The organism is Pseudonocardia adelaidensis (assembly GCF_039543345.1).
Taxonomy (GTDB): Bacteria; Actinomycetota; Actinomycetes; order Mycobacteriales; family Pseudonocardiaceae; genus Pseudonocardia; species Pseudonocardia adelaidensis.
In genome coordinates this window covers 1-113,068 of sequence record NZ_BAABJO010000012.1, presented here as the reverse complement: position 1 = coordinate 113,068, position 113,068 = coordinate 1, and the positions used below count along the sequence as shown (strand labels likewise).

At 72.6% G+C, this 113,068-nt stretch carries 110 protein-coding genes and 1 tRNA gene (1 of these 111 cut by a window edge); 67 read left to right on the top strand and 44 right to left on the bottom strand.

What is annotated here, in order from left to right; genetic code table 11:
• Both ABEA81_RS17865 and ABEA81_RS17860 read left to right on the top strand, forming a co-directional pair.
• Positions 1-548: the end of a metallopeptidase TldD-related protein gene (locus ABEA81_RS17865; RefSeq protein WP_345606268.1), read on the top strand. The gene continues 829 nt to the left of window position 1, outside the view; the window shows 548 of its 1,377 coding nt (coding positions 830-1,377); the start codon falls outside the window, past its left edge; the stop codon is at positions 546-548.
• Positions 549-760: 212 nt separating this feature from the next.
• Positions 761-1,042 (top strand): hypothetical protein, encoded by a 282-nt coding sequence (locus ABEA81_RS17860; protein ID WP_345606267.1) that lies wholly within the window; start codon positions 761-763, stop codon positions 1,040-1,042.
• A gap of 71 nt (positions 1,043-1,113) precedes the next feature.
• Here ABEA81_RS17860 and ABEA81_RS17855 read toward each other — a convergent pair whose 3' ends face one another.
• Positions 1,114-1,839 (bottom strand): class I SAM-dependent methyltransferase, encoded by a 726-nt coding sequence (locus ABEA81_RS17855; RefSeq protein ID WP_345606408.1) that lies wholly within the window; start codon positions 1,837-1,839, stop codon positions 1,114-1,116.
• 134 nt (positions 1,840-1,973) lie between these two features.
• On the opposite strand from ABEA81_RS17855, the gene ABEA81_RS17850 reads away from it, so the two are divergent.
• The gene (locus ABEA81_RS17850; RefSeq protein ID WP_345606266.1) at positions 1,974-2,858 is read left to right on the top strand and encodes an aminoglycoside phosphotransferase family protein; all 885 of its coding nucleotides are present in this window, start codon (positions 1,974-1,976) and stop codon (positions 2,856-2,858) included.
• A gap of 18 nt (positions 2,859-2,876) precedes the next feature.
• Here the strand turns inward: ABEA81_RS17850 and ABEA81_RS17845 are convergent, their stop codons facing one another.
• Entirely contained in the window at positions 2,877-3,419 is a 543-nt protein-coding gene (locus ABEA81_RS17845; protein ID WP_345606265.1) for a TetR/AcrR family transcriptional regulator, read from the bottom strand.
• Between the two features lie 98 nt (positions 3,420-3,517).
• Between ABEA81_RS17845 and ABEA81_RS17840 the strand changes: the two genes are divergently transcribed.
• Positions 3,518-5,104: an MFS transporter gene (locus tag ABEA81_RS17840; RefSeq protein ID WP_345606264.1), complete on the top strand. Its 1,587-nt coding sequence runs from the start codon at positions 3,518-3,520 to the stop codon at positions 5,102-5,104.
• On the opposite strand, the gene ABEA81_RS17835 is transcribed toward ABEA81_RS17840, so the two are convergent.
• Positions 5,016-5,432 carry a winged helix-turn-helix transcriptional regulator gene (locus ABEA81_RS17835; protein ID WP_345606263.1) on the bottom strand — a complete coding sequence of 139 codons (417 nt, stop codon included), beginning with the start codon at positions 5,430-5,432 and terminating at the stop codon, positions 5,016-5,018. The two genes, ABEA81_RS17840 and ABEA81_RS17835, sit on opposite strands and share 89 nt — an antisense overlap.
• Before the next feature lie 73 nt (positions 5,433-5,505).
• Here ABEA81_RS17835 and ABEA81_RS17830 point away from each other — a divergent pair, with 73 nt between their 5' ends.
• Positions 5,506-6,438, top strand: coding sequence for an NADP-dependent oxidoreductase (locus ABEA81_RS17830; RefSeq protein ID WP_345606262.1), 933 nt, complete (start codon positions 5,506-5,508; stop codon positions 6,436-6,438).
• On the opposite strand, the gene ABEA81_RS17825 is transcribed toward ABEA81_RS17830, so the two are convergent.
• From ABEA81_RS17825 to ABEA81_RS17815, 3 genes are read right to left on the bottom strand one after another with little or no spacing between them, the layout of a single operon-like run.
• Positions 6,428-7,891, bottom strand: a complete 1,464-nt coding sequence (locus ABEA81_RS17825; protein WP_345606261.1) for an LLM class flavin-dependent oxidoreductase — start codon at positions 7,889-7,891, stop codon at positions 6,428-6,430. The genes ABEA81_RS17830 and ABEA81_RS17825 overlap by 11 nt on opposite strands.
• A 3-nt stretch (positions 7,892-7,894) precedes the next feature.
• Positions 7,895-8,551, bottom strand: coding sequence for a TetR/AcrR family transcriptional regulator (locus tag ABEA81_RS17820; RefSeq protein ID WP_345606259.1), 657 nt, complete (start codon positions 8,549-8,551; stop codon positions 7,895-7,897).
• Positions 8,548-8,949 carry a hypothetical protein gene (locus ABEA81_RS17815; protein WP_345606258.1) on the bottom strand — a complete coding sequence of 134 codons (402 nt, stop codon included), beginning with the start codon at positions 8,947-8,949 and terminating at the stop codon, positions 8,548-8,550. The genes ABEA81_RS17820 and ABEA81_RS17815 overlap by 4 nt, the downstream gene beginning before the upstream one ends.
• Before the next feature lie 343 nt (positions 8,950-9,292).
• On the opposite strand from ABEA81_RS17815, the gene ABEA81_RS17810 reads away from it, so the two are divergent.
• The 3 genes from ABEA81_RS17810 (at position 9,293) to ABEA81_RS17800 (ending at position 13,533) form a co-directional block, all read left to right on the top strand.
• Positions 9,293-11,116 (top strand): phosphoenolpyruvate carboxykinase (GTP), encoded by a 1,824-nt coding sequence (locus ABEA81_RS17810; RefSeq protein ID WP_345606257.1) that lies wholly within the window; start codon positions 9,293-9,295, stop codon positions 11,114-11,116.
• An 87-nt stretch (positions 11,117-11,203) separates the two neighbouring features.
• Entirely contained in the window at positions 11,204-11,395 is a 192-nt protein-coding gene (locus ABEA81_RS17805) for a DUF3311 domain-containing protein (RefSeq protein WP_345606256.1), read from the top strand.
• Positions 11,396-11,658: 263 nt separating this feature from the next.
• The gene (locus tag ABEA81_RS17800; protein ID WP_345606255.1) at positions 11,659-13,533 is read left to right on the top strand and encodes a hypothetical protein; all 1,875 of its coding nucleotides are present in this window, start codon (positions 11,659-11,661) and stop codon (positions 13,531-13,533) included.
• Between the two features lie 12 nt (positions 13,534-13,545).
• Here ABEA81_RS17800 and ABEA81_RS17795 read toward each other — a convergent pair whose 3' ends face one another.
• Positions 13,546-13,845: a DUF3024 domain-containing protein gene (locus tag ABEA81_RS17795; RefSeq protein WP_345606254.1), complete on the bottom strand. Its 300-nt coding sequence runs from the start codon at positions 13,843-13,845 to the stop codon at positions 13,546-13,548.
• Positions 13,846-13,920: 75 nt separating this feature from the next.
• On the opposite strand from ABEA81_RS17795, the gene ABEA81_RS17790 reads away from it, so the two are divergent.
• The 3 genes from ABEA81_RS17790 to ABEA81_RS17780 all read left to right on the top strand — a co-directional run bounded on the left by ABEA81_RS17790 (position 13,921) and on the right by ABEA81_RS17780 (position 16,319).
• Positions 13,921-14,505 (top strand): peroxidase-related enzyme, encoded by a 585-nt coding sequence (locus ABEA81_RS17790; RefSeq protein WP_345606253.1) that lies wholly within the window; start codon positions 13,921-13,923, stop codon positions 14,503-14,505.
• Positions 14,506-14,567: 62 nt separating this feature from the next.
• Positions 14,568-15,650 (top strand): glycosyltransferase, encoded by a 1,083-nt coding sequence (locus ABEA81_RS17785; protein ID WP_345606252.1) that lies wholly within the window; start codon positions 14,568-14,570, stop codon positions 15,648-15,650.
• 6 nt (positions 15,651-15,656) lie between these two features.
• Complete coding sequence (locus tag ABEA81_RS17780) at positions 15,657-16,319, top strand: hypothetical protein (protein ID WP_345606251.1); 663 nt, start codon at positions 15,657-15,659, stop codon at positions 16,317-16,319.
• Positions 16,320-16,381: 62 nt separating this feature from the next.
• Here ABEA81_RS17780 and ABEA81_RS17775 read toward each other — a convergent pair whose 3' ends face one another.
• The 3 genes from ABEA81_RS17775 to ABEA81_RS17765 form a co-directional block, all read right to left on the bottom strand.
• The gene (locus ABEA81_RS17775) at positions 16,382-17,137 is read right to left on the bottom strand and encodes an SDR family NAD(P)-dependent oxidoreductase (RefSeq protein ID WP_345606250.1); all 756 of its coding nucleotides are present in this window, start codon (positions 17,135-17,137) and stop codon (positions 16,382-16,384) included.
• Entirely contained in the window at positions 17,137-17,991 is an 855-nt protein-coding gene (locus ABEA81_RS17770; protein WP_345606249.1) for a fumarylacetoacetate hydrolase family protein, read from the bottom strand. Before ABEA81_RS17770 ends, ABEA81_RS17775 begins: the two co-directional genes overlap by 1 nt.
• Positions 17,992-18,092: 101 nt before the next feature.
• Positions 18,093-18,641 carry a TetR/AcrR family transcriptional regulator gene (locus ABEA81_RS17765; protein WP_345606248.1) on the bottom strand — a complete coding sequence of 183 codons (549 nt, stop codon included), beginning with the start codon at positions 18,639-18,641 and terminating at the stop codon, positions 18,093-18,095.
• A 93-nt stretch (positions 18,642-18,734) separates the two neighbouring features.
• Between ABEA81_RS17765 and ABEA81_RS17760 the strand changes: the two genes are divergently transcribed.
• From ABEA81_RS17760 to ABEA81_RS17720, 9 genes are all read left to right on the top strand, one after another.
• Positions 18,735-19,013 (top strand): hypothetical protein, encoded by a 279-nt coding sequence (locus tag ABEA81_RS17760; RefSeq protein WP_345606247.1) that lies wholly within the window; start codon positions 18,735-18,737, stop codon positions 19,011-19,013.
• Positions 19,014-19,080: 67 nt separating this feature from the next.
• Positions 19,081-19,338, top strand: a complete 258-nt coding sequence (locus ABEA81_RS17755; protein ID WP_345606245.1) for a hypothetical protein — start codon at positions 19,081-19,083, stop codon at positions 19,336-19,338.
• A 47-nt stretch (positions 19,339-19,385) separates the two neighbouring features.
• Positions 19,386-20,666, top strand: coding sequence for an L-fuconate dehydratase (locus ABEA81_RS17750; RefSeq protein WP_345606243.1), 1,281 nt, complete (start codon positions 19,386-19,388; stop codon positions 20,664-20,666).
• Complete coding sequence (locus tag ABEA81_RS17745) at positions 20,659-21,621, top strand: aldo/keto reductase (protein WP_345606242.1); 963 nt, start codon at positions 20,659-20,661, stop codon at positions 21,619-21,621. Before ABEA81_RS17750 ends, ABEA81_RS17745 begins: the two co-directional genes overlap by 8 nt.
• Complete coding sequence (locus tag ABEA81_RS17740; protein ID WP_345606241.1) at positions 21,618-22,493, top strand: amidohydrolase family protein; 876 nt, start codon at positions 21,618-21,620, stop codon at positions 22,491-22,493. The genes ABEA81_RS17745 and ABEA81_RS17740 overlap by 4 nt, the downstream gene beginning before the upstream one ends.
• Positions 22,466-22,867: an RbsD/FucU family protein gene (locus ABEA81_RS17735; RefSeq protein ID WP_345606240.1), complete on the top strand. Its 402-nt coding sequence runs from the start codon at positions 22,466-22,468 to the stop codon at positions 22,865-22,867. Before ABEA81_RS17740 ends, ABEA81_RS17735 begins: the two co-directional genes overlap by 28 nt.
• Positions 22,864-24,381: a sugar ABC transporter ATP-binding protein gene (locus tag ABEA81_RS17730; protein WP_345606239.1), complete on the top strand. Its 1,518-nt coding sequence runs from the start codon at positions 22,864-22,866 to the stop codon at positions 24,379-24,381. Before ABEA81_RS17735 ends, ABEA81_RS17730 begins: the two co-directional genes overlap by 4 nt.
• 70 nt (positions 24,382-24,451) lie before the next feature.
• The gene (locus ABEA81_RS17725; RefSeq protein WP_345606238.1) at positions 24,452-25,462 is read left to right on the top strand and encodes an ABC transporter permease; all 1,011 of its coding nucleotides are present in this window, start codon (positions 24,452-24,454) and stop codon (positions 25,460-25,462) included.
• A gap of 34 nt (positions 25,463-25,496) precedes the next feature.
• Positions 25,497-26,462 (top strand): ABC transporter substrate-binding protein, encoded by a 966-nt coding sequence (locus ABEA81_RS17720; RefSeq protein WP_345606237.1) that lies wholly within the window; start codon positions 25,497-25,499, stop codon positions 26,460-26,462.
• Between the two features lie 72 nt (positions 26,463-26,534).
• Here ABEA81_RS17720 and ABEA81_RS17715 read toward each other — a convergent pair whose 3' ends face one another.
• On the bottom strand, positions 26,535-27,209 hold the full coding sequence (locus tag ABEA81_RS17715; RefSeq protein WP_345606236.1) for a FadR/GntR family transcriptional regulator: 675 nt from the start codon (positions 27,207-27,209) through the stop codon (positions 26,535-26,537).
• 55 nt (positions 27,210-27,264) lie between these two features.
• Between ABEA81_RS17715 and ABEA81_RS17710 the strand changes: the two genes are divergently transcribed.
• A complete protein-coding gene (locus ABEA81_RS17710; RefSeq protein ID WP_345606235.1) occupies positions 27,265-28,434 on the top strand; it encodes an AAA family ATPase in 1,170 nt (389 codons plus the stop codon).
• Positions 28,435-28,459: 25 nt separating this feature from the next.
• On the opposite strand, the gene ABEA81_RS17705 is transcribed toward ABEA81_RS17710, so the two are convergent.
• Genes ABEA81_RS17705 through ABEA81_RS17695 form a run of 3 tightly spaced genes read right to left on the bottom strand, consistent with a single transcriptional unit; the run spans position 28,460 to position 31,092 of the window.
• On the bottom strand, positions 28,460-29,224 hold the full coding sequence (locus ABEA81_RS17705) for an amino acid ABC transporter ATP-binding protein (RefSeq protein ID WP_345606234.1): 765 nt from the start codon (positions 29,222-29,224) through the stop codon (positions 28,460-28,462).
• Complete coding sequence (locus ABEA81_RS17700; protein WP_345606233.1) at positions 29,221-30,147, bottom strand: amino acid ABC transporter permease; 927 nt, start codon at positions 30,145-30,147, stop codon at positions 29,221-29,223. Before ABEA81_RS17700 ends, ABEA81_RS17705 begins: the two co-directional genes overlap by 4 nt.
• Before the next feature lie 3 nt (positions 30,148-30,150).
• Positions 30,151-31,092 carry an ABC transporter substrate-binding protein gene (locus ABEA81_RS17695; protein ID WP_345606232.1) on the bottom strand — a complete coding sequence of 314 codons (942 nt, stop codon included), beginning with the start codon at positions 31,090-31,092 and terminating at the stop codon, positions 30,151-30,153.
• A gap of 211 nt (positions 31,093-31,303) precedes the next feature.
• Here ABEA81_RS17695 and ABEA81_RS17690 point away from each other — a divergent pair, with 211 nt between their 5' ends.
• The 5 genes from ABEA81_RS17690 to ABEA81_RS17670 all read left to right on the top strand — a co-directional run bounded on the left by ABEA81_RS17690 (position 31,304) and on the right by ABEA81_RS17670 (position 35,909).
• Positions 31,304-31,654: an antitoxin gene (locus ABEA81_RS17690; RefSeq protein WP_345606231.1), complete on the top strand. Its 351-nt coding sequence runs from the start codon at positions 31,304-31,306 to the stop codon at positions 31,652-31,654.
• Positions 31,655-31,853: 199 nt separating this feature from the next.
• On the top strand, positions 31,854-33,077 hold the full coding sequence (gene pdhA / locus ABEA81_RS17685; RefSeq protein ID WP_345606230.1) for a pyruvate dehydrogenase (acetyl-transferring) E1 component subunit alpha: 1,224 nt from the start codon (positions 31,854-31,856) through the stop codon (positions 33,075-33,077).
• A 1-nt stretch (position 33,078) separates the two neighbouring features.
• Positions 33,079-34,053 carry an alpha-ketoacid dehydrogenase subunit beta gene (locus ABEA81_RS17680; RefSeq protein WP_345606229.1) on the top strand — a complete coding sequence of 325 codons (975 nt, stop codon included), beginning with the start codon at positions 33,079-33,081 and terminating at the stop codon, positions 34,051-34,053.
• The gene (locus ABEA81_RS17675; RefSeq protein ID WP_345606228.1) at positions 34,025-35,362 is read left to right on the top strand and encodes a dihydrolipoamide acetyltransferase family protein; all 1,338 of its coding nucleotides are present in this window, start codon (positions 34,025-34,027) and stop codon (positions 35,360-35,362) included. The genes ABEA81_RS17680 and ABEA81_RS17675 overlap by 29 nt, the downstream gene beginning before the upstream one ends.
• A gap of 7 nt (positions 35,363-35,369) precedes the next feature.
• Entirely contained in the window at positions 35,370-35,909 is a 540-nt protein-coding gene (locus ABEA81_RS17670; protein ID WP_345606227.1) for an FxsA family protein, read from the top strand.
• A 17-nt stretch (positions 35,910-35,926) separates the two neighbouring features.
• Here ABEA81_RS17670 and ABEA81_RS17665 read toward each other — a convergent pair whose 3' ends face one another.
• Positions 35,927-36,532: an SIMPL domain-containing protein gene (locus ABEA81_RS17665; RefSeq protein WP_345606226.1), complete on the bottom strand. Its 606-nt coding sequence runs from the start codon at positions 36,530-36,532 to the stop codon at positions 35,927-35,929.
• Positions 36,533-36,770: 238 nt separating this feature from the next.
• Between ABEA81_RS17665 and ABEA81_RS17660 the strand changes: the two genes are divergently transcribed.
• From ABEA81_RS17660 to ABEA81_RS17640, 5 genes are all read left to right on the top strand, one after another.
• Positions 36,771-37,601: a DUF1206 domain-containing protein gene (locus ABEA81_RS17660; protein ID WP_345606225.1), complete on the top strand. Its 831-nt coding sequence runs from the start codon at positions 36,771-36,773 to the stop codon at positions 37,599-37,601.
• 125 nt (positions 37,602-37,726) lie between these two features.
• Positions 37,727-38,947 carry an ATP-binding protein gene (locus ABEA81_RS17655; RefSeq protein ID WP_345606224.1) on the top strand — a complete coding sequence of 407 codons (1,221 nt, stop codon included), beginning with the start codon at positions 37,727-37,729 and terminating at the stop codon, positions 38,945-38,947.
• Between the two features lie 184 nt (positions 38,948-39,131).
• Positions 39,132-39,449, top strand: coding sequence for a GroES family chaperonin (locus ABEA81_RS17650; protein ID WP_147256761.1), 318 nt, complete (start codon positions 39,132-39,134; stop codon positions 39,447-39,449).
• 47 nt (positions 39,450-39,496) lie between these two features.
• A complete protein-coding gene (locus ABEA81_RS17645; RefSeq protein WP_345606223.1) occupies positions 39,497-41,890 on the top strand; it encodes a VanW family protein in 2,394 nt (797 codons plus the stop codon).
• A gap of 103 nt (positions 41,891-41,993) precedes the next feature.
• Complete coding sequence (locus tag ABEA81_RS17640) at positions 41,994-42,419, top strand: CBS domain-containing protein (RefSeq protein ID WP_345606222.1); 426 nt, start codon at positions 41,994-41,996, stop codon at positions 42,417-42,419.
• Positions 42,420-42,477: 58 nt separating this feature from the next.
• On the opposite strand, the gene ABEA81_RS17635 is transcribed toward ABEA81_RS17640, so the two are convergent.
• Both ABEA81_RS17635 and ABEA81_RS17630 read right to left on the bottom strand, forming a co-directional pair.
• Positions 42,478-45,333, bottom strand: coding sequence for a glycoside hydrolase family 2 TIM barrel-domain containing protein (locus ABEA81_RS17635; RefSeq protein ID WP_345606221.1), 2,856 nt, complete (start codon positions 45,331-45,333; stop codon positions 42,478-42,480).
• Positions 45,330-46,397 (bottom strand): LacI family DNA-binding transcriptional regulator, encoded by a 1,068-nt coding sequence (locus ABEA81_RS17630; protein WP_345606220.1) that lies wholly within the window; start codon positions 46,395-46,397, stop codon positions 45,330-45,332. Before ABEA81_RS17630 ends, ABEA81_RS17635 begins: the two co-directional genes overlap by 4 nt.
• Positions 46,398-46,549: 152 nt before the next feature.
• Between ABEA81_RS17630 and ABEA81_RS17625 the strand changes: the two genes are divergently transcribed.
• Genes ABEA81_RS17625 through ABEA81_RS17615 form a run of 3 tightly spaced genes read left to right on the top strand, consistent with a single transcriptional unit; the run spans position 46,550 to position 49,693 of the window.
• Complete coding sequence (locus tag ABEA81_RS17625) at positions 46,550-47,440, top strand: carbohydrate ABC transporter permease (RefSeq protein ID WP_345606219.1); 891 nt, start codon at positions 46,550-46,552, stop codon at positions 47,438-47,440.
• A gap of 29 nt (positions 47,441-47,469) precedes the next feature.
• Complete coding sequence (locus tag ABEA81_RS17620) at positions 47,470-48,357, top strand: carbohydrate ABC transporter permease (RefSeq protein ID WP_425570600.1); 888 nt, start codon at positions 47,470-47,472, stop codon at positions 48,355-48,357.
• 28 nt (positions 48,358-48,385) lie between these two features.
• The gene (locus ABEA81_RS17615; protein WP_345606218.1) at positions 48,386-49,693 is read left to right on the top strand and encodes an extracellular solute-binding protein; all 1,308 of its coding nucleotides are present in this window, start codon (positions 48,386-48,388) and stop codon (positions 49,691-49,693) included.
• Between the two features lie 57 nt (positions 49,694-49,750).
• Here ABEA81_RS17615 and ABEA81_RS17610 read toward each other — a convergent pair whose 3' ends face one another.
• The gene (locus ABEA81_RS17610) at positions 49,751-51,595 is read right to left on the bottom strand and encodes an acyl-CoA dehydrogenase (protein ID WP_345606217.1); all 1,845 of its coding nucleotides are present in this window, start codon (positions 51,593-51,595) and stop codon (positions 49,751-49,753) included.
• 217 nt (positions 51,596-51,812) lie between these two features.
• Between ABEA81_RS17610 and ABEA81_RS17605 the strand changes: the two genes are divergently transcribed.
• Positions 51,813-52,841, top strand: coding sequence for a peptidoglycan recognition protein family protein (locus tag ABEA81_RS17605; protein WP_345606216.1), 1,029 nt, complete (start codon positions 51,813-51,815; stop codon positions 52,839-52,841).
• A 3-nt stretch (positions 52,842-52,844) separates the two neighbouring features.
• On the opposite strand, the gene ABEA81_RS17600 is transcribed toward ABEA81_RS17605, so the two are convergent.
• Complete coding sequence (locus tag ABEA81_RS17600; RefSeq protein WP_345606215.1) at positions 52,845-53,660, bottom strand: glucose-1-phosphate cytidylyltransferase; 816 nt, start codon at positions 53,658-53,660, stop codon at positions 52,845-52,847.
• 45 nt (positions 53,661-53,705) lie between these two features.
• Positions 53,706-54,416, bottom strand: a complete 711-nt coding sequence (locus ABEA81_RS17595) for an IspD/TarI family cytidylyltransferase (protein WP_345606214.1) — start codon at positions 54,414-54,416, stop codon at positions 53,706-53,708.
• A 121-nt stretch (positions 54,417-54,537) separates the two neighbouring features.
• On the opposite strand from ABEA81_RS17595, the gene ABEA81_RS17590 reads away from it, so the two are divergent.
• Entirely contained in the window at positions 54,538-57,201 is a 2,664-nt protein-coding gene (locus ABEA81_RS17590) for a LuxR C-terminal-related transcriptional regulator (protein WP_345606213.1), read from the top strand.
• A gap of 8 nt (positions 57,202-57,209) precedes the next feature.
• Here ABEA81_RS17590 and ABEA81_RS17585 read toward each other — a convergent pair whose 3' ends face one another.
• The 5 genes from ABEA81_RS17585 to ABEA81_RS17565 form a co-directional block, all read right to left on the bottom strand.
• Positions 57,210-58,700, bottom strand: coding sequence for a dynamin family protein (locus ABEA81_RS17585; protein WP_345606212.1), 1,491 nt, complete (start codon positions 58,698-58,700; stop codon positions 57,210-57,212).
• Positions 58,697-60,520, bottom strand: coding sequence for a dynamin family protein (locus tag ABEA81_RS17580; protein ID WP_345606211.1), 1,824 nt, complete (start codon positions 60,518-60,520; stop codon positions 58,697-58,699). The genes ABEA81_RS17585 and ABEA81_RS17580 overlap by 4 nt, the downstream gene beginning before the upstream one ends.
• Positions 60,521-60,694: 174 nt before the next feature.
• The gene (locus ABEA81_RS17575) at positions 60,695-61,606 is read right to left on the bottom strand and encodes a hypothetical protein (protein ID WP_345606210.1); all 912 of its coding nucleotides are present in this window, start codon (positions 61,604-61,606) and stop codon (positions 60,695-60,697) included.
• A 181-nt stretch (positions 61,607-61,787) separates the two neighbouring features.
• A complete protein-coding gene (locus tag ABEA81_RS17570) occupies positions 61,788-62,378 on the bottom strand; it encodes an IniB N-terminal domain-containing protein (protein ID WP_345606209.1) in 591 nt (196 codons plus the stop codon).
• A gap of 181 nt (positions 62,379-62,559) precedes the next feature.
• Positions 62,560-63,471, bottom strand: a complete 912-nt coding sequence (locus ABEA81_RS17565) for an IniB N-terminal domain-containing protein (RefSeq protein WP_345606208.1) — start codon at positions 63,469-63,471, stop codon at positions 62,560-62,562.
• A 267-nt stretch (positions 63,472-63,738) separates the two neighbouring features.
• Here ABEA81_RS17565 and ABEA81_RS17560 point away from each other — a divergent pair, with 267 nt between their 5' ends.
• The 3 genes from ABEA81_RS17560 to ABEA81_RS17550 are packed head-to-tail and all read left to right on the top strand — an operon-like array spanning position 63,739 to position 66,846.
• The gene (locus tag ABEA81_RS17560) at positions 63,739-65,682 is read left to right on the top strand and encodes an Hsp70 family protein (RefSeq protein ID WP_345606207.1); all 1,944 of its coding nucleotides are present in this window, start codon (positions 63,739-63,741) and stop codon (positions 65,680-65,682) included.
• Between the two features lie 51 nt (positions 65,683-65,733).
• Entirely contained in the window at positions 65,734-65,988 is a 255-nt protein-coding gene (locus ABEA81_RS17555) for a hypothetical protein (RefSeq protein ID WP_345606206.1), read from the top strand.
• A gap of 27 nt (positions 65,989-66,015) precedes the next feature.
• Positions 66,016-66,846: a hypothetical protein gene (locus tag ABEA81_RS17550; RefSeq protein ID WP_345606205.1), complete on the top strand. Its 831-nt coding sequence runs from the start codon at positions 66,016-66,018 to the stop codon at positions 66,844-66,846.
• Between the two features lie 36 nt (positions 66,847-66,882).
• Here the strand turns inward: ABEA81_RS17550 and ABEA81_RS17545 are convergent, their stop codons facing one another.
• Positions 66,883-67,518, bottom strand: a complete 636-nt coding sequence (locus tag ABEA81_RS17545; RefSeq protein WP_345606204.1) for an NAD(P)-dependent oxidoreductase — start codon at positions 67,516-67,518, stop codon at positions 66,883-66,885.
• A 79-nt stretch (positions 67,519-67,597) separates the two neighbouring features.
• Here ABEA81_RS17545 and ABEA81_RS17540 point away from each other — a divergent pair, with 79 nt between their 5' ends.
• Positions 67,598-67,963 (top strand): winged helix-turn-helix transcriptional regulator, encoded by a 366-nt coding sequence (locus ABEA81_RS17540; RefSeq protein ID WP_345606203.1) that lies wholly within the window; start codon positions 67,598-67,600, stop codon positions 67,961-67,963.
• Here the strand turns inward: ABEA81_RS17540 and ABEA81_RS17535 are convergent.
• Positions 67,948-69,159: an aminoglycoside phosphotransferase family protein gene (locus tag ABEA81_RS17535; protein ID WP_345606202.1), complete on the bottom strand. Its 1,212-nt coding sequence runs from the start codon at positions 69,157-69,159 to the stop codon at positions 67,948-67,950. The genes ABEA81_RS17540 and ABEA81_RS17535 overlap by 16 nt on opposite strands.
• 60 nt (positions 69,160-69,219) lie before the next feature.
• On the opposite strand from ABEA81_RS17535, the gene dinB reads away from it, so the two are divergent.
• Positions 69,220-70,416, top strand: a complete 1,197-nt coding sequence (dinB, locus tag ABEA81_RS17530) for a DNA polymerase IV (protein ID WP_345606406.1) — start codon at positions 69,220-69,222, stop codon at positions 70,414-70,416.
• Between the two features lie 18 nt (positions 70,417-70,434).
• Here the strand turns inward: dinB and ABEA81_RS17525 are convergent, their stop codons facing one another.
• Together ABEA81_RS17525 and ABEA81_RS17520 are read right to left on the bottom strand one after the other, a co-directional pair.
• Positions 70,435-70,863, bottom strand: a complete 429-nt coding sequence (locus ABEA81_RS17525) for a cupin domain-containing protein (RefSeq protein WP_345606201.1) — start codon at positions 70,861-70,863, stop codon at positions 70,435-70,437.
• A gap of 53 nt (positions 70,864-70,916) precedes the next feature.
• A complete protein-coding gene (locus ABEA81_RS17520) occupies positions 70,917-71,621 on the bottom strand; it encodes a class I SAM-dependent methyltransferase (protein ID WP_345606200.1) in 705 nt (234 codons plus the stop codon).
• Positions 71,622-72,020: 399 nt separating this feature from the next.
• On the opposite strand from ABEA81_RS17520, the gene ABEA81_RS17515 reads away from it, so the two are divergent.
• On the top strand, positions 72,021-72,143 hold the full coding sequence (locus tag ABEA81_RS17515; RefSeq protein ID WP_345606199.1) for a hypothetical protein: 123 nt from the start codon (positions 72,021-72,023) through the stop codon (positions 72,141-72,143).
• Positions 72,144-72,357: 214 nt separating this feature from the next.
• On the top strand, positions 72,358-72,897 hold the full coding sequence (locus ABEA81_RS17510; protein WP_345606198.1) for a hypothetical protein: 540 nt from the start codon (positions 72,358-72,360) through the stop codon (positions 72,895-72,897).
• Here ABEA81_RS17510 and ABEA81_RS17505 read toward each other — a convergent pair whose 3' ends face one another.
• The 3 genes from ABEA81_RS17505 to ABEA81_RS17495 are packed head-to-tail and all read right to left on the bottom strand — an operon-like array spanning position 72,898 to position 76,066.
• Positions 72,898-74,199: an MFS transporter gene (locus ABEA81_RS17505; RefSeq protein WP_345606197.1), complete on the bottom strand. Its 1,302-nt coding sequence runs from the start codon at positions 74,197-74,199 to the stop codon at positions 72,898-72,900.
• Positions 74,196-75,065, bottom strand: a complete 870-nt coding sequence (locus ABEA81_RS17500) for a LysR family transcriptional regulator (protein ID WP_345606196.1) — start codon at positions 75,063-75,065, stop codon at positions 74,196-74,198. The genes ABEA81_RS17505 and ABEA81_RS17500 overlap by 4 nt, the downstream gene beginning before the upstream one ends.
• Positions 75,062-76,066 (bottom strand): NAD(P)-dependent oxidoreductase, encoded by a 1,005-nt coding sequence (locus ABEA81_RS17495; RefSeq protein ID WP_345606195.1) that lies wholly within the window; start codon positions 76,064-76,066, stop codon positions 75,062-75,064. The genes ABEA81_RS17500 and ABEA81_RS17495 overlap by 4 nt, the downstream gene beginning before the upstream one ends.
• A 128-nt stretch (positions 76,067-76,194) precedes the next feature.
• On the opposite strand from ABEA81_RS17495, the gene ABEA81_RS17490 reads away from it, so the two are divergent.
• Positions 76,195-76,863, top strand: a complete 669-nt coding sequence (locus ABEA81_RS17490) for a dihydrofolate reductase family protein (protein ID WP_345606194.1) — start codon at positions 76,195-76,197, stop codon at positions 76,861-76,863.
• Here the strand turns inward: ABEA81_RS17490 and ABEA81_RS17485 are convergent.
• Positions 76,788-77,636, bottom strand: coding sequence for an alpha/beta fold hydrolase (locus ABEA81_RS17485; protein ID WP_345606193.1), 849 nt, complete (start codon positions 77,634-77,636; stop codon positions 76,788-76,790). The two genes, ABEA81_RS17490 and ABEA81_RS17485, sit on opposite strands and share 76 nt — an antisense overlap.
• A 140-nt stretch (positions 77,637-77,776) precedes the next feature.
• Between ABEA81_RS17485 and ABEA81_RS17480 the strand changes: the two genes are divergently transcribed.
• Entirely contained in the window at positions 77,777-78,538 is a 762-nt protein-coding gene (locus ABEA81_RS17480; RefSeq protein ID WP_345606192.1) for a class I SAM-dependent DNA methyltransferase, read from the top strand.
• On the opposite strand, the gene ABEA81_RS17475 is transcribed toward ABEA81_RS17480, so the two are convergent.
• From ABEA81_RS17475 to ABEA81_RS17455, 5 genes are all read right to left on the bottom strand, one after another.
• Positions 78,463-78,867, bottom strand: coding sequence for a VOC family protein (locus ABEA81_RS17475; RefSeq protein ID WP_345606191.1), 405 nt, complete (start codon positions 78,865-78,867; stop codon positions 78,463-78,465). The two genes, ABEA81_RS17480 and ABEA81_RS17475, sit on opposite strands and share 76 nt — an antisense overlap.
• Positions 78,868-79,131: 264 nt before the next feature.
• Positions 79,132-79,551: an ester cyclase gene (locus ABEA81_RS17470; RefSeq protein ID WP_345606190.1), complete on the bottom strand. Its 420-nt coding sequence runs from the start codon at positions 79,549-79,551 to the stop codon at positions 79,132-79,134.
• 136 nt (positions 79,552-79,687) lie between these two features.
• The gene (locus ABEA81_RS17465) at positions 79,688-80,488 is read right to left on the bottom strand and encodes a hypothetical protein (RefSeq protein WP_345606189.1); all 801 of its coding nucleotides are present in this window, start codon (positions 80,486-80,488) and stop codon (positions 79,688-79,690) included.
• Between the two features lie 2 nt (positions 80,489-80,490).
• Positions 80,491-80,685: a hypothetical protein gene (locus tag ABEA81_RS17460; protein WP_345606188.1), complete on the bottom strand. Its 195-nt coding sequence runs from the start codon at positions 80,683-80,685 to the stop codon at positions 80,491-80,493.
• Between the two features lie 307 nt (positions 80,686-80,992).
• A tRNA-Gly gene (locus ABEA81_RS17455) sits at positions 80,993-81,066 on the bottom strand.
• Between the two features lie 182 nt (positions 81,067-81,248).
• Here ABEA81_RS17455 and ABEA81_RS17450 point away from each other — a divergent pair.
• Together ABEA81_RS17450 and dcd are read left to right on the top strand one after the other, a co-directional pair.
• Entirely contained in the window at positions 81,249-82,379 is a 1,131-nt protein-coding gene (locus tag ABEA81_RS17450) for a UDP-N-acetylglucosamine 2-epimerase (RefSeq protein WP_345606187.1), read from the top strand.
• A gap of 33 nt (positions 82,380-82,412) precedes the next feature.
• On the top strand, positions 82,413-82,994 hold the full coding sequence (gene dcd / locus ABEA81_RS17445; protein ID WP_345606186.1) for a dCTP deaminase: 582 nt from the start codon (positions 82,413-82,415) through the stop codon (positions 82,992-82,994).
• Here the strand turns inward: dcd and ABEA81_RS17440 are convergent.
• Entirely contained in the window at positions 82,991-83,620 is a 630-nt protein-coding gene (locus tag ABEA81_RS17440; protein WP_345606185.1) for a class I SAM-dependent methyltransferase, read from the bottom strand. The two genes, dcd and ABEA81_RS17440, sit on opposite strands and share 4 nt — an antisense overlap.
• A gap of 115 nt (positions 83,621-83,735) precedes the next feature.
• On the opposite strand from ABEA81_RS17440, the gene ABEA81_RS17435 reads away from it, so the two are divergent.
• Together ABEA81_RS17435 and ABEA81_RS17430 are read left to right on the top strand one after the other, a co-directional pair.
• On the top strand, positions 83,736-84,668 hold the full coding sequence (locus ABEA81_RS17435) for an AraC family transcriptional regulator (protein WP_345606184.1): 933 nt from the start codon (positions 83,736-83,738) through the stop codon (positions 84,666-84,668).
• 264 nt (positions 84,669-84,932) lie between these two features.
• Positions 84,933-85,601, top strand: a complete 669-nt coding sequence (locus ABEA81_RS17430) for a hypothetical protein (RefSeq protein ID WP_345606183.1) — start codon at positions 84,933-84,935, stop codon at positions 85,599-85,601.
• A 15-nt stretch (positions 85,602-85,616) separates the two neighbouring features.
• Here ABEA81_RS17430 and ABEA81_RS17425 read toward each other — a convergent pair whose 3' ends face one another.
• Complete coding sequence (locus ABEA81_RS17425; RefSeq protein WP_345606182.1) at positions 85,617-88,040, bottom strand: (Fe-S)-binding protein; 2,424 nt, start codon at positions 88,038-88,040, stop codon at positions 85,617-85,619.
• Positions 88,041-88,475: 435 nt separating this feature from the next.
• Between ABEA81_RS17425 and ABEA81_RS17420 the strand changes: the two genes are divergently transcribed.
• The 12 genes from ABEA81_RS17420 (at position 88,476) to ABEA81_RS17365 (ending at position 100,881) form a co-directional block, all read left to right on the top strand.
• Positions 88,476-88,736, top strand: coding sequence for a hypothetical protein (locus ABEA81_RS17420; protein WP_345606181.1), 261 nt, complete (start codon positions 88,476-88,478; stop codon positions 88,734-88,736).
• A gap of 8 nt (positions 88,737-88,744) precedes the next feature.
• Positions 88,745-89,197: a hypothetical protein gene (locus tag ABEA81_RS17415; protein WP_345606180.1), complete on the top strand. Its 453-nt coding sequence runs from the start codon at positions 88,745-88,747 to the stop codon at positions 89,195-89,197.
• Positions 89,184-92,228: an ATP-binding protein gene (locus ABEA81_RS17410; RefSeq protein ID WP_459077151.1), complete on the top strand. Its 3,045-nt coding sequence runs from the start codon at positions 89,184-89,186 to the stop codon at positions 92,226-92,228. The genes ABEA81_RS17415 and ABEA81_RS17410 overlap by 14 nt, the downstream gene beginning before the upstream one ends.
• Complete coding sequence (locus ABEA81_RS17405) at positions 92,228-94,168, top strand: hypothetical protein (protein WP_345606179.1); 1,941 nt, start codon at positions 92,228-92,230, stop codon at positions 94,166-94,168. Before ABEA81_RS17410 ends, ABEA81_RS17405 begins: the two co-directional genes overlap by 1 nt.
• 31 nt (positions 94,169-94,199) lie before the next feature.
• A complete protein-coding gene (locus ABEA81_RS17400; protein ID WP_345606178.1) occupies positions 94,200-94,757 on the top strand; it encodes a hypothetical protein in 558 nt (185 codons plus the stop codon).
• A gap of 9 nt (positions 94,758-94,766) precedes the next feature.
• Positions 94,767-95,795, top strand: coding sequence for a C40 family peptidase (locus ABEA81_RS17395; RefSeq protein ID WP_345606177.1), 1,029 nt, complete (start codon positions 94,767-94,769; stop codon positions 95,793-95,795).
• Between the two features lie 48 nt (positions 95,796-95,843).
• On the top strand, positions 95,844-96,272 hold the full coding sequence (locus ABEA81_RS17390) for a hypothetical protein (RefSeq protein ID WP_345606176.1): 429 nt from the start codon (positions 95,844-95,846) through the stop codon (positions 96,270-96,272).
• A 186-nt stretch (positions 96,273-96,458) separates the two neighbouring features.
• Positions 96,459-98,327 carry a molecular chaperone DnaK gene (dnaK, locus tag ABEA81_RS17385; RefSeq protein WP_345606175.1) on the top strand — a complete coding sequence of 623 codons (1,869 nt, stop codon included), beginning with the start codon at positions 96,459-96,461 and terminating at the stop codon, positions 98,325-98,327.
• Entirely contained in the window at positions 98,324-99,010 is a 687-nt protein-coding gene (gene grpE, locus ABEA81_RS17380) for a nucleotide exchange factor GrpE (RefSeq protein WP_345606174.1), read from the top strand. The genes dnaK and grpE overlap by 4 nt, the downstream gene beginning before the upstream one ends.
• Before the next feature lie 19 nt (positions 99,011-99,029).
• Entirely contained in the window at positions 99,030-100,223 is a 1,194-nt protein-coding gene (gene dnaJ / locus ABEA81_RS17375; RefSeq protein WP_345606173.1) for a molecular chaperone DnaJ, read from the top strand.
• Entirely contained in the window at positions 100,220-100,657 is a 438-nt protein-coding gene (locus ABEA81_RS17370) for a heat shock protein transcriptional repressor HspR (protein ID WP_345606171.1), read from the top strand. Before dnaJ ends, ABEA81_RS17370 begins: the two co-directional genes overlap by 4 nt.
• 23 nt (positions 100,658-100,680) lie before the next feature.
• On the top strand, positions 100,681-100,881 hold the full coding sequence (locus ABEA81_RS17365; RefSeq protein ID WP_345606170.1) for a hypothetical protein: 201 nt from the start codon (positions 100,681-100,683) through the stop codon (positions 100,879-100,881).
• On the opposite strand, the gene ABEA81_RS17360 is transcribed toward ABEA81_RS17365, so the two are convergent.
• Positions 100,868-102,043 carry an FAD-binding oxidoreductase gene (locus ABEA81_RS17360; protein ID WP_345606169.1) on the bottom strand — a complete coding sequence of 392 codons (1,176 nt, stop codon included), beginning with the start codon at positions 102,041-102,043 and terminating at the stop codon, positions 100,868-100,870. The two genes, ABEA81_RS17365 and ABEA81_RS17360, sit on opposite strands and share 14 nt — an antisense overlap.
• Positions 102,044-102,363: 320 nt before the next feature.
• On the opposite strand from ABEA81_RS17360, the gene ABEA81_RS17355 reads away from it, so the two are divergent.
• From ABEA81_RS17355 to pyrE, 5 genes are all read left to right on the top strand, one after another.
• Entirely contained in the window at positions 102,364-102,936 is a 573-nt protein-coding gene (locus ABEA81_RS17355) for a pyridoxamine 5'-phosphate oxidase family protein (RefSeq protein ID WP_345606168.1), read from the top strand.
• A 165-nt stretch (positions 102,937-103,101) separates the two neighbouring features.
• Positions 103,102-105,717 carry an ATP-dependent chaperone ClpB gene (gene clpB, locus ABEA81_RS17350; protein WP_345606167.1) on the top strand — a complete coding sequence of 872 codons (2,616 nt, stop codon included), beginning with the start codon at positions 103,102-103,104 and terminating at the stop codon, positions 105,715-105,717.
• Between the two features lie 52 nt (positions 105,718-105,769).
• Positions 105,770-106,426, top strand: coding sequence for a type III secretion system chaperone family protein (locus ABEA81_RS17345; RefSeq protein ID WP_345606166.1), 657 nt, complete (start codon positions 105,770-105,772; stop codon positions 106,424-106,426).
• A 22-nt stretch (positions 106,427-106,448) separates the two neighbouring features.
• Positions 106,449-107,219, top strand: coding sequence for an SDR family NAD(P)-dependent oxidoreductase (locus tag ABEA81_RS17340; RefSeq protein WP_345606165.1), 771 nt, complete (start codon positions 106,449-106,451; stop codon positions 107,217-107,219).
• A complete protein-coding gene (pyrE, locus tag ABEA81_RS17335; protein WP_345606164.1) occupies positions 107,216-107,788 on the top strand; it encodes an orotate phosphoribosyltransferase in 573 nt (190 codons plus the stop codon). Before ABEA81_RS17340 ends, pyrE begins: the two co-directional genes overlap by 4 nt.
• A gap of 209 nt (positions 107,789-107,997) precedes the next feature.
• Here the strand turns inward: pyrE and ABEA81_RS17330 are convergent, their stop codons facing one another.
• From ABEA81_RS17330 to ABEA81_RS17320, 3 genes are read right to left on the bottom strand one after another with little or no spacing between them, the layout of a single operon-like run.
• The gene (locus tag ABEA81_RS17330; RefSeq protein WP_345606163.1) at positions 107,998-109,038 is read right to left on the bottom strand and encodes a hypothetical protein; all 1,041 of its coding nucleotides are present in this window, start codon (positions 109,036-109,038) and stop codon (positions 107,998-108,000) included.
• Positions 109,039-109,094: 56 nt separating this feature from the next.
• Positions 109,095-110,123 (bottom strand): DUF4142 domain-containing protein, encoded by a 1,029-nt coding sequence (locus ABEA81_RS17325; RefSeq protein ID WP_345606162.1) that lies wholly within the window; start codon positions 110,121-110,123, stop codon positions 109,095-109,097.
• Between the two features lie 48 nt (positions 110,124-110,171).
• Complete coding sequence (locus ABEA81_RS17320; RefSeq protein ID WP_345606161.1) at positions 110,172-111,521, bottom strand: ferredoxin reductase family protein; 1,350 nt, start codon at positions 111,519-111,521, stop codon at positions 110,172-110,174.
• 586 nt (positions 111,522-112,107) lie between these two features.
• Between ABEA81_RS17320 and ABEA81_RS17315 the strand changes: the two genes are divergently transcribed.
• Positions 112,108-112,917, top strand: coding sequence for an NAD(P)H-binding protein (locus ABEA81_RS17315; RefSeq protein ID WP_345606160.1), 810 nt, complete (start codon positions 112,108-112,110; stop codon positions 112,915-112,917).
• The last annotated feature ends 151 nt before the right edge of the window (positions 112,918-113,068 follow it).

Genomic DNA, 113,068 nt, shown 5'->3' with positions numbered 1-113,068 from the left:
ACCCCGCCGCACCGGGGCTGGAGTACGAGCCGTTCCTCACCGTGGGCCACTCCGGCGAGGGCATCTCGGTCTTCGACAACGGCGCGCCCACGCGGCGCGCGGAGTGGGTGAGCGAGGGCGTCATCGGCGAGCTGGTCTACTCGCGCGCCGAAGCGGTGGAGTTCGGCACGCGGTTCACGCCTGCCGGCGAGAACCTGCTCCTCACCGGGGGCTCGGACGACTCCATCGCCGACCTCGTCGCCCGCACCGAACGCGGCCTGCTGCTCACCTGCCTCTGGTACATCCGCGAGGTGGACCCCACCACCCTGCTGCTCACCGGTCTCACCCGGGACGGGGTCTACCTGGTGGAGGGAGGCGAGGTGGTGGGCGAGGTCGACCACAACTTCCGCTTCAACTACTCGCCCCTCGACGTGCTGCGCCGCGCCACGGAGGTCGGCGCCACGGAACGCACGATCCCCCGGGAGTGGAAGGACTGGTTCACGCGCACGGCCATGCCGCCCGCCCGCGTCCCGGAATTCAACATGTCGTCGGTCTCGCTCGGCCGGTAGTCGGCGAACGGCAACTGCCCCGAACGGCCCAGTGGAGGTGTCCTGCGTCACGGCGGGAACAGCCGTTCGGCCCCGCTCGGCGCACCGGTCGGCGCGTCGCTGGCCCAACCGGCACCCGGACCGCCCGCCGTGCCGTTGACTAACCCGACAGAGCGCCGACGTCGTCGCCGGGTCGCAGGACCGGGAAGGGGCGAGGAGTGTCGTTCGAGGTAGTGAGCGCATACACCCTGCTCGTCGGGGACGCGGACGAGCCCGCAACCGTCAGCGTGCACAGCACGGCCGACGACGCGTGGCGGGCGCTGGACCGCGAGGTGCGCAGGCGCTGCGGCATGCGCCCGCGCCCGCGCCGCCGCACCGACGCCGACGCCACCACCCGCCTGGCCAACGCGTGGCGGGCCGGTGATCCGGACACCCGCTACTGGAACGTCACCGTCCACCGGCTGCCCATCCCGCTGCCGGTGATCGCCCGCGAGGCGGTGGTCTCGGGCCGCTGACCTGCACGAACGGCACTGTGGTCCGATAGGTTCGGACGAACGTGCCGTTCGTCCGGTGGCCGGTGGGCGGGTCAGGCGCGGGCGAGGCCGAGGAGGTGTGGGCTCGCCGCGACCAGCGCCGGGTCTCCGTCGAGCAGGCGCGCGACCCGCAGGGCTGCGGGCAGCAGGTCCGCCGTCGCGTCGTGTTCGAGCGCGATGACCACGAGAGCCAGCGGGCCCTCGACGCCGCATACGCGAACCTCGTGCAGTCCGGCCTCGCGCATCTCGTCCGCCAGCTCGTCGACCTGGTGGAAGTAGGCCGTGGTGAACCCGAGCCGCGGGTCGTGCCGGCCGCTCGCGGTGATCTCGCGCAGCACCGCTTCGTTCTCGTCGTCGATCTTGCCGCGGGCGCCCCAGTCGAGGAGCGGGGCATGCCGGCTGATCGCGGCGGCAGCGACGACCCCACCCGGCGCGGTGACCCGGGCCGCCTCCCGGAGGGCACGAACGCGGTCGACCCGCTCGACGAGGTGGTAGAGCGGCCCGAGGAGCAGGGTGGCATCCGCGTGCCCGTCGGGTTCGGTGAGCTGCGTGGCGTCGCCGACGGCCGCTGTCACGCCCGGGAGCGCGCCGGCCAGTGCGACGTGCTCGGGGACGAGGTCGACCACGTGCACCGCGTAGCCGTCCTCGGCGAGCCAGCGCGCGTGGGCGCCGGTGGCACCGCCGACGTCGAGCACCCGCGCGGGCGGGTTCGGCAGGTGCCGGCGCAGCAGCTCCTGCGTGCGCTCGAACTCCAGCCGGCCGTGCGCGGTGGCGTGCAGCCGGTCGTCCTCGGGCGAAGTGGTCGGCGTAGTAGGCGCGCAGGTCGGAGATCGGCGGCCGGAGCATGCGGGGATCGTGGCCGCGCCGGCCGTCGCCGGGCAATCCGTTTGGCACCGCCCGGAGGATGGATCCCGTGCAGTCCCTCCCGCTCCCCACGGCACTGGCCCGGTCCGTTGCCGAGGAGGGCTCGCCGGAGCGAACGGAGTGGGTCTCCCGGCTCCCGGAGATCGTGGGTGGGTTGGTGGAGCGGTGGGCGCTCGACGTCGGGGCGCCGTTCCAGCCCGGGGGTCAGGTCTCGTGGGTGGCGCCCGCCCGGGACGCCGCGGGGCGCGACGTCGTGCTGAAGGTCGGCTGGACCCACGAGGAGGGCCGGGACGAGGCCGCCGGGCTGCGGGTGTGGGCCGGGCGGGGTGCGGTGCGGGTGTTCGAGACGCACGTCGACGGACCGACCACGGCCCTCCTGCTGGAGCGCTGCGAGCCCGGCACCACCTGCAAGAACGCGCTCGCCGAGCCGGAGCAGGACGGGGTCGTGGCCGGCCTGCTGCGGCGGCTGTGGCGCGAGCCGCCGCCCGGGCACCCGTTCCGCACGCTCGCCGGCATGTGCGACTGGTGGGCCGACGAGTTCGAGGCGGACCTCGCTGCGGAGCCGGACGCGCTCGACCCCGGGCTCGCCCGCGCGGGCGTGGAGCTCTTCCGCGGGCTGCCCCGCGAGGACGTCCCGCACCGGCTGCTGGTCACCGACCTGCACGCGGAGAACGTGCTCGCGGCGCAGCGGGAGCCGTGGCTGATCATCGATCCCAAGCCGTACGTCGGCGACCCGGCCTACGACGTCCTGCAGCACGTCCTCAACTGCCGCGACCGCCTGCTCGCCGACCCCCGCGCGCTCGCCGGGCGGATGGCCGACCTGGCAGGCCTGGACGGCGAACGCGTGCAGCTGTGGCTCTTCGCCCGCGTGGTGCAGGAGAGCATGAACATGCCGTGGCTCCGCGAGGTGGTGCCGCGACTGGCGCCGCGGTAGCTCGGCCCCCGTCCAGGCCTACGCCTCGCGTGGCGCGTACTGGTGCATGCGGTCCAGGAGGTCGTCGACGCTCAGGCCCGGGGGCAGCGGGGTGCCGGTGAGCGTGCGCAGGTACAGGCCGTCGCCCACGAGCTGGGCGAGCCAGGCGAGCACCGGGTCGTGCAGCTCGTCCAGCAGCGCGGCGAACCCGTCGGCGTCGACCCGCGCGAGCGCGTCCCGGACGGCTTTGCCGGCCGCGGTGCTGTCGGCCAGGCGGAGGACCGCGAGGTAGGTGCGGGTGAGACCGCCGGGGGAGGCGCCACCCGGGGCGGAGGTGCGGACGTAGTAGGCCACGGCGCCGTCGGGTGCGGTGCGGATCGCATCGGCGTCGACGGCACTGCGCTCGCGCAGGCGGTCGAGGAGCCCCGCGGCGAGCGCCTCCTTCGACCCGAAGTGGTAGAGCAACCCGCCCTTCGAGACCCCGGCGGCCGCGACGACGGCGTCCAGGGTGACGGCCGCACCGCCGTGCTCGATCAGCAACGTCTCGTAGGCGTCCAGCACACGGTCGCGGGCGCTCGGCACCTCGCGAGTCTAGGCCGTCGGCGGCCACGGGAATGACCAGGCGTTCTAAACCGTCCAGACGGTACAGTCGAGACACCGCTACCCCCCGAGGAACTCCGTTGACCGTCGTCGCCCCCCGCTCTGCGCGCGCCGGCCGCCGCGAATGGTGCGCGCTGGCCGTGCTGCTCCTGCCCACGTTGCTGGTCACGATCGACAACACCGTGCTCGGCTTCGCCCTGCCGGCGATCAGCGCGGCGCTCTCGCCGTCGGCGGCGCAGCTGCTGTGGCTGGTGGACGTCTACCCGCTCGTGCTCGCCGGCCTGCTGGTGACGATGGGCACGCTCGGTGACCGGGTCGGCAGGCGCCGCACGCTCGTGGTCGGCGTGGCGGGCTTCGGCGCGGTCTCCCTCGTGGTGGCCTTCGCCACGGACGCCGCGCACCTCGTGGCCGCCCGCGCCCTGCTCGGGTTCTTCGGCGCCATGCTGATGCCCACCACCCTCGCCCTCCTGCGCACGCTCTTCCGGGACCGCGCCCAGCGCCGGTTCGCCGTGGCGGTCTGGGCCACCGGGTTCGCCGCGGGCTCGGCGCTCGGCCCGATCGTCGGCGGCCTGCTCCTGGAGCACTTCTGGTGGGGTTCGGTGTTCCTGGTGAACGTGCCGGTGATGATGGTGCTGCTGGTTCTCGCCCCCGCGCTGCTCCCGGAGTCGCGTAGGCCCCGCCCGGGCCGGTTCGACCCGCTCGGCGTGCTGCTCTCGCTGCTCGCGATGGCGCCCGCCGTGCTGGCGGTGAAGAGCGTCGCGCACGACGGAGTCACCCCGGCGGCCGCGCTCGCCCTCCTCGTCGCGGTCGCGGCCGGCGTGCTCTTCGTGCGCCGGGCCGAGGCCCGCCGGGCCGCGGGGGAGGAGCCGCTGCTCGACGTCACGCTGTTCACCTCGCCGGTGCTGCGGCTCTCGGCGCTGGCGAACGCCACCACGATGTTCGCCCTCACCGGCCTGCTGTTCTTCTCCGCGCAGTTCCTCGTGCTCGTGCTCGGCCTGACGCCGATGGACGCGGGTTTCGTGCTGCTGCCCGGGTTCGTCGTGACGATGCTGGCGGGCCTGGCGGCCGCGCGGCTGGGCAGGCGGTTCCCGCTGCGTGCGCTGGTGCCCGCCGGGCTGCTGCTGGCGGCGTCCGGGTACCTGCTGTGCACGCTCCTGGACGCCGGTCCCGCCATCGCGCTGCTGGTGGCGGCGAATGTGCTGGTCGGCGCCGGCATCGGGCTCTCGGAGACGATCACGAACGACGCCATCCTCGCCGCGGCACCCACCGACCGCGCCGGCGCGGCATCGGCCGTGTCCGAGACGGCGTACGAGATCGGTGCCGTCCTCGGCACGGCGGTACTCGGCAGCGTGCTGTCCGCGGTGTACCGCGGCGCCGTCCAGGTGCCGAGCAGCGTCGGGCCGGCCTACGCGACGACGGCCCGGGAGACGCTGGGCGGAGCGGTGGGCGTGGCGCAGCGGCTCACCGGGACGCCGGCGGCCGAGCTGCTGTCCTCGGCCACGGCCGCGTTCAGCGGTGCGGTCGGGGTGGCCGCGCTGACCGGCACCGCCGTGCTCGTTCTCGTCGCTCTGACGGTGTTCACCGGGCTGACGCGGAGGCGCTGGCGTCGTCGTGGCCGGCGCGGGCCGCGGCCACCTCGTCCATGTGGTGCTCGGCCCATTCCTTGATGTGGGCCAGCAGCGGCATGAGCGTGCCGCCGAGCGGGGTGAGGGTGTAGTCGACCCGCACCGGTACCGACGGCGTGACGGTCCGGCTGACCAGCCCGTCCCGCTCGAGCGAGCGCAGGGTCTGGGTGAGCATCTTCTGGCTCACCCCGGCGATGCGCCTGCTCAGGTCCGAGTACCGCTGCGGCCCGTCGGCGAGCGCCGACAGGACGAGCGTGACCCACTTGTCGCTGATCCGGTCCAGCAGCTGCCGGGTCGGGCAGGACGCGATGTAGGCGTCGTACCGCCGCGCCGCCTCCGCGCGGCGCTCGCTCGCGGTGCGGGTGGCCATCTCTCCTCCGCGTGTGCTACGCACTTCCAGGTGCCTTCTTCCCGATGAAGAGTAACTGTCCGATCCTCGAGCCATGCGTGCACTGGTGGCCCGGCGGCTCGACGGGCCGGATGCGATCGAGCTGATGGAGACCCCCGTTCCCGAGCCGGGGCCGGGACAGGTCCGGATCGCGGTGGCTGCGGCCACGGTGAATCCGGTCGACGTGGCGACGGCGGGCGGCGCGTTGCAGCGGCTCGGCCTCACCGCGGCCCGCGAGCAGTACGGCCTGGGCTGGGACGTGGCCGGCACGGTCGCCGCCGTCGGCCCCGGCGTGGACCTGCCCGTCGGCAGCCCGGTGATCGGCCTGTCCGACCTGATCGGAAGGCCGCTGAAGACGCACGCGGAGCAGGTCGTGCTCGACTCGACGGCGGTGGCGCCCGCCCCGCGCGACGTCGATCCGGTCGCGGCGTCGACGATCCCGCTGAACGCTCTGACCGCCGACCAGGCGCTCGACGCGCTGGCGCTCCCCGCCGGGGCAACGCTGCTCGTCACGGGTGCGGCCGGCGCCGTCGGCGGGTACGCCGTGCAGCTCGCCCGCCACCGCGGGCTGGACGTCGTGGCGGCCGCGGCCGCGGCGGACGAGGGGATCGTGCGTGAGCTGGGGGCGCAGCACGTCGTGCCCCGGGGCGCGGACCTGCCCACCGCGGTGCGCGAGCTGGTGCCCGGCGGGGTGGACGGTGTCGTCGACGCCGCGCTCGTCGGGGTCGGCGCACAGGAGGCCGTGCGCAACGGCGGCGCGTTCGCCCACCTCGTGGCCACCCCGGGACCCGCGCCGTTGCGGGCAATCCGGGTGCACACGGTCCTCATCAGCGCCGACGGTGATCGGCTGCGGCGGATCGTCGGCCTGGTCGAGGCCGGGGTCGTCGGGACGAGGGTGGCCGGCGTGCACGCCATCGAGGAGGCGGTGACGGCGTACCGGAAGGTGGCGGCGGGCCGGTTGCGCGGGCGTCTCGTGCTCACCCCTTGAACGCCGCGATGACCTCGGCCATGCGGGCCACCGGGGCCGCGTCGCGCAGGTCGGGCAGGCGGACCGCGACCTCGGCCACGCCGATCGCCGCGAGCTCGCGGAACCGCCCGACCTGGTCGGCCACGGTGCCGGCGCGCACCTGCTGGGCGAACCGGCCCGCGTCGACGGCCCGTGGCCGGTGTGCCTCCACGAGGGCGGCCACCTCGGCGGGATCCCGGCCGACCAGCGCGGTGGTGAGGTGCGACAGCGCGACGTCGCGGCCGGTGCGGGCGCACTGCTCGCGCAGCACCGCGGCCTTGCGCGCGACGGACGGCAGGTCGCCGAGCACGTTGGCGACGTCGGCGTACCGGGCGGCGAGGGGCAGCGTGCGCCGTTCGCCCCCACCGCCGAGCACGATCGGCACGTGCTCCTGCAGCGGCCGCGGGTAACCGGACGTGTCGGGCAGGTCGAGCACCTTCCCGCGGAACGGCTTCGCGCCCGGGCCCCACAGCACCGGGAGCGCCGCGAGCGCGTCCTCCAGCAGGGCGTACCGCTCCTCGCGCGGCGGGAAGCCGAACCCGTACGCCCGGTGCTCGGCCTCGAACCAGCCGAGCCCGAGCCCGCAGACGGCGCGGCCACCGCTGAGCACGTCGAGGGTGGCGACGATCTTGGCGAGATGTCCGACGTTGCGGTGCGTCACGGCCGTGACGAGGGTGCCGAGCCGGACCCGTTCGGTGCAGGCGGCGAGCCAGGCGAGCGTGGTGAAGCTCTCGGGGAAGTCCTCCCAGGGCCGGCCGAGCTGCGGGATCTGCCGGAAGTGGTCCATCACGTAGATCGCGTCGAACCCGGCGGCCTCGGCGGCCACCGCGATCTCGCGCAGCCGGTGCCGCAGCCCGCCGGCACCACCGCGGAACTCGCCGAGGTGCAGCGCGAACCGGAGACCGGCGCGGCTCTCCCGCGGACGCTCCCCGATGGTCGCCGACTCCAGGAAGACCGGGGGCACCACCCGCACCGGCTCGGGTGCGAGCACCTGGTCGAACCCCTCGCCGGGCAGCGCGTCGCGCACCCCGGGCCACGCCTTGAGCTGTGCGGTCAGCACAGCGGCAGGCACGGGGTGGGGACGGGCGCGGTTGCGGGCCCGGCAGACGCCGGCCGGCGTGTCGAACGCGACCGCGACGCACACCAGCCCGTGTTCCCGGCCCATGCGCAGCCAGGTCGCCCGGCGTCGGGCGTCGAGCCCGGTGGTGTCGACGACCGTGGTCAACCCGCGTGCCGTACGCCGTGCGACGACCTCGTCGAGGAGGGCGAACGCGTCGGCGCTCGCCGCGATGTCGTCCTCCCCCGCGCCGACCAGCGCGCGCAGCCGGTCGCCCGAGACGATCGCATCCGGCGGGAAGTGCTGCGCCGCCCACGTCGACTTGCCGGACGCGACCGGGCCCGCCAGCACGACGAGGCAGGGCGAGGGCAGCCGCATGCGTCAGCCCTTGAGCAACCGGACCAGGTCGACGACCTGGCGACCGAGCGGGCGCAGCACCGGCAGCCGCGAGAGCCGGACGAGCCGCGCGACGATCGGCACCGTGCGGTCCACGAGCAGGCGGGTGCGGGCGGCGTCCGCGGAGGTGTCGTGCACCCAGAACAACACGATCCCGAGGTGCTGCAGCCACAGCAGCTCGGGCAGCTCGCGCGCCAGCTCGGGATCGGGGTCGACCCGGGCGCCCGAGAGCACCTCGCGGTAGAGGTCCACGGCGGCCGCGCGGGCCGGGCCCGAGTCCGGGCTGAACGGCGACAACGGGTTGCCCGGCTGGGCGGCCACCGCGAAGAAGCGGCCCGCGAACTCGCGGTACGGCTCGGCGGCGGTGATCCACGCGTTGAGCGCGATGCGGAGCCGGTCGGCGAGGTCGGCGTGCCCGGTCAGCTCGGGGAGTGCGAGCGCGCGGTGCTCGGCGACGAGCTGGTCGTAGAAGCCCTGGACCAGCTCGTCCTTCGAGGAGAAGTAGTAGTACGCGTTGCCGACGGACACGCCGGCGCGGTCGGCGACGGCACGCATCGTGGTGCCGTCGAACCCGCGCTCGCGGAACAGCTCCAGTGCGGCGCTGACGATCGCGTCGCGGGTGCTACCGGGAGCCGTGGTCACTGGTGCCCGGGCTCACCGATCCCGCGGTCGGCGAGGCGCTCCTGGACGTGCTCGGAGATCTCGGCGGCCCGCCTGCGCTCGCGCACCCGGATGAGCACGAGCATCGAGATGCCGTAGGCGATGCCGAGCGTCAGCAGCACCACGCCGAGCTTCACGACGAAGGTCTGGAGCGCATTGTCACCGGTCACGTCACTGACCGAGATGATCGCCAGCACCCCCAGGGTGACCAGGTGGAACAGCACCGAGAGCAGCAGGTTGACCGATCGCGTGACCTTCTCGTCGTGGAACACCTCCTGCAGGAAGGGCTCGCCCGCCCGGACGAGGAGCCTCCCCACGACGAACGTCAGTGCCACCGACACGGCGAGCAGGACGATGTACTGGGTCATCTCGGCGGCCATCGGGCCCTCCCCGGCTTTTGAACGTGTTCAAAACACTACGCGCCCGAGGCGGTGCCGTCCACGGCGATGGGGGCCGGTCGGGTGTGGGCGCTCACAGCGGGCGGGTACCCCCGGCGGCGCCTGGCTACGCCTCGGGAAGCCAATCGGGAGGAAAGCGCTTTCGATTCTTCTGAATCGATTACCTGATCGGTCCTGTGAGTGAGCCGACAGGCACTCGCCGTGCAGGGAATAGGTGTCCGCAGGTACCGTCGAGACCCATCTCTCTAGAGCACACCCACCCGAATCAGGGTCGGGTGTGCGCAGCATTTCCAGGACCGGGAAGCCGGCGAGGAGCGAGGACGATATGACTGCGATGACCGTGCCGGGGATCGACGGAGCGCCCACCGCGAACGCTGAGCTGCTGTCCTGGGTGCGTGAGGTCGCGGAGCTCACCACGCCGGACCGCGTCGTGTGGTGCGACGGCTCCGACGAGGAGTGGGACCGCATGACGTCGCAGCTCGTCGGGGCGGGCACCTTCGTGAAGCTCGACGAATCGAAGAAACCGAATTCGTTCTGGGCTGCCTCCGACCCCGACGACGTCGCGCGGGTCGAGGAGCGGACCTTCATCTGCACCGAGGATCAGCACGGCGCGGGCCCCACCAACAACTGGATGGCCCCGGCGGAGATGAAGAGCACGATGACGGATCTCTACCGCGGGTGCATGCGCGGCCGCACGATGTTCGTCATCCCGTTCTGCATGGGGCCGACCGACGCCGAGATCCCCATGCTGGGAATCGAGATCACCGACTCGGAGTACGTGGTCGTCTCGATGCGGATCATGACCAGGATGGGCGCGTCGGTGCTGCCGCTCTTCGCCGACCGCGGCGACTCGTTCGTCAAGGGTCTGCACTCCGTCGGTGCCCCGCTCGAGCCGGGTGAGCAGGACGTGCCGTGGCCCTGCAACGACACCAAGTACATCAGCCACTTCCCGGAGACGCGGGAGATCTGGAGCTTCGGCTCCGGTTACGGCGGCAACGCGCTGCTGGGCAAGAAGTGCTACGCGCTGCGGATCGCCTCCGCCATCGCCCACGACGAGGGCTGGCTGGCCGAGCACATGTTGATCCTCAAGCTGATCTCGCCGGAGGAGAAGGCGTACTACGTCGCGGCCGCCTTCCCGTCGGCCTGCGGCAAGACGAACCTGGCGATGTTGCAGCCGACGGTGCCCGGGTGGCGGGCCGAGACCATCGGCGACGACATCGCGTGGATGCGTTTCGGCAAGGACGGGCGCCTCTACGCGGTGAACCCCGAGTTCGGTTTCTTCGGCGTGGCGCCGGGCACGAACTGGAAGACCAATCCGAACGCGATGCGGACGATCGAAAAGGGCAACTCGCTCTTCACGAACGTCGCGCTCACCGACGACGGCGACGTGTGGTGGGAGGGCCTCGAGGGCGAGCCGCAGCACCTCACGTCGTGGCTGGGCGAGGACTGGACCCCGGACTCGGACAAGCCGGCCGCCCACCCCAACTCGCGCTACACCACGCCGATCTCGCAGTGCCCCGTCGTGGCGCCCGAGTGGAACGACCCGAAGGGCGTGCCGATCTCCGCGATCCTCTTCGGTGGCCGCCGCAAGACCACCGTCCCGCTGATCACCGAGTCGCGGGACTGGCAGCACGGCACGTTCATGGGCGCCACCATGTCGAGCGAGATGACGGCCGCGGCCAAGGGCGGGAAGGGTCAGGTGCGGCGCGACCCGATGGCGATGCTGCCCTTCCTCGGCTACAACGTGGGCGAGTACTTCCAGCACTGGGTGAACGTCGGCAAGGGGGCCGATGCCGGCAAGCTGCCGCGGATCTTCTACGTCAACTGGTTCCGCCGCGGCGAGGACGGCCGCTTCCTGTGGCCCGGCTTCGGTGAGAACTCGCGCGTGCTGAAGTGGGCCGTCGAGCGGATCGAGGGCACCGCAGCCGCCACCGAGACCGCGATCGGCTACGTCCCCACCGCGGACGCGCTCGACCTCGACGGCCTCGACGTGAGCGCTGCCGACATCGAGGCGGCGCTCGCCGTCGACCAGGAGGAGTGGAAGGCGGAGATCCCGCTCATCGAGGAGTGGTTCGCGAAGGTCGGCGACCGCCTGCCCACCGCGATGCGGGACGAGCTGGAGGCGCTGAAGCTCCGCCTCGGCGCGTAAGCCGGACCCGGGGTACGAACGGCCCGTTCGTCTGCACCCAGCGGACGAACGGGCCGTTCGCGCGTCGTGGCTCCTACCATGGCCGGCGTGAGTCGATGGCGCCTGCTCCTGCTCGTGCCCTTCCTCACGCTCGTGACGCCGTGGTTCAACTCCGTCGAGCCGCGCCTCGCGGGCGTGCCGTTCTTCTACTGGGCCCAGTTCGCCTGGATCCCGGTCACGGTCGCGTGCCTCGCCGTAGTCCATCTCCGCACCCGCCGTCCGCCGGGCGCGTCATCCTGACGCAATCGACCGTTCACCGCGTTGAAATCACCGTTCGTCGACACATACCGCATCGTTCACATGCCTTAATCGTTCAGGTTCACCGCCTGCGTCCGGTCCGGTCGTCCATGCCCTGATCGGGTGGCCGGACGCCGCCGCAAGCGGCCGTTCCGGCGCTCGGCGGCCGCCGAACGCTGTCGGCCGTGACCCACAGGTGCGACATTCGGACGCGCCTGCGATACCAGGGTGACCACCGCCCGGCCGGTGACAGCGGAGGTGACGACGTGCTCGAAGTCGGAACGGCGGACCAGCGTGATGAGGCCCACGACCTCGCCGTCTTCGTCGACCGTCTCGCGGCGGCGGGAACGGACAGGTCCACCACGGACGCTCAGACGCAGATCCACCACGCGATCGCGGCAGGCGCCACCCCGCCGGGTGTGCGCAGGCTCGCCGAGGCGCTCGCCGCCTCCGTCGCCGAGCTCCCCCCATCGCCCCGCACGCCGGTGGAGGACACGGCATCGCTGGTCTCGGCCGTTCGCGACAACACGCTGGTCGTCCTCGAGGACTTCGACGCGCAGGCCACCGCCCGCGCCGTAGCCGCCCTGCTCGCCGACGGACGGCGCGTGGTCGTCACGGGTGCCGTGGCCGCCGACCTCGCCGCCGTCCGCGACGCGCTGCCGCCCGAGGTCGTCGACCGCGCCCTCCCCCACCTGCCCGCGCTGCCGCCCACGGAGCTCCGCGAGCTGAGGCGCCTGCTGGCCACGTCCACACCGGAGCGTCGCGCCCGTGGTGAGCAACTGCTCCCGTCCGAGTCGGCCCTTCCGGATCCCACCGAGGTCGCGCAGCTGTGCGCGCTCGCCGCGGGTTCCGAAGCGGCGGGCGACGGCGAGTGGATGCTGCCCACGCTCCTCGCCGACCTCGACGAGGACCGCCGCGCGGCCGTCACGGCCGTGGCGGAGAACGTGGACCGCTCGCTCGCCGAGATGCCGTCGCGCGCCGAGCACGAGTGGGCGTGGCGGCTGCTGTCCGAGCTGATCTACGGGCAGCACCGGGCGGCCTTCGACCAGATGCTCGAGGACACCGAACGGGTCATCGCGGTTCTCGACAGCACCCGTTCCGCTCCCCCGGTGTCGTTCACGGCACCGCCTCCGCCGGACGCGGTGGAGGCGCTGGTCCGGTACCGCGGCTTCCTCGCCGCGGGCGGCCGCTCGCGCTCGTACTTCAGGTCGGCCGCCCAGCGTGACGTCCAGGCGGTGCTCGACGTGGCCCGGGTCGGCACCCAGCCACCCGAGACCGAGGACGACATCGACCGCGTGATCGAGTACCTCGAGCTCGTCGAGCGCCAGGCCCGCGTCGACGCCGCGTGCGCCGAGCTCGGCGTGCCGGTGCCCGGCGACGAGAACGAGCTCGCCGAGATCGCCGGCGGGCTGGGTCGGGTGGCCACCGCGGCCCGCTCCGTGAGCGCCCTCCGCCACGACGTGCTGTTCCTCGCCGCCGACTCGCCGCTGTCGGCACCCGACGTCGCCACCGCCCAGGAGATCGCGAAGGGCGTCCTGGAGTTCGCCGTGCACGGATCGGGCGTCGACGCCGCCCGCCGGCTCGACGCGCTGGCCGACGCGCTCGCCGCGCTCAGCCCGGCCACCGCGATGGCCCCGGAGCACGATCGAGCGGTCGTCGCGTTGCGCGAGCGCGCTGCCGCCGACTACCGGGCCGCCGTCGACGCGCTCGGCGCCGCTCGCCGGGAGCAGCACGACGATCAGCTGCGCGTGATGTTGCTGCAACGCCTCGAGGAGGGTGCCCCACGCCTCGCCGCCGCGTGGGCGGCACTCGGCGAGACCACGCCCACGGCCCTCGGGTTCGTGTCGTTCGTACCGGTGGAACCGCTGCTGTCCACGCTCCCACCGCCCGACAGCGCCGACGTCGTGCTCGTGCTCGGTGCGGGCGGCCTCGGCGTGGAGCGGCTGCTGTTGAGTGCCGTGGCGCCCCGGATCGTCGCGGTGGTCGGGCCGGGGGACACCCGGGGCGAGAGCCCCACCCTGCTCAGCGTGCTGCAGCGTGCCTCGGCCCTCGTGATCCGGGGTCGCACGGCTGGGGGCCGGGTCGTGCCGTTCAACGCCGCCCCGCCCCGGGCGGCGGCCCGCATCGGGCACACGGCCTGACTCCCGGTGCCCTCAGGCGCGGACGCGTTCCAGCAGCTCGATCGGGTCGCTCCCGGTGGCGTCGGGCCGCCACTCACCGCGGCCGGCCGGGCGGTCCAGCTGCCAGCCGTCGGGCTTGCGCACCAGGCGCGCCATCGGGGTGGCCGACCAGGCGGGGCCGAGCTCCGGGTAGGCGGGCGGCCTGCGATCGAGGATCGTGATCGCGTTGCCGTGGATCGTGTAGGCGATCTGGCGCTGGTCGCGCTCCCCGGCCGGCACGCGCGCCGCACACCATTGCGACAGCCGCGTGCGGATCTCCTCGGGCACGGCCATGTCCGCATCGTCCCGGGTCGGCGACCCCGCGTCGAGCGGTATCAGGGGAACAGCCCGGGGTATTAGCGTCTGGGCATGACAGAAGCGGTCCCCGTGAGCCGGTTCGGCCACGTCGAGCTGGAGGACATGCCCGACGATCTGCGCGCCCGCGTGGGCGCCGTGGCGGAGAAGTCGGGCTTCGTGCCGAACGTGTTCCGCGCACTCGCCCGCAGGCCCGCGGAACTGCGGGCCTTCCTGGACTACCACGACGCGCTGATGGACTCCGACGACGGGCTGAGCCGCGCCGAGCGCGAGCTGGTGGTCGTCGCGACGTCGGGTGCGAACCACTGCACCTACTGCATCGTCGCCCACGGCGCCATCCTGCGGATCCGCACGAAGGATCCGGAGATCGCCGACCGGGTGGCGAGCAACCCCTGGGGCGTCGAGCTGAGCGCGCGCGAGCGGGCGATCGTGGACCTGGCCCTGCTCGTGGCCACCGACTCGGCCTCCCTCACCGAGGCCGACCTCGACGCCGCGCGGGATGCCGGTCTCTCCGACGACGAGATCTGGGACGTCGGGGCCATCACGGCGCTGTTCGCGATGTCCAACCGGCTCGCCCACCTGACGGCGCTGCGGCCGAACCCGGAGTTCTTCCTGATGGGACGCCTCCCCCGCGCCTGATCTCCCCGGGCGCGCAACCGCCCGTACACGTGGTCGTGACGGAGAACGGAGACGATCAGGTGATGGCGAACCTGTCCGGGAAGCAGGCGGCGATCGTCTCCTACCGCTTGGGCACCGCCGACGGCGTGTCGGTGGCGGCGGCGCAGTGGGCGGCGGCGCTGCACCGCCTCGGGATGCGGGTGCGCACCGTCGCGGGCGACGGCGATCCCGACGTGCGGGTCCCCGGTCTCGCCCTCGACGCGACCCACCCGCCGCCACCGCGCGCGTTGGCGGCGGCGCTGGACGACGCCGACGTCGTGGTCGCCGACAACATCTGCTCGCTGCCCATGAACATGGCGGCAGGCGATGCGGTGGCGCGGTACCTGCGCGGGCGCCCCGCCGTCCTGCGGCACCACGACCTGCCCTGGGAACGCGAGCGGTACGCCGCCGTCACCACGTGGCCGCCGGACGACCCGGCGTGGCGCCACGTCACCGTCAACGAGCTCGCCCGCCGTGCGCTCGCCGAACGCCGCGGGATCGCCGCCACCACGATCTACCACGGCTTCTCCGAGGAGCGCTGCCCGCAGGCACGGGAGCCCACCCGGGCCGCGCTCGGCGTGGACACCCGGCTGCTGCTCCTGCAGCCGACCCGGGCGATCCCGCGCAAGAACGTCGCCGCCGGCCTCGCGGTCGCGGAGGCGCTCGGGGCCACGTTCTGGCTCACCGGCCCGGCCGAGGACGGGTTCGGCGAGGAGCTCGCCCGGCTGTTGGCGAGCGCCCGGGTGCCGGTCCGCCGCAGGCTCCCCGGCGGTGTGGGCATGGCGGCGGCCTACGCCGCGTGCGACGCGGTCGTGCTGCCGTCGTCGTGGGAGGGGTTCGGCCTCCCCTTGATCGAGGCTGCGCTGCACCGCAGGCCCGTCGTGGTGGCCGACTTCCCGGTGGCGGTCGAGCTGCGCGCCTTCGGCTTCCGCTGGTTCCCAGTCGACGACCCGGCACAGCTCGGCGCGTGGCTGGCCGACCCGGACCCCGCCCTGCTCGACCACAACGAGAGGGTCGCCGGGGAGAACTTCGGCATCGACGCGGTCGCCCGCCGCCTCGACGAGCTGCTGGCCGCGGAGCCCGTACTCCACACTGCGGCGAACGGGAGCGTGGATGTCACCGTCTGATCGCGGGTGAGCACGCCGCGCCGGAACCGGGTCGACCCGTTCGGCGACCTGCACGCCGTGCCCGACCGGGGGAGGTTCACCGGGAACCGCGGGTGTCTGGTCGACGACGCGGGGAACGTCGTCCGCCACCACCGCGGCGATCTGTGGATCACCTGCGTCACGGCGTTCCGCGGACGCCGGGTGGGACTGGCCCGCCCGGGGCGGTGGACCCCGGTCTTCTTCCTGGACGACGCCGTGGCGCTGGCGGCGGGGCACCGGCCGTGCGGCGAGTGCCGTTTCGCCGCCTACCGCTCGTACCGCGATGCGGTGGCCGACGCCATCGGCCGCCCGGTGCGGGCCGGGGACCTCAACCGGCGCCTGCGGGCGGAGCGCCTCCGCCCAGGCCGGGGCCTCACCCGTGCCGCCGACCGCCGCACGTGGACCGCTCCGGCGCGGGACCTCCCCGACGGTGCCGTGGTGGTGCTGCACGGCGTTCCCCGGCTGGTCAGCGGCGATCGGCTGCTCGCCTTCTCCTTCGCGGGCTGGTCCGACCCGGTCCCCCGTCCGGCGGAGGAGCTGGCCGTCCTGACCCCGCCGACATCGGTGCTCGCGCTGCGGAACGGCTTCCGCCCGGAGCTGCACCCCTCCGCCGACGCCCCCAGCCCGCTCACACACCAACTCGCGCGCTGACACACCAACTGCAGTTGCTGTGCGAGCGCCGGAGTTGGTGTGCGAGCATCCCGGCGGGTCGGCTACGACTTCGGGCGCAGCCGCAGCTCCTGCATCCCGCCGTCCACGGCGAGCACGATGCCGGTGGTCGACGTCGAGCGGGGGCCGGCCAGGTAGGCCACCGCGCCCGCCACCTCGTCGGCCGACACGAGCCGCCCGTGCGGCTGGCGCGCCTCCAGTGCGGCGCGCTCGGCCGCCGGGTCGTCGGCCCGTTCCAGCAGCCGCCCGACCCACGGGGTGTCGGCGGTGCCCGGCGCCACGGCGCAGACCCGGATGCCCTCGGCGAGGTGGTCGGCCGCCATCGCCCTGGTGAGGGCGTGCACGGCGCCCTTGCTGGCGCTGTAGACGGCCCGCTGCGGGAGGCCGGCCGTGGCCGCGATCGACCCCGTGTTGACGATCGCCGCGGACGGGGAGCGCCGCAGCGCCGGGAGGGCCGCCCGGGTGGCGCGGACCATCCCGAGCAGGTTGACGTCCAGCACCCGGTGCCACTCGTCGTCCGGGTTGTCCGCGACGGTGCCCTGCGACCCGATCCCGGCGTTGTTCACCAGTACGTCGAGGCGGTCCCACTCCTGCAGCACGCGATCCACCGCGGCGCGCACCGAGGCGTCGTCGGTGACGTCGGCCTGCACGGCGAGGGTGCCCTCGGGCGCGTTGCTCACGTCCCGGTCGAGCACGGCGACGCGCGCACCGTCTGCCATCAGCCGCCGAGCGATCGCCGCCCCGATCCCGGACGCCCCACCCGTGACGGCCGCGACCAGCCCGTCGAAGTCCCCCGCCATCAGCGGCCCTCCACCATCGTGTGGCGCTGGCGGCCCAGGCCCTCGATCTCCATCTCCACCACGTCGCCCGCCTTCAGGAACGGGAACTTCCCGGAGAGGCCGACGCCCTGCGGGGTGCCGGTGATCACCAGGTCGCCCGGCTCGAGGGTCATGTGCTGGGACAGGTGCCAGACGAGGAACTCGACGTCGAAGATCATGTCCTTCGTGGTGGAGTCCTGCCGCGGCTCGCCGTTCACCCAGCTGCGCAGGCGCAGGTTGCCGTGCTCCACCTCGTCCGGCGTCACGAGCCACGGCCCGGTCGGGCAGAACCCGGGCGCGCACTTGCCCTTGCTCCACTGCCCGCCCGAGATCTCGATCTGGGCGTAGCGCTCCGACAGGTCGTCGGCCACCACGAACCCGGCGACGTGGGCGAGGCTCTGCTCGGGCGACTCGAGGTAGGCGGCGGTGCTGCCGATCACGAGGCCGAGCTCGACCTCCCAGTCGACCTTGGCGTTCTCGCTCGGCGGCATCGCGACGTCGTCGTCCGGCCCGCCGACCGTGTTCGGCGTCTTGAAGAACACCACCGGGTTCTCCGGCGGCGCGGCGCCGGACTCGGCGGCGTGGGCGGCGTAGTTCATCCCGATGCAGATCACCGCGCCGGGCCGGGCGACGGGCGAGCCGACGCGCAGGTCGGCCGCGCTCTCGAGCTCGGGCAGCGAGCCCGCCTCCGCGGCCGCGCGCACGTCGGCCAGGCCGCCTCTGGCGAGGAAGCCACCGTCGATGTCGCGGGCGAGCCCGCGCAGGTCGTAGGTCCCGCTGTCGGTGACGAGTGCCGGGATCTCGGCTCCGGAGGGTCCGAGGCGAGCGAGCTTCATCGCGGCTCCAAGACGGTCGAGGTCGTCGAAAGATCTGATGTCCCGGGGTGGAACCTACCTGCCCGCGGCTCGATGATCGACCCCGCGGCCTGCGGGGACGGTCACGCCTGCGCGGCGAGCAGCGCGGACGCCATGCGCTTCGCCCGCTGTGCCGGGGCCGCACCGCGCTCGCGCAGGGCGCTGACGATGGCGCCGTCGATGAGCAGCAGGAACTGCGCGGCGAGCTCGGCGTGGTCGGCGCGCCCGGCCGCTGCGAGCCACCGGTCGAGGTCGGCGATGACCGCCTCCTTGTGCGCCACGGCGGCGCGGTGCAGCGGGTGGCCCGGGTCCACGAACTCGATCATCGTGCGGATGGAGGCGCACCCCCGGAGCGCGGACCGGTCGAAGCGGTCGGCGAGGGCGTCGAACAGCGCGGCCGGGTCGTCGCCCGCCTCCGCGACGGCCGCCGCGAGCCACTCGCGGAAGCGCTCGTCGTAGCCCCGGAGCATGGTCAGGATCAGGTCGTCCTTGCTGGGGAAATGCCGGTAGAACGACGCCCGGCCGACCCCGGAGACGGCCAGCAGGCGCTCGACGCCGACCGCCCGGATGCCCTCCTCGTAGAACAGCTCCTCCGCGGCCGCGACCAGGCGCTCGCGGGCGTGTGCCGGCATGGCCACACGGTAGCCGGTCTGGACCCAGATGGAACCGATCGGTACTCTCTCGCCGGAGACGGTACTGGTCGGTACCGACTTGAGGAGACGGACATGCTCGACTCGCCGCCCGACGCGCGCCGGCGCTCGCACGCGGTCGTACTCGCGGCCGGGACGTTGGCGGACGGCCGGGTGCGCGGGCTGCTGGCGTGCACGTTCGTCGCGTTCCTGGGAATCTTCATCCCCTACACCTACTTCAGCGCGGCGTACGCGCCGTCCACCGGCGGCAGCGGAACGCGCCTTGCCGGCCTGCTGCTGGTGTTCGGGCTGGGAGCGCGGTCGGCAACCTGTCCGCCGGGTCGCTCGCCGACCGGTTCGGACCGCGACGGGTGATCGTGTCGGTCACCGTGGCTCTCGCCGTGGTGTTCACCGCCCTCCCGCTACTGCAGGAGTCGCTGCGGTGGCCGCTGCGGTGGTGGCGGTGAGCGGGGTGCTGTCCTTCGGGGTCACGGTCCCGATGCAGCAGCTCCTCATCGCGCTCGCACCCGGTGCCGGGCCGGTGCTCACGTCGCTGTACCAGTCCGCGGCCCACCTGGCCGTCTCCGCCGCCGCCGTCGACGGCTGGGGCGGGAGCGCGGTCGGCCCGCTCGGGGCCGGCTTCGTGCTCGCCGCCGCGGTGCTGACGGCGACCGGCGGTCGGAGACGCCTTGACCCGTAGACATCCGATGTCTACGGTGAGCCGCGCATCGGCAGAAAGGACTGCGCGTGAGCCGCATCACCGCTCTGGACACCGCGGACGTGCGGTTCCCGACCTCGCTCCAGCTCGACGGGTCGGACGCGATGAACCCCGACCCCGACTACTCCGCGGCGTACGTCCGGGTCGTCACCGACGCGGGCGACTCGGGGCACGGGTTCGTCTTCACGATCGGCCGGGGCAACGACGTGCAGGTGGCCGCGATCGAGGCGCTCGCCGGCCACCTCGTCGGCAAGGACGTCGAACCGCTGCTCGCCGACATGGGCGGCACCTGGCGGGATCTCGTGCACGACTCGCAGCTGCGCTGGCTGGGCCCGGAGAAGGGCGTCATGCACATGGCGATCGGCGCGGTCGTCAACGCATTGTGGGACCTGCGGGCCAAGCGGGAGGGCCGCCCGCTGTGGCAGGTACTCGCCGCGATGACGCCGGAGCAGCTCGTCGGCCTCGTCGACTTCCGCTACCTCACCGACGCCCTCACCCCCGAGGAGGCGCTGCAGATCCTGCGCGGCGCGGAGCCCGGCCGGGCCGAGCGGGAGGAGCGGCTGCTGCGGGACGGCTACCCCGCCTACACGACGACCCCCGGCTGGCTCGGCTACGACGACGAGAAGCTCGCGCGCCTGTGCCGGGAGGCCGTCGAGGAGGGGTTCGACCAGATCAAGCTCAAGGTCGGCGGCGAGCTCGCCGACGACGTGCGCAGGCTGCGGATCGCCCGCGAGGTGGTGGGGCCGGACATCCGGATCGCGGTGGACGCCAACCAGCGCTGGGACGTCGCCGACGCGATCGCGTGGATCAAGGAGCTGGCGAGCTTCGACCTCGCATGGGTCGAGGAGCCCACCAGCCCGGACGACGTGCTCGGTCACGCGGCCATCGCGCGCGGCATCGCCCCGATCCCGGTGGCCACCGGGGAGCACATGGCCAACCGCGTGCTGGCCAAGCAGTTCCTCGCGGCCGACGCCCTGCAGGTGCTCCAGATCGACGCCACCCGCGTGGCGGGCGTCAACGAGAACGTCGCGATGCTGCTGCTCGCGGCCAAGTTCGGGGTGCGGGTCTGCCCGCACGCGGGCGGCGTGGGGCTCTGCGAGGCGGTGCAGCACCTGGCGATGTTCGACTACGTCGCCGTGTCCGGGACGCTGGAGGGGCGGATGATCGAGTTCGTGGACCACCTTCACGAGCACTTCGTCACGCCGGTCCGGGTGGCCGGAGGCCGGTACCGGACCCCGACCGAGCCCGGGGCGGGCACCGAGATGCACGCCGCTTCCCTCGCCGCGCACACGGTGACGCGTGATGCCTGACCGCGTGCCCGAACTGGGCGAGCTCGGCTTCGGCGGCGCCAACCTCGGCAACCTCTTCACGGCGATGTCGGACGAGCAGGCGCACGCGGTGCTGGAAGCCGCGTGGGACTGCGGCATCCGCTACTTCGACACCGCGCCGCACTACGGGCTCGGGCTCGCCGAGCGCCGGCTCGGCGCCTTCCTGGCCACCAGACCGCGCGCCGAGTTCGTCGTCTCCACCAAGGTCGGCAGGCGGCTCGTTCCCAGCCCCGAAACATCAGATGAGTTGGACGAGGAAGGCGGGTTCGTGGTGCCCGCCGACCCGCGCCGCGTGTGGGACCCGTCGGCCGACGGCGTGCGCCGCAGCCTCGACGAGTCCCTCGAACGGCTCGGCCTCGACCGCGTCGACGTGCTGTACCTGCACGACCCCGACGAGTACGACGACATGGAGGGGTCGGTCGCGAGCGCCGTGCCGGCCCTCGTCGCGCTGCGCGACGAGGGCGTCGTGCGCGCGGTGGGGATCGGCTCGAAGTCGGTGGCGGCGCACCTCGCGGGCGTGCGCACCGGCGACCTCGACCTGCTCATGGTCGCCGGCCGCTACACGCTGCTCGAGCAGCCCGCCGCCCCCGAGCTGATCCCCGAGTGCCGGGAGCGCGGGATCGGCATCGTCGTCGCGGGCGCCTTCAACTCCGGGCTGCTGGCGACGTCGAACCCCGCGCCGGGCGCCCACTACGAGTACGGCGACGCCCCCGCCGACGTCGTCGAGGAGGCGCGGCGGCTCGCGGCCGTCTGCCGGAGGCACGGCGTGGACCTGCCGGCCGCTGCGCTGCAGTTCCCGCTGCGCGAGCCGGTGGTCCGCGCGATCGTGCTGGGCGCCACCGAGCCCGCGCACATCGAGCAGAACGTCGCCCGGATCGCCGAGCCGATCCCCGCGGCGCTGTGGGCGGACCTCGCCGCGGAGGGGTTCCTGCCGTGATCGACTCCCATCTGCACCTCTGGGACCTGCAGCGCAGCGCGTACTCGTGGATCACGCCCGAGCTCGGGCCGCTGCACACCACGATCACCGCGGACCGCGCCGAGCCCGAGCTGGCCGCCGTCGGTGTCGACCGGGCGGTGCTCGTGCAGGCCGAGGACTCGGTCACCGACACCGAGTTCATGCTCGAGGTCGCCGCTGAGCGCGAGTGGGTGGCCGGCGTCGTCGGGTGGGTGCAGCTGGACGACCCGGCGGTCGCCGCCGCACAGCTCGACCGGTTCGCCGCCGACCCCGCGTTCCGGGGCGTGCGCCACCTCGTGCACGACGACCCGCGCGACGACTTCCTCGCGCTGCCGTCCGTGCGGACCTCGCTCGGCCTGCTCGCCGAGCGCGGCCTGCCCTACGACGTGCCGGACGCCTGGCCGCGCCACCTCGCCGCCACCGCCGACCTGGCGGGTGCGCTGCCCGAGCTGACGGTCGTGCTCGACCACCTGGGCAAGCCGCCCCATGGACGGCCGGACTTCCCGCAGTGGCGGGAGGCGTTCACCGCGGTGGCCGCGCGCCAGAACACCGTGGCGAAGGTGTCGGGGCTGCAGGTGCGCGGTGAGCCGTTCACGGCGGCGGCCATCCGCCCGGCGTGGGAGGCGGCGCTGGAGCTCTTCGGCCCGGACCGGCTGCTGTGGGGCAGCGACTGGCCGATGACGTTGCTCACCGCCGGGTACGCCGGCACCTGGGAGGTCATGGCCGGGCTCCTCGGCGAGCTGACCGACGATGAGCAGGGCAAGATCCGCACGTACAACGCGCAGCGCGTCTACGGGCTGGCGCCGACGAACTCCGAGGAGGAGCCGTGCTCTCCGGCATCCACCCGCTCCTGAGCGGGCCGCTGCTCGCGCACCTCGACGCCATGGGGCACACGGACGCCGTCGTGCTCGCCGACGCGCACTTCCCGGCCCACCGGCTCGGCGTCCGCGTGCTCGACCTGCCCGGCGTCGCGACGCCGGACCTCATGGCCGCGATCCGCACGGTCGTGCCGCTCGACGACGCGCCCGCCGTCGACCTCATGGCCGCGCCGGACGGCGAGCAGCTCCCCGTGCAGAAGGAGCTGATCGCCGCGGCCGGCACGACCGAGGTGCGGTTCCTCGACCGGTACGAGTTCTACGAGGCTGCCGCGCCCGCGTACCTGATCGTGCGCACCGGCGAGACCCGCGTGTACGGCAACGCGATCCTCCGGAAGGGCGTCGTCACATGACCGGGACGCTGCTGCTGGAGGCCCGCGGCGTCGGGAAGAGCTTTCCCGGCGTACGGGCCCTGCAGGACATGCACATCGAGCTGCGCCACGGCGAGGTGCTCGCGCTCGTCGGGGAGAACGGCGCGGGCAAGTCCACGCTGATGAAGCTGCTGTCCGGCATCTACACCCCGGACGAGGGCGAGTTCTTCCTCGAGGGGGAGCCGCTGCGCGTGAGCGGTCCGCGCGACGCCCTCGAGCAGGGCATCAGCATCATCCACCAGGAGTTCAACCTGATGCCCGACCTCACGGTCGCGCAGAACCTCTTCATCGGCCGGGAGCCCCGGGCCGGGCGGGTCTTCCTCGGGGAGCGTGCGCTCGAGGCGAGGGCCGCCGAGCTGCTCGAGCGGCTGCACCTGCCCCTGAAGCCCCGGCAGCGGGTGGGCGACCTGACCGTCGCGAAGCAGCAGATGGTCGAGATCGCCAAGGCGCTCTCCTACGAGCCCCGTATCCTGATCATGGATGAACCCACCGCGGCGCTGAACGACGCCGAGGTGCAGGTGCTGCACGACCTCATCCGGCGGTTCCGGCGCCCGGACACCGGCGTCATCTACATCTCGCACCGGATGGACGAGCTGAAGGCGATCACCGACCGGATCACGGTGATCCGCGACGGCCGCTACATCGACACCCTCGACACGGCCACCACCTCGATGCGCGAGGTCATCTCGCGGATGGTGGGCCGGGAGATCGCGGGCGGGCTCGGGCCGGAGGGCGTGCGGGCGGACCGGCCCGTCGTGCTCTCGGTGCGCGACCTGTCCACCAAGGAACTGCTGAAGGACGTCTCGTTCGAGCTGCGGGAGGGCGAGATCCTCGGCTTCGCCGGGCTGATGGGGGCCGGGCGCACCGAGGTCGCCCGCGCGATCGTCGGGGCCGACCCCGTCGAGTCGGGCACGATCGAGCTGCGCGGCGAGCCCGTGCACATCACGAGCCCGGCGGAGGCCGCCAGGCACCGCATCGGGTACCTGTCCGAGGACCGCAAGCACCTCGGCCTGCTGCTCGAGCAGGACGTCAACGCCAACATCGGGCTCAGCTCGATCCGCGAGCGGTTCCAGCAGTGGGGCTTCGTGCGCGACCGGGCGATGCGGGCGCGCTCGCGCGAGGTCGTGGAGTCGCTGCGCATCCGCACCCCGTCGGTCGACCAGACCGCCAAGTTCCTGTCCGGTGGCAACCAGCAGAAGGTCGTCATCGCGAAGTGGCTCGTCAAGGACTGCGACGTCCTGATCTTCGACGAGCCGACCCGCGGGATCGACGTGGGCGCCAAGGAGGAGATCTACCGGCTGCTCAACGACCTCGCCGCCCAGGGCAAGTCGATCATCATGATCTCCTCCGAACTGCCGGAGGTGCTGCGGATGTCGCACCGGGTCGTCGTCATGAGCGAAGGCCGGGTCACCGGGCAACTCGATGCAGCCGAAGCCACCCAGGAGAGCGTCATGCACCTCGCCACCCTGCGTCCGGAGACGGAGGCCGTTCAATGAGCGAGCTTGCGAGCGAATCAATGTCACAGCGACCGCTGGCATCGCCCACCGAGCGAAGCGAGGTTGCGCGATGACCACCCCCACCGCCACCGAGGAGGAGCAGCGCAAGGACGCCCCCACCGGGGTGCGCCAGACGCTGCGGGCCGGGCTGCAGCAGTTCCTCGCCTTCGCGAGCCTGCTCGTGATCTTCGTGTTCTTCTCGGTCCTCAGCCCGAACTTCTTCAACTACGGCAACATCACGAACATCCTGTTCTCGACCGTCGTGATCGGCACGCTCGCGCTCGGCACCACGTTCGTGATCATCACCGGCGGCATCGACCTGTCGATCGGCACCGGCATGGCGCTGTGCGCCGTGATGTCCGGCGTGCTGATCGTGAACGCGGGGGTCCCGCTGCCGCTCGGCGTGCTCGGGGTACTGCTCTTCGGCGGCCTGATCGGCCTCGTCAACGGCCTCAACGTGGCCGTGCTCGGGCTGCCCCCGTTCATCGCGACGCTCGCGATGATGCTGGTGGCGCAGGGGCTCGCGCTCGTCGTGTCGAACAGCACGCCGATCTACTTCGACCAGACCCCCGGCTACATCGAGATCTCCATCGGCAGCATCATCCCCGGCGCCAACTTCCCCAATGCCGTGATCATTCTGGCGGTCGCGGCGGTGATCGCGGGCGTGCTGCTGAACAAGACGGTGCTCGGGCGCTACACCTACTCCATCGGGAGCAACGAGGACGCCACCGCGCTCTCCGGCATCGACGTGCGCCGTTGGAAGATCGTGATCTACACGCTGGCCGGCCTGTTCACCGGTCTCGCGGGCGTGATGATCTCGGCTCGGCTCGGCTCGGCGCAGCCCGCCACCGGCATGGGGTACGAGCTCCAGGCGATCGCCGCCGTCGTGATCGGCGGTACCTCCCTCTCGGGAGGCAAGGGCTCGATTGTCGGTACGGTCATCGGTGCTCTGATCATCTCGGTGCTGAACAACGGGTTGCAGATCATGTCCATCCCCCAGGAATGGCAGAACGTCATCCTCGGCTGCGTGATCCTGCTCGCGGTGTATGCAGACCGGGCGCGCAAGAGCACCACCGCCTGACTCATCCACCTCGACCAAGGGAGTTCGATCGACAATGCGGATCCACCGGATAGGAGCGGCCATCGCGGCGGCCGCGTTCGCCTTGACGGCCGCCGCCTGCGGCGGATCGTCCGAGGCAGGCGGGGGTGGCGACCAGCCCTATGTCGCCATCGTCTCCAAGGGCTTCCAGCACCAGTTCTGGCAGGCCGTGAAGCAGGGCGCCGAGCAGGAAGCGGCCAAGCAGGGCGTGCGGATCAGCTTCGAGGGACCGGCCAGCGAGTCCGAGGTCGAGGCGCAGGTCAACATGCTGCAGAACGCGCTCGGCCGCCAGCCCGACGTCCTCGGCTTCGCGGCGCTCGACTCGCGGGCCGCTGCGCCGCTGCTGCAGCAGGCGAAGACCAGCAACATCCCCGTGATCGCGTTCGACTCCGGCGTCGACAGCGACATCCCGCTCACCACGGCGGCCACCAACAACAAGGCCGCCGCGGCCGAGGCCGCGAAGCACATGGCCGAGGCGCTGGGCGGCACCGGCAAGGTCGGCCTGGTCGTGCACGACCAGACCAGCCGCACCGGCCAGGACCGCCGCGACGGCTTCCTCGAGTGGATGCGGACCAACGCGCCGGGCATCCAGGTCCTCGACCCGCAGTACGGCGGCGGCGACCAGGCCAAGTCGGCGGACATCACCAAGGCGATCATCGCCGCCAACCCGGACCTCAAGGGGATCTACGCCGCCAACGAGGGATCGGCGATCGGCGTGCTGCGCGGGGTCGCCGAGAGCGGCAAGACCGGGCTCACCGTCATCGGCTTCGACTCGGGCCAGGGCCAGATCGACGCGATCAAGAACGGCCAGATGCTCGGCGCGGTCACGCAGGACCCGATCGGCATGGGTAAGGCCCTCGTGGACGCGGCGGTCAAGGCCATCCACAACGAGCCGCTGCCGAAGGTGATCGACACCGGCTTCTACTGGTACGACAAGAGCAACATCGACAGCCAGCAAATCCAGCCGCTGCTCTACCAGTAGGCGGCCGAGAAAGTCAGCAAAGCCACTTTCATGACGCCACGCGTCGTGAAAGTGGCTTTGCTGACTTCTGGGTCAGCCCACCGCCTGCCGGAGCCACTCCGCCACGCCGTTGATGTGAACCGTCGCGTGGGCGGCCGCGAGCGTGGCATCGCCCCTGGCCAGCGCGTCGACGATGGCGCGGTGCTCGGTGAGCGTCCGCTCCACGGCGCCCTCCTCGGACAGGCCGCGCCAGATCCGCGCCCGCAGGGTGCTGCTGGAGAGCGTCTCGAGCAAGCTGGTCAGGTAGGCGTTGCCGGCGAGCTCGGCGATGTAGCGGTGGAACACCTGGTCGTTGGCCACGAGGTCGTCCACCGAGGTGGTGCCGTGCACCTGGGCGACCAGGTCGCGCAGGTGCTCGATGTCGGCGGCGGTCGCGCGGGGGGCGGCGAGCGTGGCCGCGGCGGGCTCGAGGATCCGGCGCACCTCGAACAGCTCGAGCACCGACGAGTCCTGGTGGATGTCCACCACGAACGACATGGCGTCGAGCAGGATGTCGGGCGTGAGGCTGGTGACGTAGGTTCCGTCGCCGCGCCGGACGTCGAGCACCCGGATCACTTCCAGGGCCTTCACGGCCTCGCGCAGCGAGCTGCGGGAGAGCCCGAGCGCATCGGACAGCTCCTTCTCCGGCGGCAGCCGGTCTCCGGGACGCAGCTCGCCGGACCGGATCATCGCCTTGATCTTGAGAATCGCCTCGTCGGTGACGGCCACCCGTCGAGTCTGTCAGGATCGCGCCCGAGCGGCGGGGGCCGCTAGCGTCTGCGCCGTGCTGACCACGCTGGCGGTCGAGAACTACCGCTCGCTGCGCGATCTCGTGCTGCCGCTGTCCCGGCTCACCGTCGTCACCGGCGCGAACGGGAGCGGGAAGTCCAGCCTGTACCGGGCGCTGCGGCTGCTGGCCGACTCCGCGCGCAACGGGGCCGTCGCCGCGCTCGCCCGGGAGGGCGGGTTGCCGTCCGCGCTGTGGGCGGGTCCGGACTCGGTCGGCCGGGCGGTCCGCGAGGGCAGGGCGCCGGTGCAGGGCACGCGGCGCTCCAAGCCCGTCGGGCTGCGGCTCGGCTTCGCGGGAGACGACTTCGGCTACGCCCTCGACCTGGGCATGCCGATCCCGACGCGGACGGCCTTCATCCGCGATCCGGAGTTCAAGCGGGAGTGCGTGTGGCGCGGCCGGGTGCTGAAGCCTGCCGCGCTGCTCGCCGACCGCGCCGGGCCCGTCGTGCGGGCGCGCGAGCAGGGCGGGGCGTGGGGTCGGGAGCCCCACGCCATCGGGCTCACCGACAGCATGCTCACCGCGTTCGCCGACCCGCGGATCTCGCCCGAGGTGCTGCTCGTGCGCCAGCGCATCCGCTCGTGGCGGTTCTACGACCACTTCCGCACCGACGCCGACGCCCCCGCGCGCCAGGCCCGGGTGGGCACCCGCACCCCCGTGCTCGACCACGACGGAGCCGATCTCGCGGCGGCGCTGCAGACGATCGAGGAGGTCGGCGACGCCGACGGCCTGCGCGCCGCCGTCGACAACGCCTTCCCGGGGTCGCAGCTGCAGGTGGCGGCCGGCGACGACGGCCGGTTCGAGCTGAGGTTCCTCCAGCACGGGCTGCTGCGCCCGCTGTCGGCCGCCGAGCTCTCCGACGGCACACTGCGCTACCTGCTGTGGGTGGCGGCGCTGCTCAGCCCGCGCCCGCCCGAGCTGCTGGTGCTCAACGAGCCGGAGACCAGCCTGCACCCGGACCTGCTGCCCGCACTCGCGGCGCTGATCTCCGTCGCCGCCGCCCGCACCCAGGTCGTCGTCGTCACGCACGCGCGGCCGCTCGTGCGCGCCCTCGAGTCCGCCGACGACGCCGCGGCGCTGCTGGAGCTGGACAAGGAGTTCGGCGCCACCGTGCTCGAGGGCCAGGGCATGCTCGATCGGCCGGCGTGGCACTGGCCCAAGCGCTGAGCACCTCCGGAACGAGCGGCTTCGGCTACAGGACCTTCGACAGGAACGACCGGGTGCGCTCGTGCTTCGGGTCGGTCAGCACCTCGCGCGGGTTGCCGGCCTCCACGACCCGGCCCTCGTCCATGAACACGAGCGAGTCGCCGACCTCGCGCGCGAAGCCCATCTCGTGCGTGACGACCACCATCGTCATGCCGTCGCGCGCGAGGCCGCGCATGACGTCGAGGACCTCGCCGACGAGCTCCGGGTCGAGCGCGGAGGTCGGCTCGTCGAACAGCATGAGCCGCGGCTCCATCGCCAGCGCCCGCGCGATCGCCACGCGCTGCTGCTGGCCACCCGAGAGCTGCCCGGGGTAGGAATCGCACTTCTCGGCGAGCCCGACCCGTTCGAGCAGCTGCACGGCGCGCTTGCGGGCGGACTGCCGCTGCTCCCGCCGGACGGTGCGCGGGGCCTCCATGACGTTCTCGGCGGCCGTCATGTGCGGGAAGAGGTTGAAGCGCTGGAACACCATGCCGATGTCGCGCCGCTGACGGGCGACCTCGGACTCGCGCAGCTCGTAGAGCCTGCCGCCCGCCTCCCGGTAGCCGATCAGCTCCCCGTTCACCCGCATCTGCCCGGCGTCGATCCGTTCCAGGTGGTTGATGCAGCGCAGGAACGTGGACTTGCCGGAGCCCGACGGCCCGATGATGCAGGCCACCTCCCCGGGCTGCACGACGAAGTCGATGCCGCGCAGCACCTCGACCCGTCCGAAGCTCTTGTGGACCTCGGTGGCCTCGACCATGGGGACGCTCATCCGTGTGCTCCAGCCGCCTGCTGCTGGTCGCGCCGCGGGAAGAGGCGGGCGCCGGTCTGCCCGCGGTTCGTGCCGCGCCCGTAGTAGCGCTCGACGTAGTACTGCCCGACGGACAGGAGCGAGGTCAGCGCCAGGTACCAGATGGCCACCACGATGAGCAGCGGGATCGTCTGGAAGTTGACGGAGTAGATCCGTTGCGCGGACGTGAGCAGCTCGAAGTACCCGATGACGACCACGAGCGAGGTGGTCTTGAGCATCGAGATCGTCTCGTTCCCGGTGGGCGGGATGATCACCCGCATGGCCTGCGGGAGCACGATCCGGCGCAACGTCTGGGCCCGCGACATGCCGAGCGCCCCGGCCGCCTCGCTCTGCCCCTGGTCCACCGACTGCAGCCCGCCGCGCACGATCTCCGCCATGTAGGCGGCCTCGTTGAGGCCGAGGCCGAGCAGGCACGCGGCGAACTGGTTGATCAGCTGGTTCGTGTCGAACGAGACGAACTCGGGCCCGAACGGGATGCCCAGCGAGAGGCGGGGGTAGAGCGCGGCCAGGAAGTTCCAGAAGAGCAGCTGCGCGATCAGCGGCGTGCCGCGGAACAGCCAGATGTAGACGGCCGACACTCCGGACAGGACCGGGTTCGGCGACAGCCGCATGACCGCGAGCGCGACCCCGCCGACGATCCCGATGAGCATCGACAGCACCGTCAGGATCAGCGTGTTCTGCAGGCCGTTGAGGATCGGCGGGGAGAACAGGTACTGCGCGACGATCGGCCACCGGAAGTTGTCGTTCGTGATCACCGTGTTCACGAACATCGCCGCCAGCACGGCCAGCACCGCGACGGCCAGCCACCGACCGGGGTGGCGCACCGGCACGGCCTCGATCGGTTTCGGCCGTTCCTTCTCGAGTGGCAGGGGTTCGGCGGCCACCCGTCAGCTCCGGATCTCCGCGGTGTCGATCGCGCCGTCGGCCACGTTCCACTTGTCGAGGATCGTCGAGTAGGTGCCGTCGTCCATCAGGGCCTGCACGGCGCTGCGCACCGCCTCGGCGTACTGGCCCTCACCCTTCGGCAGGGCGACGCCGTACGGAGCGGTGTCGTAGGTGTCGCCGAGCTGTTCCACCGCCCCGTCGGTGGTGCTGACCGCGTAGGCGACGACCGGGGAGTCGGCGAGCATGGCGACGATCCGGTTCGCCGCGAGCGCCAGCGTCACGTCGGACTGCGCCTGCAGCTCCGTCACCTGGATCGCGGGCTTGCCCGCCGACTGGCACGCCTGGTTGCGGGCGGCGATGTCCTCGACCTGCGTGGTGCCGGCCTGCACGCCGATGTTCAGGCCGCAGAGGTCGTCGGGGTTGATGTTCTGCGGGTTGCCCGACGCGACGGCGATGCTCGTGCCCGCGGTGAAGTAGCTGACCATGTCGACGACCTTGGTGCGCTCGTCGTTGATCGTGAACGACGACATCGCCATCTCGTAGCGCTTGGCCTGGACGCCGGCGATGATCCCGGAGAACTGGGTGTTCTCGAACTGGGCCTTGAGCCCCAGCTTCTGCGCGATCGCCGTGCCCAGGTCGACGTCCATCCCGATGATCGTGGTGCCGTCGGATGCGGTGAACTCGTTCGGCGCGTAGGAGGCGTCGACCCCGAACTGCAGCACGCCGTCGGACGCGATCTGCTGCGGCACCATCTTGGCCAGCGCGTCGTCGCGGTCCACCGTCGGGACGGTCTCGGTCGGGGCGGCGCCACCGGGGGCGCCACCCGGCGCGCCCGCCGGTGGCGCGCCGCCGCTGTCGTCGCCGCCTGCGCCGCAGCCCGCGAGCAGGGCGGCGAGCGCGGCTGCGCCGAGCGCGACCGGGAACGAACGGCGGATGGCGGGCACGATGGACCTCCTCGTGGGCGGTGATTACGCGGGGATGCTGCCACTCGTACGCCGTTCGGACATCTCGTCGCTGGTCACTGTTGGGTGACATCACCCAGAGTGATTCGGTGCGAATGTCCTGTGAGCCACGGGGCTAGGTTGGGTACTCCCGGAACCGGCAGACACCGTGTGCGCGTTGTCCGCGGTGAGAACCACCCCCAACGGAGGACTGATGGCCCTGATCAAACGCCTCGCCCTGCTGGCCACCGCGGCCGAGGCAGCTCGCCGTTACGCGAAGAGCAATCCCGACAAGGCGGCCAAGTACCTCGACCAGGCGGCGTCGTTCGTCGACAAGCAGACGAAGGGCAAGTACTCGGGCCAGATCCGCGGTGTGACCGACAAGGCGAAGGGGTTCGCCGGGATCCGGCAGACGCCCGGCTACGGCGCCACCGGCAACGGGTACACGCAGGGTTACGACCAGAACGCGGGTTTCGGCAAGACGGCCGACTACTCGGCGCCGACCCCGCCGCCGCAGCCCCAGCCCCAGCCCGGTCAGGCCGGCCCCACCGAGCCGGGCCGGTAGCGCAGGCGGAGCGGCCGAACGGCACGTCCCGATGTACTCGGGACGTGCCGTTCGCCATTGCGCGGCAACCTCCCCCGCCGCCGTGTGCCGTGTCAGGATGACGCCCTGAGCCGGTCGTGGACCCGCACCGGGGCCCCGACCGCACCCGCCCCGCGTCCCGCCACGAGCGGGAGCGGGTCGATGAACACGAGGAGGCACCGTGTCCGTTCCACGGGATTGGACCCCGCCGACCGCGGGGGTGCAGGAGGGGCGGCCCAGTCGGGACCAGGTGGTCGCGGGCCTGAAGGCCACCGACGAGGGCGACCCCGAGCTCGTCCAGCTCCTCACGCCGGAGGGTGAGCGGGTCTCCGACCCCCGCTTCGACGGGTACGCCTCCGACTTCGACGTCGACGCCCTGCGCGGCCTCTACCGCGACCTGGTGCTGGTGCGCCGTTTCGACCGCGAGGGCAACGCGCTGCAGCGCCAGGGGCAGCTCGGCATCTGGGTGCCGCTGCTCGGCCAGGAGGCCGCGCAGATCGGCGCCGGGCGCGCGATGGCGCCCCAGGACATGGCCTTCCCGTCGTACCGGGAGCACGGGGTGGCGTGGACCCGCGGGATCGACCCCACGGACCTGCTCGGGATCTTCCGCGGCACCGACCACGGGAGCTGGGACCCGAAGGCCACCCGCTTCCACCTCTACACGATCGTCATCGGCAACCAGGTGCTGAACGCCACCGGGTACGCGATGGGCCAGAAGTTCGAGGGCAAGGTCGGCGAGGGCCCCGACAGCGAGGCCACGATCTGCTTCTTCGGCGACGGCGCCACCAGCCAGGGAGACGTGCACGAGGGTTTCGTGTGGGCCGCCGTCTACGACGCGCCCGTCGTCTTCTACTGCCAGAACAACCAGTGGGCCATCTCGGAGCCCACCGAGCGGCAGAGCCGGGTTCCGCTCTACAAGCGCGCGGGCGGGTACGGGTTCCCCGGCATCCGGGTCGACGGCAACGACGTGCTGGCCTGCCTCGCCGTCACGCGGTGGGCCCTGGAGGAGTGCCGCTCCGGCAACGGGCCGGTGCTGATCGAGGCGTTCACCTACCGCATGGACGCGCACACGACGTCCGACGACCCGTCGCGCTACCGGCTCGCCGACGAGCTGGAGCTGTGGAAGCTCAAGGACCCGATCGAGCGGGTGCGGGTGAACCTGGTGCGCGAGCACCACGTCGGGCAGGAGTTCTTCGACGAGGTGCAGGCCGAGTCCGACGAGCTGGCCGCCCGGTTCCGCGAGTTCTGCGTGAACATGCCGCAGCCCGCCCCCGACCGGATGTTCTCGCAGGTCTACGCCGAGCCGTCGCCGGTGCTGGAGGCGCAGCGCGCCGCGTACCTGGACTACCACGCATCCTTCGAGACCGGAGAACCGCTTGCGGGCTCGAGCGCCAGGAGGGTCTGAGATGGCGCAGACGACCCTGGCCAAGGCGCTGAACAACGGCCTGCGGGCCGCGATGGAGCGGGACCCGAAGGTCATCGTGATGGGGGAGGACGTCGGCAAGCTCGGCGGCGTCTACCGGGTCACCGACGGGCTGCAGAAGGACTTCGGCGAGCAGCGCGTGCTCGACACCCCGCTCGCCGAGTCGGGGATCATCGGCACGGCCATCGGGCTCGCGATCCGGGGTTTCCGGCCGGTGTGCGAGATCCAGTTCGACGGGTTCGTGTTCCCCGGCTTCGACCAGATCGTCTCCCAGCTGGCCAAGCTGCACTACCGGTCGCAGGGCAAGGTCCCGGTGCCGGTGGTCGTGCGGATCCCGTTCGGCGGGGGCATCGGTGCCGTCGAGCACCACAGCGAGTCGCCCGAGTCGTACTTCGCGCACACGGCCGGGCTGCGCGTCGTGGCCTGCTCGAACCCGTCCGACGCCTACTGGATGATCCAGCAGGCCATCGCAGCCGACGATCCGGTGATCTTCTTCGAACCGAAGCGCCGGTACTGGGAGAAGGGCGAGGTCGACCCGGACGCCGACCCGCCGCCGCTCTTCACGTCCCGCGTGGTGCGCCCGGGCAGCACGCTGACGGTCGCCACCTACGGGCCGATGCTGAAGACCTGCCTCTCCGCGGCCGCCGCGGCCGAGACCGACGGCCACGACCTCGAGGTGATCGACCTGCGCACGCTGTCCCCGCTCGACCTCGCCCCGGTCGTGGAGTCGGTGCGCCGCACCGGCCACCTCGTCGTCGTGTCCGAGGCGCCGTCGGAGTCGTCGATCGCATCGGAGCTCGCCGCCCGGGTCCAGCAGGAGGCGTTCTACTCGCTGGAGGCGCCCGTGCTGCGGGTCACCGGGTTCGACACGCCCTACCCGCCGTCGAAGTGCGAGGAGGACTACCTCCCCGACCTCGACCGCGTCCTCGATGCCGTCGACCGCTCGCTGGCCTGGTGACGTCGTGCCGCTTCGCGAGTTCACCCTGCCCGACGTCGGTGAGGGGCTGACCGAGGCCGAGATCGTCGCCTGGCAGGTCGGGCCGGGCGACACCGTCACCGTCAACCAGGTCCTGTGCGAGATCGAGACGGCCAAGGCCGCCGTCGAGCTGCCGTGCCCGTGGGCGGGCACGGTGAGCGAGCTGCTCGCCCAGCCCGGCCGGACGATCGAGGTCGGAACGCCGATCATCACGATCGACACGGGCGGGGAGGCGCCCGCCCGCAGCGCGGGCGACGAGGAGGAGGTCCCCAACCTGGTGGGCTACGGCCCGCGCCAGGCATCGGCGACCCGCCGCCCCCGCCGCCCGGCCACCACCCCCGTACCGCAGCAAGGTGGCTTTGCCCCGGCATCTCCGGAGCAAAGCCACCTTGCTGCAGAACCGGAGCCGGCGCCCGAACCCGAGCCGAGCCGCGGGCCCGTGCCGCTCGCCAAGCCGCCCGTGCGCAAGCTCGCCAAGGATCTCGGCGTCGACCTGCGGAGCATCAGCGGCAGCGGCGAGGGCGGCGTGGTCACCCGCGCGGACGTCGAGGCCGCGGTCGCTCCGGTCCCGAGCGCTCCGGCCCCGAGCGTGGGCGGGGTGCGGCGCGAGCCGATCCGCGGGGTGCGCAAGGCCACCGCGGCGGCCGTTGCGGGCAGCGCGTTCACCGCGCCGCACGTCACCGAGTTCCTGGCCGTCGACGTCACGGCCACGATGGAACTGCGGGACCGGCTGCGCGGCAGCCGCGAGTACGCCGAGGTGAAGCTCACACCGCTCGCGTTCGTGGCGAAGGCGGTGTGCCTCGCCGCGAAGCGCACCCCCGAGGTGAACGCCTCGTGGGACGAGCCGGCCGGCGAGATCGTCTACTACGACCGGGTGCAGCTCGGGATCGCGGCGGCCACCCCGCGCGGGCTGATCGTGCCGAAGATCCGCGACGCCGACACGCTCTCCCTGCGGGAGCTGGCCGGCGCGCTCACCGATCTCACCGACACCGCCCGCGCCGGGAAGACACCGCCGTCCGACCTGGTCGGAGGCACGTTCACCATCACCAACGTCGGCGTGTTCGGCGTGGACGCGGGCACCCCGATCATCAACCCGGGCGAGGCGGCGATCCTGGCCGTCGGCGCGATCAAGCCGACGCCGTGGGTGGTGGACGGCGAGCTGGCGGTGCGCACCGTGTGCCAGCTGGCGCTGTCGTTCGACCACCGCCTCGTCGACGGCGAACAGGGGTCCCGGTTCCTCGCCGACGTCGGCGCGCTGCTCACGGATCCGGGGCTCGCGCTCACGTGGTGACCGATCCGTGACTGGGAGCCGGGAGCACGGACGGCATCTCGTGCGTTACTGGGGCATGGCGTTCGTGCTCCTGTACCTCGTGGTCGAGATCGTCGCGCTGGTCGCGCTCGGTTCGGCGATCGGGCTGGGCTGGACGCTGCTCGTGCTCCTGGCCGGTTCGGTGATCGGCCTGTGGCTCGCCCGCCGCGAGGGGGTGCGGGCCGCGCAGGCCCTCGCCGAGGCCGTGAGCAACCGGCGGGTGCCCACCGCCGAGCTCACCGACGGCGTGCTCGTGGCGGCGGGTGGTGTGCTGCTCTTCGTGCCCGGCCTGGTCACCGACCTCGCAGGTCTGCTGCTCCTGCTGCCGCCCACCCGTGGGCTGGTGCGCCGCAGGCTGGTGAAGGCCGCCGAGGAGCGTTCGCCCGAGCTGCGCACCGCGCGGATCCGCGCGCAGGCGCCGGTGGTCGACGGGGAGGTCGTCGACGGGGAGGTGGTCGATCCCGAGCCGACCCCGCGGCCCGACCGGCTGATCATCGAGGGCACGGTCGTGCCCGGCGAACCGCGCTGACCCACCGAACTTGACGGTCAGAGATCCAGGACCCAGGTCGTGGTGCACCTCGCCGTGACCCGCACCGGTTCCGGCTCCAGGCCGAGGGCGCGCACGTCGGGGCCGGTGGCCTCGGCCGCCGCCATCCGGTAGGCGACGGGTGCGGCGTGCTCGGGCACCTCGGACAGCCTCAGCAACGGCCCGAGCGTGCCGCCCAGCGCGGCGGCGTAGCCCTCGGCCCGGGTGCGGGCATCGCTCACCGCGCGTTCCTGCGCCTCCCGGAGCGCCGCGGCCGGGTCCTCGAGGACCCACCTCGGCCCGTTCAGGCCGGTGGGCTCGGCCCCCACCAGCGCCGACAGCACCGCGTCGAGCTCGGCGACGTCCGTGACGACGAGCGCGAGGTCTTCGCCGGCGCGGCAGCCGATCATCGTGTTGTCCCGCCACTCGTTGTGCACCCGCACCCTGCGGTGCCGCACCTGCAGCCCGGGCCGCACCATCGCGGGTTCCGCGGCCGTCATGCGCCGGCCGAGGGCGCGGACGGCGTCGGAGCGCGTGCGGGCCACCGCCGTGAAGCTCACGTCGAGCTCGGCGCGGTCGCCCGGCTGCTCGTACCAGCCGCTCCCCTCGGTCACGATCTCGGTCACAATTCAAGTGTCCCGGGCCGGAGGTCCACCACGCACCTCGACGGCCCAGCTTCCCGCTGGGCGCATCGGTGAACCGGCCGAGTACGCCCGGTACGAGGCCGGCCCACCGGCACACCCAACGGAAACCTGGATCCGTCGATCTGCGCACCGGACCTCCGGCCCGGGACACTGGCAACCAGATCGCGGAGTATCTGGTTGTCTAGAGCGCTGGCGATACGGCCGGATACGGAGTGATGGAATGGTTCGACGCCTCGCGCGCCTGCGTCGGCTCGTGCGCGAGGGGCGTTCCGACGCACCCGGGCGCATCGTCGACGCATTCGGTCGCATCGGGCTCGTCGGCTACGGGGTGGTGCACCTCGTCGTCGCGTGGCTCGCGCTCGAGGTCGCGTTCGGCGTTCCGGACGCGCCGGCCGACGCGCAGGGTGCCGTCGGGACGATCGCGCACACGCCGGGCGGCGCGCTCGCGCTCGGCGTCGGCGCGCTCGGGCTGGTCGCCTTCGCGCTCTGGCAGGTGGCGGCGGCCACCGTGGGGTTCCGCTGGGTGTCCGGCAACGAGCGGATGCGCAAGCGGGTGGGTGCGGTCGCCAAGTCGGTCACCATGACCGGCCTCGCGGTGATCGTCGTCAACTACCTCACCGGCATGGGGTCCGGCGCCACCACCGTGCAGGAGGTGGCGGCGGACGTGCTGGCGCTCCCGGCGGGGCGGGCGCTGCTCGGGCTCGCCGCGATCGTGATCCTCGGGATCGCGGGTGCCATGACCTACACCGGGCTGCGCCGCACCTTCATGGGCGACCTCGACGTCCGTCGCCTCGGCCCGGGCGTGCGGCAGGCCATCGAGGTCGTGGGGGCGGCGGGCCACCTCGCCCGAGCGCTCGCGTTCGGGGTGGTCGGGGTCCTCGCCGGTGCCGCCGCCCTGTTCGCCGACCCGGGGCGGGCCGGCGGGCTGGACGCCGCGCTCCGCGCGCTCGGCGCCACCGCGGCCGGGGCCTGGCTGCTCGCCGTCGTTGCCGTGGGCTTCGGGGCGTTCGGCGTGTTCTGCATCGCCGATGCCGCCACGCGCCGCGCCTGATCGTGCTCTATCCCCTTCTCTACTGCGATAGCTAGAAAGGCGTAGAACGGCCGATCGGCGACACGCCATCGTGTTCGATAGCAGCTTCTACGGTCCGGGCAAGATTCGCCGATACCGTCCGATGCGTGGACCCCGTGCGCAACCCGTTCGCGCCCGGTGCGGGCCAGCGGCCCCCCGAGCTCGCCGGTCGCGACAAGGAGCTCGACGCGTTCGAGATCGTGCTGGAGCGGGTCGCTCGCGGCCGGCCCGAGCGCAGCCTGGTGCTCACCGGCCTGCGCGGGGTGGGCAAAACCGTGCTCCTCGGGGAGCTGCGCTCGATGGCCATGCGGGCCGGCTGGGGCGCGGGGAAGATCGAGGCGCGGCCCGACGCCGACCTGCGCCGCCCCCTCGCCGCGGCCCTGCACCGCGCGATCCGCGACCTCGCGGTGCGCCACCGCGACCCGGAGCGCGCCGGGGACGAGGCGGTCGACCCGGATCGCGTCGACGAGGTGCTCGGGGTGCTGAAGGCGTTCGCGATGCGGTCGGCGCCCGACGGCGCGAAGCTGCGCGACCGCTGGCAGCCGGGCATCGACGTCGCCGTGACCCACGGCAGGGCCGACTCCGGTGACATCGAGATCGACCTCGTCGAGCTGTTCACGGAGGTGGCCGGGCTGGCCCAGGAGGTGGGGGCGGGCGTCGCGCTGCTCATCGACGAGATGCAGGACCTGCGGCCGGACGACGTGTCGGCGCTCTGCGCGGCCTGCCACGAGCTGTCGCAGTCGCGCGCCCCGCTCGTGGTCGTCGGCGCGGGGCTGCCGCACCTGCCCGCGGTGCTCTCGGCGTCCAAGTCCTACTCGGAACGGCTGTTCAAGTACGCGCGCATCGACAAGCTCGACCGCGCCGACGCCGACTTCGCCTTGCTCGCGCCCGCCGAGCGGGAGGACGCCGCGTTCGACGTCGACGCCCTCGATGCGCTGTACGAGGCCTCCGGCGGCTACCCGTACTTCGTGCAGGCCTACGGGAAGGCGGCGTGGGACGCCGCACCCCGCAGCCCGATCGGGGCCGCCGACGTCAAGCTGGCGGCGCCGGAGGCCGAGAGCGAGCTCGCCGTCGGGTTCTTCGGGTCCCGGTACGAGCGGGCGACCCCCGCCGAGCGGGAGTACCTGCGCGCGATGGCCGAGCTCTCCGAAGGCAGGGACGAGCCGGTCGGCACCGCCGGGATCGCCGACAGCCTCGGCCGCAAGGCCTCCTCCCTCTCCCCGGCCCGTGACAGCCTGTTGAAGAAGGGGCTCGTCTTCTCCGCCCAGCGGGGGCAGATCGCCTTCACCGTGCCCCACTTCGGCCGCTACCTGCTCACTCAGCCCTGATCCCTCTACTCCGTATGGGTGAATCCGGGCTGACTCGCGACCACAGGTAACGGTCGGGGCCCGATGTCCGATTCCAGGTACAGCCCCGCGGCGCTGTCGGACCCCCGACCTGACAGCACCGCGGGGCTTCTTCATCTTCGGGCCGGTCAGGGCCCTGCCAGCGGCTCCTCGTAGCATCGGTCCGATGCAGGACGCCAAGCTCGAGATCCAGATGCTGCACGACCGGGTCCTCGTGAAGCCGGACTCGGCCGGGGAGCGGCGCAGCGGTGCCGGAATCGTCATCCCGGCAACCGCAGAGGTCGCCAGGCGTCTTGTCTGGGGGGAGGTGCTCGGCACGGGAGCGCACGTCCGCACCGTCAAGGTGGGTGACCGGGTGCTGTTCGCGCGCGACGACCAGTACGAGGTCGACGTGCAGGGCGCCACCTACCTGGTCTTGCGGGAACGGGAAGTGCACGCCGTCGCCACGGAGCGCACCGAACACGGTACGGGGCTGTACCTGTGACGGACCGGGCTGCGGCCCGGTCCGATCGTCGAGGGGAAACGGACTTCATGCCCGAGCGGCAGTCATCGCCTGGGGAGGCGACGGCTCCTCCGGAGCCGGACATCACGGAGAGCGCGCGCAGCGCGGGGGGCGACCCGGTCGCGTCGGGGGACGCCCGGCCGCCCTCCCCGGTCCGGACGGCCGAGCGCGCCGGCGGCGGCGGGCCCGCGCCCCGGCCGGCGCCGCGTCCCGCCCCGGAACCGCAGGGCGACGAGAGTCCGACGGTCCGCACACCCGGTCGTGCGCCGGCGCGCCGGCCCGCGAACGGCGAGCACCCGAACGGCGGGCCGGCGAACGGCCACGGACCCAACGGCCACGGCTCGAACGGGCACGCGCCCAACGGTGGCGCCCTCCACGGCCGGCCGGCCGACGGCGCGCCGCCCGCGGTCCGTGGAGCGGCCCACCGCCCCTCCCCTGCGGCTCGCCCGGCCCCTGCACCGCACCCGCCCGCCGACCCGCGTCCTCCGGCGGCCGAGCAGCGCTCCGGGGAGTCCACCACGGTCGTCGTCCCGGTCACGGCCGCGTCGACCGCCGACGGCGAGGCCACGCAGATGCTGCCGCGGACCGCGCCGCGCTCGCCGCTCGGGACCGCCGACGACGCGGCCACCGAGCGGATCCCGGCGGTCGCCGCTGCGCCGCGTCCCCCGCTGCCGCCGCCGGACGCTCCCACCAGCATCGGGCTCGGCGGCACCGACGACACCGACGACCACGACGGCACGGGTCGCGGGGGCAGGTCCGGCCGGGGACGCAGGCGCGTGCTGGTGCTCGCGGCGGTCGTCGGCGCCTTCGGCCTGCTCTACGGCGGCGACCTGCTGCTGAGCTCCGGATCGATGCCACGCGGGGTCACGGTGGCCGGGGTCGCCGTGGGCAGCATGTCCATGGCCGACGCCGGGGAACGGCTGCGGTCGGAGATCGGCGCCCGCGTCGGGGCCCCGATCCCCGTCACGGTCGGCGACGTGCGCGGGCAGATCGACCCCGTCGCGGCTGGGCTGTCCGTCGACTGGGCCGCCACCCTGGACCGGGCAGGCTCCCAGCCGCTGAACCCGATCACCAGGATCACCTCCTTCTTCAGCAGGCGCGAGGTCGGCGTGGTGACGGTCGCCGACCCCACCGCCCTGAACCAGGCGCTGGACCAGCTCGGGCCCGCCGTCGACCGGGAGCCGGTCGAGGGCTCGGTGCGGTTCGAGGGCACCCAGCCGCAGCCGGTCGACCCGCAGCCGGGCCAGAAGCTCGACGTGGTCGCGGCCACGGACGTCCTGCAGCGGGACTGGGCCAACGGGGGCGTGGTCGCCCTGCCGGTCACCGAGCTGCCCCCCACCACCACGTCCGAGGACGTCGCCACCGCGATCCAGGAGGTGGCGCGGCCCGCGGTGGCCGCCCCGATCACGGTCGTCGGTGAGAAGGCGGTTCGGGGCACCGTCACCCCCGAGGTGATCGCCGCGTCGCTGAGCTTCCAGGCCGAGAACGGCGAACTGGTGCCGGAGCTGAACCAGCAGGCCATCCAGGACGCGCTCACGTCGCAGATGGCGGCGTCGGAGAACCCGGGCCGCGACGCCACGTTCGACTTCTCGGGCGGCCGCGCGGTGGTCGTGCCGTCGCAGGACGGGCGCGGCGTGGACTACGAGGCCACCGTCAACGCGATGGTCGGCGTGCTGGGCAGGCCGGACCCGCGTGAGGTCACCGCGGTCTACGCCGAGAAGCCGGCCGAGGTCACGACCGAGGAGCTGAAGGCGCTCGGCAACCCCGAGGTCATCGGCGAGTTCACGACGGGCGGCTTCGCCCCCGACTCGGGTGTGAACATCCGCCGCGCCGCCGAGCTGGTGAACGGCACCGTGGTGCAGCCGGGAGAGGTCTTCAGCCTCGACGCCACCACGGGACCGCGCACGGCCGCCAACGGGTACGTGGAGGCGGGTGTGATCGACAACGGGCGGTCGTCGCGCGGGATCGCAGGCGGGGCCTCGCAGGTGTCCACCACGCTCTACAACGCCGCATACCTCGCCGGCATGACGCTGCTCGAGCACAAGGCGCACAGCTTCTACATCAGCCGCTATCCGGCCGGCCGGGAGGCGACCATCGCCACCGGCGCGATCGACAACAAGTTCCGCAACGACAACCCGACCCCGATCATGATCCGCACGCGCTGGACCCCGACGTCGGTCACGGTCCAGATCTACGGACAGCGCAAGTACGAGGTCACGGGCGAGTTCGGGCCGCGGACCAACCCCACCCAGCCCAACGAGGTGACGATCCCGGCGGGCGAGGACTGCCACGCCAGCAACGGCGCCCCCGGGTTCACGATCACCGACACCCGCACCCGGCGCGACGTCGACACCGGTGAGGTCTCCAAGGAGACGATCACCACGCGCTACAACCCGGCTCCCCGGGTGGTTTGCGAGGATTAGGCCGTTTCGGCCGCACCTCCGTCGGGGGTTCCGAAAGCGGGACAGCACTTCGTACCCTTGATCCGTCAGCGGCGACAACAGCGGGCGAGATCGGGGATGCGGGATGCGGATCGCAGACGTACTGCGCAACAAGGGCACCACCGTGGCGACGGTCGGGCCCGGGGCCACGGTCGCCGAGCTCCTCGGCGTGCTGGCCGATCACAACGTGGGTGCCCTGCCCGTCATCGACGGAGGCCGCATCATCGGGATCGTCTCCGAGCGGGACGTCGTGCGGAGGCTGCACGCCGGCGGTGCGGCGCTGCTGCAGGCCAGGGTGGCCGACATCATGACCACCGAGGTCACCACCTGCAGCCCGAACGACGACGTCAGCGATCTCGCCGCCGTCATGACCTCCCGGCGGTTCCGCCACCTCCCCGTGGTGGTGGACGGGGAACTGGCCGGCATCGTCAGCATCGGCGACCTGGTGAAGGCGCGGATCGACCTGCTGGAGTCGGAGCGGGAGCAGCTGCAGAGCTACATCGCCGGCTGACCCCCACCCGTGAACGGATACGGGTGCTCCAGCACTCGTATCCACGCACGACCCCTCATCAGGCCCGCGTCAGCGCCAGGCGCAGCCGAGCGGGGGCGGCGTGCAACTCGTGCTGCGGCAGCACATCGGGTCCGCAGCTCGCGGTGCCGACGCCGCGGTGGGCCATGTCGACGGTGAGCCGGACCCGGTCGCCGGGCACGAGGTCGACGGGGTGCAACGCGGCGTCGAGGTCGGCGCTGGTCCAGCGGCGCACGGTGAGCCCGAACGTCTCCGGGTCCCCGTCGTCCGTGGGGAGCGCCTCGATCCGCAGGCCGCCACCGCGACCGGTGAGCTCGGCCCAGCGCACGCCCGCGCGCCTGCCGTTCTCCTGCGGCATGACGTAGGGCGTCTGCAGATCGTCCACGGAGCTCGTGAACCGCCCGATGCGCGCCGCGCGGCGGGTGTCGGGGTAGGCCTCGCCGGGCCCGCCGCCGTACCAGGTGACGCGGTCCAGCTCGGCCGGCAGCGACCAGGCCAGGCCGAGCCGCGGGATCGGCCCCGTCCAGTCGCCCTCCGGCCGCACGGAGACGTCGAGGAGCAGCCCGCCCCCCGCGAGCGGGGCCCAGCGCATCGTGGACAGGAACCCGGCGTCGAGGGCCGCCGGGGCCGAGCGGGTGCGCACGACCACACCGCCGTCCTCGTCGCGGACGTCGACCACGCGGTGCCGCAGCCGGTGCAGGCCGATCGTCCGCCATGCGTCGGCGGCCGAGTCGTGCGGGATCCGGTCGTTGTCGGTGGGGGCGCGCCAGGCGTCGAGGCGTGGACCGTCCACCGGGATGTCGGCGACCTCGGTGAGCACGCCCCGCACGCGGTCCAGCGCCACCGCGCCACCGGTGAGGGCCGCCGCGGTGCGCGGACGTGCCGCGAGCTGCACCTGGCCCCAGGCGACCTCGTGGCCGGCGGGGGCCCACGGCTCGTCCGCGGCGAGGACGGCGCGCACCGTCAGCCACGTCTCGGCGTCGCCACCTGCCTCGGCCGGCCGGTCGAGCTCGACGCTGCCGCCTGCCGCGACCGCGGGCAGGTCCAGCTCGCCGGCCTCGACCTCGATGCCGTCCTCCGCGACGGTCCACCGGAACCGCAGGTGAGCGAGGTCCCGCACCTCGTGCAGGTTGGTGATGCGCAGGCGCCCGTCCGGCGTGCCGGTGATCCGCACCGGCTCGATGACCTTGGCGAACTCGTGCAGCCCCGGCGACGGCGTGCGGTCGGGGAACAGCAGCCCGTCGGCCACGAAGTTGCCGTCGTGCAGCTCCTCGCCGAAGTCGCCGCCGTAGCCGAAGAACTCGCGGCCCTCCCCGTCGCGCGTGCGGATGCCGTGGTCGATCCACTCCCACACGAACCCGCCCTGGCAGCGCGGATGGCTCTCGAACAGCTCCTGGTACTCGGTGAGCCCTCCCGGCCCGTTGCCCATCGCGTGGGCGTACTCGCAGAGCACGAACGGCGCCGCGCGCCGGGCCGCGTCCTGCACGGGGTCGACACCGCGGGCGGGCTCCTCGCGGCGCCCGATGAGGTCGGTCTCGGCCTGCGAGGCGTACATCCGGCTGTAGACGTCGGACCAGCGCCCGTCCGGGCAGTGCTCGTAGTGCACCGGACGGCCCGGGTCGCGGTCGTGGGCGTAGCGGTACATGCGCTCGAGGTTGCGGCCGGTCCACGACTCGTTGCCGAGCGACCACATGATCACGCAGGCGTGGTTCTTGTCGCGCTCCACCATCCGGCGCATGCGGTCCTCGTACGCGTCGCCCCACGCCGGGTCGTCGGTCGGGTTGCCCCGCCAGCCCACGTGCACGAAGCCGTGGGTCTCCAGGTCGCACTCGTCCACGACGTACAGGCCGTACTCGTCGCACAGCTCCAGGAAGTGGGGGTGTGGCGGGTAGTGGCTGGTGCGGACGGCGTTGATGTTGTGCCGCTTCATCAGCAGGACGTCGTCGAGCATGTCCTGCCCGGTGACCGCGCGGCCGCGGTCGGGGTGGAACTCGTGGCGGTTCACCCCGCGCAGCAGCACCCGCTCGCCGTTGACGGTGAGCAGCCCGTCGGAGATCCGGACCGTGCGGAAGCCCACCCGCAGGTCGACGCGTTCGCCGGGCGTCACGACCCGCAGGTCGTAGAGCCGGGGCACCTCGGCGCTCCACGGCTGCACGCCATCGACCCGCACGTCGTCGCCAGCGGCCGCGTCGATCCCCAGCTCGGGGACGAGCACCCGCGCACCGCCGGGGACGTCGACGCGCAGCGACCCGACGCCGTCCTCGTAGCCGGCGTGCACGAACACGTCGGCCACCCCGCCCGCGGGCCGCGCCAGCAGCGCCACGTCCCGGAAGATCCCGGACATCCACCACATGTCCTGGTCCTCGAGGTAGCTGCCCGCCGACCACTGGTGCACCCGCACCGCCACGAGGTTCTCGGCGCCGGGGCGCACGGCCTCGGTGACGTCGAACTCGGACGGGAGCCTGCTGCCCTGTGCGGTGCCGACCTCGTGGCCGTTCACCCACGCGGCGAAGCAGGAGTCGACGCCCTCGAACCGCAGCACGATCCGCTCGCCCGCCCACTCGGCCGGCACCGCGACGGTGCGGCGGTAGCTGCCGGTCGGGTTCTCGGTGGGCACGCGCGGCGGGTCGATCGGGAAGGGGTAGCGCGTGTTGGTGTACGCGGGCCTGCCGTAGCCGTGCAGCTGCCAGTGCGCTGGTACCGGGAGCTCCGCCCATCCGCCGTCGTCGTATCCCGGGTCGGCGAACCCCGCAGGTGCCTCCGCAACCGTCTCGGCCATGTCGAACCGCCAGTGCCCGTTCAGGCTCAGCCGGGGTGCGTTCGACCGCACCGCCGCACGGGGCGCGAGCATCCGGGGGTCCGGGCGGGGGTCCTCGTGGTACGGCAGCGGTGTCACCGCGGGGGTCCTCCTGTGGTCGGGCGCGGCATGTACCGGCCCGTGCTGGAGCGCACGATCAGGTCCGGGACCATCCGCACCGGGATGGGCTCGGCGGCGCCGGGGTGCTCGATCTGGGCGAGCAGCATCGCGACGGCGCGGCGCCCCTCGTCGATGAAGTCCTGGCGCAGGGTCGTGAGCGGCGGGATGAGGTAGGCCGCCTCGGGGATGTCGTCGAAGCCGATCACGCTGACGTCGCCGGGTACGGCGCGTCCGGCCTCGTGCAGCGCCAGCATTAGCCCGACCGCCATCTGGTCGTTGGCGGCGAACACGGCGCTCACGTCCGGGTCGGCCGCGAGCACCTGCCCGGTGGCGTAGCCGGAACGCGCGCTCCAGTCTCCCTGTAGCGGCTCGTGGACCGGTGCTCCCGCCTCCTCGAGGGCCGCGCGCCAGCCCCGCACCCGCGTGCGCGCCGCCTCGAAGCGCTGTGGCCCGGCGAGGTGCCGGACCGTGGGGTGGCCGAGGTCGAGCAGGTGGCGGACGGCGTTGTGCGCACCGGCGGTCGAGTCGAACTGGACACCGGCCGTCACGGCATCGAGGCCACCGCGCAGGACCATCAGCGGCACGGTGGGCGACATCTCGCGCAGCGCCGTGGCGGCGTCCACCTCGGGGTCGATCGCCAGGATGCCCTCGACGCGCTGCGCGGTCATGCGCTCGACAGCGGCCAGCGCCGAGGCACGGTCGAAGCGGGAGAGGCTCTCCGTGCTCACCGAGTACCCCGCGTCGCGGACCGCCGTCTCGACGCCACGCAGCGTGGTGGCCGGGCCGTACAGGTCGCTGCCGATCGTCACGATCCCGATCATGCGTGACCGGCCCGAGGCGAGCGAGCGGGCGGCCGGGCTGGGCCGGTAGCCGAGCTCGCGCATCGCGGCGAGCACCCGTTCGCGCGTGGAATCGCGCACGCCCGGCTGGTCGTTGATCACGCGGGAGACGGTCTGGTAGGAGACGCCCGCGAGCGCGGCGACGTCGACCATGACCGGCGCGCCGTGTCGCCCGGTGGCGCGGCGGGCACCGCTCTCGGGCATGCCGCCTCCCCGATTCGGCTGTGAACGTTCACACGATACGGCCCGGGGAAGGGAACCCGGGGCACCGCGATTCTCGCAACCCCTTGACCGTCGGTGTGTGAGCGCTCACACTTGCGCCTCGGCGTGGCGAAGACGATCGAGGAGGATCGTTCATGGCAGTTGCCAGCCCCTCCAGGAGGAGGGGGCTCACCGGGTTCTTGTTCTTCGCTCCGTTCCTGCTCGTGTTCCTCGTCGCCATCGTCGCCCCGCTGCTGTACGCGCTGGGCCTCAGCCTCTTCCGGCGGCGCCTCATCGGCGGCACCTCGTTCGTCGGGCTGGACAACTACCTCCGCGCCGCCGTCGACCCGCAGTTCCTCGCCGGGGTCGGGCGGGTCGCGCTGTTCCTGATCTTCCAGGTGCCGGTGATGTTGCTGCTCGCGCTCTTCGTGGCGCTGGCGATCGACGGCAGGCGGGTGTGGTGGCCGAAGCTCTTCCGGCTCGGCGTCTTCGTGCCCTACGCGGTGCCCGCGGTGGTGGGCACGCTGATGTGGGGCTTCCTGTACGGCGGCCAGTTCGGTCTCACCGGGCAGATCGCCGACGCGTTCGGGGTGGACCCACCGGACTTCTTCGGGACGACGCTCATGCTGCCGGCGCTGGCCAACATCGTCACCTGGCAGTTCGTCGGCTACAACATGCTGATCCTCTACGCGGCGCTGCGCGCGATCCCGCAGGACCTCTACGACGCCGCCGAGGTGGACGGGGCGGGCGAGTTCCGGAAGGTGTGGAGCGTCAAGCTGCCCGCGCTGCGGCCGGCGCTGCTGCTCGCCACGATCTTCTCGGTGATCGGCAGCTTCCAGCTCTTCACCGAGCCGAAGGTGATGCAGGACCTCGCGCCCGCCGTGATCACCACCTCGTACACGCCCAACATCTACGCCTACGAGCTCGCGTTCAACGGCCAGCTGGTCGACTACTCGGCGGCGATCTCCGTGCTGCTCGGGCTGGTGACCATCGTCGTCGCGTACGTCGTGCAGCTGACCACCGCCCGGCGGGAGCGGATCCTGTGACCGCCGTGGAGAGCCCGCCGGCGCAGCGCGTGCGGTCGACGCGGCGACCGGCCACCGGCGGCGCGGGCCGCGCCCGCAGGCCCAGCGTCGTCCTCACCGCGATCCTCCTCGGCCTGCTGGCCTACTTCCTCCTGCCGCTCGCGTGGCTGGTGATCAACTCGACGAAGAGCACCACCGGGCTGTTCGAGAGCTTCGGGCTGTGGTTCGCGAGCGACTTCCACCTGTTCGCCAACGTGCACGACGTGCTCACGTACAACGACGGCATCTACGTGCGGTGGTTCCTGAACACCATCCTGTACGCGGTGGTCGGCGCGGGCGGCGCCGCGCTGCTCGCGGCGCTGGGCGGATACGGCGTCGCGAAGTTCGACTTCCCAGGGCGACGGCTCCTGCTCGCGGGTGTGCTCGGCGCGGTGATGGTGCCGGTCACCGCGCTGGCGATCCCCACCTATCTGCTGCTGAGCTCGGTGCAGCTGGTCGACACGCCGTTCGCGGTGATCATCCCGTCGCTGGCCAGCCCGTTCGGGCTGTACCTGATGTGGATATACGCGGCCGCGGCCGTGCCCGACGAGCTGCTCGAGGCGGCTCGCCTGGACGGCGCCGGGGAGCTGCGGATCTTCTGGTCGGTGGCGATGCGGCTGCTGGCGCCCGGCTTCGTGACCGTGCTGCTCTTCCAGCTCGTCCACGTGTGGAACAACTACTTCCTGCCGCTGATCGTCCTCCGCAACCCGGCCTGGTTCCCGCTCACGGTCGGGCTCAAGCAGTGGAACTCGCAGGCATACGCGGTGGGCGGATCCCAAGCCGTCTTCACGCTGGTCATCACGGGCTCCCTGCTCGCGATCATCCCACTGGTCGCGATGTTCCTCGTGCTCCAGCGGTACTGGCAGTCGGGCATCGCGATGGGCGCCGTCAAGCAGTGACCACTCACCCCTGGGAGGCCCGAAACCCATGATCCGATCACGGAGGACGCTCGCCGCGGCATCCGTCGCGCTCGTCGTCGCGCTGTCCGCGTGCAGCGGCGGTGGCGGCGGTGGCGGTGGCGGCGACTCGTGCAACGGCCCGCTCAAGTTCTGGACCTGGGTGCCCAACATCCAGTCGACGGTGGACCTGTACGAGCAGTCCCACCCCGGTGTGCAGGTCGAGGTGTCCAACGTCGGGCAGGGCGCCGAGCACTACACGCAACTGCGCACCGCCCTCTCCGCCGGCACCGGCGCCCCCGACGCCGTGCAGATGGAGTTCAAGAACATCCCGGCCTTCGTGCTCACCGACTCGCTCGTCGACCTCACCCAGTTCGGCGCGGCCGACCTGGAGAGCCGGTTCCTGCCTTCGGCGTGGCGGCAGGTGAAGGTCGGCGACGGGATCTACGGCGTCCCGCAGGACACCGGCCCGATGATCATGCTCTACCGGCCGGACATCCTCGACAGCCTCGGCGTCCAGGTGCCCACCACCTGGGACCAGTACATCGACGTCGCCCGGAAGTTCAAGGCGACCGGCGAGGACAAGTACGTCAGCAACATCGGCCCGGACGGCGCGGGCGGCGTCCTGAGCATGCTGTGGCAGGCGGGCGCGCGGCCGTTCAAGCTCGACGGCGACTCGTCGCTCACCATCGACTTCGCCGACCAGGGCGCCGCCACCTGGACGAAGACGTGGAACACGCTGCTGTCGGAGAGGCTGGTCGAGCCGGTGCCGGGCTTCACCGACGAGTGGTACCGGGGGATGGCCGAGGGCCGTTACGCCACCTGGGTGGCGGGCGCATGGGCCCCGACGTTCCTCCAGACCGTGATCCCCCAGGCCGCCGGCCAGTGGCGGGTGGCGCCGATGCCGAACTACGGCCAGCCGGTGGTGCCCGAGAACGGCGGGTCGTCCGTCGCGGTCACCACGCAGAGCACGTGCCAGGCGGCCGCGGCCGAGTTCGCCATCTGGCTGAACTCCGACCCGGCGGCGGCGAAGGAGCTGAACAAGACCAGCCTCCTGTACCCGGCCACCACGGCGCTCGTGCAGGACCAGGCGTGGCTGAACGAGCCGATGCCGTTCCTCGGCGGGCAGCTGGCCAACCAGGTCTACGTCGCGGCCTCGAAGCAGGTGCCGGAGGGCTGGCAGTACTCGCCGTTCCAGGACTACACCGAGTCGGTGTTCCCCGACACGGTCGGGCAGGCCATGGTGAACCACACCGACCTGCAGGCCGGCCTGAACGCCTGGGGTGAGCGACTGCGCACCTACGCCAAGGAGCAGGGCTTCCAGGTTCAGGGCAGCTGATCACCCACGAACGGCACTCTCGTCTGCACCCAACAGACGAGAGTGCCGTTCGTCGGATCAGAACGCGGCTTCCGGGAGCTCCATCAGGCTGTTGTCCGTCGCCTCGACGATCGCGCGCTGCGCCGTCAGCTGGGGGAGCACCGTCTTGGCGAAGAAGCGTGCCGCGCCCACCTTGCCCTCGTAGAAGGCGACGTCCCGCGCCGAGGGCTCGCCGCCGAGCGCGGTGAGGGCCACCTCGGCCTGGCGCAGCAGGAGCCAGCCGATCAGCAGGTCGCCGACGGCCATGAGCAGCCGGACGGTGTTCTGCCCGACCTTGTAGAGGCTCGTCGGGTCCTCGGCCGACGCCATCAGGAAGCCGGTGAGGGCGCCCAGCATGCCCTGGACGTCGGTGAGCGCCGTGGCGAGCAGCGCCCGCTCCTCCTTGAGCCGCCCGTTCCCGGACTCCGCGTCGAGGAACGCCTGGATCTCGCCCGCCACGTGCCCGATCGCCTGCCCGTTGTCCCGCACGATCTTGCGGAACAGGAAGTCCATCGACTGGATGGCGGTGGTGCCCTCGTACAGCGAATCGATCTTCGCGTCGCGGATGTACTGCTCGATCGGGTAGTCCTGCAGGTAGCCGGAGCCGCCGAGGGTCTGCAGCGAGAGCAGCAGCTGCTCGCTGGCGCGCTCGGAGCCGACGCCCTTGACGATCGGCAGCAGCAGGTCGTTGACGCGCTCGGCGAGCGTGGTGTCGGCGCCGGTGGCAGCGCCCGCCTTGACCTGGTCCTGGAAGGTGGCCGTGTAGGTGTAGAGCGCCCGCAGGCCCTCCGCGTAGGCCTTCTGCAGCATCAGGATGCGGCGCACGTCCGGGTGGTGGGTGATCGTCACGCGCGGGGCGGTCTTGTCGAGCTGCCGGGTGAGGTCGGCGCCCTGCACGCGGTCCTTGGCGTACTCGAGCGCGGCGAGGTAGCCGGCCGAGAGCGTGCCGATCGCCTTGGTGCCCACCATCATCCGGGCGTACTCGATCACCTGGAACATCTGCGCGATGCCGTCGTGCACCTCGCCGAGCAGCCACCCGACCGCGGGGACGCCGTGCTGGCCGAACGTCAGCTCGCACGTCGTGGACGCCTTGAGGCCCATCTTGTGCTCGACGCCCGTGACGAAGGCGCCGTTGCGCTCGCCCGGCTCGCCGGTCTCCGGGTCGAAGTGGAACTTCGGCACGAGGAAGAGCGAGAGCCCCTTGGTGCCGGGCCGCGGCGTGATCCCGGGGCCCTCGGGACGGGCCAGCACCAGGTGCATGATGTTCTCGGTGAGGTCGTGCTCGCCCGAGGTGATGAAGCGCTTGACGCCCTCGATGTGCCAGGTGCCGTCGGCCTGCTGCACCGCCTTGGTGCGGCCCGCGCCGACGTCCGAGCCGGCATCGGGCTCGGTGAGCACCATCGTGGCGCCCCACCCGCGGTCGATCATGATCTCGGCCCAGCGCTTCTGCTGCTCGGTGCCGTTGCGGTGCACCACGGCCGCGAAGTTGGGACCGGCCATGTACATGAAGACGGCGGGGTTGGCGCCGAGGATCAGCTCGGACGCCGCCCACTGGACGGTGGCCGGGATGCCGTAGCCGCCGAGATCGGCGGGCAGGCTGATCCGCCACCACTCGCCGTCCCACAGCGCCCGGTAGCTGTCCTTGAACGACTGCGGGAGCGTGACCGAGTGGGTGGCCGGGTCGAAGACCGGCGGGTTGCGGTCGGCGTCGGCGAACGAGTCGGCGAGCGGGCCCGTGGCCACGGCGTTCAGCTCGGTGAGCACGCCGCGCACCGTGTCCTCGTCGACTCCGTCGAAGGGTGCGGTGCCGAGCCGGTCCTGCACCCGGAAGACCTCGAACAGGTTGAACTCGAGGTCCCGCAGGTTGCTCCTGAAGTGGCCCATCGTGCATCGCTCCTCAGCAGTGTGGAACGGCCTACTCGTCGGTAACTCCCAGCTTATTACTCATCGGTAACCCCGACAAGTCGCGGGTCCGCCCCGCCCGACCGGGCGATCACACCTTCGAGCAGCAGCGTTGTGCAGGACGTTTGCGTAGCTCATCGTTCGGAGATCAACAGGTGGCCGGCGGATGCCGGGAGGGGGCACTGGAGGGGAGGGCGATGTGTGGGATCCGACCGCGACCCGCCGCACCGTCCTGCTCGCGGGCCTGGTCCTCACCGGGGCGATCGGCGGCCTGATCCGGCCAGCCGAGGCGAGTGCGGGACCAGGCGTGAAGAGCCCTCCGATCATGGGCTGCGGCGCGTGGCGCGCCCGCGAGCCGTCGGACGTCATCCCCGTCTGGGACCGGCGCCCGGTGCGGATCATCGTGCACCACACGGCGACCCCGAACGTCGAGGACCTCAGCCGCAACGCGGCCGAGTTCGTGGCCCGCAAGATCCAGGACTTCCACATGGACCAGCGGCACTGGATCGACACCGGGCAGAACTTCACGATCAGCCGCGGCGGCTACGTCCTCGAAGGCAGGCACCGCAGCCTCGATGTGTTGCGCGGGGGCACCCAGCACGTCGAGGGCGCGCACTGCACCGGGCAGAACGTCGAGGCCGTCGGGATCGAGAACGAGGGGACCTACTCGACGCTCACGCCGCCCGACCAGCAGTGGGAACGGCTGCGGGACCTGTGCGCCTACATCTGCCACCAGTACGGGATCGAGCCGACCGAGATCGGTGGGCACCGCGACTTCAAGGACACGCTCTGCCCCGGCGACGCGTTCTACGCGATCTTGCCGCGCCTGCGCGGCGAGGTGGCGGACGTGCTCGGGGAGCCCCTCCCGGAGGGGGCGGCCCGGCGCGCGTCGTGGCCGCTGCTCCGATCCGGCAGCGAGGGGCGCGCCGTGCAGGCGGCCCAGCACCTCCTCCGCGCCGCCGGCCTCACCGACGTCGAGCCGAACGGCCGCTTCGACGAGCGGACGGTCGCGGCCGTGCGGGCGTACCAGCAGGCGCATCGCACCGAGGAGATCAACGGGTTGATCGGCGGGGAGACGTGGCCGCTGCTCGTGACCGCGCAGGGCGGTGACGACGGGGAGGTCGCGCTCGCCGTGCGCGCGCTCACCCCCGACGGCGCGGTGCGCGCGGCCGCCCTCCCCGGCATCGAGGAGTGGAAGCGCCTGTTGAGCGCCGACCCGCGCCCGTGAGGGTCACCAGGTGCGGGTCTCGTCCTCCCAGACCTTCCAGGGGGCGTCGCCGCTCGCCCAGAGGCCGTTGAGCGCCTGGTAGTCCTTGTAGGTGTCCATCGCGGCCCAGAAGCCCTCGTGCCGGTTCACGGTGAGCTGCTTGTCGCGAGCCAGCCGCTGCAGCGGCTCCGCCTCGAGGAACAGGTCCTCCTCGTCGTCGAGGTAGTCGTCGAGGAACGACTTCTCGAACACGAAGTACCCGCCGCTCACCCAGCCGGTGACGTGGGTGGGCTTCTCGTTGAACTCCGCCACGACGTTGCCGTCGACCTGCATCTCGCCGAACTTCGACGTGGGGTGCACGCCGGTGACCGTGCCGATCCGGCCGCCGTCGGCGTGGACCTTCGCGAGGTGCCCGATGTCCACGGCGCTGACGCCGTCGCCGTAGGTCATCATGAACTGCGGGGTGTCGACGTAGTCGCGGATGCGGCGCAGCCGGGCGCCGGTGCCGGCCTCGAGGCCGGTCTCGGCGAAGGTGATCTCCCAGTTCTCGTCCGCCACGCCGTTGCGGAACCACGGCTGGTGGTCACCCTCGGACAGCGAGAGGGTGAAGTCGGACATGTGCGAGCGGTAGTCGAGGAAGAACTGCTTGATCTCCCAGCCCTTGTAGCCGAGGCAGAGGATGAAGCGCCGGTACCCGTAGTGGCTGTAGAGCTTCATGATGTGCCAGAGGATCGGCCGGCCGCCGATGTCCACCATGGCCTTCGGCAGGCGTTCGCTCACCTCGCGGATGCGCGTGCCCTGTCCGCCGCACAGGATGACAACAGGGGTGTCGTAGTCCATCAGGAAGCGTGTCCCTCCGCTGTTCGGGGAGCTGTATGGAGAGTGCTACTCGGTGTAGTCGGTGAGGGCTGTGGTTCCGCCCGATGTCGTAGTGCAGCTGGGGCCTGCACCGTGAGTCCCGCGATCAGCGAGACACTCTGCTATCGCGAGCTCCTGCGGAGTCGTCACATGGACGTTGGCGACATCACCCGAAACGGTGACGACCCGGTGGCCGCGCTCGACCAGCAGCCCGGAGTTCTCGACCGGGCGCGGCCGGTCGGCGTGCACCGCACGGAGCACGTCGGCGCGGAACGCCTGGGGCGTCTGCGTCAGGACGAGGTCGTCCTTGGGCAGGGTCTCGACGACGTCGCCGTTCCGGACCCGCTGCACGACCTCCAGTATCGGTACCACCGGAACGGCGCCGTCCGCGCCCTCCCGCACGGCCGTGATCACGGCCCGGAACAGCGCGTCGGACGCGAGGGGGTGGGCCGGGTCGGCCACCGCGACGATCGCCGCGTCGGCGGGCACCGCCGCGAGCCCCGCGCGCAGCGACTCCGACTGGTGGTCCCCGCCTTCCGCGACGGCGTCGACCGGCTCCCCCGTCCAGGGCCGCCCCGGGGGGAGCACGAGGACCACGCCGTCGCAGGCGCGCCGGGCGGCCGCCACCGCGCGGGCCACCATCGGCACGCCGCCGACGTTCTCGAACTGCTTCGACCGCTCACCGAACCGCCGCGACAGCCCGCCCGCGAGCACGATCGCCCAGACGGACCCGTGCATGTGTTCCTCCTGGAGCATTCCGGGACGATCGTGCCACTCACCTGGTCGAGGGGGACCGCTGGGCAGACGCCGGCAACCGTCGACTGCCAGGTGATCGGGTCCTCTGAGTAACCTCCGCTCAGTGTCGACGCGTACCCAGCCGGCGCCTCGGGCGCCGGAGAGGCTGCTCGCGGGCTCGCCCGTGGCGCGTCGACTCGTGCACGAGGCAGCCGCCCGTTCCGCGACGTCCCGCCGGGTGGACGTGATCGGTCCGGGCGGGCACGGCAAGACCGTGCTGCTCGACGCGCTCGCCGCCACGTTCGCGGCCGCGGGCCTCACCGTCCACCGGGAGATCGCGGGCGTCACGGAGCTGGGCACCGACGACGCGCTCCTGCTCGACGACGCCCACCTGCTCCCGCCGGACGAGCTGGAGCGGCTCGCGGTGCTCGCCGCGGCGCCCGGTGGCCACCTCGTGGTCGCGCACCGGCCGTGGCCGCGCCCGCCCGGCACCGCGGCGCTCGGTAGCGCCCTCGCGGCCACGCGCCCGCCCGTGGTGCTGGAGGCGCTCGACCGCACCGGGGTCGCGGCGCGGGCCGCGCTGCTGCTGGGCGGGGACGCCCCGCCCCCGCACCTCGTGGACCACGTGCTCGAGCAGACGGCGGGTCTGCCCGGGCTGGTCGATCGGCTGCTCGGTGCGCTCCTGGAGCAGAGCGGGTTGGATCGCGTCCGCGGCGTGCTCCCCGGCGAGCCGCCTGCCGGCCTGCTGGTGCAGCTCGGCTACCTGGTGCACGGCCTCGGCGACGGCGTCGGGGGCCTGCTGCTGGCCCGCGCGCTCGGCGCCCCGCTGGAGTCCGAGGTGCTCGTCCCGCTGCTGGGGCTCTCTCCCGACGACGGTGCCGCCCAGCTCGACGAGCTGCTGGAGGCCGCGCGGGCCGCGGGGATGCTCACCGGTGACGGGAGGGCGGTGCCGCTCGTCTCGGCCGCGGTACTGGCGCGCACCCCGCGGGCGTCCCGGGTGGAGCTGCGGCGCACCCTCGCGGAGATCGAGCTCGACCGCGGCGGCAACGTCCTCGCCGCGGCCCGCGGCCTGCTCGGCACGGGAGCGAGCGGCTCGAGGGTGGCGGCCGTGTTCACCGCGGCGGGCGAGGAGGCGCTGCGCACCGGATCCCCGGCGGCGGGTGAGCTGTTCGAGGCGGCCGTGCGTGCCGGGAGCCCCGCGCTGGGCCTCGCGGCCAGCCGGGCCGAGGCGGCGGTGCTCACCGGCGACCTCGACCTCGCCCTCACCCAGGCCGACCAGGTGCTGTCCGATCCCGATCAGGTCTCGCCCGCCGACGCGGTGCGTGCCGGCACCGTGGCGGCGGCCGTCCTCGCCCACCGCGGGATGCTCGGCCGCAGCGCGGAGCTGTACCGCTGGATGGGCACCGCGCTGGAGCCCGCCATGGGTGCAACCGCCGTGCTCGCCGTCCCCGCGCTCATCGGCACCGGTGCGCTCGACGAGGCCGCCAAGTTGCTGCAGGCTCCGCCGGCGGGCGGCGGTGCCCCGAAGCGCCCGCCCACACTGCTGGCCGGCGCCGAGGAGCTGATGGCCCAGGGCGTCTACGACTCGGTCGCGGGGTCGCCCACCGCGGCACTGTCCCAGCTGACGCGCGCGGCGTCGCTGCTGGAGGCCTCCCAGCGCGCCGCGCTCCTGCCGGACACCCCGGCCGCGCTTGCGGCGCTGGTCGCGGTGCACTGCGGAGAGCTCGACGTGGCGCAGTCGGTGCTGGAACGCGCCCTGCGGGTCGGGCTCGGCGGGCGCGGGTCGGTCACCCGCCACCGCCTGCTCCTCGGCTGGATCGCGCTGTTCCGCGGGGCCACGGGCGCGGCGCGCTCGGCGCTCGCCGTGGCGTCCCCACCCGGTGCCGTCCTCGAGCCCCGCGACGAGTTCCTCGCCGCTGCGCTGGACGTCGCGCTCGCCCGGCGGGCGGGCGACCTCGCCGTGCTCATGACGGCATGGGGCCGCGCGCGCGAGGCGATCGTGCGCCACCCGGTGGACCTGTTCGTGCTGCAGCAGCTCGGCGAGCTGTGGGTGGCGGCCACGCGGCTGCGGGAGTCGAGCTGGGTGCGCCCGCACCTCGACGAGGCCACCGACCTGCTCTCCCGGCTCGGTGACCCCGCGCTGTGGGCGGCGCCGCTGCACTGGTCGGGCCTGCAGGCCGCGATCCTGTCCGAGAACCGCGATGCCGCGAAGCGGCACGCGGCGGCGCTGGAGGCGGCCGCCGACGGCAGCCGGTACGCGGCCGCCATGGCGGCGGCCGCACAGCACTGGGTGCGCCTGCTCGAGGCCGAGGTCGACGCCGCCGGGGTGGAGGCCGCCGCTCGTGGCCTGCACGCCGTCGGGATGGCGTGGGAGGGTGGCAAGCTCGCCGGGCAGGCGGCGATCCGCACCCACGACCGCAAGGCCATGACGGCGCTGCTCGCGTGCGCCCGCGCGTTGCAGAGCACCGGCCCGGCGACGCGCGCCGTCGCCGTGGAGGCCGACGCCGACAGCGATCCCCGCGGTGTCCCGGCCGCGGCCGTGGAGGCCGAGCCGGTGCCGGACCAGGCGGCCGACGGCGTCGACGGGCCGCTGAGCGAGCGAGAGCGGGAGGTCGCCGGGCTCGTCCTGGAGGGCCTGACCTACCGGCAGATCGGCGAGCGGCTGTTCATCTCGGCCAAGACCGTGGAGCACCACGTCGCCCGGATGCGCCAGCGCCTCGGCTCGGGCAGCCGGGGCGAGCTGTTCGCCCACCTGCGCCAGATCGTCGGACCGGGCACCGAGGCCTGACGCGGGCGCTACTGCTGGCGCATGCTGGCGAGGATGCCCTCGCAGCTGCGCACCACCTGCCGCGAAACGTCGGCGATCGCCCGGCTCGACAGCGGGCTCTCCCCCCGCCTGCGCCACCGGTTCGCCGCGTCGATGGCGGCGTCCCACACCTCCTGCGGGCCCGCGTCGGGCTCGAGCCCGAGCCGCGCGTACGGCGCACCGCCGTCGCCGCCCAGCAGCTGCTCGGCCTCCTGCAGCACCTCCTTGGGCAGCTTGATCGCCCCGGCGCGCAGCGCGGAGAGCAACCGCAGCTCGGCGAACTCGTGGGCCCCCGCGAGGATGCGCTCCACCTCGCCCGCCAGTGCGGTGGTGGCGGCACGCGGCTCCTCGCGCGTGAGCACGAGGTCGACGGCCAGCAGCGCCGAGCGGGCCTTGAGCAGGTCGCGCCGCTCGCTGAACTGCGTGGAGAGCACGCTGCGCAGCTCGTCGAGGCCGCTGCGCTTGACGAGCTCGGCCGAGATGGCGTTCGGGTCGGTCATGCCCTGGCGGATCAGGGTGGTGGCCAGCCGCACGCCGAACATCCCGAACCGCTCCATCAGCCCGGCGCGGGTCTGGGAGTCGGGGGCGCCGGGCGAGTCGAGCTCGGTGCGGGAGAAGCGGTCGGCCGACAGCAGCATCGACTCGATGTCCGAGCGGGGCATCGCGGCCAGCGCGGTGAGCGCCGTGAACTCGCCCTGGCGCATCGTGCGACCGGTCTGGGCCAGCAGGCCGGCCACGGCAACCACGGTCTGGCACAGGCCGCGGATCTTGTCGTCGGCCCGGTAGCGCCGGGCGATCTTCCGCGCGGACGTGAGCGCGTTCAGCCTGCCTGCGCCGATCTCGTCGGCGCGCGAGAGCACCCCGATCGTGTTGACCGGGGTGGCGCGGGCCACGCCCTGGTCGAAGAACGACTCGAGGAACCGGACGTCGGTGTTGTGCAGGTGGCGCATCAGGTAGATGACGGCGTCGGCCTGCGTGGGTGCGTCCTCGGGCGCGAGGAACGCCCCCGCCCGCGCCGACGTGTCGGCCGACAGCGACGCGATGCCCGGGGTGTCGATCAGCGTCTGCGTGCGCAGGCTCTGCGACGGCCACTCCACCTCGAGCTTGTCGACCTTCTCCACCGGGAAGCCGTGCAGGTCGAACGAGAGCCCGCCGGTGGAGCGGTTGATCGTGAGCTGCTGCGGCTCCGAGCCGCGGGGGTACATCGTGACGCGCGGGAACTGCGCGTCGACGTACCAGGTGACCACGCGGGTGCACTCGCCGGCGTCGGTGGGGGCGATCTGCTCCCCGACCAGCGCGTTCAGCAGCGTCGACTTGCCCGCCTTCACCTTGCCCGCGATGGCCACCCGCAGCGGCTCGTCGAACCGCTGGAGGTTGTGCGTCAACCAGCCGTGCGCCTGCGGGCTGTCCTGGTACGCCTCGATCGCCTGGCGCAGCAGGATCCGCACCGCGGCACCGAGCGGGGGCGCGGGCGCGGTCATGCGGCACCTCCGGAGAGCGCGGTCGGTCGTTTGTCGTTCACCAGCGCCCTGGCGCGCTGTGCCATGCCGTCGATGCGGGCCAGCTCCGCCTTGAGGTCCTTGATCCGCTTCTCCCGGCCCGACGTGTTGGTCTTCAGCGCGTTCTGCGCGGCCTGGACGGACGCGGCGATCGACGTGCTCATCTCCTCGGCGAGCGCGCTGAAGTGGTCGCGCAGCTGGCGCTGGGTGCGCCGCAGCATGTCGTTGGAGTCCTTGCCCACCTGGAACGTGACCTCGTCGATGTGCTTGCGCACCCCGTTCTTGGCGTCCGCGCGGCGCTTCTGCAGCATCCGCTTCTTCTCGTCGCGCACCGCCTTGATCCCCAGCAGCACACCGGCCGGGGCGCCCGCGAAGATCGGCAGCCCGGCCAGCGTGCCCAGCATGCCGAACATCAGCATGCCGCCGTAACCGCCCTTCATGCCGGTGAGGAGCTGGCCGCCGCGGGTGAGCTTCTCCGCCTCCGGCTGCGTGAGGGGGTCGACCTTGCCGGCGATGCCCTCGTCGTCGAACCGCAGCTCGGGCATGGAGATGTCGGCGCCTTCGGCGAAGTGCTCGGCCACCTGGGCGGCGAGCCAGCGTGCGCGTTCGGCGGCCCAGACGAAGTTGGCCGACGCGGCGGAGGAGATCTGCTGGTGGAACCAGTCGGAGAACTGCTCCCACACCTCCGCCGGGTCGGAGTCGTCGATGAGCTGCTCGGCCTCGCGCCCGATGGTGCGCAGCCGGTCGCGCAGGTCGTAGCCGATGTCGGACTGCAGGTCGGCCACCCCGTCGTTGAGGGTGATCTGCCAGCGCGACGACCGCTGCTTGAGCTCGTCGGCCCGCGCCTTCGCCCTGGTGAGGTCCTCGACGAGGCCGTTCACCTTCTCCGGATCCTCCAGGATGGAGAGCTCGGCCTTCATACCGGACGACAGCTGGTCGGCGATCGAGAGCACGTCGTGGCTCGTGGAGCGCCGGTCGAGATCGTCGGACTGCGCCACGACCTTGTGCAGCAGGTAGTCGACGAGCGACTTGAAGCCGGACTCGTCCATCAGCTCGGAGTCCTGCTCCTTGGCCGCGTGCAGCCGCAGCACCGAGGACACCGGGAAGATCTCGGCGTTGATGCCGGCCTTGCGGAGGTGGCCGCGGTCGAGCTCCTCGATCCGCCGCCAGTGCGGGTAGAGGTCGGTCTTCGTGAGGACGCAGGCGACGTTCGGACAGAGCTTCATCGCCGCGTTCAGGAACTCCAGCTCGGGGCCGGTGTACTCCTGGGCGGCATCCGAGACGAGCAGCACGGCGTCCGCGCCGGGCAGGGCGGACATCGTGGCCGCGCCGTGCGCCGACCCGAGCCCGCCGACGCCCGGGGTGTCGACGAGCACCAGCCCGCCGGACAGCAGCTTGCGCGGCAGCCCCACCTCGGCGTAGCTGAGCAACGCTTTGTTGCCGGGGTTGCCCGCCTCCGACACGTGCTGCGCCAGCTGGGTGGCCGGCACCGCGGTGCGTTCGGCGGAGTCCTCCGACTCGCCCTCGCGCACCAGCTCGGCGACGGTGGTCTCGGCGTACTTCACCACCGTGGGCACCGCCGTGGCGATGTCGTCGTCCACCGGGCACACCGGTGCGTTCACCAGCGCGTTGACCAGCTGGCTCTTGCCCTGCTTGAACTCGCCGACGATGAGCACGCGCACGTCCGGGTCGACGAGCCTCTTGCGGGTCTGGAGCAGCCGCCCACCGAGGTCGGGACGCTCGTAGGCGGTGGTTGCTTTCAGCGCGAGGTCGACCAACTCGACCGCTGCGGGAACCGCCACGCCGGGTCCTTCCCTCCTCGTCGACACCTGCCGGTCGTCGACCCGATCCTGACTCACCGGATCGGCCAGTACGACACCGGCCCCGCCACCTCGGGTACTCCCGTGGAGTGGCGGGGCCGGCGGCGGGTCACCCGGCAGGCTACAGCGCCGCCCGCGCGGCGCTGCCACCAGTGATCAGACGACCTCGGCGCTGTACGACTCCTGGGTGGCGTCGTGGCTGTCCGTGGTGGTCGTGTCGTTCTCGTCGTAGCTGCTGTGGTCGGAGCTGTCGGAGTACTCGCTGTACTCGTCGTTGTCCTGCACCGATGTGTGGCTCGAGTTGTCCGACTCGTCGTGCCAGTCGGTGGTGGTGTTGCCGGAGTCCTCGACCGAGTTGTCGCTGTTGTCGATGGTGACGTCGTCATCGGACTGGTCGCGGCTGTCCACGGAGGAGCTGCCGTCGATCGCGAGGGAGCTCCCGTCGTCCACGGCGACGTCGCCGTCGACGTCGGTGGAGGAGACGTCCCCGTCGCCGAAGCCCGTGACGTTGTCGTCGCCGTTCACGACCTCGTTGTCGTCGCCGACGACCGCGCTGCCGCCGTCCTCGACGTCCACGTCCGTGTTGCCGTCGCCGATCGTGTCGTCGTCCCCGGTGGCGATCTGGGAGTCGTCGATGTCGTCGCCCGCCGCCACCGAACCGTCGCCGGATGCCACCACGGAGTCGACGTCGATGTCCTGGTCGAAGTCGCCGCCGCCGGTGTCGATCTGCTGGTTGATCGAGTTGTCGGTGATCGTGTCGCCCTCGTTGGTGACGTAGTTGTTGGTGATGTAGGTGTCCAGGTAGCGCACCGCGGCCTCGTGGTTGCTCTCGCCGGGCTCCGGCTCCGAGGCGGGCGGCGGCGGGGGCACGTGGACCACGTTGCCGCCGCCGTGGTACTCGCGGCTGAAGTCGGCGTCCTGCCGATCCTGCAGCAGGAGCAGCGCCTCGCGGATGTCCTCCGGCGACACGTCGCCGCACGAGGAGAGGAAGCCCTCCGGGTCGTCGCGGTAGGCGCTCGGGTCGCGGAGCAGGTTGAGGAGCAGTTCGAGCAGGTTGGTCGTCGACATCGTCGGTCAACTCCATGTGGGAGAGGTGCCGGGACCGGGGTGTTCCGGCGTTGGGACGAACGCTATGGCGCTCGGCCATCCGGGCCATCGGGGATCGTCCAGAGTCTGGGATTCGTACCCGTTCGGGGATCCGGCACCCCACCCGTAGGGGGTTCGGGGGACGCCGCTCTCCGCTGAGGGGTCAAGCCCCCTCGGACATCGTCGGGCCGCCGTCGTGGCCGTCCAGGACGTCGTCGAGGACGTCGTCGGCGAGGTCCGCGAAGCCGCTGAACTCGTCGAACCCGTCGTGGTGACCGAGGTCCTCGTGGATGGTGTCGATCTGCTCGCCGGGCCCGTGATCGGGCTCGGTCCTCGGAGCGGCCCACCCGCCGTCGTCGAAGGGGAGGTCGGAGCCGGCCCCGTACCCGGTGTCGTCGCCCGACCCGAACTCACCGAGCGGCGCGGTGCCGCCGGGGTCGTCGGGGTCGGGCCACGACTCGGCGGGCGCGGCCTCCTGCGGTCCGGCGAGGTAGCGGGCCAGGTACTCCACCGCGGCTTCGTGGCCGTCACCGGCGGGCGGCGGGGGCGGCGGGGCGGTCGCGGCGTCGAGGGAGTAGTCGACGGTCTGGGTGTCCTGCACGAGCACGAGCGCGTCGTGCACGTCGGCGGGGGTGAGGTCGGCGAGGCCGTGGGCGGCCAGGGTGCCCTGCGGGTCGTCCCCGAAGCCGTCACGCATCCCGGCGTCGGTGAGGAGCGCCTGCAGGAACTCCATCAGGGACAGCGTCTCGGGCACTTGCCTCTCCGGGTGCTCGTGGGATCGGACGGAACGGTAGGTCCGGGACGACCCGCCGCCATCGGGGATGCGGCACCGTCCACCGACCCCGCATTAGGGGATTCGGTCCCCGAGGTGGGCCCGCAACGTCACGACCCCGCCACCGGCATCGCCGGCGACGGGGTCGCGTTGGTCCAGCCGATCAGGCCTGGATCGAGTAGTCCGAGTCGACGCTGTCGTGGCTGTCGGTCTCGGTCGAGTCGTTGTCGTTGTAGCTGCTGTGGTCGGAGCTGTCGGAGTACTCGCTGTACTCGTCGTTGTCCTCGATCGAGGTGTGGCTCGAGTTGTCCGACTCGTCGTGCCAGTCGGTGGTGGTGTTGCCGGAGTCCTCGACGGAGTTGTCGCTGTTGTCGATGTTGACGTCGTCGTCGGACTGGTCGCGGCTGTCCACGGAGGAGTCGCCGCCGATGGCGAAGGAGCTGCCGTCGTCGACGCTGACGTCGCCGTCGATGTCGGTGGAGGAGACGTCGCCGTCGCCGAAGCCCGTGGTGTTGCCGTCGCCGTTCACGACCTGGTTGTCGTCGCCGACGACCGCGCTGCCGCCGTCCTCGACGTCCACGTCGGTGTTGCCGTCGCCGATGGTGTTGTTGTCCCCGGTGGCGATCTGGGAGTCCTCGATGTCGTCACCGGCAGCCACCGCGCCGTCACCCGAGGCGACGGTCGAGTCGATGTCGATGTTCTGGTCGAAGTCGCCGCCGCCGGTGTCGATCTGCTGGTTGATCGAGTTGTCGGTGATCGTGTCACCCTCGTTGGTGACGTAGTTGTTGTAGATGTACTTGTTGATGTACTCGGCCGCCGACTCGGACCCGCCGTCGTGGTGGTGCTCCACCGGTGACGGCGCGGCGATGTTGACCTCGTTGTCGCCGCCGTTGTAGTTGCGGCTGAAGTCCGCGTCCTGGCTGTCGTCCTGCATGATCTCCAGGGCGTCCCGCACGTCGTCCGCGCTCAGGTGGCCCAGGCCGGCGTCGTCGAGCGCCTGCTCCGGGTTGTCCGCGAACTCCTGCCGGGCGTCCTCGTCGAAGATCAGGGAGCGGAGGAACTCGAGCAGAGTCATGTGTTGTGTATCCCCTCTGGGTTGCGTGACTGCGGTTGGGTGGGCCGCGTTGAACAGAACGTAGGGCGCAGGAGTTGCTCGGCCATCGGGGATCCCCCACAGTTGCGGGAAGCCGCCGTTCGGGGGATTAGGGAGCCCCCCGATAGGGGGACTCGGGGGTCGGCCTTGATCCAATGGGGCCCCTGGAGGGGCTAACGACGGGCCGAGATCCCGCGATGCGATCGTGGGGCCGGTCTACAGGCCGGTTGTCGGGGTGAGGGGAAAGGCATGGCGTACCAGCTCGGGATCGACCTGGGAACGACGTTCACCTGCGCAGCGGTGAGCCGTTCCTCGGGCCGCCGCTGGGGGGAGCCGGAAGTCGTCACCCTCGGTAGCCGTGGTGCCACGGTGCCGTCGGTCGTCTTCATCGGGCCGGACGGCTCGATGGTCGTCGGCGAGGCCGCCGAGCGGCGGGCCCTGACCGATCCGGACCGCGTGGTCCGCGAGTTCAAGCGGCGCATCGGCGACCCGACGCCCCTGATGGTCGCGAACCGGCCGTGGGCCCCCCAGGACCTCTCCTCCCGGCTCGTCCGCTGGGTCGTCGACCGCGTCGCGGAGCGCGAGGGCGGGCCGGCCGACCGGATCGCCGTCACCCACCCCGCCGCCTGGGGGCAGCACAAGAAGGAGCTGCTGGCCTCCGCACTCGCGAACCAGGGCCTCACCGTCACGTTCCTGGCCGAGCCGCAGGCGGCCGCCATGAGCTACGCCGCGAACGAGCGGATCAACGCCGGGTCCACGATCGCCGTCTACGACTTCGGTGGCGGCACGTTCGACGCCGCGGTCGTGCGCAAGGGCGACGTCGACTTCCGGCTGGTCGGCCGGCCGGAGGGCCTCGAACGGCTCGGCGGCATCGACTTCGACCAGGCCGTGTTCGAGCACGTGCTCGAGGGGATGCCCGACGCCTTCGCCGAGCTCGACGACACCGACCCGGCCGTGCTGTCGGCCGTGGCGCGCATCCGGCGCGAGTGCACAGAGGCCAAGGAGGCGCTCAGCAGCGACACCGAGGTGTCGATCCCGGTGCTGCTGCCGTCGTCGCGCGGTTCGGTGCGGCTGCACCGCAGCGAGTTCGAGGCGATGATCCGGCCCCAGGTGGAGGACACCGTCGCGGCGCTGCGCTCCGCGGTCATCTCGGCGGGGTTCGCGCCGGACCAGCTGACGGCCGTGCTGCTCGTCGGCGGTTCCTCGCGGATCCCGCTCGTCGCGCAGCTGGTCTCCGAGCAGCTCGGCAGGCCGGTCGCGGTGGACGCCGACCCCAAGAACGCCATCGCCAAGGGGGCCGCGCTGTCGTTGGTGCCGCAGCCCGTCGCGGCGCCCGCCGGCCCGCCGATGGCGCCCGGCGCCCCGCCGCCCGCGCGGCCGCCGCGGATGGCGCCGCTCCCGCCCGGCGCTCCCGGGATGCCCTACAGCGGCCCGTACAACGACGGCCCGTACAACGACGGCCCGTACAACGACGGCCCGTACAACGACGGGCCCTACAACGACGGCCCGCAGCGCGGCGAGCAGGGCACCCCGCCCCGCGGCACACCCCCCGGCCACTACGGTCCCCCGGCCCGGCCGGTCGCCGACCCCGCGGCCGCGGTGCTCACGCAGCAGCCCGGCCCCCGGCAGGCGCGGCACGCGCACCAGCAGCCGGAGCCGGAGTGGGACTACGACGACTACGACGACGAGCCGGAGCTGCAGGAGCGGCGCCGGCCCAACGTGATGGCGATCGGGCTGGGTGCGCTGCTGGCCGTGGGCGCCGTCGTGCTGGCGATCGTCCTGTGGCCGAGCGGGTCCGAAACGCCCACGGACACCGCCGGCAACGAGAGCACGGGCTCGAACTCCGCACCGTCCGAGTCCGGCAGCGGTAGCGGCGGAAGTGGCCGCGGTTCGGGTGGTGGGGGCGAACCCGCCCCGGCCGTGCCTCCCGCAGGCGAACCGACGAGCGCTCCGGCCACGTCCGGGGAGAAGCCGCCGTCCTCGTCCAAGACGACGACGAAGTCCAGCGAGCCCACGAAGGGCAGCGGCACCACCAAGGACTCCGACTCCGGCAGCGACTCCGACAGCGGCAGCAGCGACTCCGACTCCGGCAGCGAGTCGGGCGGGAGCGACGGCGACAGCAACGCGTCCGGCCCGGCAGGCGAGCTCGACCAGGTGGGCGAGGACGCCGCCGCCGCGCCGCCGACGCTCTGACCGAAGAACCGACACCGAACACTCCGAGAAGGGAACACTGCCGTGCTGCGGATGGGAGCGACGGTCGTCGCCATGGAGCTGGCGGCCGGGCTCGTGGCGTACGGCTACTTCGACTGGCCGGTCCTCGTGATCGGCGTGCCCGTGATCGTCCTGACGCTCATCGCGCTACTGGTCGTCCGCGCCTCGGAGGCGCCGCGCCGGATACTGCAGGAGCACCGCGCGTCCCGCTGGGACCCGAACGCGGCGCTCCCCGGTGGCCTGATGAGCGGCTTCTTCGAGGTTTCGAAGCAACGACCGCGGCCCTGACGGGAACGCTCCACCCCGCCGTGAGGCATGCTGAACGCCGTGCTGGTGGGGATCCTGTTCGCCGCTGTTGCGATGGTCCTCAACAGCTGCGGCGCACTGCTCCAGGCGGCGGGTGCCCGGCGGGCCACCCGTACCAGACCCGCTGCCGTCCAGCCGCGCTACCTCGCCGGGATGCTGCTCGATCTGGTGGCGTGGGGATGCGCCGTGATGGCGCTGCGGGTGCTGCCCGTGTTCGCCGTACAGGCGGTGATCGGGGGCACGATCGCGCTCACCGCGGTGGTGAGCGCCTGGTTGATCGGGGCGCAGCTGCCGATGACCACGCGGCTGGCGGTCACGGGGTGCCTCGCGGGCCTGGTGCTCGTGGCGGCGAGCGCGGGTACCGAGCAGCCGCCGGTGCACCGCCCGGGCGTGGACGTGGTGCTGCTGTCGTCGCTGCTCCTGCTCGCGGTCGGGGTGTTGATACTGCGGCAGGGCAAGCACGCGTGGCCGCTCGCGCTGGTGTCAGGCCTCGGGTTCGGCGGCGGCTCCGTGTCGGTGCGCGCCGCGCACGTCCAGACCGGTGAGGGGCTCGACATCGCGCTCCTGCTCGGCCAACCCTCCACGTACCTCGTGGTCGGGTTCTGGCTGGTCGGCATGGTCGGCTACACGGCTGCGCTCTCCCGCGGCGACGTCGGCGCGGTCACGGCGGTCTTCATCGTCACCGAGGTGCTCGTGCCGGGGATGGTCGGGATCTGGCTGCTGGGCGACCCGGTCCGGCCCGGCTGGGGCTGGGTGCTCGCGCTCGGGCTCGCGGCCGCCCTCGCCGGCACGGTCGTGATCGCGAAGGCTCCACCGCTGCGGCCGCGCAGAACGAGGTAGCGGCTCCGATCCCGGCCCGGGCGCCACCGAGCGGGATCAGGCGCCCACCGCGACCATCACCCGGTGGTGCCGGGGCGACTCCGCCTCGTCGACGAGGGCGACCGCGAGGTCGGCGTAGGAGAAGGACGTGGGTGCCGGCGACAGCGGCGCCGTGCCGCCCGTCCGGTAGCGCCCGGTCCGCTCGGCCGCCTCGTCCAGGAAGACGACGGGCGGGGCGAGCACGACCCAGTCGAGCGGGGCGTCCGCGAGGACGTCGAGCTGCGCCACGTGGCCGAGTGCGAAGGCCCGGTGGCCCGGCGGGAAGGCCGGGTCGTCGAGCGCCCGCCGGCCCGGAGCCACCTCCAGGGCCGATCCGATCCCCACGAGGACCAGTCTGCGGACGCCCGCCTCGCCCAGCCCGGCGACGAGCGCGCGCGTCGCCGCGGTGTAGAAGTCGACGGCCGGGACGTCGAGCCGGACCGCCGCGGTGATCGCCGCGTCGTGCCCGGCGGCCGTCGCGGCCACGCTCGCCGGGTCGGTGACGTCTCCGGCCGCGATCGTCACGCGTCCGTCCACGCGCTGCTCGGGTGGCGTGCGCACCACCGCGGTCACGGCGTGGCCGCGCGCCGCGGCCTCCTCGACCACCCGGCGCCCGGCCCGGCCACCCGCTCCGAAGACCACGATCTTCCCCATGCCGCAGCACGGTAGGAGCAGGGTGCCCGGTTCCCGCAACGGTAGTGGTCGCGACCAGCGCCGACGTAGGCTCGGGTGCGTGCCCGACCCGCTCGCCCCGGACATGTTCGCCGGCTGCGCCGACCACTCGACCCTCCCGGTCCGGGTGGGCGACAAGTGGACGGCGAAGATCCTCGCCTGCCTGCGCGACGGCCCACGCCGGTTCTCGGAGCTGCAGGTCCCGCTCGCGCCGATCACGCCGAAGGTCCTCACCGAGTCGCTCCGCGCGATGGAACGGGACGGGTTGGTCACGCGCACCGCTCAGCCCGGCATCCCGCCGCGCGTCGAGTACGCCCTGACGCCGCTCGGCTCCTCCCTCTTCGCCCCGCTCGCCGCGTCCTGCGCCTGGAACGCCGCGCACGGCGAGGAGCTGCGGAAGGCCCGGGAGGCCTACGCGGCGCGGTGAGCGAGCGCCAGCCGGATCTGTTCAACCGGATCGCCCTCGTGGTAGACCCGCTCGTCCGGCTCGATGCCGTCGAGGAACGTCTGGTAGGTGAGCGCGGCCTCGAGGTGCTGGACGGGGCGCACGAGCTCGGCGGCCCGATCCGGGTCGCACCCGGGCACGGCGGCGCGCCACTCGGCCGCCCAGCGGTGCGCCGCCAGCGCGGCGAGCGGGGCCGGTAGCCATTCGGCGAGCCTCAGCACGTCGCACGCGGGATGGCCGCGCCTGGACTCGCACCAGTCGAAGACGACGCGACGGCGCCCGTCGGAACGCCAGTTGCCCGGGTGGAAGTCGCCGTGCACGAGGGTCTCGGGCACCCCCGTGCCCGCGATCGAGGCCCCGCGGTCCGCCAGCCCGGCGACGAGACGGGCGAGCGCTCGCCGCTCGGCCGCGTCGAGATCGGCGGTCACGTCCGGGGCGAGCAACCGGTCGGCGCGGGCGGCGAGGGTGGACACCCGGCGGTCGGGCAGGCCGGGCAGCGCGTGCCCGGCGAGCGCGGCCTGCACGGCGACGTACCGCGGCAGCACCGCGGCGACCGTGGCGGCGTCGGCGTCCCAGCAGTCGCGGCCGGGCACATCGGCCATCACCGTGCACCCGCCGTCGGCGGTGGCGGCGAGCACCGCGGGAGCGAGGTCGGGGTCGTGCTCGGCCACGTAGCCGGCGGCCAGCGCCTCGGCCCCGAGGAACGGCGGCGTGCACTTGAGCCAGACCGGCCCGGCCGTCGCGGGGAGCCGGTAGAGGCAGGAGAGGTTCCAGGACTTCACCTGAACGGGCGGGCCCGTGAGCGGTCGGCCCACCCCACGCAGCTCGGCCGTCGCCCAGTCCAGGACCCGCGCCGGCCCTCCGGGCTCGGCCCATGGCATCCGGTGCTCGTGCGGGGCGAGGACACCGGGATCGGCGGTGCCGTCCCATCGAGGTGCCGACGTCGGCGGCGTCATCGCCTCGACGAGGTAGGTGACCTCGCCGCCGCGCATCATCCGGCCGGTCGCCGTGACCATGCGGAGCACGGCCGTGCGGGCGCCGAGCCGCCGGTCCAGCTCGGCCGCCACCGGCTCGACGTCCGACCACGACGGGCCGGCGACGTCGAACCCGGGTAGCGCGCCGAGGAGGGTGCCCTCGTGCACCACGACTGCGCGCACCCGGCGACCGGTCGGTTCCACCCGAACGATCATTCCGGCGGCGACAACGGGTTTCCCGCTGTCGGTGGCCGATGCGAACATCTGTTCGTGCCCGGTGAGGCCTCCATCCTCCACGCCGATCTCGACGCGTTCTACGCATCGGTCGAGCAGCGCGACGACCCCCGCCTGCGCGGGCGCCCGGTGATCGTCGGCGGGGGCGTGGTGCTCGCGGCCAGCTACGAGGCCAAGGCCTGTGGGGTGGCCACCGCCATGGGCGGACGGCAGGCCCTCGCACTGTGCCCGCACGCGATCGTGGTCCCACCGCGGATGTCGGCGTACGCCGCGGCCAGCAAGGCGGTGTTCGAGGTGTTCCGGCACACCACGCCGCTGGTGGAGGGCCTGTCCATCGACGAGGCGTTCCTCGACGTCGGCGGCCTGCGCCGGATCTCCGGCCCGCCGGTCGACATCGCCGCGCGGCTGCGCAGGGAGGTGCGCGAGCGCGTCGGGCTGCCGATCACCGTGGGCGTCGCCCGCACGAAGTTCCTCGCCAAGGTCGCCAGCGGGGTGGCCAAGCCGGACGGGCTGCTCGTCGTCCCGCCCGACGGGGAGCTCGAGTTCCTGCACCCGCTGGCGGTGGAGCGGCTGTGGGGCGTCGGCCGGGTCACGGCGGCCAAGCTGCACGAGTACGGCATCTCGAGCGTGGGTGAGGTGGCGGCCCTTCCCGAGTCGGTCCTGGTGTCCACGTTGGGTCGCGCGCTGGGGCGCCACCTGCACGCGCTCGCCCAGAACCGCGACCCGCGCCCCGTCGTGGTGGGCCGCCGTCGCGGGTCGATCGGCTCCCAGCGGGCCATCGGCAGGGGGCCCCACACCCCGGAGAGCATCGACGCGGTGGTCGTCGGGCTGGCCGACCGCGTCACCCGGCGGATGCGGAAGGCCCACCGCGTCGGCCGCACCGTGGTGCTGCGGCTGAGGTTCGCCGACTTCTCCCGCATCTCCCGCTCCCACACCCTCGCCCAGCCGACCTCCGGCACCGAGGAGGTGCTCGCCGCGGTGCGCGTGCTCGTGGCGCGGGCGCTGCCGCTCATCCGGGAGCGCGGGTGCACCCTCGTCGGCATCGCGGTCGGCAACCTCGACGACGACGCCACGATGCAGCTCGAGCTGCCGTTCGACGAGGGCGCCACCGATGCGCTCGACACCGCACTGGACGAGGTGCACCGCCGGTTCGGCACCTCGGCCGTCACCCGCGCGGTGCTGTTGGGGCGCGACCAGGGCCTCACGGTGCCGTTGCTGCCCGACTGATCGGGCAAACCCCGGGTACTAAGGAACGACCTCGCTGTTGTGCCGTCGGTACACCTCGGCGATCAGGGACGGGTCCGGCGGACCGGAGGCGGGCAACGCCACGCCGACGTCCTCCATGAACTCCAACGCCGAGCCGGGACTCCAGATGCCGAGGACCCGCACCGGCCGGTCGCCCGGGTTGCGGAACGTGTGCCGGGTGCCCCGGGGCGCGAGCACCAGGCTCCCGGCAGGGAGCGGGCGCGCGTCGGACCGGCCCGTGACGACGAGCAGCTCCCCGTCGAGCACGTAGATCGCCTCGTCGAACCCGTGGTGGACGTGCGCCGGCGGGCCGGGGAACCCGGCGGGGACGGACATCTCGCAGACGGCCATGCCCGCGCACTCCCCGAGCACGTCGAGCGCGTCGCTCGCATACGGGATGCGCCGGAGCGGGTCGGTGGCGCTGGTCACGCGGCGAGTGTCGCAGCCCTTCCGACTGCCGAACAAGGCGATATCCGCGCTGGTCAGCGCCGCGCCAGCAGCAGCGCGCCGCGTTTGGTCACCGGCAGCGGGAGCGGGCCGCGCGCCGCGATCGCGTCGGCGAGCCGACCTGCCTCGCCCGAAGGTACGAACCGGGCGCGCAGGTAGTCCCGCACGGCGTCGCGGTCGGGGAGCGTCACGAGCGGGGCGTCCCACGGTTCGACGGTCACCGCACCGAAGACGCCCGCCACGATGCCGGGCGCTTCCTCGCTGTCGAACGTCCCGGGCGCTGCGTGCCAGAACGGCCCCAGCTCGGGCGAGTCGGAGCGTGCCACCGTGCCCGCCACGAACAGCCCGCCCGGCCGGAGGACCCGCCTCGCCTCGCAGAGCGCGGTCGTGGGCCGGTCGAGGTGGTCGAGCACGTTGACGGTCACCACGGCGTCGACGCTCGCGTCGGCCACCGGAAGAGCCGCGACGTCACCGCGGACGACCGGCCCGTGCGCGCGGGCGGCCTCGACCATGGGAGCGGCCGCATCCAGCCCGATCACGTCCAGGGGCCAGGTGGCAGCCGCGACGGCGAGGGCGCCGTCACCACAGCCGGCGTCGAGCACGGTGGTGCCGCCCGCAGCGACGATGAGCTCGACGATCCGGGCCTGCAGGTTCACCCCCGGCGCCGTGTGCGCGGCCGCCACCCGCATGCCCAACCGGTATCGCCCGGGGTCGGTGTCGTAGTCACGCGGGGTCGGCACGTGTTGATCTCCAGATGGCCACTGGACACGATGAGGGTATGGGGCCACCACGCGTGACGCTGCGCGAGATGTCCGAGGACGAGTACCGCACGTACGTCGTCGAGATGCAGGCCGCGGTCGTCGAGGAGCTCGTCGCGACCATGTCCGAGGAGGAAGCCCGTGCCACGGCGGCGGGCGGGATCAGGCAGTACCTGCCCCAGGGTGTGGCCACCCCGCGGCACACCCTCCTGATCGCCGAGGACACTGCCGGCAGCCCGGTGGGGAACGCCTGGGTGGGACCGGACCCGCACCGCGCCGAGGGCACCGACGCCGCATGGCTGTACGACATCAACGTCTACCCGCACGCGCGGCGCGCCGGTTTACGGCTCCGCGATCCTCGCCGAGGTCGAGGCACTCGCCGTGCGCGACGGCAGGACCCGCCTCGGCCTCAACGTCGTCGGCACGAACGTGGCCGCGATCGCGCTGTACCGCAAGAGCGGTTACGCCCTCTCGACCATGCAGATGAGCAAGCTGCTCCGGTAGGGAGCAGCTTCTCGCGGCGTTCGGGGCATCACGATTCAGCCTTCTGCGCCTCAATTAAGGGCCGAAAGGGTGATGAAATTGCGAGTGGATCGCAAGGCGTAGCGTGCTGGTTCATCCTTCCGAGTGACGATAGTGGTGTGTCTTCGTGTCGAATCGTGTCAGGCCTTCCGCCCGCTGGGCTGCGCTGGCGGTCGTGGCAGCTGCATTGCCGTTGATGTCAGCGTGTTCGGAGGCCGTTTCCGCCGGATCCCCCAGCTCGGTCGCGCAGGCGACCACGCAGCCCGCTCCGAGCGCGGGCAGCCCGTCGAGCCCGGCCGGCCGGCGGACGGCCGCGGAGATCACGGCGGCATGTCCGCTGGTCGAGACCAGCGAGGTCGACGAGGCGTTCTCGGTCTCCGGGGCCACGGCAGAGGAGGCGCCGTCGCAGAAGCTCGCCAACGGGGGCCAGGCCTTCGTCTGCAGCTACACGGCAGGTGGCGAGGACGCGGCCGCGCTGGTCGCCTCGGTGTACGAGGGCAACGAGGTCACCCCCAATCAGATGATCAAGGCGGTGATGGACAAGAAGGCCGGCGCCGAACGGGTCAGCGGGATCGGTGAGGGTGCTGTCTACTACGCCGACCAGGACGGGACCGCGACGTTCTCGGCCGTGAAGGTCGTCGGTGGGACACCGGTGATGGTGGCGGTGAGCGGTCCCGCGACCGCTGACAAGGACCGGGTCGGGGTGCTGGTCAAGCACGCGGTGGACAAGCTCTGATCAGATTCGGCCGCGGTCGTCGGGTTCAGCCGCGGCCGATTCGGTGGTGAACGCGCGGTGGGCGCGGGACAGGGCGAAGCCCCCCGTCGCCATCAGGGCCGCGGCGCCGAGCAGTGTGGCGGAGTGGCCGCCGAAGGCTGTGGCGGCGAGACCGGCGAGGAGGGGGCCTGCGGCCCGCGCCGCGACGACGAAGACGGCGATGATCCCGTTGACGCGCGGGTAGCGGCGCGGGCCGTAGTAGTCGACGAGCACGGTGCCGCGTAGCAGGTCGGGCAGTCCGTACCCGAGGCCGAAGAACACGACCGACCCGATGACGGCGGCCGTGGCCGCCGGTCCGTGGCCGGTGGTGAGCAGCGGGGCGGGCAGGGCCACCGCCTGCGCGGCGAACAGGAGGACCGCCGTGCGCTGCGCCGGGATCCGGCTCTGCAGCGCCGTGCAGGTCAGCCGTCCGATCACCTGGAACGCGCCGACGGCGCCTGCCGCGACGGTGGCCTGGGTCAGCGGGTAGCCGCGGCCGGTGAGATAGGCGACCAGCACGACCGTGACGGCGAGCTTCCCGGCGGTGTGGGTGACCAGGTGGAGGGTGAACCACCGGAACGAGGCGCGCCGCGTGATCGCGCCGCTGATGGTGTCCGGCCACGTCGGCGCGTCGGCGTCCGCGGGTCGCCCGTCGGGATGCGTCCCCAGGTCGGACGGCCGGCGCCGCAGCAGCGCGGCGTGCAGTGGCACCGTGACCACGCCCAGGATCCCGGCGAGCAGGACGAGGGTGGTCCGCCAGCCGTACGCGCCGATGAGGACCCCGGTCAGCGGCACGAACACGGTGCTGGACAGGCCGCCGGCGATCGTGAGCACCAGCACGGCGCGGGCGCGGTGAGCGACGAACCAGGTGGCGGCCACGGCGAACGCCGGCTCGTAGAGGGTGGCGGCCATCGCCAGCCCGGCCAGGACGAACGCCGTGTAGAAGGTGCCGAGGGAATGGGCGTGTGCCCAGGTCAGCAGCCCCGCGACCCCGAGCAGGCTGCCGGCGGTCATGACCCCCCGGGCCCCGTTGCGCTGCAGCAGGTGCCCGACGGGGACGGCGACCAGGCCGGATACCGCCACGCCCGTGGTGTACGCGCCGCCCAGCTGGGCCGCCGACCAGCCGAGCTGCGCGCCCATGGGCACGACGAACACCGAGAAGGCGTAGACGAGCACGCCCCACGAGACCAGTTCGGTGACGGCGAGCCCGGCGATCATCCACCACCCGTAGAACACCCGCCGCCAGGGAGCGGCGCGCGTCGTCGGGCGGGGATCGGAGGTCATGGCTCGGCGGCCAGCAGGGCCCGGGTGAACGCGGCGGCCGGGTCGGAGGCCACCAGTGCGCGGCGGTGGCTCACCCAGAGGGTCTTCCGCAGCGGCGGGCCTTCCAGGGCGAGCGCGTGCAGCCGGCCCGCAGCCACCTCGCCGTCCGCGGCGGCGGCGAGGACGAGCGAGACGCCGAGTCCGGCTTCGACGGCGGCCTTGACGGCGGCGGTGCTGCCGAGGTTCACCGGGGTGGGCAGCCGGGCCGCGGCAGCTCCGAGCGTGTTCTGCAGCAGGGTTCCGGTGCCGCTGGCCGGCTCGCCGCCGAGCAGCGTCTCGCCGGCCAGCTCGTCGACGCTCACGCCAGTGCGGCCCGCCCACGGATGGCCCGGGCCCACGATGACGACCAGCGGTTCGTCGCGCCACGGCGTGGCCTCGAAGCCGGGCCGCTCGTCCCACCACTCGGTGACGGCGACGTCGACGGCCCCGGTGCACAGCTCCTCGAGCACGTCGCGGTTGGTGCCCATCCGCTGTCGGATGCGGTAGCGCGGCGCGTGGGCGTGCCCGATCGACTTGATCATCGGCTGGAGCAGGTAGATGCCGATGTTCGAGGCCGCGCCCACGACCAGCTCGGGGTCGCTGAACAGCCGGCCGGCCCGGTCGGCGAGCTCCAGCAGGGTGCGTGCGTAGCGCTCGAACGCCGCGCTCGCCGGCGCGGGGAGGCAGCCGCTGGAGGAGCGCTCGACCAGGCTCGTGCCCAGCTCGGTCTCCAGCCGGCGGATGTGCTGGGACACGGCGCCCTGGGTGACGCCGAGCCGGGCCGCCGCGGCCCGGAACCCGCCGGTGTCGAGCACCGCGACGTAGGCGGCGAGCTGGTTGAGGTTCACCGCGGGACCGTCCGGGGCGGCGGCGGGGTGATCGCGCCCTCGGGGTGCCTGCCCGCGAGCGCGTCCCGGACCTGCTCGGCGACCGCGAGCCCCATCTCGCGGCGCACGTCGTCGACCGCCGAGCCCAGGTGCGGGGTCAGCACGGTGCGGGGGTGCGTCAGCAGGGCAGGCGGGATCCCGGCCGCAACCGCCCCGGACGCGGTGTCCTCGAAAGCGAAGACGTCCGCCGCGTACCCGCCCAGCGTGCCGTCCCGCAGTGCCTCGGCGACCGCGTCCTCGTCGACGATCGACCCACGGGCGGCGTTCACCACGCAGGCGCCCGGCCGCATCCGGCGCAGCGCCTCGGCGTCGAGCAGGTGCCGGGTGTCCGCGGTGAGCGGAACCAGCGGCACCACGACGTCGCTGCCGGCCAGTAGCTCGGGGAAGGGAACCCGGCGCGCGCCGAGCCGGCGCGCCTCGGGGTCGGGCAGCGGGACGGGGTCGCTGTACACGAGCGTGACGTCGAAGCCGCGGAGCCGGCCGGCCACCGCCCGCCCGATCCGGCCCATCCCGATGATGCCGACGGTGGCGCCCGCCAGGCCGCTGCCGTAGAGGCGGGGCCGCCAACCGGCGTGCCGCCCCGACCGCACCCAGGTGTCGCCCTCCACCAGGCGCCGCCGCAGGGCCAGCACCAGCCCGACCACCAGTTCCGCCGTGGGCGCCGTCAGCAGGTCCGGCAACACGGTCACCTGCACACCGCGTCGCACGCAGGCCGCCACGTCGATCGTGTCCTGGCCCTTGAAGACCCCGCTGACCACCCGCAACCGCGGGCACGCCGTCAGCAGCTCGGCGTCCACCCGGTCGGCCATGCAGACGACGAGGCCCTCGGCCTCGCGCGCCCTGGCCAGCACCTCGGCCCGCGGCCACAGCTCCTCCTGGCGCGACGGCGCGACGGGACGGCAGAACTCGGCCAGCCGGGCCGTCACGCCCGCATGCACCCAGTGGGTCACCACGACGCGCATGTGATGACGATACCTCATCGAGCTGAAATTTGATTAGTTCCATGTCGCTGTCGATGTCGCCTGCGGTCGTTCGTGTAAGAGCCAGGGGCCGCGGCAGGGCGGCCTCCCGCACGGAACGGAGCAGACGGATGCGTCGGATCAGGGCCACCGAGTTCGTCACCCTCGACGGGGTCGTCCAGGGCCTCGGCCGCCCGGACGAGGACACCCGCGGCGGCTTCCCGCACGGGGGCTGGGGCCCGCGCTACAACGACGAGGTCATGGGCCGCGAGCTGGCCGAGGGCATGGCCCGGCCGGGGGACATGCTGTTCGGACGCACGACATGGCAGGACTTCACCACCGCCTGGGGGCGGGCGACCGACGGCAACCCGTTCACCACGCACATGAACGCGGCCACGAAGTACGTCGTGTCGAGGACCCTCGACGACGCCGACGCGTGGCAGAACTCGATCCTGTTGCGCGGCGAGGCGGTCGAGACGGTCGCCGAGCTGAAGGCCCGGCCGGGCAACGACCTGTCGATCAACGGCAGCGCGTCGCTGGTCCGGAGCCTGCACGCCGCGGGCCTGATCGACGAGTACACGCTGCTGATCCACCCGCTGACGCTGGGCTGCGGCGCTCGGCTCTTCGACGGTCCCGCCCCGCTCGCCGAGTTCGAGCTCATGCGCAGCGTCACGACCACCACGGGCGTGATCATCGCCCGCTACCGGCGCCTCCGGCCGTCCGATCAGCCCGTCGTGTGGGCGAGCAGCTCGTCCGCCACGACCGGGACGGCGTGGGCGGGGAGCCAGTGCCCGACGTGAGCGAGCCGGACGAGCCGAGCGTCCGGGATCTCGGCGGTGAGCGCCTCCCCGTTGCCGATCGGGAAGAACGGGTCGTCCTCGCCGTGCAGCACGAGCGTCCGCGCGGTGATCTCGCCGAGCCGCTCACGCCAGCGAGGGCCGTGGTCGGCGAAGGCGATGTTGCTGGTCGCGCACCTGACGTCGGTGGTACGGGCGACCTCGGCCTCGGCGCGCGCACGGGCGGAGGCCTCGTCGAACGCGCCCGCCCCGGCGGACGTCCCGGCCATCAGCACGAGGTGGTCGACGACGGCTCGCTCGTCCGACCAGTCCGGCTCCGGGGTGCGGGTGATCACCTCCATGAGGGCCGGGTCGTGCTCGGGGAGGTCGTCGTCGACCGGCCCGGGCGTGTTCGGCCGGCTCGCGATGAGCGTGAGCGTCGCGACCCGATCGGCGTGGTCGAGGGCGAGCAGCTGGGCGATCCAGCCGCCCGTCGACATCCCCACGACGTGCGCGCGCTCGGTGCCGGTCGCGTCGAGCACGCCGGCCGCGTCGTCGACGAGATCGGCGAGCGAGTAGCCGGGCGCGCCCGGGGGGTACGACTCCGAGCGACCGGTGTCGCGAACGTCGTACCGGATCACCCGGCGCCCGCCGGCCACGAGCCGTGCGCAGAGCTCGTCGGGCCAGCTCGACATCGACGACCCGACGAGCAGCACGGCCGGGTCGTCGGCGCCGCCCTGCACCTCCACGCAGCTCGCCGCTCCGTTGATCATGAACATGCGCTCGCCTGCGGGCACGGCCCCTCCTCCTCGGTACGCCGCGTGCGGACGTACTCGGGGGATGGACCGGGCGCGCCGTCCGAACTCATCGGCGCCGAGCGCTCGGCGGGTGCGTGCTGGTACCCGCAGGGCGCCGCCGGCTTCGTAGCATGCCCGCCGTGATCGAGACGGCTCACCTGAGCGCGACGAGGTCCGGCTACGACGCCATGGCCGAGCAGTACGCCGAGCTGTTCGCCGCCTCGCTCGACGAGTCCCCGCTCGACCGTGCGCTGCTGACGGGGTTCGCCGAGATGGTCCGGCGCGGCCACCCCGACCCGCAGGTGCTCGAGGTCGGGAGCGGGCCGGGCGGCGTCGCGGCCCACCTGCACCGGCTCGGCCTGCCCGTCCGCGGCATCGATCTGTCGCCCGCGATGGTCGCGCTCGCCCGTCGTGAGCACCCCGGGATCGGGTTCGAGGTGGGCGAGATGAGCGCGCTCGACGTCGCGGACGAGAGCGTGGCGGGAGTGGTCGCCTGGTACTCGGTCATCCACGTCCCCGCGCCCCGGCGCCCGGAGGTGATCGGCGAGTTCCACCGGGTGCTCCGGCCTGGCGGCTACGCGCTGCTGGCCTTCCAGGTCGGTGACGACACCCTGCACCTCGACGAGGCCTTCGGCCACCAGGTCTCGCTGGACTTCCACCGCCTGCAACCCGACGCCGTCGTCGCTCTGCTCGAGGACGCGGGCTTCGACCTCACCGCCCGCCTCGTCCGAGCGCCCGAGCCGACCAGTGCGTCCGCGAAGGTCCCGCAGGGCTTCCTCATCGCCCGGAAGCCCGGTCCCACCGGTCGGGGGTGCCGCCGACGAGGTCAGGAGGACGCGGCGGGGCCGAGGAGGTCCCAACGGTTGCCGGCGACGTCGCGGAAGACGACGACCCGGCCGTAGGGCTCGGAACGGGGCTCGGCGAGGAACTCGACGCCCGCGGCCTTCATGCGCTGGTAGCAGGCGTCGAAGTCGTCGACGCGGAGGAAGAAGCCGACCCGGCCGGCGTGCTGATCGCCGATCGCCGCGGACTGGGGTTCGCCGTCGGCGCGGGCGAGGAGGATCCCGGTTTCAGCGCCCGGCGGGCGGACGACCACCCAGCGCTTGGGGCGGCCGTCGTTGGTGCGGGCGGGCGAGTCCTCCACCAGCTCGAATCCCAGTGCCTGGGTGAAGAAGGCGATCGCGTCGTCGTAGTCCTCCACGAGGATCGCGGTGAGCTGCAGGAATGCCATGAACGCAACGATGGCAGCACCCGGTTCGCGGGCGGTGACCGATGGGACGTCGAAGGCCCAGCTCCGGTGTGGACACCGTGGGAGCTGGGCCTTCGCCTGAGAGCGGATGGCGAGGATCGAGCCCGCGTTCTCAGCTCGGGAACCAGCGGTGAGGCGGGGTGCACTGGCCCTGACCAGGCCCCGGCCCGTTCGGGGGTGCCCGCCGCCACCCCCTGCTGACCGGGGCTTGTTGCCGGCTTGGCGCTAGTCCGTCTGCCCGCACGGTTAGCCAGCGGGCGGGATCACGCCGAGCTGCTGCATCAGTCCGAGGGTGTCCATGATGAGGCGGCTGTGCTCGATCTTGCCGTCGCGGAAACGATCAATCGTCCACGCGGCAACGGAGACCTTCTTGCCCGTAGCCGGTATACCGAAGAACGCACCCTGATGAGTTCCCTGCCAGGTCGAGCGGCTCCACACCTGGTCGCCGTCAGCGATCTGCTCCTCAACCGTCCAGCGCAGGTCGGGGAAAGCCGCAAACCAGCCTTCCAGCCACTGGCGAAGGCCCTCGATACCCGGCCCCATGCCGGGCGGAGGGTCGGCCTCGACGTAGTCCGCGTGAAAGATCCTGTCGAGCGCAGCGAGCTCGTGCTCCGTGAGGACCTCCGCCGCAAGCTGATTGATGGCTTCCTGGTTGGAACGTGACATGGCGCTCACCACCTCGTACGACCAAGCGCGAATCTGCCTCTGACCAGGGCGAACAGTAACCCCACTCGGGGCATCCGGTGAGGCCGTTGCGCCGTGAGCATCGAGAGGCAGATCCGGCGGCGAACGAGGTGACGGCTCACGTCCAGATCGACGCGAGTGCTGCGATCGTCTTGTCGTCGTGCCGCTCGGCGCGGGGCAGGTGGCGACCATCCGGGTCGGAGGTGTCCTCCCACTCGTGGACGCGTGCGAGTAGAGCGGTGAGCTGGGCGTCGTCGTACTGGGCGATGCGGTGCCAGCGGTGACCGGCGTGCTCGATGAGGTCGGCTGCTCCGTCGGTGGCGAGGACCGCCCATTCGATCATGTCTCGCTCCACGCTCGTGGTGAGCGCGTGGTGGGCTGCGGCGGGGTCGGTCTCGGCGATCCAGTAGCCGCCCTCGACGTTGCGGGCCTGCTGTTGGGTTCGCTGGAGGTGGACGAGCGCGGCATGGTGAGCGTCGTCGTAGCCGTGGCCGGCGCGGAGCTGCGCACGGTAGTGCTCGCGTTCGGGGGTGGCGACGGCCGAGAGCCTGTCGTCCGTGAGCGAGTGCTGCCGGTGGCCGATGCCGTAGTGGATCGGGCTGTCGCCGAGCACGTAGAGATCGGCGGCGTCGGGTCTGGCTCGGAGGATGGCGACGGTGCTCGATGGGGACGCCCCCGGGCGCAGGTCGAGTTGCTCGCTGGTCCGCCGGATGGCCTCGGCGACCGCGTTGGCGATCGGTGTCCCCGGCGCCTGGTGGAGCTCGGCGGCGATGTTGCGGCCGAGTGTTTCGGCGTAGGTGCCGGGCCCGATGGCGGATGGCAGGTAGGCGCTGGCGCCGTCCAGGACGATCACGGCGTCTGGAGTGACGATCACCCGGTCGGTGCTGGTCTCGGCGCCCGGCAGTTGAGCGGTGTGCACCTTCATCCGGGTCGCCAGGGGTGTGGGCCGCTGAGGATGTCGCTGCCGGTGATGGTCAGGCCGTCGAGCTGGCAGCGGACGGTGAGGCTGAACGACTGGTCTCCCGTCGTCCGGTACGGCTCGGCGAGGTGGTGCGCGAGGTGGTGCACCACGCCCGGGGAGCAGGGGCTGTGGATGCCGGCGACGTGGACGATCACGCGATCACCGTCCCGGCGTCTGGACGGGTAGCCGATGTCTGCATGCTCGGGGGTTGGTCGCCCATCGATGATCCAAACCGGTCTCCCGTGGTCTTCTTCGTGCTCGCCCAAGTCACGGGCGGGCGTCCGAGGGGGCATGTCGACCAAGGACCTCATGGCGCGGATGGGGCACGACGACATGCGCGCGGCGCTGATCTACCAGCGAGCCACGAGCGATGCCGATCGGCTCATCGCTGAACCTTGTTGACCATGGGAACGACGAAGGCCCAGCTCCGGTGTGGACACCGTCTGAGCTAGGCCTTTGTGGTGGAGCGGATGACGGGAATCGAACCCGCGTTCTCAGCTTGGGAAGCTGATGTTCTACCATTGAACTACATCCGCGAGGTGCGATCGAAGCCTAGCATCTCACGCTCCGTCACTGGCAAGCACCGCGCCGTACGTCCAACAGAGTGGTTCTCACCCTTTCGGAACCAGCAGTTGGGATGAGCTCTCGACGCCCGGTCCGTGCTCAGTTCACACTCCGAGGACCCGTCAGGCCAGCTCCCCCGGCCGAAGGATCCAGCATGACCGAGTTCGAAGCGTCGCTCGAGGCGCTCCCCGACCCCGGGCACGACCACGACGTCCTGCTCGTCGCCGGCAGCCTCCCGGAGGTGGCGCGGCTCGCGCCCGTGGCCACCGCGTTCGCCGAGGCCGACCGGATACGGGCGCTCACGGTCGCCACGGGGCCGGACCCGATGTCGGTGCACGAGGCCTTCGAGGCGCTCGGGGTACCGGCTGACGTCACCGTGCTCCTGCGGGAGCCGCCTCCCCCGCAGCCGGCCGCCGTCGCGGCCACGCTCATGACGCGCCTCGACGACGTGCTCGTCGACCTCGACCCGTCGGCCGTGATGGTCTACGGCGGCGGGATGACCGCTGCCGTGGCTGCGCAGGTGGCGTTCTGGCGGCAGATCCCGGTGGTGCATCTGCAGAGCGGGGTGGCCACCGATGACCTGCTGTGCCCTTTCCCGCAGGAGGCCAACCGGCGCATCATCGGCCAGCTCGCGTCGCTGTTCCTCGTGGCGGCGCAGTCCGAGACGGGCAGCCCGGTGGGGCCGAACACGATCGCGGTCGGCGAGACGATGACGGCCAACCCGCAGCCCGCCGACCTGTCGTTCGCACGACTCGTGCGGAGGGTGTGGGCGGGCGGGCCCCGCCTCGTGCTGGTCGGGCTCGACCGCGCCGACTCGCTCGGTGTGCTCGCCGGGCTCCCCGACCTGCTGCAGCGCGAGCCGGACATCGAGATCGTGGTGTTCGGCGAGCTCGCGGGCCACGGCGCCGCCTACCCGCTGTTGCAGCACGAGCGGGCCAGGGTCGTCCGCAGCATGCCGCTCGCGGAGCTGGTGCAGCTCGTGGCCGCGAGCGCCGTGCTCGTCTCCGACGACCCGGAGCTGGTGGCCGACGCGCCGGGACTCGGTACGCCCGCCGTGCTCGTCGACGGGCCGCACGTCCCCCAACCGGGCGACTCGATCCGCAGCATCCTGAGCCCGGCCGTCATGACCACGGTGCGCCAGATCCTCGCGACCGCCGGGATCACCCCCGTCGCGCCGTCCGACGGGCTCGCGGCCGCACGCGTCGAGCAGGCGGTGGCGTGGATGTTCGGGCTCTGCCCTTCGCCGCTGCTCGGCTCGCCGTCCCCGACGAACACCCAGGTCTGAGCCGCCGGTACGGACACTGGCTACCCTTGCGCGGTGCTGCTGTCCGACGGTGACCTGCGCAAGGAGATCGACGCCGGCAGGCTGGTGCTCGACCCGTGGGACGAGCAGATGCTCCAGCCGTCGAGCATCGACGTGCGCCTGGACCGGTTCTTCCGCGTCTTCCAGAACTCCCGCTACACCCACATCGATCCCGCGCAGCAACAGGACGAGCTGACCTCGCCCGTGGAGACCCAGGGCGACGAGCCGTTCGTGCTGCACCCGGGTGAGTTCGTGCTCGGGTCGACCTTCGAGGAGGTCGCCCTGCCCGACGACCTCGCGGGGCGGCTGGAGGGGAAGTCGAGCCTCGGGCGGCTCGGCCTGCTCACCCATTCGACGGCGGGCTTCATCGACCCGGGCTTCACCGGCCACATCACGCTGGAGCTGTCCAACGTCGCGAACCTGCCGATCACGCTGTGGCCGGGGATGAAGATCGGGCAGCTGTGCCTGTTCCGGCTCTCCAGCCCCGCCGAGCGGCCCTACGGCAGCCAGGGTGTCGGCTCCCGCTACCAGGGGCAGCGCGGGCCCACGCCGTCCCGGGCCCACCGCAACTTCCACCGGGCCGACACGCGCCGCTAGCGGCTCGCCCGGTAGAAGGTGGTGCGGAGGCGACCGCGTTCCCCGGTCCGGACGTCGGTGAGGCCGGCGCCGCGCATGCGCTCCGGGATGCCATCGCCCGCGTTGTCCCGCAGGTACTCGTTGCGCTGCATCCGATGGCCGAACGGGCCGTGGTGATGCCCGGCGATGTCCACCAGGTGCAGCTGTCCGCCCGGACGCAGCACGCGGCGGATCTCGGCGAGCGCACGGCGTTTCTCGGCGTCGTCGAGGTGGTGGAACATGAACGCCGAGAGCACCCGGTCCATGCTCTCGTCCGGATAGGGCAGCTCGCCCGCCTTTCCCTGGTCGAAGCGCACCGGCCGCCCAGCGCGCTCGGCCTTGCGCCGGGCCCTGGCGAGTGCCAGCGGGTCGGGGTCGACCCCCACCAGCTCCGCGTCCGGGTGCATCCGCTGCGCGCGCAACACGAGGTTGCCGGTGCCGCAGCCGATCTCGAGCACCCGGTGGCCGGGCTCCACGGCGGCCAGCTCGACGAGACGCCGGTGGATCCGGGGCACGCCGAGCAGCCACGTGAACGGGTCGTAGAGCGGCAGCAGCCGGTCCCGGCCCATCGCGGGCACGTAGTCGTGTTCCTGATGGCGGTTGGCCATGGCGGTGATCTCCCTCGGATGTGACGATGCTCGGGTGTCGCACTCCAGGCTGGAGCTGCAGGAACCCGCTGCCAAGGGACGTTCGTCGGCCGTACCGGGACTATCTTCGGTTCTGGTGCGGACGGCGACCAGCGGGGGCCCGCCGGTGTACGGCTACCGTCGCGTGCCCGGTGTACCCCCGGTCGGCGTGGTGCGCATACGGGAGGGCCACACGAGCCCCGACGGCGTTCGTCCGCACCCGCACGCGCACGAGTTCCTCGTGGTCGTCATCGTCGAGCGCGGCGGTGGCCGGGTGCTGCTCGACGATCGGGAGTGGCGGGTCGAGGCGGGTGACGTGCTGGTCGTCGCGCCCGGCGAGGTGGTCACGTTCGTCGAGCGCGAGCTGCACGACGCCGAAGGGTGGGCCGTGTACTTCCCGCCCGACGTCATGGCGCCGGGCGGCCTCGGCACGTTCCTGTCCTGGCGGGCCCATCCGCTGCTCTTCCCGTACGTGCGGGGCGTCGCGGGCGGGGCCCACCGGCTGCGCGTCCCGCCGGGGCAGCGGTCCGCGTTCGTCGGGCACGCCGAAGCCATCGACCGGGAGGTGCAGGAGCGGCGCGACGGGTGCGACGAGGCCGCGCTCGCCCACCTGACGTTGCTCCTCGTCGCGATCTCGCGGCTCGCGGCCGACGGCCCCGACGATCTCGCACTGCGCGACGAGCCCCTGCTCGCCGCCGTCTTCGACGCGGTCGAGGCCGGCTTCCGCGGCCCGCTGAGCCTCGCGGACGTCGCCACGACCGTCGGGCTCACGCCCGGGCACCTCACCACCGTGGTGGGCCGCAAGACCGGGCGCACGGTGCAGCAGTGGATCACCGAGCGCCGGATGGTGGAGGCCCGGCGCCTGCTCGCCGACACCGAGCTCACGGTCGAGGCCGTCGCGGCCCGGGTGGGCTACCGCGACCCCGGCTACTTCGCCCGGCGCTTCCGCGGCGCCCACGGGGTCTCACCGCTCCGGTGGCGCCGCGCGGGGCCGCCCCGGCGGGACCCCGCGGAGGCGGGAACCCAGTAATCTCGGGCGGCGATGGAACCGCCGCGCGAACCCGGACCCCCGTGGCTCCCCGAGGCGCGACCGGCGTACCCGCCCGTGCCGGTGCCGCCCGGCCCGCCTCGGGGCAACGGCCCGGGCCCGGCCCGCCCGCGGTTCGACTGGCGCCGCCTCACCCGCTCGCCGCGGGGCGCCGCCTGTGTCGCCGTACTCGCGGCCGCCCTGCTGCTCTGGCCGTTCGCGGGCTTCTCGTGGATCCCGTGGCTGATCGGGGTCGCCGCTCTCGTCGTGCTGCGGCTGCTGCGCCTCGACGGGCCGCTCCGCGGCTGGGACATCCCCCTTGCGGGCCTCGCCGTCGTCATCGGTTTGATGCTGAGCACCGGACCGTGGGCATGGGCCATGGCGGCGAGCATCGGCGTCCTGCTGGCCGGGCTCGCCCAGCTGCCCTGGTGGCGGCTCGCGGCGGTCGGGGCGGTGCTGTGCGTGGTGAGCGGGATCGGCTTCGGATTGTCACTGCACCAGGAGCGGATCGAACACGAGCAGGAGCAGGCTCGGGCGGGTGACCTGTCCCGTGCGGGAATCGCCGAGGAGAGCGCTGACATCGTGCCGACGCTCGTCCTCTCCATCACGCAGTCGGCGCCCGACCCCGACCTGCTCTGCGCCCTACTGACCCCGCAGGCCGAAGAGCAACTGGCGCGAGGGTTGAGCGTTCCGGACTGTGCCGCGGCCGCTTCTCGGCTTCATCAGCCGCGGGCCGCCACAGCGCCGCCGACGACCGCGGGTATGCCACGGGGAGCAGACCCGAAGCAGCCGCCTCCCCCCGAACTCACACTCGATGCCTGCGCGACATTCTGGGCCGAGTCGGCCGGCACGCCTCTCGGAAAGATCCAGGTGAAGCTGGTCGACCCGAATCAGCGCACCTATCTCGTCACCGGATTCACACCGTGCGGAGGCTGACGGCGACGTCGTTCGTCACTGGCTGCTAGGGCCTTCTGGCTCGGCAGCATCGCCGTCCGGTCGCGCGCCCGTGGGCTCGGCGCCTCCGGTGCTCGCACCGCCGACCGAGACGTCACCCGCCGGGTCCGCCTGGGCCGCGGACCCCTCGCCCGGGCCGCTCGCCTCCGTGCCGCTGGCCGGGGTCGTGTCCGCAGTGTGGGGTGCCCCCTCTCCGAGGGCGTCCACCGCCTCGTCGACCCGGCCGTTCCCGGTGGTGTCCCCGCGCTTGACGGCGGCGAGCAGCATCTGCGAGACGTCGAGGATCTCGACGTTCTCGCCCTTGTCCTCGCTCTGGCGCTGGGTGAGGCCGTCGGAGAACATCACGCGGCAGAACGGGCAGCCCGTGGCGATCTTCTCGGCGCCGGTGCCGAGCGCCTCGTCGACGCGTTCGAGGTTGACCCGCTTGCCGATCTTCTCCTCCATCCACATGCGGGCACCGCCCGCGCCGCAGCAGAAGGACCGGTCGGCGTGCCGGGGCATCTCGGCCAGCTTCACGCCCGCGGCCCCGACGAGCTCGCGGGGTTCGGCGTAGACCTCGTTGTGCCGGCCCAGGTAGCACGGGTCGTGGTAGGTGACGTCGGTCATCGCGTCCGGCGCGGCGACCGGCACGAGCCTGCCCTCGCGCACGAGCTTATTGAGCAGCTGGGTGTGGTGCACCACCTCGTAGTGCCCGTCGAGCTGCGGGTACTCGCGGCCCAACGTGTTGAGGCAGTGCGGGCAGGTCGTCACGATCTTGCGGGTGCCCGGCTCCCGGCCCTCGAACACGGCGTTGAGGACTTCGACGTTCTGCTGCGCGAGCATCTGGAACAGGAACTCGTTGCCCGAGCGGCGGGCCGGGTCACCGGTGCAGGATTCCTCCGGGCCGAGCACGACGTAGTCCACGCCGGCGCGGTGCAGCAGCTCGGCGGTGGCCCGCACGGTCTTCTTGGCGTTGTCGTCGAACGCGCCTGCGCAGCCCACCCAGAACAGGTACTCCGTGTCGGCCGACAGCTCGCCGTCGAAGACGGGGACCTCGAAATCGAGGTTCTTGGTCCACTCCAGCCGGTCCTTGGCGTTCTGGCCCCAGGGGTTGCCCTTGTTCTCCAGGTTGCGGAACAGCGCCCCGAGCTCGGAGGGGAACTCGGACTCGATCAGGACCTGGTGGCGGCGCATGTCGACGATGTGGTCGACGTGCTCGATGTCCACCGGGCACTGCTCCACGCAGGCACCGCAGGTGGTGCACGACCAGAGCACGTCCGGGTCGATCACACCGCCGGCCTCGAGGGTGCCCACCAGCGGGCGGGCTGCCTGCTCGGGACCCGAGCCGGTGATCCGGCCGTACCCGGACTCCGGCACGCCGTGGTGGTTGTGGTCCTCCAGGCCGGCGGAGAAGTCGATCGAGCCCTCCTCCGGCGCGTCCTTGCCGCCGATGAGGTACGGGGCCTTGGCGAGCAGGTGATCGCGCAAGTCCATGATCACGAGCTTCGGGGACAGCGGCTTGCCGGTGTTCCAGGCCGGGCACTGGGACTGGCAGCGACCGCACTCGGTGCAGGTCGCGAAGTCGAGCATGCCCTTCCAGGTGAAGTCCTCGACCTTGCCGCGGCCGAACGCGGCCTCGTCCGGGGGGTCCTCGAAGTCGATCGGCTTGCCCTCGTGCTCGATCGGCTGCAGCGGCCCGAGCCCCTTGGGCAGCCGCTTGGCCGACACGTTGAGCGGGGCGGTGAAGATGTGCAGGTGCTTCGAGTAGGCGATGATCACGGTGAAGACCAGCATCACGCCGATGTGCAGCAGCAGCCCGATGCTCTCCAGCACGAACAGCGTGCCCTCGCCCACGCCGGCGAACAGCGTGCCGACCGCCAGTGAGACGAAGGCGCCGGACTCGTACGGGAACACCCCGAGCGCCGCGGACGCGCCGCGGAAGAAGAACATCGTCCACAGCACGTTGAAGATCATGAACAGGATCAGCCACGCACCGCCGGTGTGCGAGCCGTAGAACCGTGACGCCCGCTGCAGCCGGTCCGGGGCGTTGCGGATGCGGATCACCGAGAACACCACGAGCGAGATCAGGGCGAGGGAGGCGATCAGGTCCTGCAGGAACCCGAGGACGGGCCAGCGGCCGATCAGCGGGATGTGGAAGTCCTCCACGAACAGCGCGCCGTACGCCTCGAGGTACACCGTGATCAAGATCACGAACGCCCAGAACGTGAAGAAGTGCGCCAGACCCGGCACCGACCACCGCAGCAGCTTGCGCTGGCCGAACACCTCGACGAACTGCGCCTTGATCCGCTCGTTCATCTGCTGGAGCCGGTCGTGCGCCGGTTGCCCGGACCTGATCAGCGTGTAGAGCCACCAGGCGCGTCGGCCGGACACGGCCAGGGCGAGAACTGTCATCGCCAGTCCGATGACGAGTCTGACAACCACGGCTTTCCTCCCAGGGCTGGCACCGCGGGTGGTGGACCGCGGGCCGTTGCGGAGCAGGGTAGACCGGTGCTCCCCGCCGTGCGCCAGCGTCGTTCAGGCTGATCAGGCCGCAACCTACTCGCCGGTAACAGCGGAGCGCGATGCGACCCTAACCCGCCGTTCGGGGTCCCGCCTCCGGGTGGGCGCCGGGACATCCGTCACTCAACCGGTCCAGATCGGCGATTCCGGCCCCGCGGGTTCCCCCTTGCGACACGTCGTATCGCTGTCCGTGTCGGTCGGCTGTAACACGCGGGCGACTCGCTATGCTCCCGCTGGTCAACATGGTCTACTCGTCGGCAGTGCCCGAGAAGACCAGGTCGGGCGCCCAAAGCCCGAGGTGGTCGGGTGCGGGTACGCGGCGAACTCGGGTTGGCAGCGCCACGAGGAGGAGCCGTCATGACCGGACCACAGGTGCTCGTTCTGCACGCGCAGGCCCTGAGCACCAGCGGTCTCCAGGGCTGGATCCAGGACAACGTGATCCCGCTCGTCCTGCTCGGCATCGCGATCATCCTCCTGTGGATAGGCGGAAAGGGTGACAACGCCGGGGTCGCGCGGCGCAGCGTCGGGTTGATCGTCGGCCTCGTCGCGCTCGGCATCGCGGTCTCCGGTAACGGCCCCGAGATCGGCAACTTCCTGGCCGGTCTCCTCGTCGGGTGATCTGATCCGTGCTCGTCCGCACCGACGACGAGATCTATCGCGTCGACTCCGTATGGCTCGGCCCACCGCGCGCCACGTTCCCCTGGCGGGCGAGGTACGTGAGCTACGGGCTCGGGCTCCTTGTCATGATCTTGATCATGTTCGTGCAACGCAGGGTCGGAATCGGTCTCGACTTCTTCTCGGTCGCATGGGCGCTCGTGCTCACCGTGGTGGTCACGCGCTTCATCGGCCAGCGCATCGACTACGAACGCCCGCTCGGCCAGGTCGTCGGGCTCTTCCGGCACGAGGTCACCGGCCCGCGACGGCGCACCGCCGGAACCGGTGGGGTGATCCGCTCGAGCCACGTGCGGATCGGCCCGGCCACCCGGCCGCGCAAGGGTCGCGGTGGGAAGCCGCAGCAGCAGGCAGGACGCCGGGTGCAGCCCGGCCGTCGGGAGGGGCGTTCGCGTGTCACGAGGTGACGCGGGCCGGGACCGGAGACCCAAGGAGCGCGCGAGCCGCAAGCGCGGCCGCGCGCTCGCGGGGGACGGCGGGCTGCCCACGTACGAGCCGGACATCGCCCTGCGCTCCATCGAGGGACACCTGACCCGCACCGGCACCCAGGTCATGGCCTGGTACCGGCTCGCGGCGCAGGCGTGGAGCTTCCGCAGCGACTCGCAGCGCGAGGTGCTGATCCGCCAGATCGCGGCGCAGCTCGGCGAGCTGCAGGGCCGGTGGCTGCACCTGCGCGTCACGACCCGGCCCTACCCGGTGCACATGTGGGCGGAGTCGTTCGACCACAACGCGCTCGGCCGGATGCCCGACGTCGCGGGCGCGCTGGGCTGGGACGGGTTCCTGGAGGGCGAGCAGCGCCACCTGATGGGCCTGTCGATGTCGGACAAGGAGGTGTTCCTCGGCATCGAGGTGTCCGGGCGCAGCACCCTGGACCGCTGGGTCGAGCGCGCGGCGCCGGTACTGGGCAAGCTCGCCCCCGCCGCGGTCCGCGCCGAGATCGCGGCGCTGTCCTCGGAGGTCGCCCACCTGGACGCGTTGGTCGCCGGGACGGGGCTCGACGCCGTCCCGGCGTCGTCCGACGACATCGCGTGGCTGATGCACCGGTCCTGCGCGCTCGGCCTTCCGGCGCCGCGCACGCTGTCCGTGGTGCCCGGCGGGGCACACCGGTGGGAGACGGAGGACCTCGCCGCGTTCACCGACGGCGTCGAGATGTACCAGGAGCCCTACGCCCCCACCGTGCAGGTGGTGGGGCGGCTGCGCGCCCAGACGGTGAGCCGGAACGTCGCCGTGCTCTCGCTCGGCCTCATGGAGGGCCTGCGCATCCCGGAGGTCGACGACCCCTGGATGCAGCACTCGGACCGGCTGCCGTTCCCGGTGGAGTGGTCGGCGCGCATCTACGTCCGCAGGCCCGAGGAGGTCGCGGGCGAGCTGCAGCGCCAGATGGGCAAGGTGCGCAGCCAGATCCGGCACTACACCCACGACCACGACCTCGACCCGCCGATGTCGCTCTCGCGCCAGGCCGACCGCGTGCTCGAGGTCGAGGACGAACTGACCAGCGGGCTCACCCAGCTCAACACCCGCCTGTACGGCTGGTGGCGGATCGCCGTCTCGGGCAAGGACGAGGCCGAGGCGGTCAGCCGCGCCCAGCAGGTGCTCGACGTCTACCGGCCGAAGGTGCAGATCGAGCACCCCGAGGCCCAGTACCGCTACGCCCGCGAGTTCATCCCGGGCGAGCCGCTCGCGTCCACCGCGTACCGCAGGCGCGGTTCGGTCATGTGGGCCGCTTCGGCGGTGCCCGCCGCCACCGCGTCCGTCGGCGACCGGCGCGGGATCATGATCGGTGAGACCTGCACGGCCACCCGGCGGCCGGTGGCCTGGGACCCGTGGCTCGCGCAGGAGGTCCGCCGCGCCTCCGGGCTCACGGCGGTCGTCGGTGGCCTCGGGTCCGGCAAGTCCTTCCTCACCGGCCTGATCACCTACAAGACCCTGCGCGCCGGCGCCCGCTGGACGCTGCTCGACCCGTCCGGCCCGCTCGCGCAGCTCACCCGGCTGCCGGAGCTGGCGCCCTTCTCCCGGCACATCAACCTGCTGCGGGCGGACCCGGGCATCCTCAACCCGTACCGCGTGGTCGCCGAGCCGCGACCGGAGCACTTCGCCGACGAGGAGGACCCCGAGCGGGCGTGGCGCCGGGAGCGGTCGCTCGCCGCGGCGACCCGCCGCAGGCTCGTCCTCGACGTCCTCACCGGCCTGCTGCCCTACGACGTCGCGCGGATCCCGCACACCCGGATCGTGCTGCTGCGGGCGGTGCGCGAGGTCGGCGGTTCTCCGGACCGGCATCCCGGCCAGGTCATCGACGTGCTGCGCAGGCACGCCCGCGACGGCGAGGACCACGCCGGGGTCGTGGCCGACTTCCTCTCCGAGCGGCGGGAGCTGCCGCAGGCCGCCCTGCTGTTCCCGGACACCTCCCGCGACGACCCGTGGCAGGCCGACCGCGACTACCGGCTCACGGTGCTCACCATGCAGGGCATGACGCTGCCCCGGCCCGGCAGCCCGCGCGAGGAGTGGACCGATGCCGAGGCGCTCGCCGTCGAGCTGCTGAACCTGGCGTCGTGGCTCACGCAGCGCACGATCTACGACGCCGACCGCAACCTGCGCAAGGGCGTGGCCCTGGACGAGACGCACTTCCTGTCCCAGGTGCCCACCGGCAAGGTGTTGATCGACCGGCTCGCCCGCGACTCCCGCAAGTTCAACGTTCGGGCGCTCTTCGCCTCGCAGCTCGCAGGCGACCTGCTGCGCGTGTCCGGGTTCGCGTCCCTGGTCAACGCCGTGTTCGTGGGGCGCACGGACGACGAGGAGGCGCAGGCCGAGGCGCTGCGGCTGCTGAAGGTGCCCACCGGCGTGGGCTACGAGCAGATGCTCGGCACGCTCTCGCCCCGCCCTCGCCACGACGACAAGCCCGACGACACGCCCCGCCAGTTCATCTTCGCCGACGGCCACGGCGGCGTGGAGAAGATCCGGATCGACCTCGAGGCACCGCACCTGGAGCACGTCCGGGAGGCCCTCGACACCAACCCGGACGCGAACCGGATCTCCGTGAGCGGTGCACCGGTCACCACCCCTGCGGTGCACGCGTCGGAGCGGCCGGCCCCGGCCCGCCCCGTCGTGCTCGGCCGGCCGGTGGCTCCGGTCGTGGACCTCGGCGACGACCTGGACGACGACCTCGTGCCGGTGCCCCCCGAGCTCGAGGGCGATGACGACTTCGACGACCTCGACGACCTCGACGACCCGGACGGCCTGCTCGTCGATCGTGCCGGCCGCGCCGCCGCTCGCAACGGCGGCACCCACCTGCGCCACGACGAGGACCTCGACCTGCTGGGCGACGTCGACCCGGGTATGGATCCGGACCTGGATCTCGACGACGCGTCCGCACCGGCCGGGACGAGCAACGGCCACTCGGCGGAGGGCCGGATACCCGCGGCCGGGGAGGCCCGTCGGTGATGCCCGGAGGCACCCCGGCGGCCGCGGGCTGGCTGCCGGTCGCCATGGTGATCGCCGCGGCCGTCGCGGTCGCCCTGCACCGCGGTCGACCGGTGCGCCGCCGCCGCGCCCGGCGGCACCGCGGGGATCCCGGCGCGCGGCCGCGCAGGCGCACGGCGATGCTCATCGTCACCGGGCTCGTCGGCGCCTCGGTGCTGCTCGGGCAGCCCGCCTTCGGGCAGGGGTTCGACTGCAAGGAGTCGCCGGAGCCGGACCGGCCCGGCACCGGGCTCGTCGGGTCGTTGGATCCGCCGCGGGCCAGCCACGGCGAGCTGGGCAGCGTCTACCGCGAGGTCGGCTACGCCGGGCTGGTCTGGCACAACTACGACATCGGGTGCGCCGGCGCGGCGCTCAACCCGTCGACCACCACCGACACCTGGCTCGGCAACCAGGCCCTGAACGTCGCCAAGTTCGTGGTCGGCGGCGTCAACTGGGCGCACTACCTCATCGCCGACGGCGGTGAGTTGCTCTCCCCGCTGGACCAGTTGATCGGCAACGGCACCCGGGCGATGTACGACGCGGTGTTCACCACCTTCATCGGCCCGGTCCTCTTGTTGCTCGCCGTGATCCTGCTGGTGCTCGCGTTGCGCGGCGACCTCGCCAGGCAGACGCAGCGCGCCGCGCTCGCGGTGGTGGCGCTCGTCGTCGGCTCCGCGGCCTACCTCGCGCCGGTCGACTGGGCCAAGGCGGCCGACCCCCTGTTGCTCGACGGGGTCACCCAGATGCAGGAGGGCTTCCTCGGCCAGATCGGCCTCGGCACGAGGGACACGATGCCGACCGTGCTCGTCGACCAGGTCGTGTACCAGAACTGGCTGCGCGGGGAGTTCGGCGCGCCCGAGGTGCCCCAGGCGCAGGAACTGGGGCGCGACCTGCTGCGCGCGCAGACCTTCACGAAGACGGAGGTCGCCGAGGGTCAGGACACGCTGGCTCTGGCCGAGCAGAAGAAGGCCGACTTCGCCGCGATCGCCGGGCGCATGGGCGACCGGTACCCGTACTTCCAGGGCGAGTCCGGCAGCCGGGTCGGGGCCGGCGTCCTCGCCGTCGTCCAGGCCATGTGCATCGCGCTGTTCCAGCTGCTGTCGAAGGTGCTGGTGCTGGTCGCGATGCTGGTGCTGCGGCTGATGGTGATGACCGCGCCCGCGGTCGCCGTGATCGCGATCCTGAAGCCGGACATCATGCCGGCACTCCTGCGTGTCGCGGGTGCCGCCATCGTCAACACGCTCGTGGTCGGGGCGCTCGCCGGGCTGCACGCGCTGCTGGTCGTGTCGCTCTTCCGGCCGGGTTCCGGGATCGACCTGTGGCTCGCGCTGCTCGTCACGGGCGTGGTCACCGTGGTGCTGTGGGCGGTCGCGCGGCCGTTCCGCCGGCTGGTGTCGATGGTCTCGCTCACCCGCGAGCAGTTCGGCGGCATCGTGCCGGGCGCCGGCACCGGGCCGCTGTCGCGGGTGTGGCAGCGGGTGCGCGGTGCCCCGGCCGACGTCGACGAGCGCCAGACGCGGTGGTGGGACGAGCGGCGCGGCGCGATGGCGAGCGCCGGCCGGCCCGGAGGCGTGCGGCCGGAGTCGGAGCCGGGGATCCGCGTGTCCGCTCCCGCCGCGGACGTGCCCGCGCCGCGGAGCAGACCGCCGGACCCGGCGCCGCCCACACCGGTTCCCCCCGCCCGTCGCCGCGCGTTGCCGGCACCCCCCGACGACGCGGTGACCACCGGCGGCCTGCCGAACTGGGGCGACACGGGCGATGTGGACGACCGGGTGATCTACCGCAGGCCGGACGCCGTGCCGCTGCGGCCCGGCGGCGTGCGCCCGGTGCAGCCGGAGATCGTGGACGGCGTGCCCGTCTACCGCATCTACCGGCCGCGCTCGGACCAGACCGTCTTCCCCGGTGGCGGCCGTGCCGATTAGGGCGCCGCACGGAAGGTCCGCGGCGTACCGGGTGATCTGGGCCTGGCCGCTGCGGTCCCCGATGCGGCTGGCGGTCACCGCGGTCGTCCTGGTCGCACTGGTGGTCGGCGTGACCTTCGTGGTGGCCGCGCTCGGACCCGCGCGGCCCGGGAACGGGCCCGCCGACGCCTCCGGCGGGTCGGGAGGCCCGGCCGGGCGCAGACCCGACGTCGCGAGCACGCCGACGCCGACCGTGCTGCCGCCGGTGCCCGAGCTCACCCCGTCGCAGCTGCCCTTGTCCGCGGCCCCCGACGCGGCCGTCGAGGTGGCCGCCCGCTGGGCGGCGGCGTGGGTGCGCCCGCGGGAGGGCACCACGGCCCAGCAGTGGCTGGACGGCCTGCGGAGGACGACCACCGACGAGTACCTCGGGGTGCTCGCGGGCGTCGACCCCGGCAACATCCCCGCGACGCGGGTGACCGGCGAGCCCCGCCCCGTTCGCGTCGCCCCGCGCTCGGTGCAGGTGGAGGTGCCGACCGACGCGCTCGAGCTCGTCGTGCTGGTCGTGCGCACCGAGGACGGCTGGCGGGTCGCCGGCTACGACCGGGAATGAGGGGCGCGCATGTCGCTGACGCGCCCCCTGCGCCCGCTGCGGCTGCTCGTGCCGGTCGTCGTGCTCGTCGCGGCGCTCGGCCTCTTCCTCGGCGTCGGTTTCATGGCCTTCCAGGCGAGCACCGGCGGCTTCGGCGGCGGGACGCCGAGCTACGGCGCGTGTGACCCCGGCGTGCGCGCGCCGGTCGGCCCGCTGGCCGGCAGCCGGGCGGGCACCCGGATCGGGGACCTGAGTGACGAGCAGCGGCGGAACGCGGCCACGATCATCGGGGTCGCCCGCGACATGGGGGCGCCGCCGCGGGCGTGGCTGATCGCGCTGGCCACGGCGATGCAGGAGTCGACGCTCCGGAACCTGGGCTACGGGGACCGCGACTCCCTGGGGCTCTTCCAGCAACGACCGTCCCAGGGGTGGGGTTCGCCCGCGGACGTCACCGACCCGGTCTACGCCACCCGGACGTTCGTCGATCGCCTGCTGCAGGTTCCCGACTGGGAGACCATGCCGGTGACGGTGGCGGCCCAGACCGTGCAGCGGTCGGCGTTCCCGGACGCGTACGCGAAGTGGGAGGGCCTCGCCGCCGAGCTCGTGCAGCAGCTCGCGGACGTCGCCGACCCGACGGGCTGCGGGCGCACCGCGGTGCTGCCGGAGGGCGTGGCAGGCGCGGCGATCGCGTTCGCCCTCGGTGAGGTCGGCAAGCCCTATGTCTGGGGCGCCACCGGCCCCAACACCTACGACTGTTCCGGGCTCGTGCTGCGCGCCTTCCAGGCGGCGGGGATCAACCTGCCCCGGGTGTCGCGCCAGCAGTTCTACGCCGGTGGCCACGTCCCGGTCGCCCAGGCGCAGCCGGGCGACCTGCTGTTCTACGCCACCGACCCGTCCGACCCCGCCACGATCCACCACGTCACGCTGTACCTGGGCGACGACCAGATGGTGGAGGCTCCCTACACGGGCGAGCAGGTGCGGGTGCGGCCGGTGCCGTGGGACTTCAAGGAGCTCGTGCCGCTGGCCACGCGCCCGGGTACCACGCCGAACCGGGCGTAGCGGTATCGATACTGTCGCGCTCGGTCATCCGTACGAGCAGGAGTAGTAATGCCTCCCGACAGCTCCGTCCCGGCATCCACCACGCCGGTGCAGGACTACCTCGACCGGCCCGCACCCGGCGCCACGGCGGACCACCTCGTGGTGCCGCGCTCCCTCGCCCAGTCGATGCCCCTGCGCTGGCAGCAGGTGTTCGTCGGGCTGCTCGCCGACCTGCACGACGCGTACCTGCACCTGCCGTGGCCCGACTACAAGGTGGTGCCGAGCCGCTGGGAGCTGCTGGTGGACCTCGACGAGCAGCAGCTCGCCGCCGCCGGCTACCACGCGGAGCTCGGCGCGGACGGCCAGCTGGAGTACCTCGACGCGGACGAGAACGTCGTGGACGACCCGGAACGCCACCGGGTACTCGCCCCGGTGGACGACCCGCTGCCGCCGGCGTCGGCGGGCCGGGTGGAACCGCGCCCCGCGGCGCCGCTGTAGGCGTTCCGGAGAACGAGCGTGCCGGGGCCCGGTCCCCACCGCCGGGAACACGGTGGCCGGGCCGTGCGTTGGACGCGGTGAGCAAGTTGAGCGTGGGCGGCTCAAGGCATCGCGGATGCCCCGCGGCCGTCCATGGCAGACTTGAGTGAAGGCAGCTCAAGCTACCCATCATCGGAGGCACACACCATGGCTCGTGCGGTCGGCATCGACCTCGGGACCACCAACTCCGTCGTCGCCGTCCTCGAAGGTGGCGAGCCGACGGTCATTGCCAACTCGGAGGGCTCGCGCACCACTCCGTCGGTCGTCGCGTTCGCCCGTAACGGCGAGGTGCTCGTCGGGCAGTCGGCGAAGAACCAGGCCGTCACCAACGTCGACCGGACGATCCGGTCGGTCAAGCGCCACATCGGCACCGACTGGAAGACCGGCGACGTCGACGGCAAGACCTACTCCGCCCAGGAGATCAGCGCCCGCGTGCTGCAGAAGCTCAAGCGCGACGCCGAGTCCTACCTGGGCGAGGAGATCACCGATGCGGTGATCACGGTGCCGGCCTACTTCGAGGACGCGCAGCGCCAGGCCACCAAGGAGGCCGGGCAGATCGCGGGCCTCAACGTGCTCCGCATCGTCAACGAGCCCACCGCGGCCGCGCTGGCCTACGGGCTCGACAAGGGCGAGAAGGAGCAGACCATCCTGGTCTTCGACCTCGGTGGTGGCACGTTCGACGTGTCGCTGCTGGAGATCGGCGAGGGTGTCGTCGAGGTCAAGGCCACCAACGGCGACAACCACCTCGGTGGCGACGACTGGGACGAGCGGGTCATCACGTGGCTCGTCGACAAGTTCAAGAGCAGCCAGGGCATCGACCTCACCAAGGACCGGATGGCCCTGCAGCGGCTGCGTGAGGCCGCGGAGAAGGCGAAGATCGAGCTGTCGAGCCAGTCGACGGCCACGATCAACCTGCCGTACATCACGGTCGACGCCGACAAGAACCCGCTGTTCCTGGACGAGACGCTCTCGCGCGCCGAGTTCCAGCGGATCACCTCGGACCTGCTCGACCGCACCCGCGCGCCGTTCAACCAGGTGATCAAGGACGCCGGCATCTCGGTCGGCCAGATCGACCACGTCGTCCTCGTCGGCGGTTCCACCCGCATGCCGGCCGTCACCGAGCTGGTCAAGGAGCTCACCGGCGGCAAGGAGCCCAACAAGGGCGTCAACCCGGACGAGGTCGTCGCCGTCGGGGCCGCGCTGCAGGCCGGCGTGCTGCGCGGTGAGGTCAAGGACGTACTGCTGCTCGACGTCACCCCGCTGTCCCTGGGCATCGAGACCAAGGGCGGCGTGATGACCAAGCTCATCGAGCGCAACACGACGATCCCCACCAAGCGGTCGGAGATCTTCACCACGGCCGACGACAACCAGCCGTCGGTGCAGATCCAGGTGTTCCAGGGTGAGCGCGAGATCGCGGCCTACAACAAGAAGCTCGGCATGTTCGAGCTCACGGGTCTGCCGCCCGCCCCGCGCGGCGTGCCGCAGATCGAGGTCTCCTTCGACATCGACGCCAACGGCATCGTCAACGTGCACGCCAAGGACCTGGGCACCGGCAAGAGCCAGGCCATGACGATCACCGGCGGGTCCGCCCTCGGCAAGGACGAGATCGACCGGATGATGCGCGAGGCCGAGCAGCACGCCGAGGAGGACAAGAAGCGGCGTGAGGAGGCCGAGGTCCGCAACCAGGCCGAGTCGCTCGTCTACCAGACGGAGAAGTTTGTCAAGGAGAACGACGAGAAGCTGCCGGCCGACGTCAAGGACTCGGTCAACGCCGCGCTCGGCGAGGCGCAGACCGCGCTGAAGGGCACCGACACCGACGCCATCAAGGCGGCGATGGAGAAGCTCGCCACCGAGTCGCAGAAGATGGGTTCCGCCCTGTACCAGCAGCCGGGCGCCGAGGGCGCGGCCGGTGCCAACCCCGGTGACGCCGGTACGCCCGGCGGCCAGCAGGCCGGCGGCGGGGCCGACGACGTGGTGGACGCCGAGATCGTCGACGAGGAGAAGGACAAGAAGTGACAACCCACGACCGCAACGAAGGCGCCGAGCACGGCGACGGGGAGCGGGTCGTGGTCCGGGACCGGCGCCGGATCGACCCGGTCACCGGCGAGGTGCGCTCCCCGGCCGAGCAGTCGGCCGGGGCGGCGCCCGAGGCACCGGAGCAGCCCGTCGAGCAAGCCGTGGGGCCGGATTCCGTCGCGGCCGCCGAGCTCGCCGCCCAGGTCGCCGAACGCACGGCCGACCTGCAGCGGGTCAGCGCGGAGTACGCCAACTACCGGCGGCGCGTGGATCGCGACCGGGAGAGCGTGCTGGTCGGGGCGCGGGTGCAGTTCGTGTCCGAGCTGCTCACCGTGCTCGACGACATCGACCGCGCCGAGGCCCACGGCGACCTCACCGGCCCGTTCAAGTCCGTCGCCGACAAGCTGGTGGCCGTCACGCAGAAGCTGGGTCTCGAGCCGTTCGGGCTGGAGGGCGAGCCCTTCGACCCGTCCGTCCACGAGGCCGTGCAGCACGAGGCCAGCACCGTCGAAGGGCCCACGGTCACCGTGGTCTCCGCGGTGCTGCGGCGCGGCTACCGCATCGCCGATCGCGTGCTGCGGCCGGCGATGGTCACGGTGGCGGACCGCGCCGACGACGGCACCACCACCGAGCCGGCCACCGACACCACGACGACCGATCCTGATCCGGCCGTAGAGCCCTGAGAGACGCGAGGGAGGCGGAGTGACCCAGCGGGACTGGATCGAGAAGGACTTCTACCGCGAGCTGGGCGTCGCCTCCGACGCTTCGGCGGACGAGATCAAGAAGGCGTACCGGAAGCTCGCGCGCGAGCTGCACCCGGACGCCAACCCCGGTGACACCAAGGCGGAGGCCCGCTTCAAGACGGTCTCCGAGGCGTACGGGGTGCTCTCCGACGAGAAGAAGCGTCGCGAGTACGACGAGACTCGTGCGCTGTTCGCCGGTGGCGGCAGCGGATTCGGTGGTGCCGGGGGCTTCCCCGGCGGCTTCGGGTCCGGCGCCACCGGCCAGGGCTTCGACCTGAACGACCTGTTCGCAAGGGCAGGCGCCCAGGGCACCACGGGCGCGGGCGGGCTCGGCGACATCTTCGGTGGCCTGTTCGGCAACCGCGGCGCCGGCCCGACCACCAGCACCCGCAGCCAGCGGGGCGCCGACGTCGAGAGCGAGCTGCGGATCGACTTCGTCGACGCGGTGCGCGGAGCCGAGGTGCAGCTGCGGCTCACCTCGCCCGGCCGGTGCGAGCGGTGCGGCGGCACCGGGGCACGGCCGGGGAGCACCCCGCGCGCCTGCCCCACGTGCGGTGGCGTCGGCCTGGTGAGCCGGAGCCAGGGTGCGTTCGCGTTCTCCGAGCCGTGCCGCGACTGCCGCGGCACCGGCCGGATCATCGACGACCCGTGCCCGGAGTGCGGTGGCGACGGCGTGAGCACGCGCACCCGCACGATCACCGTGCGCATCCCGGCAGGGGTGGCGGACGGGCAGCAGATCCGGCTCAAGGGCCAGGGTGAACCGGGCAGGGGCGGTGCGCCGGCAGGTGACCTGTACGTGAAGGTGCACGTCACCCCGCACCGGCTCTTCGGCCGGTCGGAGCGCAACCCGGACGACCTCACGCTCACCGTTCCGGTCACCTACCCCGAGCTGGTGCTCGGGAGCACCCTCACCGTGCCCACGCTCGACTCCACCGTGTCGCTGCGGATCCCCGCGGGCACGGCGAGCGGGCGCACCTTCCGGGTGCGCGGGCGCGGGGTGCAGCGCAAGGGCAAGACGGGCGACCTGCTGGTCACCGTCGAGGTGGCGGTGCCCGCGCGGCTCGACGACGCGGCCACCGAGGCGTTGCAGTCCTACGCCGAGGCCACCAAGGAGTTCGACCCGCGGGCCGACCTGCTCGGAGGTGCGCGATGACCATCGGCGGCCACGGCCTGCCACCAGGCACGAACATGGACAGCCCCATCTTCGTGATCTCGGTGGCGGCCGAGCTCGCCGGCTTGCACGCCCAGACACTGCGCAGCTACGACCGGCTGGGGCTCGTGCGCCCCGGCCGGGCCGCGGGCGGGGGGAGGCGCTACTCGCCGCGCGACATCGCACTGCTCCGCGAGGTGCAGCGGCTCTCCCAGGAAGAGGGAGTCAACCTCGCGGGGATCAAGCGGATCATCGAGCTGGAGCAGGTGGTCGACGAGCTGCGCCGGCGGATGGAGGATCTGGAGCAGGAACTGGCCGCCGCGCACGCCGCCGCCGAGCAGGCCGCGGCCGCGGTGCACGCGTCCTACCGGCGCGACCTGGTCCCGGTCGAGCGGAAACAGGCCCTCGTCGTCTGGCGGCCGAAGCCGCGCAAGTAGGCCGGATCGTCGCCCGCCGGTTCATGACGCTGCCCGCGGTCGTCCTCGCGGCCGCCGTGCTGACCTTCCTGTTGCCCCGGCTCGCCGGGGTGGACACCGTCCGCGCCGTGCTGCGCACGCGGATCGCGGAGGCGGAGCCCGACCCCGCCGCCGCGCGGGTGGCAGTCGAGCTCGGGCTCGCCGGCCGGCGGGCGCCTGGTAAGGGCCGCGCTAGTCCATCGTGAACGGGTCGTACTTGATCCGGTCCAGCGGCGTGCCGGCCACCAGCATCCGGGAGACGGTGGCGCGGATCATGGCGGGTGAGCCGCAGACCAGCACGTCGTGGTCGGCCCACGCCCCGTACCGGGTGACGGCGTCGGCGAGGGTGCCGCGCTCGGCGCCGGAGGAACCCTCGTCCTCCTCGACGACGGGGATGACGTCGAGCCACGTGTTGCTGTAGGAGAACTTGCGGAGGCTGCTGAAGTCGTAGAGGTCGTCCCAGGTGCGTCCGCCGACGAAGACCTGGGTGCGGGGTTGCTCCGGCCGCTCCGCGATGTCCTCGAGCAGGGCCTTGATGGGGGCCAGCCCGGTGCCGCCGGTGACCATCAGCAGGTCGCGGTCCGTGGCGGGGTCGACGTGCATGCGTCCCATCGGGGGGCCGATACGCCAGCTGTCGCCGATCTGGGAGTGGGCGACGATGGCGCGGCTCACCCAGCCGCCGTCGACGGCGCGGACGTGGAACTCGAGGGTGCCGTCCTCGCGGGGGGCGTTGGCGGGCGAGAGGTAGCGCCACAGGCGCGGCCGCTGCGGGGCCTCGATGCTGACGTACTGCCCCGCGCGGTACGGGATGGGCTCGCTGGGCTGGACGGTGATGATCGCGATGTCCCACCCGATGCGCTCGTGCGCCACCACCCGGCCGAGCCAGGACGCGGGCCCGCGCTCGGCCTGGGCCGCGGTCTGCATGTGGCCGGCCAGCGCGGCGTAGGCGTCGACCCACGCGTCGCGGACCTCCGGGGTCCAGATGGTGGGGCCCGCCGTGGTACCGATCGCGGTGATCAGCGCCTCGCCGACCGCGTGGTAGTGCTGGGCGACCACGCCGAACTTGCGGTGGTCGCGCCCGAGCTGCTCCAGGAAGGGTACGAGCTCGTCCGGCTGGTCGATCATCTGCACGAAGTGCACGAGCGCGCGCATCAGGCGGCTGCGTTGCACCTCCATGTTCACCGGGAACAGGTCCCGGGCCTCCGGGGCGATGTGGAACAGGGTGGCGTAGAAGAGCCGGCCCATCTCGTCGACGTCCGGCTCGACCTCCGCCCAGCTGTCCCTGATCAGCTGCGCCCGCCCGTGCTCTTCACCGCGTGGCTCACCGATGCCGTGCAGGTCAGCGGTGAGCAACTGTTCAGCGGTCATGGAGGCCGGCTTCTTCCTGCTCGTCGGGACGGGGAGCGCGGGGACCGGGGTCCTGGGGCCCGAGCTTATCGCGGGAGGCGGGATTCGGTGACTCTTCAGCGCGCGGATGGCACGGTGGGAACGTGGCTCCCCGAACCCAACCTCTCGCTCAGACCGGCCCGACGACCGTCCGTCGCACGGTCGAGGTGCCGTCGCCGTCGGAGGAGTGCGATCCGACGCCCGGATCGGCAGGTGAGCACCTCCTGCAGTGCGCTTACGGCACGGAGCCGCGCGCTCGCCGCTTCTACGCCGACCAGGTCAGAGATCGGCTGTTGCCGACCATGGCCGCATTCGTCCAGCGGATGGAGATGGTGTTCGTGGCCTCCGCGGATGCGCGTGGCGAGTGCGACGCGTCGCTGCGCGCCGGCCCTCCGGGCTTCATCCGCGTGCTCGACGCCCGCACGCTCGCCTACCCGGAGTACCGCGGCAACGGCGTGCACGCGAGCCTCGGCAACATCTCGGAGAACGGGCACGTCGGGCTGCTGATGGTCGACTTCGTGGAGGACCTCATCGGGCTCCACGTCAACGGCGGGGGGCGGATCGTGGAAGCCGCGGACTTCGCGACGGCGTTCCCGCACGTGCCGATGGACGACGATCGCGGACGGCAGTCGGAACGGTGGGTGGTCGTCGAGGTCGAGGAGGCCTACATCCACTGCCGCAAGCACATCCCGCGCATGGCGCGCGTGTTCGAGAAGCGCGAGTGGGGCACCGACGACCCGGGTCGCAAGGGCGGCGACTACTTCGGCGCGAAGGAGACACCGCGGTGGCGACCCCGCCCGCACGCCGGGCGCAGGCGCTTCCCGAGCACCACCCACCTCGGCGGCGGCAGCGCGCGGGTGCTGCGTCCCCGCTAGCCGGCGCGCTCCTTCGTTTCACGTGGAACCGAGGGGGCGCATCGCTCGCCCGATCACCGATGAGTCACTCTCTCTTGAGTGGAACACGCTCAACTTTCCTGACGTTGTTCCTGTCGACGGGCACGATGGTGCCCGAACCGTCCATGTGCAGGAGGAACCGAGGGGATGGATTCCTTCAACCCCACCACCAAGACGCAGCAGGCCATCTCGGCCGCGGCGCAGGCGGCGGCACTCGCCGGCAACCCGGACGTGGGGCCCACGCACCTGCTCGGTGCGCTGCTGGCCCAGACCGACGGCATCGCCACGCCGCTGCTCGCTGCGGTGGGCGCCGATGCCGCGGCCGTCCGGAGCGAGGCCACCCAGCTCGGCAACCGGCTGCCCTCGGCGTCCGGCTCCACGGTGAGCGCCCCGCAGCTGTCGCGCGAGGCGCTCGCCGCCATCAACGCCGCCCAGCAGCTCGCCACCGAGATGGGCGACGAGTACGTCTCCACCGAGCACCTTCTCGTCGGGCTCGCGTCGGCCCCGAGCCAGGTGGCCGACCTGCTCCGCCGCCACGGCGCCACCCCGGACGCGCTCCGCGAGGCCTTCGCGAAGGTCCGCGGGTCCAGCCGCGTCACCAGCCCCGACCCGGAGGGCACCTACCAGGCGCTGGAGAAGTACGGCGTCGACCTCACCGAGCGGGCCCGCAAGGGCGAGCTCGACCCGGTGATCGGGCGCGACACGGAGATCCGCCGGGTCGTGCAGGTGCTCTCGCGACGCACCAAGAACAACCCGGTGCTGATCGGCGAGCCGGGCGTCGGCAAGACCGCGATCGTCGAGGGCCTCGCCCAGCGGATCGTGGCCGGTGACGTCCCGGAGTCGCTGCGCGGCAAGCGGGTCGTGGCGCTCGACCTGGGCTCGATGGTCGCCGGTGCGAAGTACCGCGGCGAGTTCGAGGAGCGGCTGAAGGCCGTGCTCAAGGAGATCACCGACAGCGCGGGCCAGGTCATCACGTTCATCGACGAGCTGCACACGATCGTCGGCGCCGGGGCCACGGGTGAGGGCGCGATGGACGCCGGCAACATGATCAAGCCGATGCTCGCGCGGGGCGAGCTGCGGATGGTCGGCGCCACCACGCTCGACGAGTACCGCCAGCGCATCGAGAAGGACCCCGCGCTCGAGCGCCGGTTCCAGCAGGTGCTGGTCGGTGAGCCGTCGGTGGAGGACACCGTCGGCATCCTGCGCGGGCTCAAGGAGCGCTACGAGGTGCACCACGGCGTCCGGATCACCGACGCCGCGCTCGTGGCCGCCGCCACGTTGTCCGACCGCTACATCACCGCCCGGTTCCTGCCGGACAAGGCGATCGACCTGGTCGACGAGGCCGCGTCCCGGCTCCGGATGGAGATCGACTCGCGGCCGGTGGAGATCGACAGCGTCGAGCGCGCCGTGCGCAGGCTGGAGATCGAGGAGATGGCGCTGGAGAAGGAGTCCGACGCGGCCTCCGTCGACCGGCTCGCCGCGCTGCGGGCCGAGCTGGCCGAACAGCGGGAGATGCTCTCGGCGCTCACCGCGCGGTGGCAGAACGAGAAGCACGCCATCGAGTCGGTGCGCGAGCTGAAGGAGCAGCTGGAAGGGCTGCGCGGGGAGTCGGAGCGCGCCGAGCGCGACGGCGACCTGGGCAAGGCCGCCGAGCTGCGCTACGGCCGCATCCCGATGCTGGAGAAGCAGCTCGCCGAGGCCACCGCGGTCACGGCGCCCGATGCCGACGTGATGCTGAAGGAGGAGGTCGGCCCGGACGACGTCGCCGACGTCGTGTCCGCGTGGACCGGCATCCCCGCGGGGCGGCTGCTCGAGGGCGAGACGGCCAAGCTCCTGCGCATGGAGGACGAGCTGCGCAAGCGGGTGGTCGGCCAGGCCGAGGCCGTGCGCGCCGTGTCCGACGCCGTGCGGCGGGCCCGCGCCGGCATCGCCGACGAGAACCGGCCCACCGGCTCGTTCCTGTTCCTCGGCCCAACCGGTGTCGGCAAGACCGAGCTGGCGAAGGCCCTCGCCGAGTTCCTGTTCGACGACGAGCGGGCGATGGTCCGCATCGACATGAGCGAGTACTCCGAGAAGCACTCGGTGGCCCGGCTCGTCGGCGCCCCGCCCGGCTACGTCGGGTACGACCAGGGCGGGCAGCTCACCGAGTCGGTGCGGCGCCGGCCGTACACGGTGGTGCTGTTCGACGAGGTCGAGAAGGCCCACCCGGACGTGTTCGACACGCTGCTGCAGGTGCTCGACGACGGCAGGCTCACCGACGGGCAGGGCCGCACGGTCGACTTCCGCAACACGATCCTGGTGCTCACCTCGAACCTCGGCTCGCAGGCGATCGCCGATCCGGCGCTCGACGACCGCGGGCGCAAGGACGCGGTGATGACGATCGTGCGGCAGCACTTCAAGCCGGAGTTCCTCAACCGGCTGGACGACGTCGTGGTGTTCCACGCGCTGTCCACCGAGGAGCTCACCTCGATCGTCGACATCCAGCTCGACGTGCTGCGCCGCAGGCTGGCCCAGCGGCGGCTCACGCTCGAGGTCACCGACGCGGGGCGCGAGTGGCTCGCCATGAACGGGTTCGACCCGGTCTACGGCGCCCGCCCGCTGCGCCGCCTCGTGCAGTCGGCCATCGGCGACCAGCTCGCCAGGGAGCTGCTGGCCGGGGAGATCCGCGAGGGCGACACGGTGCGGGTCGACCTCGATCCGACGGCCGAGGGCGGCACCGGCGCCCTGATCGTGGGGCGGGGTCTTCCGGCAACCATGATCTGAGGTCCGTGGCGTTCCCGCTCGTAGCGGCCCTGCGCCGCTACGCTGCTCGATCGTGGGTCTCTCGTCGACGGTGTGGTTCGTCATTGCCGTGATCGCGCTGTTGATCGGCGCCGTACTGTTGCTGGCCGACAGCCGTCGCGGCTCGGGGTCGAAGGACCGGAGGCGGTGGGCCGCGATGCGCGGCTGGGAGTTTCTGGACACCGATCCGGTGCTCCCGAGCCGCTGGCGCTACGGCACCATCCACCAGGGCGGTCCCGGCGTGGCCCGCAACCTGATCAGCGGCGACGTGCCCACCCCGGCCGGGCCGCGGATGGCGTACGTGTTCGACCACGAGCAGGCAGGGCGGCTGACCTCCATCCTCGTGGCCGTGCAGCTGCAAGAGCCGCTGCCGGCGGCCGTCGAGCTGCGGCTCCCGTCGGCCCCGCTGCCCGACGACGCGGGGCTCGACCTGCTCCAGCCGGTCGGTGAGCGGTACGCGTTCGTCTCGGACGCCGCGGCGGTGCGGCCGCTGCTCACGCCCCGGCTCGCCACGGCGGCCGACTCGCTCGGCGACGACGTCGAGCTGCTCTGGGGCGAGGAGTCCTGGGTGCTGGCCACGGCGCCGCTGAGCTCGAACGCCGACCGCGTGCAGGATCTGCTCGCGGACCTCGCCGAGTTCGCCACCGCGCTCGAGCAGGGGCTGGGGGTCCGCCTGCGCAAGGAGTCGTGAGCCCCGCAAGTAGGGTCGTCACGTGCCCACTGCGTTGATCACGGGGGCGACGGCGGGGATCGGTGCCGCCTTCGCCGCTCGGCTCGCCCGGGACGGCCGCGATCTCGTGCTCGTCGCCCGCGACGGCGACCGGCTCGAGGCGGCCGCCGCGCGCCACCGCGAGCACGGCGTGTCCGCACAGGTGCTGGTGGCCGACCTCGCCACGGTCGAGGGCCGTGCCCGCGTGGCCGACCGGTTGGCCGATCCGGCTGCGCCGGTCGACCTGCTCGTCAACAACGCGGGCGCCACCCAGCGGCGGCCCTTCCTCGAGGCCGATCCGGCCCTGCTGCAGGGCCAGCACGACCTCAATGTCACCGCCGTGCTGCAGCTCACGAGGGCCGCCCTGCCGGGGATGGTCCAGCGGGGCCGCGGGGCCGTCGTGAACGTGGCGAGCATGCTCGGCTTCGCCACCGGCAGCCGGTCGACGTACACGGCCGAGAAGGCCTGGGTCACCGTCTTCACCGAAGGCATCGCCGCCACGCTCGCCGGCACCGGCGTGCGGGCGCTCGTGCTGTGCCCCGGTTTCGTGCGCACCGAGTTCCACGAGCGCGCAGGGCTGGACGTGGGTGCGCGCCGTGGGCTGATGTGGCTGGACGCCGAGCGCGTCGTGGAGGAGTGCCTCGCCGACCTGGCGAGGGGGAAGGTGGTGTCCGTGCCGAGCCCGCAGTACAAGGCGTTCGCCACATTGATCGACCTGCTGCCGCGCCCGCTGCTGCGGCGGCTCATGGCCGCTGTGGAGCGTGGCCGCCGATGAGTGCAGCCGACACCGAGCGCGAGGAGCTGGCGGGGCTGGTGCGCGAGCTGGGCGTCGTGCACGAGCGGGTCACGCTGTCCTCGGGTGCGGAGGCCGACTACTACGTGGACCTGCGCCGGGTCACGCTCGAGCACCGGGCCGCGCCGCTCGTCGGCAGGCTGCTGCGGGTGCTCACCGCCGACTGGGAGTACTCGGCCGTCGGCGGCCTGACCCTCGGCGCCGACCCGGTGGCCGACGCCGTGCTGCACGCCGCTGCCGCCGAGCGGGCCATCGAGCCCGACACCCCGCCGGTGGACGCCTTCGTCGTCCGCAAGGCGACGAAGCAGCACGGGCTGCAGCGGCTCATCGAGGGACCGGACATCGGCGGCCGCCGGGTGCTCGTCGTGGAGGACACCTCGACGACCGGCGCGTCGGTGCTCACCGCCGTCCGCGCGGTGCGGGAGGCCGGGGCCGAGGTCGCCGGCGTCGTGACCGTGGTGGATCGCGACACCGGCGCCCGCGAGGCCATCGAGGCCGAGGGTGTGCGCTACCGCGCGCTCCTCGGCCTGGCCGACATCGGTCTCGCCTAGGGACTGTGTGGAGGCTTGCGTTGCGGTGCCGGTAGCGGAACCTCAGACGCCGTCTCGCTCCGGGAGCCCCTCCTCATGAACGCCAGTTCACCACGTCGGGGCTTTCCTCGCGAGACGACGTCTGAGAACCCGCCGCGGTGCCGGCTGCGTACGGGCAAGTACGAGCGGCTCCGCCGCTTTCAGAACGGGCTAGTAGTGCTCCGGACCAATCACTGCACCGTGATCCGGACCGCGTCGAACGCCGGGGTCTGGTTCGCCCGCTGCATCATCGGGATGCGGTGCGACCCGTCACCCGACCACACGGCGCACTGGGCCGTGCCCGCGCTCGGCATGCCGCCGTCGACCGTGATCTTGACGGTGTCCGCGCCCGCGCCGCCGCCGTTGTCCTGGGTGGCCAGGAAGAACTCCGGGTCCGGTGCCGCGTCGGGTGCCTCGTTCGTGCTCTCGAGCATGCGGCAGGCCGTGTGGAAGTGGCCGCGCTGGAAGCCGTCCGCGTTGAGGAACGAGCTCTCCAGGTAGTAGCCGCCCGCCGCGGCGCCGAGGAAGCGGTCGCGCACGAGGTTGCGGCTGCTCACCGAGATGGTGAAGTCCTCGCCCGCGCGCACCGTCTGCGGGGCCTCGGTGATGAGCAACGACGGGCTCTTCTCCTCCGCCGCGACCTCACCGAACGAGGTCTCGACACAGCGCGGTGCCTCTTCGAACCCGTTGTGCGGCTCCAGCTGGCTGTTCTTGCAGTCCGTGCCGAGCACGTCCAGCCCGTTGTTGCCGTTGCCGCCGCCCCCATTGGCGGGAGGTGGCTCCTGCTTGCCTTTGCGACGGTTCCCGGGTTCGTTCTTGGCAACCCCTGCTTCGTCGCCCTGGTTGTTCGCGTTCTCGCCTTGATTGTTGCCGTCGTTGTTGTTGCCGTCGTTGTTGCCCTGGTCGTTCTGCGCGCCGCCGTCGGCGCCGGCGTCGTCGCCTACGCCGGGGGCTTCCTCGGCGGGGTCGGTTTCGCCGCCTGCCGCGTCGCCTTGGTCCGCGTTGGCGTCGTCCGCGTTGGCGTCGTCCGCGTTGCCGTCGTTCTCGCCGTCGCCGCTCGGCTCGGCGGCGTCGGCACCGCCGACCTCCACGACTTCGGAGGTGTGGCCGGCGTGGCCGATGTCGGCGTAGGCGGCGCCACACGCGGTGGGCAGGAGCGTCACCACGAGGGCGGCGGCGCAGATGGAGATCTTGCGTAGGTTCGAGTGCCTGGCTGTGCTGGTCGGGGACACGGGTCCTCCGTTCGAGGGTCGGGGACGGGATGTTCGCGGCGGGATGATCGGGGGAGCTATCGCCGCATCGAGTGCCGTGCTCGTCGGGAGCGCGGCATCCGGTGGGAACCGGACGTGGAGACGGCTCGGTGGGAGCCGGAGTCGCTGACGGCCCCGTAGCCCCCGGAGTCGGTGGCAGTGTCCGGAGACACCTGGTAGGAGCCGCTGTCCGTGACCGTGGCCAGCGGGACATCGTCGAGTACCGGGATCGGGCCGGTGTCGTCGAGGCCGACGGCGCGCGGCGCCGGGATCGCGGCCATGGCGGCGAACTCGGGGAAGCGCGTGGCGGGTTGGGCCATCGGGGGCTGGGGGACCGTGATGCGCTCGCGGCGGCCGGACGTCGCGCGGTTGCGCAGACCCCAGAAGAGGGCGACGGCGGCGAGCAGCGCGGCGATGAACACGAGGAACGGCACGAGCAGGTCGCTCATCTGGGTGCCGCCGCCGAACAGACCGGGGCTGTGGTGGGGCAGGGCGGCGTAGTCGACGAGGCCGGTGCTTTCCAGGTACTCGTGATGGCGGTTGACGAACTCCGCGGAGGTGATGGCGAACTGGCGGACCAGGTCGTTCTGGGTGGTGGTGCGCACCTCGGAGATCACCGGGAGGACCTGGGCGTGGGCCTCGCGCACGCGCTGGACGTACGTGCGGTCGTAGTCCGACCCGGTCTTCGACGAGATCTCGGCCATCCATCCCATCTGCTGGGAGCTGGGCCCGTTCGGCAGCGGGACGCCGAGCTGGTTGGCGACCTTGCGCGTCTCCTCGTCGAGCTGGGCGTGCTCGGCGGCGAGCTTGCGGCCGACCTCACGCACGTCGGCGCTGGTGGCCATCTGCTCGGCCTGCTGCGAGGTGGGTCCCTCCCACAGATTGGCCATCCGGACCTTGGTGATCAGGTCCCGGTCGGCGGGCCCGAGTGGGCCCCACTGGGTTTGTTGCCAGCCGTTCATGCCGGGGGCCCCGGTGGCCCAGGACTGGTAGACCGAGGCCGATACGGCCACGAGCACGGCGACGATCACGGCGCTGCGGAGTAGTCGGGGGATCCGGCGGAGCATTTGGGCCTTCCTCTTGGGGAGCGAGGGGGGAGCGGGGGGAGCGACCGCTCAAGCGAGGTCGAACTGTTCGGTGTGGATCCGGTCCATGGGGGCGCCGAGTAGGTCGAGGGCGCTGAGGGCGTCGGTGACGAGGGCGGGCGGGCCGCAGATGAAGTAGTCCACGTCCTCGGCGTGGTGGGCCCCGCCGAGCACGGCGGAGAGCAGCTCGACGCCGATGTCGCCGGTGGGTCCCGACCAGCCCTCGACCGGTCGGCGCAGCACCTCGGTGACCTCGAGGTCGATCAGGCACCGCAGCTGGGCGAGCTCGGTGCGGAACAGCAGGTCCGACGGCGCGCTCGCGACCACGACGAGGCGGTACGGACGGGGGTCGCGCCGGTGGGCGGCGGTGCGCAGCATGCTCATCATCGGGGTGATGCCGACGCCGCCGGCGATCATGACGAAGCCCGCTGAGGTCTCGACGTCGTTGGTGAAGGCGCCGTGCGGGCCGTCCACCCACACGGTGGCGCCGATGGGGAGGCGGCGCAGCGCGCGGGTGAAGTCGCCGGTGTGGCGGATCGTGAACTCGGTGGCGTCGGAGTGGGCGCTCGAGGCGATCGTGAACGGGTGTTCCTCGGCCATCACGGAGCGGTCGAGGCGGATCCAGGCGAACTGTCCGGGGGCGAACGCCCAGGTGGTGGCCGGCCGGCCGCCGCGGCTGCGCGGTGCGAGCACCAGCGTGCTCACGGTGCGGTTCTCGCGCCGGATGTCGCGCACGACGAACTCCGTCGACGGGTCGCACATGGGCCGCCACACCCAGCGGTGCCCGAGCACCACCGCGAGCAGCAGGGCGAAGAGCACGAACATCGTGCCGATCACGGTGTCGCGGATGAGCTGGTCGAGCAGCCAGACGTGCAGGGCCGCGGCGACGAGCGCGGTGGCCGCGAGCGTGACGTGCGACCACTTCCACAGCTCGTAGGACAGCCGGGCCTGGTTGCGCAGCACCGTCAGCACGGCCACCGCGACGAGCGCGAGCGTCGACACGGTGGCCGCCTTGGCCCGCCCGGGGGCCGTGGTGAGGTCGAGCAGGTTGATGTTGGCCGGCTTGGCGGCCACCACGCAGGCGAGGTGGGCGAAGACCAGAGCGGCCGTGACGACGCCGAGGAAGCGGTGCACGTCGATCACCGACTCGATGCCGAACGCGCGGTTGAGCGACCTGAGCCGGGACGGCAGCACGGCCGCGCAGACGAGCGCCGACAGCGCGAGCAGCCCGGTGATGGCGGAGAGCTGGTGCCAGAGGCCACCGGTCGACGGGAGCCCGAGGTGCGCGACCGACGGCAGCGTGAGGTAGGCGAACGTCGGCGCGAATATGATCACCCCGAGTACGCCCAACCACGTTGCACGCAGTAGCCGCTGGTCCATGGCCGGTGACCGTATGAGGTGCCGTCACGTTGTGGTTGCGAAGCTGAGAGGGCAGTGGGCCGGAAGCGTTCACCGGCGCGACGAATGGCGGTGGATTGCGCCGTACGCCGTAATCATTGGACCGAACGCGACGTAACGCGTTCAGGCGGTGACCGTTCTTCTTTGCGGTTCGGACGCTTCCTGCCGCTTGCCGACGGCGGCGTACCGCAAGTGGCACGTCCCCGCGCGCGAGCGGGTCGTGCGGCGCGCCGGGCGGATCGCCGACCGGGCGACCTGTGATCGTCCCGAGACGAAACGCGGCGGCAGCCGTTCGGTCCATTCCCAGGCCGGTGGCACGATGCGCACTCGAAGATCTCGCCCAGGTCACGGCTGGAGGTCGCGCGGCCACCGTTCAGATCGATCATCCCCGCGCCGCGGCCCCGCCCGTGCTCCGACCGGACACGGTTCCGGCGGGGCCGCGGATCAAGATCTTGTATTGCCGCACTGTTCCCCTCGGTAACGGGGCGAGATCCCGGTAAACGTCCCGTGTTCGCGTTCTTCCGGGCCGCGTTACACTTCTGCGTACACTGTACTGGTAGGAGTGGTCATGACGATCCTGGTGACGGGTGCGACCGGGAACATCGGGCGGAAGGTCGTCGACCACCTGCTCGCCCGCGGGGCCGGCGCGGTCCGGGCGCTCACCACGAACCCCGCCAAGGCCGCGCTGCCGGACGGCGTGGAGATCGCCGTCGGCTACCTGCGCAGGCCGGCGACCCTGCCCGCGGCGTTCGACGGGGTCGAGGCGATGTACCTCGCGCCGGCCCCGGAGACGGTCGAGGAGGTGCTCCGGCTGGCCCGGGAGGCGGGGGTGAAGCGCATCGTCGACCTGTCCGGCGAGCACGAGAGCTGGTGGGGCGGCGTCGCCACGGCGGTGGAGGCGAGCGGGTTGTCGTGGACCCACCTGTCCCCCGGCGACTTCATGGAGAACACCCTGAGCTGGGCCCGGCAGATCATCGAGACCGACGCGGTCCGCGAGCCGTACCCGCAGGGCCGCAGCGCCCCGATCGCGATGGACGACATCGCGCGGGTCGCCGCCACGGTTCTGACGTCCGACGGCTACGAGGGCCGGGCACTGCCGTTGACCGGTCCCGAGGTGCTCACCAGGGTCGACCTCGCCGATCGCATCGGGGTCGCGCGCGGCAGGCCCGTGCGGTTCGAGACGGTCACCCGCGACGAGGCGGTCGCGGCGCTGGAGCCGACCATGGGAGACACCGCGCGGTGGTACGTCGACACGATCCTGAAGGGCGCGGTGGACTGGCCCGCGCAGGTGCGGCCCACGGTGGAGCGGGTGACCGGCGCGCCCGCCACCACCTTCGCGCAGTGGGCGCGGGCGAACGCCGCTGACTTCCTGCCCTGACCACGTCAGCGCAGGACCGCCCTCCTAGTAGGGCTTTGTTAGGTCGGTGCGGGGTAGGGGCGTTTGCAGGTGTGGCATGCGCCGGTCCAGATGCTGAGGAGGGTCTGGAGTTCGCGGAGGACGGCGTAGAGGGTCAGGCCGGCGCAGGGGC

Coding starts and splice junctions, on each gene's coding strand:
- ABEA81_RS17325 (WP_345606162.1), bottom strand. CDS start 110,123: ATGCTCCGCCGGATCCCCCGACTACTCCGCAGCGCCGTGATCGTCGCC.
- ABEA81_RS17730 (WP_345606239.1), top strand. CDS start 22,864: ATGACCGGGACGCTGCTGCTGGAGGCCCGCGGCGTCGGGAAGAGCTTT.
- ABEA81_RS17650 (WP_147256761.1), top strand. CDS start 39,132: ATGCAGGACGCCAAGCTCGAGATCCAGATGCTGCACGACCGGGTCCTC.
- ABEA81_RS17645 (WP_345606223.1), top strand. CDS start 39,497: ATGCCCGAGCGGCAGTCATCGCCTGGGGAGGCGACGGCTCCTCCGGAG.
- ABEA81_RS17600 (WP_345606215.1), bottom strand. CDS start 53,660: ATGGACTACGACACCCCTGTTGTCATCCTGTGCGGCGGACAGGGCACG.
- ABEA81_RS17440 (WP_345606185.1), bottom strand. CDS start 83,620: ATGGCCAACCGCCATCAGGAACACGACTACGTGCCCGCGATGGGCCGG.
- ABEA81_RS17470 (WP_345606190.1), bottom strand. CDS start 79,551: ATGTCACGTTCCAACCAGGAAGCCATCAATCAGCTTGCGGCGGAGGTC.
- ABEA81_RS17450 (WP_345606187.1), top strand. CDS start 81,249: ATGACCGAGTTCGAAGCGTCGCTCGAGGCGCTCCCCGACCCCGGGCAC.
- ABEA81_RS17775 (WP_345606250.1), bottom strand. CDS start 17,137: ATGGCGGGGGACTTCGACGGGCTGGTCGCGGCCGTCACGGGTGGGGCG.
- clpB (WP_345606167.1), top strand. CDS start 103,102: ATGGATTCCTTCAACCCCACCACCAAGACGCAGCAGGCCATCTCGGCC.
- ABEA81_RS17575 (WP_345606210.1), bottom strand. CDS start 61,606: ATGTCGACGACCAACCTGCTCGAACTGCTCCTCAACCTGCTCCGCGAC.
- ABEA81_RS17785 (WP_345606252.1), top strand. CDS start 14,568: ATGGCGAACCTGTCCGGGAAGCAGGCGGCGATCGTCTCCTACCGCTTG.
- ABEA81_RS17760 (WP_345606247.1), top strand. CDS start 18,735: ATGCTCGACTCGCCGCCCGACGCGCGCCGGCGCTCGCACGCGGTCGTA.
- ABEA81_RS17365 (WP_345606170.1), top strand. CDS start 100,681: ATGACGCTGCCCGCGGTCGTCCTCGCGGCCGCCGTGCTGACCTTCCTG.
- ABEA81_RS17510 (WP_345606198.1), top strand. CDS start 72,358: ATGTCAGCGTGTTCGGAGGCCGTTTCCGCCGGATCCCCCAGCTCGGTC.
- ABEA81_RS17615 (WP_345606218.1), top strand. CDS start 48,386: ATGATCCGATCACGGAGGACGCTCGCCGCGGCATCCGTCGCGCTCGTC.
- pyrE (WP_345606164.1), top strand. CDS start 107,216: ATGAGTGCAGCCGACACCGAGCGCGAGGAGCTGGCGGGGCTGGTGCGC.
- ABEA81_RS17505 (WP_345606197.1), bottom strand. CDS start 74,199: ATGACCTCCGATCCCCGCCCGACGACGCGCGCCGCTCCCTGGCGGCGG.
- ABEA81_RS17795 (WP_345606254.1), bottom strand. CDS start 13,845: ATGGCCGTGCCCGAGGAGATCCGCACGCGGCTGTCGCAATGGTGTGCG.
- ABEA81_RS17490 (WP_345606194.1), top strand. CDS start 76,195: ATGCGTCGGATCAGGGCCACCGAGTTCGTCACCCTCGACGGGGTCGTC.
- ABEA81_RS17835 (WP_345606263.1), bottom strand. CDS start 5,432: ATGGCCACCCGCACCGCGAGCGAGCGCCGCGCGGAGGCGGCGCGGCGG.
- ABEA81_RS17595 (WP_345606214.1), bottom strand. CDS start 54,416: ATGCACGGGTCCGTCTGGGCGATCGTGCTCGCGGGCGGGCTGTCGCGG.
- ABEA81_RS17585 (WP_345606212.1), bottom strand. CDS start 58,700: ATGACCGCGCCCGCGCCCCCGCTCGGTGCCGCGGTGCGGATCCTGCTG.
- ABEA81_RS17545 (WP_345606204.1), bottom strand. CDS start 67,518: ATGGGGAAGATCGTGGTCTTCGGAGCGGGTGGCCGGGCCGGGCGCCGG.
- ABEA81_RS17830 (WP_345606262.1), top strand. CDS start 5,506: ATGCGTGCACTGGTGGCCCGGCGGCTCGACGGGCCGGATGCGATCGAG.
- ABEA81_RS17370 (WP_345606171.1), top strand. CDS start 100,220: ATGACCATCGGCGGCCACGGCCTGCCACCAGGCACGAACATGGACAGC.
- ABEA81_RS17705 (WP_345606234.1), bottom strand. CDS start 29,224: ATGAGCGTCCCCATGGTCGAGGCCACCGAGGTCCACAAGAGCTTCGGA.
- ABEA81_RS17810 (WP_345606257.1), top strand. CDS start 9,293: ATGACTGCGATGACCGTGCCGGGGATCGACGGAGCGCCCACCGCGAAC.
- ABEA81_RS17660 (WP_345606225.1), top strand. CDS start 36,771: ATGGTTCGACGCCTCGCGCGCCTGCGTCGGCTCGTGCGCGAGGGGCGT.
- ABEA81_RS17495 (WP_345606195.1), bottom strand. CDS start 76,066: ATGCGCGTCGTGGTGACCCACTGGGTGCATGCGGGCGTGACGGCCCGG.
- ABEA81_RS17720 (WP_345606237.1), top strand. CDS start 25,497: ATGCGGATCCACCGGATAGGAGCGGCCATCGCGGCGGCCGCGTTCGCC.
- ABEA81_RS17625 (WP_345606219.1), top strand. CDS start 46,550: ATGGCAGTTGCCAGCCCCTCCAGGAGGAGGGGGCTCACCGGGTTCTTG.
- ABEA81_RS17390 (WP_345606176.1), top strand. CDS start 95,844: ATGCCTCCCGACAGCTCCGTCCCGGCATCCACCACGCCGGTGCAGGAC.
- ABEA81_RS17475 (WP_345606191.1), bottom strand. CDS start 78,867: ATGGCATTCCTGCAGCTCACCGCGATCCTCGTGGAGGACTACGACGAC.
- dnaK (WP_345606175.1), top strand. CDS start 96,459: ATGGCTCGTGCGGTCGGCATCGACCTCGGGACCACCAACTCCGTCGTC.
- ABEA81_RS17630 (WP_345606220.1), bottom strand. CDS start 46,397: ATGCCCGAGAGCGGTGCCCGCCGCGCCACCGGGCGACACGGCGCGCCG.
- ABEA81_RS17640 (WP_345606222.1), top strand. CDS start 41,994: ATGCGGATCGCAGACGTACTGCGCAACAAGGGCACCACCGTGGCGACG.
- ABEA81_RS17565 (WP_345606208.1), bottom strand. CDS start 63,471: ATGACTCTGCTCGAGTTCCTCCGCTCCCTGATCTTCGACGAGGACGCC.
- ABEA81_RS17395 (WP_345606177.1), top strand. CDS start 94,767: ATGTCGCTGACGCGCCCCCTGCGCCCGCTGCGGCTGCTCGTGCCGGTC.
- ABEA81_RS17320 (WP_345606161.1), bottom strand. CDS start 111,521: ATGGACCAGCGGCTACTGCGTGCAACGTGGTTGGGCGTACTCGGGGTG.
- ABEA81_RS17770 (WP_345606249.1), bottom strand. CDS start 17,991: ATGAAGCTCGCTCGCCTCGGACCCTCCGGAGCCGAGATCCCGGCACTC.
- ABEA81_RS17355 (WP_345606168.1), top strand. CDS start 102,364: ATGGCCGCATTCGTCCAGCGGATGGAGATGGTGTTCGTGGCCTCCGCG.
- ABEA81_RS17560 (WP_345606207.1), top strand. CDS start 63,739: ATGGCGTACCAGCTCGGGATCGACCTGGGAACGACGTTCACCTGCGCA.
- ABEA81_RS17555 (WP_345606206.1), top strand. CDS start 65,734: ATGGGAGCGACGGTCGTCGCCATGGAGCTGGCGGCCGGGCTCGTGGCG.
- ABEA81_RS17420 (WP_345606181.1), top strand. CDS start 88,476: ATGACCGGACCACAGGTGCTCGTTCTGCACGCGCAGGCCCTGAGCACC.
- ABEA81_RS17725 (WP_345606238.1), top strand. CDS start 24,452: ATGACCACCCCCACCGCCACCGAGGAGGAGCAGCGCAAGGACGCCCCC.
- ABEA81_RS17745 (WP_345606242.1), top strand. CDS start 20,659: ATGCCTGACCGCGTGCCCGAACTGGGCGAGCTCGGCTTCGGCGGCGCC.
- ABEA81_RS17790 (WP_345606253.1), top strand. CDS start 13,921: ATGACAGAAGCGGTCCCCGTGAGCCGGTTCGGCCACGTCGAGCTGGAG.
- ABEA81_RS17405 (WP_345606179.1), top strand. CDS start 92,228: ATGCCCGGAGGCACCCCGGCGGCCGCGGGCTGGCTGCCGGTCGCCATG.
- ABEA81_RS17690 (WP_345606231.1), top strand. CDS start 31,304: ATGGCCCTGATCAAACGCCTCGCCCTGCTGGCCACCGCGGCCGAGGCA.
- ABEA81_RS17680 (WP_345606229.1), top strand. CDS start 33,079: ATGGCGCAGACGACCCTGGCCAAGGCGCTGAACAACGGCCTGCGGGCC.
- ABEA81_RS17360 (WP_345606169.1), bottom strand. CDS start 102,043: ATGACCGCTGAACAGTTGCTCACCGCTGACCTGCACGGCATCGGTGAG.
- ABEA81_RS17315 (WP_345606160.1), top strand. CDS start 112,108: ATGACGATCCTGGTGACGGGTGCGACCGGGAACATCGGGCGGAAGGTC.
- ABEA81_RS17610 (WP_345606217.1), bottom strand. CDS start 51,595: ATGGGCCACTTCAGGAGCAACCTGCGGGACCTCGAGTTCAACCTGTTC.
- ABEA81_RS17815 (WP_345606258.1), bottom strand. CDS start 8,949: ATGGCCGCCGAGATGACCCAGTACATCGTCCTGCTCGCCGTGTCGGTG.
- ABEA81_RS17675 (WP_345606228.1), top strand. CDS start 34,025: ATGCCGTCGACCGCTCGCTGGCCTGGTGACGTCGTGCCGCTTCGCGAG.
- ABEA81_RS17825 (WP_345606261.1), bottom strand. CDS start 7,891: ATGCGGCTGCCCTCGCCCTGCCTCGTCGTGCTGGCGGGCCCGGTCGCG.
- ABEA81_RS17765 (WP_345606248.1), bottom strand. CDS start 18,641: ATGCCGGCACACGCCCGCGAGCGCCTGGTCGCGGCCGCGGAGGAGCTG.
- ABEA81_RS17550 (WP_345606205.1), top strand. CDS start 66,016: ATGCTGAACGCCGTGCTGGTGGGGATCCTGTTCGCCGCTGTTGCGATG.